Origin of the sequence: Pectobacterium carotovorum (assembly GCF_033898505.1) — a bacterium.
Classification (GTDB): domain Bacteria; phylum Pseudomonadota; class Gammaproteobacteria; order Enterobacterales; family Enterobacteriaceae; genus Pectobacterium; species Pectobacterium carotovorum_J.
In genome coordinates, this window is the sequence record NZ_JAXAFK010000004.1 from 115,344 (window position 1) to 230,686 (window position 115,343).

The 115,343-nt window shown below is 52.5% G+C and carries 92 protein-coding genes and 2 pseudogenes (2 of these 94 cut by a window edge); 44 read left to right on the forward strand and 50 right to left on the reverse strand.

The window, feature by feature from the left end:
- Nucleotides 1-12, forward strand: partial view of a sugar kinase gene (locus tag R9X49_RS17665; RefSeq protein WP_319849659.1) — the end only. It extends 921 nt beyond the left edge of the window; only the last 12 of its 933 coding nucleotides appear in the window; the start codon falls outside the window, past its left edge; it ends in the stop codon at nucleotides 10-12.
- Nucleotides 13-79: 67 nt separating this feature from the next.
- On the opposite strand, the gene R9X49_RS17670 is transcribed toward R9X49_RS17665, so the two are convergent.
- The 6 genes from R9X49_RS17670 to bcsE form a co-directional block, all read right to left on the reverse strand.
- A complete protein-coding gene (locus tag R9X49_RS17670) occupies nucleotides 80-1,597 on the reverse strand; it encodes a pitrilysin family protein (RefSeq protein WP_319849661.1) in 1,518 nt (505 codons plus the stop codon).
- Nucleotides 1,598-1,975: 378 nt separating this feature from the next.
- Nucleotides 1,976-3,268, reverse strand: a complete 1,293-nt coding sequence (locus R9X49_RS17675; RefSeq protein WP_225086431.1) for a dicarboxylate/amino acid:cation symporter — start codon at nucleotides 3,266-3,268, stop codon at nucleotides 1,976-1,978.
- Nucleotides 3,269-3,587: 319 nt separating this feature from the next.
- Nucleotides 3,588-4,742, reverse strand: a complete 1,155-nt coding sequence (locus R9X49_RS17680) for a diguanylate cyclase domain-containing protein (RefSeq protein WP_319849663.1) — start codon at nucleotides 4,740-4,742, stop codon at nucleotides 3,588-3,590.
- A gap of 304 nt (nucleotides 4,743-5,046) precedes the next feature.
- Complete coding sequence (bcsG, locus tag R9X49_RS17685; protein ID WP_319849664.1) at nucleotides 5,047-6,708, reverse strand: cellulose biosynthesis protein BcsG; 1,662 nt, start codon at nucleotides 6,706-6,708, stop codon at nucleotides 5,047-5,049.
- Nucleotide 6,709: 1 nt separating this feature from the next.
- Nucleotides 6,710-6,928, reverse strand: a complete 219-nt coding sequence (gene bcsF / locus R9X49_RS17690) for a cellulose biosynthesis protein BcsF (protein WP_319849665.1) — start codon at nucleotides 6,926-6,928, stop codon at nucleotides 6,710-6,712.
- Entirely contained in the window at nucleotides 6,925-8,514 is a 1,590-nt protein-coding gene (bcsE, locus tag R9X49_RS17695; RefSeq protein WP_319849666.1) for a cellulose biosynthesis protein BcsE, read from the reverse strand. Before bcsE ends, bcsF begins: the two co-directional genes overlap by 4 nt.
- Before the next feature lie 337 nt (nucleotides 8,515-8,851).
- On the opposite strand from bcsE, the gene bcsR reads away from it, so the two are divergent.
- From bcsR to bcsC, 6 genes are all read left to right on the forward strand, one after another.
- Nucleotides 8,852-9,061 (forward strand): cellulose biosynthesis protein BcsR, encoded by a 210-nt coding sequence (gene bcsR, locus R9X49_RS17700; RefSeq protein ID WP_319849667.1) that lies wholly within the window; start codon nucleotides 8,852-8,854, stop codon nucleotides 9,059-9,061.
- Between the two features lie 2 nt (nucleotides 9,062-9,063).
- Nucleotides 9,064-9,801, forward strand: coding sequence for a cellulose biosynthesis protein BcsQ (gene bcsQ / locus R9X49_RS17705; RefSeq protein ID WP_319849668.1), 738 nt, complete (start codon nucleotides 9,064-9,066; stop codon nucleotides 9,799-9,801).
- Nucleotides 9,798-12,497, forward strand: a complete 2,700-nt coding sequence (gene bcsA / locus R9X49_RS17710; protein WP_319849669.1) for a UDP-forming cellulose synthase catalytic subunit — start codon at nucleotides 9,798-9,800, stop codon at nucleotides 12,495-12,497. The genes bcsQ and bcsA overlap by 4 nt, the downstream gene beginning before the upstream one ends.
- A 74-nt stretch (nucleotides 12,498-12,571) precedes the next feature.
- The gene (gene bcsB, locus R9X49_RS17715) at nucleotides 12,572-14,890 is read left to right on the forward strand and encodes a cellulose biosynthesis cyclic di-GMP-binding regulatory protein BcsB (RefSeq protein ID WP_319849670.1); all 2,319 of its coding nucleotides are present in this window, start codon (nucleotides 12,572-12,574) and stop codon (nucleotides 14,888-14,890) included.
- A 6-nt stretch (nucleotides 14,891-14,896) separates the two neighbouring features.
- Complete coding sequence (bcsZ, locus tag R9X49_RS17720; protein ID WP_319849671.1) at nucleotides 14,897-16,012, forward strand: cellulose synthase complex periplasmic endoglucanase BcsZ; 1,116 nt, start codon at nucleotides 14,897-14,899, stop codon at nucleotides 16,010-16,012.
- Entirely contained in the window at nucleotides 15,994-19,473 is a 3,480-nt protein-coding gene (gene bcsC / locus R9X49_RS17725) for a cellulose synthase complex outer membrane protein BcsC (RefSeq protein WP_319849672.1), read from the forward strand. Before bcsZ ends, bcsC begins: the two co-directional genes overlap by 19 nt.
- 46 nt (nucleotides 19,474-19,519) lie before the next feature.
- Here bcsC and R9X49_RS17730 read toward each other — a convergent pair whose 3' ends face one another.
- From R9X49_RS17730 to R9X49_RS17745, 4 genes are all read right to left on the reverse strand, one after another.
- Nucleotides 19,520-20,407, reverse strand: coding sequence for a DMT family transporter (locus R9X49_RS17730; RefSeq protein ID WP_319849673.1), 888 nt, complete (start codon nucleotides 20,405-20,407; stop codon nucleotides 19,520-19,522).
- Between the two features lie 313 nt (nucleotides 20,408-20,720).
- Nucleotides 20,721-21,752 (reverse strand): iron-containing redox enzyme family protein, encoded by a 1,032-nt coding sequence (locus R9X49_RS17735; protein WP_012772814.1) that lies wholly within the window; start codon nucleotides 21,750-21,752, stop codon nucleotides 20,721-20,723.
- A gap of 231 nt (nucleotides 21,753-21,983) precedes the next feature.
- Nucleotides 21,984-23,042, reverse strand: coding sequence for an AraC family transcriptional regulator (locus R9X49_RS17740; RefSeq protein ID WP_319849674.1), 1,059 nt, complete (start codon nucleotides 23,040-23,042; stop codon nucleotides 21,984-21,986).
- A gap of 172 nt (nucleotides 23,043-23,214) precedes the next feature.
- Complete coding sequence (locus R9X49_RS17745) at nucleotides 23,215-24,222, reverse strand: phosphotransferase enzyme family protein (RefSeq protein WP_319849675.1); 1,008 nt, start codon at nucleotides 24,220-24,222, stop codon at nucleotides 23,215-23,217.
- Nucleotides 24,223-24,480: 258 nt separating this feature from the next.
- On the opposite strand from R9X49_RS17745, the gene eat reads away from it, so the two are divergent.
- From eat to R9X49_RS17805, 12 genes are all read left to right on the forward strand, one after another.
- Nucleotides 24,481-25,842, forward strand: a complete 1,362-nt coding sequence (gene eat, locus R9X49_RS17750; RefSeq protein ID WP_319849787.1) for an ethanolamine permease — start codon at nucleotides 24,481-24,483, stop codon at nucleotides 25,840-25,842.
- A 25-nt stretch (nucleotides 25,843-25,867) separates the two neighbouring features.
- Nucleotides 25,868-27,211 (forward strand): aspartate aminotransferase family protein, encoded by a 1,344-nt coding sequence (locus R9X49_RS17755; RefSeq protein WP_319849676.1) that lies wholly within the window; start codon nucleotides 25,868-25,870, stop codon nucleotides 27,209-27,211.
- Between the two features lie 256 nt (nucleotides 27,212-27,467).
- The gene (locus tag R9X49_RS17760; protein WP_319849677.1) at nucleotides 27,468-29,150 is read left to right on the forward strand and encodes a ShlB/FhaC/HecB family hemolysin secretion/activation protein; all 1,683 of its coding nucleotides are present in this window, start codon (nucleotides 27,468-27,470) and stop codon (nucleotides 29,148-29,150) included.
- Between the two features lie 39 nt (nucleotides 29,151-29,189).
- Nucleotides 29,190-34,490 carry a DUF637 domain-containing protein gene (locus R9X49_RS17765; protein ID WP_319849678.1) on the forward strand — a complete coding sequence of 1,767 codons (5,301 nt, stop codon included), beginning with the start codon at nucleotides 29,190-29,192 and terminating at the stop codon, nucleotides 34,488-34,490.
- On the forward strand, nucleotides 34,487-34,870 hold the full coding sequence (gene imm2 / locus R9X49_RS17770) for an Imm2 family immunity protein (protein WP_319849679.1): 384 nt from the start codon (nucleotides 34,487-34,489) through the stop codon (nucleotides 34,868-34,870). The genes R9X49_RS17765 and imm2 (R9X49_RS17770) overlap by 4 nt, the downstream gene beginning before the upstream one ends.
- A gap of 403 nt (nucleotides 34,871-35,273) precedes the next feature.
- On the forward strand, nucleotides 35,274-35,525 hold the full coding sequence (locus R9X49_RS17775; RefSeq protein ID WP_319849789.1) for a deaminase domain-containing protein: 252 nt from the start codon (nucleotides 35,274-35,276) through the stop codon (nucleotides 35,523-35,525).
- Complete coding sequence (locus R9X49_RS17780) at nucleotides 35,525-35,905, forward strand: hypothetical protein (RefSeq protein ID WP_319849681.1); 381 nt, start codon at nucleotides 35,525-35,527, stop codon at nucleotides 35,903-35,905. Before R9X49_RS17775 ends, R9X49_RS17780 begins: the two co-directional genes overlap by 1 nt.
- 154 nt (nucleotides 35,906-36,059) lie before the next feature.
- Nucleotides 36,060-36,554 (forward strand): deaminase domain-containing protein, encoded by a 495-nt coding sequence (locus tag R9X49_RS17785; RefSeq protein ID WP_319849682.1) that lies wholly within the window; start codon nucleotides 36,060-36,062, stop codon nucleotides 36,552-36,554.
- Nucleotides 36,551-36,934 (forward strand): Imm2 family immunity protein, encoded by a 384-nt coding sequence (imm2, locus tag R9X49_RS17790; protein WP_319849683.1) that lies wholly within the window; start codon nucleotides 36,551-36,553, stop codon nucleotides 36,932-36,934. The genes R9X49_RS17785 and imm2 (R9X49_RS17790) overlap by 4 nt, the downstream gene beginning before the upstream one ends.
- Nucleotides 36,935-37,040: 106 nt before the next feature.
- Nucleotides 37,041-37,427: a hypothetical protein gene (locus R9X49_RS17795; protein ID WP_319849684.1), complete on the forward strand. Its 387-nt coding sequence runs from the start codon at nucleotides 37,041-37,043 to the stop codon at nucleotides 37,425-37,427.
- A gap of 143 nt (nucleotides 37,428-37,570) precedes the next feature.
- Nucleotides 37,571-38,035, forward strand: a complete 465-nt coding sequence (locus R9X49_RS17800; protein ID WP_319849685.1) for a DUF4279 domain-containing protein — start codon at nucleotides 37,571-37,573, stop codon at nucleotides 38,033-38,035.
- A 525-nt stretch (nucleotides 38,036-38,560) separates the two neighbouring features.
- Entirely contained in the window at nucleotides 38,561-38,932 is a 372-nt protein-coding gene (locus R9X49_RS17805) for a hypothetical protein (protein WP_319849686.1), read from the forward strand.
- 460 nt (nucleotides 38,933-39,392) lie between these two features.
- Here the strand turns inward: R9X49_RS17805 and ggt are convergent, their stop codons facing one another.
- From ggt to R9X49_RS17820, 3 genes are all read right to left on the reverse strand, one after another.
- A complete protein-coding gene (ggt, locus tag R9X49_RS17810) occupies nucleotides 39,393-41,186 on the reverse strand; it encodes a gamma-glutamyltransferase (protein WP_319849687.1) in 1,794 nt (597 codons plus the stop codon).
- A 212-nt stretch (nucleotides 41,187-41,398) separates the two neighbouring features.
- Nucleotides 41,399-42,310: an EamA family transporter gene (locus R9X49_RS17815; protein WP_319849688.1), complete on the reverse strand. Its 912-nt coding sequence runs from the start codon at nucleotides 42,308-42,310 to the stop codon at nucleotides 41,399-41,401.
- Between the two features lie 163 nt (nucleotides 42,311-42,473).
- A complete protein-coding gene (locus tag R9X49_RS17820; protein ID WP_319849689.1) occupies nucleotides 42,474-43,682 on the reverse strand; it encodes an aldose 1-epimerase family protein in 1,209 nt (402 codons plus the stop codon).
- 392 nt (nucleotides 43,683-44,074) lie between these two features.
- On the opposite strand from R9X49_RS17820, the gene R9X49_RS17825 reads away from it, so the two are divergent.
- The 9 genes and pseudogenes from R9X49_RS17825 to R9X49_RS23190 form a co-directional block, all read left to right on the forward strand.
- The gene (locus R9X49_RS17825; protein ID WP_319849690.1) at nucleotides 44,075-45,325 is read left to right on the forward strand and encodes a valine--pyruvate transaminase; all 1,251 of its coding nucleotides are present in this window, start codon (nucleotides 44,075-44,077) and stop codon (nucleotides 45,323-45,325) included.
- Between the two features lie 498 nt (nucleotides 45,326-45,823).
- Entirely contained in the window at nucleotides 45,824-46,342 is a 519-nt protein-coding gene (locus R9X49_RS17830; protein ID WP_012822145.1) for an Hcp family type VI secretion system effector, read from the forward strand.
- A gap of 90 nt (nucleotides 46,343-46,432) precedes the next feature.
- Nucleotides 46,433-48,292: a type VI secretion system tip protein VgrG gene (locus tag R9X49_RS17835; RefSeq protein ID WP_319849691.1), complete on the forward strand. Its 1,860-nt coding sequence runs from the start codon at nucleotides 46,433-46,435 to the stop codon at nucleotides 48,290-48,292.
- Nucleotides 48,293-48,368: 76 nt separating this feature from the next.
- Complete coding sequence (locus R9X49_RS17840; protein ID WP_319849692.1) at nucleotides 48,369-48,809, forward strand: DUF1795 domain-containing protein; 441 nt, start codon at nucleotides 48,369-48,371, stop codon at nucleotides 48,807-48,809.
- A 17-nt stretch (nucleotides 48,810-48,826) separates the two neighbouring features.
- Nucleotides 48,827-53,008: an RHS repeat-associated core domain-containing protein gene (locus R9X49_RS17845; protein WP_319849693.1), complete on the forward strand. Its 4,182-nt coding sequence runs from the start codon at nucleotides 48,827-48,829 to the stop codon at nucleotides 53,006-53,008.
- Nucleotides 53,005-53,505: a hypothetical protein gene (locus tag R9X49_RS17850; RefSeq protein WP_319849694.1), complete on the forward strand. Its 501-nt coding sequence runs from the start codon at nucleotides 53,005-53,007 to the stop codon at nucleotides 53,503-53,505. The genes R9X49_RS17845 and R9X49_RS17850 overlap by 4 nt, the downstream gene beginning before the upstream one ends.
- 180 nt (nucleotides 53,506-53,685) lie before the next feature.
- Nucleotides 53,686-54,588 (forward strand): annotated as a pseudogene (locus tag R9X49_RS17855) (RHS repeat domain-containing protein); the annotation flags it as partial.
- On the forward strand, nucleotides 54,585-55,583 hold the full coding sequence (locus R9X49_RS17860) for a hypothetical protein (protein WP_319849695.1): 999 nt from the start codon (nucleotides 54,585-54,587) through the stop codon (nucleotides 55,581-55,583). The pseudogene R9X49_RS17855 and the gene R9X49_RS17860, both read left to right, overlap by 4 nt.
- 38 nt (nucleotides 55,584-55,621) lie before the next feature.
- Nucleotides 55,622-55,884 (forward strand): annotated as a pseudogene (locus R9X49_RS23190) (RHS repeat-associated core domain-containing protein); the annotation flags it as partial.
- Nucleotides 55,885-55,943: 59 nt separating this feature from the next.
- Here the strand turns inward: R9X49_RS23190 and dppF are convergent.
- The 5 genes from dppF to dppA all read right to left on the reverse strand — a co-directional run bounded on the left by dppF (nucleotide 55,944) and on the right by dppA (nucleotide 61,722).
- A complete protein-coding gene (gene dppF / locus R9X49_RS17870; protein ID WP_319849697.1) occupies nucleotides 55,944-56,954 on the reverse strand; it encodes a dipeptide ABC transporter ATP-binding subunit DppF in 1,011 nt (336 codons plus the stop codon).
- On the reverse strand, nucleotides 56,951-57,931 hold the full coding sequence (gene dppD / locus R9X49_RS17875; RefSeq protein WP_319849698.1) for a dipeptide ABC transporter ATP-binding protein: 981 nt from the start codon (nucleotides 57,929-57,931) through the stop codon (nucleotides 56,951-56,953). Before dppD ends, dppF begins: the two co-directional genes overlap by 4 nt.
- Nucleotides 57,932-57,944: 13 nt before the next feature.
- Nucleotides 57,945-58,847 (reverse strand): dipeptide ABC transporter permease DppC, encoded by a 903-nt coding sequence (gene dppC, locus R9X49_RS17880; protein ID WP_319849699.1) that lies wholly within the window; start codon nucleotides 58,845-58,847, stop codon nucleotides 57,945-57,947.
- 13 nt (nucleotides 58,848-58,860) lie between these two features.
- Nucleotides 58,861-59,880, reverse strand: coding sequence for a dipeptide ABC transporter permease DppB (dppB, locus tag R9X49_RS17885; RefSeq protein ID WP_263058439.1), 1,020 nt, complete (start codon nucleotides 59,878-59,880; stop codon nucleotides 58,861-58,863).
- A gap of 234 nt (nucleotides 59,881-60,114) precedes the next feature.
- On the reverse strand, nucleotides 60,115-61,722 hold the full coding sequence (dppA, locus tag R9X49_RS17890; protein ID WP_319849700.1) for a dipeptide ABC transporter periplasmic-binding protein DppA: 1,608 nt from the start codon (nucleotides 61,720-61,722) through the stop codon (nucleotides 60,115-60,117).
- 1,446 nt (nucleotides 61,723-63,168) lie between these two features.
- Between dppA and R9X49_RS17895 the strand changes: the two genes are divergently transcribed.
- Nucleotides 63,169-64,512, forward strand: a complete 1,344-nt coding sequence (locus R9X49_RS17895; RefSeq protein ID WP_319849701.1) for a 2-hydroxycarboxylate transporter family protein — start codon at nucleotides 63,169-63,171, stop codon at nucleotides 64,510-64,512.
- Nucleotides 64,513-64,602: 90 nt separating this feature from the next.
- Here R9X49_RS17895 and dcuR read toward each other — a convergent pair whose 3' ends face one another.
- From dcuR to ibpA, 6 genes are all read right to left on the reverse strand, one after another.
- On the reverse strand, nucleotides 64,603-65,325 hold the full coding sequence (dcuR, locus tag R9X49_RS17900; protein ID WP_010281107.1) for a two-component system response regulator DcuR: 723 nt from the start codon (nucleotides 65,323-65,325) through the stop codon (nucleotides 64,603-64,605).
- Complete coding sequence (locus R9X49_RS17905) at nucleotides 65,318-66,946, reverse strand: sensor histidine kinase (RefSeq protein WP_319849702.1); 1,629 nt, start codon at nucleotides 66,944-66,946, stop codon at nucleotides 65,318-65,320. The genes dcuR and R9X49_RS17905 overlap by 8 nt, the downstream gene beginning before the upstream one ends.
- 190 nt (nucleotides 66,947-67,136) lie before the next feature.
- Entirely contained in the window at nucleotides 67,137-68,549 is a 1,413-nt protein-coding gene (locus R9X49_RS17910; RefSeq protein ID WP_319849703.1) for a DASS family sodium-coupled anion symporter, read from the reverse strand.
- Between the two features lie 583 nt (nucleotides 68,550-69,132).
- Nucleotides 69,133-70,791 (reverse strand): putative transporter, encoded by a 1,659-nt coding sequence (locus tag R9X49_RS17915; RefSeq protein WP_319849704.1) that lies wholly within the window; start codon nucleotides 70,789-70,791, stop codon nucleotides 69,133-69,135.
- A gap of 175 nt (nucleotides 70,792-70,966) precedes the next feature.
- A complete protein-coding gene (gene ibpB, locus R9X49_RS17920) occupies nucleotides 70,967-71,419 on the reverse strand; it encodes a small heat shock chaperone IbpB (protein ID WP_319849705.1) in 453 nt (150 codons plus the stop codon).
- Nucleotides 71,420-71,584: 165 nt separating this feature from the next.
- Nucleotides 71,585-71,998 (reverse strand): small heat shock chaperone IbpA, encoded by a 414-nt coding sequence (gene ibpA, locus R9X49_RS17925; RefSeq protein WP_005976748.1) that lies wholly within the window; start codon nucleotides 71,996-71,998, stop codon nucleotides 71,585-71,587.
- A 386-nt stretch (nucleotides 71,999-72,384) separates the two neighbouring features.
- Between ibpA and R9X49_RS17930 the strand changes: the two genes are divergently transcribed.
- Nucleotides 72,385-72,759, forward strand: a complete 375-nt coding sequence (locus R9X49_RS17930; protein WP_319849706.1) for a YceK/YidQ family lipoprotein — start codon at nucleotides 72,385-72,387, stop codon at nucleotides 72,757-72,759.
- A gap of 35 nt (nucleotides 72,760-72,794) precedes the next feature.
- On the opposite strand, the gene R9X49_RS17935 is transcribed toward R9X49_RS17930, so the two are convergent.
- Nucleotides 72,795-74,075 (reverse strand): DUF3748 domain-containing protein, encoded by a 1,281-nt coding sequence (locus R9X49_RS17935; RefSeq protein WP_319849707.1) that lies wholly within the window; start codon nucleotides 74,073-74,075, stop codon nucleotides 72,795-72,797.
- Between the two features lie 235 nt (nucleotides 74,076-74,310).
- On the opposite strand from R9X49_RS17935, the gene bhsA (R9X49_RS17940) reads away from it, so the two are divergent.
- Entirely contained in the window at nucleotides 74,311-74,568 is a 258-nt protein-coding gene (gene bhsA, locus R9X49_RS17940; protein WP_225086394.1) for a multiple stress resistance protein BhsA, read from the forward strand.
- A 240-nt stretch (nucleotides 74,569-74,808) separates the two neighbouring features.
- On the opposite strand, the gene R9X49_RS17945 is transcribed toward bhsA (R9X49_RS17940), so the two are convergent.
- The 3 genes from R9X49_RS17945 to R9X49_RS17955 are packed head-to-tail and all read right to left on the reverse strand — an operon-like array spanning nucleotide 74,809 to nucleotide 77,889.
- The gene (locus tag R9X49_RS17945) at nucleotides 74,809-76,221 is read right to left on the reverse strand and encodes a glycoside hydrolase family 1 protein (RefSeq protein WP_319849708.1); all 1,413 of its coding nucleotides are present in this window, start codon (nucleotides 76,219-76,221) and stop codon (nucleotides 74,809-74,811) included.
- Between the two features lie 25 nt (nucleotides 76,222-76,246).
- The gene (locus R9X49_RS17950; protein WP_319849709.1) at nucleotides 76,247-77,569 is read right to left on the reverse strand and encodes a PTS sugar transporter subunit IIC; all 1,323 of its coding nucleotides are present in this window, start codon (nucleotides 77,567-77,569) and stop codon (nucleotides 76,247-76,249) included.
- Complete coding sequence (locus R9X49_RS17955) at nucleotides 77,566-77,889, reverse strand: PTS sugar transporter subunit IIB (RefSeq protein WP_225086392.1); 324 nt, start codon at nucleotides 77,887-77,889, stop codon at nucleotides 77,566-77,568. The genes R9X49_RS17950 and R9X49_RS17955 overlap by 4 nt, the downstream gene beginning before the upstream one ends.
- 419 nt (nucleotides 77,890-78,308) lie before the next feature.
- Between R9X49_RS17955 and R9X49_RS17960 the strand changes: the two genes are divergently transcribed.
- The 5 genes from R9X49_RS17960 (at nucleotide 78,309) to bhsA (R9X49_RS17980) (ending at nucleotide 82,565) form a co-directional block, all read left to right on the forward strand.
- A complete protein-coding gene (locus R9X49_RS17960; protein ID WP_319849711.1) occupies nucleotides 78,309-79,331 on the forward strand; it encodes a sulfonate ABC transporter substrate-binding protein in 1,023 nt (340 codons plus the stop codon).
- A gap of 59 nt (nucleotides 79,332-79,390) precedes the next feature.
- The gene (ssuD, locus tag R9X49_RS17965) at nucleotides 79,391-80,533 is read left to right on the forward strand and encodes an FMNH2-dependent alkanesulfonate monooxygenase (RefSeq protein ID WP_319849712.1); all 1,143 of its coding nucleotides are present in this window, start codon (nucleotides 79,391-79,393) and stop codon (nucleotides 80,531-80,533) included.
- 10 nt (nucleotides 80,534-80,543) lie between these two features.
- On the forward strand, nucleotides 80,544-81,338 hold the full coding sequence (gene ssuC, locus R9X49_RS17970; RefSeq protein ID WP_205565216.1) for an aliphatic sulfonate ABC transporter permease SsuC: 795 nt from the start codon (nucleotides 80,544-80,546) through the stop codon (nucleotides 81,336-81,338).
- On the forward strand, nucleotides 81,335-82,135 hold the full coding sequence (gene ssuB, locus R9X49_RS17975) for an aliphatic sulfonates ABC transporter ATP-binding protein (RefSeq protein WP_319849713.1): 801 nt from the start codon (nucleotides 81,335-81,337) through the stop codon (nucleotides 82,133-82,135). Before ssuC ends, ssuB begins: the two co-directional genes overlap by 4 nt.
- A gap of 172 nt (nucleotides 82,136-82,307) precedes the next feature.
- Complete coding sequence (bhsA, locus tag R9X49_RS17980) at nucleotides 82,308-82,565, forward strand: multiple stress resistance protein BhsA (protein WP_319849714.1); 258 nt, start codon at nucleotides 82,308-82,310, stop codon at nucleotides 82,563-82,565.
- Nucleotides 82,566-82,667: 102 nt separating this feature from the next.
- On the opposite strand, the gene R9X49_RS17985 is transcribed toward bhsA (R9X49_RS17980), so the two are convergent.
- The 12 genes from R9X49_RS17985 to R9X49_RS18040 form a co-directional block, all read right to left on the reverse strand.
- Nucleotides 82,668-83,957: an MFS transporter gene (locus R9X49_RS17985; RefSeq protein WP_319849715.1), complete on the reverse strand. Its 1,290-nt coding sequence runs from the start codon at nucleotides 83,955-83,957 to the stop codon at nucleotides 82,668-82,670.
- A gap of 344 nt (nucleotides 83,958-84,301) precedes the next feature.
- Nucleotides 84,302-85,450 carry a galactonate dehydratase gene (gene dgoD / locus R9X49_RS17990; protein WP_319849716.1) on the reverse strand — a complete coding sequence of 383 codons (1,149 nt, stop codon included), beginning with the start codon at nucleotides 85,448-85,450 and terminating at the stop codon, nucleotides 84,302-84,304.
- The gene (locus R9X49_RS17995; protein ID WP_233972207.1) at nucleotides 85,447-86,064 is read right to left on the reverse strand and encodes a 2-dehydro-3-deoxy-6-phosphogalactonate aldolase; all 618 of its coding nucleotides are present in this window, start codon (nucleotides 86,062-86,064) and stop codon (nucleotides 85,447-85,449) included. Before R9X49_RS17995 ends, dgoD begins: the two co-directional genes overlap by 4 nt.
- Nucleotides 86,048-86,944: a 2-dehydro-3-deoxygalactonokinase gene (locus R9X49_RS18000; RefSeq protein ID WP_319849718.1), complete on the reverse strand. Its 897-nt coding sequence runs from the start codon at nucleotides 86,942-86,944 to the stop codon at nucleotides 86,048-86,050. The genes R9X49_RS17995 and R9X49_RS18000 overlap by 17 nt, the downstream gene beginning before the upstream one ends.
- Nucleotides 86,941-87,639 carry a D-galactonate utilization transcriptional regulator DgoR gene (gene dgoR, locus R9X49_RS18005; protein ID WP_005976717.1) on the reverse strand — a complete coding sequence of 233 codons (699 nt, stop codon included), beginning with the start codon at nucleotides 87,637-87,639 and terminating at the stop codon, nucleotides 86,941-86,943. Before dgoR ends, R9X49_RS18000 begins: the two co-directional genes overlap by 4 nt.
- A gap of 388 nt (nucleotides 87,640-88,027) precedes the next feature.
- Nucleotides 88,028-89,833 (reverse strand): ABC transporter ATP-binding protein, encoded by a 1,806-nt coding sequence (locus R9X49_RS18010; protein WP_319849720.1) that lies wholly within the window; start codon nucleotides 89,831-89,833, stop codon nucleotides 88,028-88,030.
- Between the two features lie 39 nt (nucleotides 89,834-89,872).
- The gene (locus R9X49_RS18015) at nucleotides 89,873-90,781 is read right to left on the reverse strand and encodes an ABC transporter permease (RefSeq protein WP_319849721.1); all 909 of its coding nucleotides are present in this window, start codon (nucleotides 90,779-90,781) and stop codon (nucleotides 89,873-89,875) included.
- Nucleotides 90,778-91,755, reverse strand: coding sequence for an ABC transporter permease (locus R9X49_RS18020; RefSeq protein ID WP_319849722.1), 978 nt, complete (start codon nucleotides 91,753-91,755; stop codon nucleotides 90,778-90,780). The genes R9X49_RS18015 and R9X49_RS18020 overlap by 4 nt, the downstream gene beginning before the upstream one ends.
- A complete protein-coding gene (locus R9X49_RS18025; protein ID WP_319849723.1) occupies nucleotides 91,755-92,744 on the reverse strand; it encodes a nucleoside hydrolase in 990 nt (329 codons plus the stop codon). Before R9X49_RS18025 ends, R9X49_RS18020 begins: the two co-directional genes overlap by 1 nt.
- Nucleotide 92,745: 1 nt before the next feature.
- Nucleotides 92,746-93,699 carry a nucleoside hydrolase gene (locus R9X49_RS18030; protein WP_319849724.1) on the reverse strand — a complete coding sequence of 318 codons (954 nt, stop codon included), beginning with the start codon at nucleotides 93,697-93,699 and terminating at the stop codon, nucleotides 92,746-92,748.
- 102 nt (nucleotides 93,700-93,801) lie between these two features.
- The gene (locus R9X49_RS18035) at nucleotides 93,802-94,686 is read right to left on the reverse strand and encodes a dihydrodipicolinate synthase family protein (RefSeq protein WP_319849725.1); all 885 of its coding nucleotides are present in this window, start codon (nucleotides 94,684-94,686) and stop codon (nucleotides 93,802-93,804) included.
- A 69-nt stretch (nucleotides 94,687-94,755) separates the two neighbouring features.
- Complete coding sequence (locus R9X49_RS18040) at nucleotides 94,756-96,306, reverse strand: ABC transporter substrate-binding protein (protein ID WP_319849726.1); 1,551 nt, start codon at nucleotides 96,304-96,306, stop codon at nucleotides 94,756-94,758.
- Nucleotides 96,307-96,448: 142 nt separating this feature from the next.
- Here R9X49_RS18040 and R9X49_RS18045 point away from each other — a divergent pair, with 142 nt between their 5' ends.
- Nucleotides 96,449-97,345, forward strand: a complete 897-nt coding sequence (locus R9X49_RS18045) for a LysR family transcriptional regulator (protein WP_319849727.1) — start codon at nucleotides 96,449-96,451, stop codon at nucleotides 97,343-97,345.
- Between the two features lie 145 nt (nucleotides 97,346-97,490).
- On the opposite strand, the gene yidA is transcribed toward R9X49_RS18045, so the two are convergent.
- The 5 genes from yidA to R9X49_RS18070 form a co-directional block, all read right to left on the reverse strand.
- On the reverse strand, nucleotides 97,491-98,306 hold the full coding sequence (gene yidA, locus R9X49_RS18050) for a sugar-phosphatase (protein ID WP_319849728.1): 816 nt from the start codon (nucleotides 98,304-98,306) through the stop codon (nucleotides 97,491-97,493).
- Nucleotides 98,307-98,461: 155 nt separating this feature from the next.
- Nucleotides 98,462-99,904: a 6-phospho-beta-glucosidase gene (locus R9X49_RS18055; RefSeq protein WP_319849729.1), complete on the reverse strand. Its 1,443-nt coding sequence runs from the start codon at nucleotides 99,902-99,904 to the stop codon at nucleotides 98,462-98,464.
- A 68-nt stretch (nucleotides 99,905-99,972) separates the two neighbouring features.
- Nucleotides 99,973-100,314: a PTS lactose/cellobiose transporter subunit IIA gene (locus R9X49_RS18060; RefSeq protein WP_413775898.1), complete on the reverse strand. Its 342-nt coding sequence runs from the start codon at nucleotides 100,312-100,314 to the stop codon at nucleotides 99,973-99,975.
- On the reverse strand, nucleotides 100,304-101,617 hold the full coding sequence (locus tag R9X49_RS18065) for a PTS sugar transporter subunit IIC (protein WP_319849731.1): 1,314 nt from the start codon (nucleotides 101,615-101,617) through the stop codon (nucleotides 100,304-100,306). Before R9X49_RS18065 ends, R9X49_RS18060 begins: the two co-directional genes overlap by 11 nt.
- Before the next feature lie 16 nt (nucleotides 101,618-101,633).
- Nucleotides 101,634-101,939 (reverse strand): PTS sugar transporter subunit IIB, encoded by a 306-nt coding sequence (locus R9X49_RS18070; protein WP_319849732.1) that lies wholly within the window; start codon nucleotides 101,937-101,939, stop codon nucleotides 101,634-101,636.
- A gap of 214 nt (nucleotides 101,940-102,153) precedes the next feature.
- Between R9X49_RS18070 and R9X49_RS18075 the strand changes: the two genes are divergently transcribed.
- A complete protein-coding gene (locus tag R9X49_RS18075) occupies nucleotides 102,154-103,167 on the forward strand; it encodes a LacI family DNA-binding transcriptional regulator (RefSeq protein ID WP_319849733.1) in 1,014 nt (337 codons plus the stop codon).
- 354 nt (nucleotides 103,168-103,521) lie between these two features.
- Complete coding sequence (locus tag R9X49_RS18080) at nucleotides 103,522-105,438, forward strand: methyl-accepting chemotaxis protein (protein WP_319849791.1); 1,917 nt, start codon at nucleotides 103,522-103,524, stop codon at nucleotides 105,436-105,438.
- A gap of 50 nt (nucleotides 105,439-105,488) precedes the next feature.
- Here R9X49_RS18080 and R9X49_RS18085 read toward each other — a convergent pair whose 3' ends face one another.
- Entirely contained in the window at nucleotides 105,489-105,857 is a 369-nt protein-coding gene (locus tag R9X49_RS18085) for a GFA family protein (protein ID WP_319849734.1), read from the reverse strand.
- Nucleotides 105,858-106,021: 164 nt separating this feature from the next.
- Between R9X49_RS18085 and R9X49_RS18090 the strand changes: the two genes are divergently transcribed.
- Nucleotides 106,022-107,212, forward strand: a complete 1,191-nt coding sequence (locus tag R9X49_RS18090) for an MFS transporter (protein WP_319849735.1) — start codon at nucleotides 106,022-106,024, stop codon at nucleotides 107,210-107,212.
- Nucleotides 107,213-107,329: 117 nt separating this feature from the next.
- Here the strand turns inward: R9X49_RS18090 and gyrB are convergent, their stop codons facing one another.
- From gyrB to dnaA, 4 genes are read right to left on the reverse strand one after another with little or no spacing between them, the layout of a single operon-like run.
- Entirely contained in the window at nucleotides 107,330-109,747 is a 2,418-nt protein-coding gene (gene gyrB / locus R9X49_RS18095; protein ID WP_319849736.1) for a DNA topoisomerase (ATP-hydrolyzing) subunit B, read from the reverse strand.
- Between the two features lie 18 nt (nucleotides 109,748-109,765).
- A complete protein-coding gene (recF, locus tag R9X49_RS18100; RefSeq protein ID WP_040032816.1) occupies nucleotides 109,766-110,851 on the reverse strand; it encodes a DNA replication/repair protein RecF in 1,086 nt (361 codons plus the stop codon).
- A gap of 47 nt (nucleotides 110,852-110,898) precedes the next feature.
- Nucleotides 110,899-111,999, reverse strand: coding sequence for a DNA polymerase III subunit beta (gene dnaN / locus R9X49_RS18105; RefSeq protein WP_319849737.1), 1,101 nt, complete (start codon nucleotides 111,997-111,999; stop codon nucleotides 110,899-110,901).
- Nucleotides 112,000-112,003: 4 nt separating this feature from the next.
- Nucleotides 112,004-113,401, reverse strand: a complete 1,398-nt coding sequence (gene dnaA, locus R9X49_RS18110; protein ID WP_319849738.1) for a chromosomal replication initiator protein DnaA — start codon at nucleotides 113,399-113,401, stop codon at nucleotides 112,004-112,006.
- Nucleotides 113,402-114,073: 672 nt separating this feature from the next.
- Here dnaA and rpmH point away from each other — a divergent pair.
- The 4 genes in view from rpmH to yidC are tightly spaced (at most 18 nt apart) and all read left to right on the forward strand, a layout consistent with a single transcriptional unit that may run on beyond the window.
- Entirely contained in the window at nucleotides 114,074-114,214 is a 141-nt protein-coding gene (rpmH, locus tag R9X49_RS18115; RefSeq protein ID WP_005976668.1) for a 50S ribosomal protein L34, read from the forward strand.
- 18 nt (nucleotides 114,215-114,232) lie between these two features.
- Nucleotides 114,233-114,592: a ribonuclease P protein component gene (rnpA, locus tag R9X49_RS18120; protein WP_071821045.1), complete on the forward strand. Its 360-nt coding sequence runs from the start codon at nucleotides 114,233-114,235 to the stop codon at nucleotides 114,590-114,592.
- Complete coding sequence (gene yidD / locus R9X49_RS18125) at nucleotides 114,556-114,813, forward strand: membrane protein insertion efficiency factor YidD (protein ID WP_071821043.1); 258 nt, start codon at nucleotides 114,556-114,558, stop codon at nucleotides 114,811-114,813. The genes rnpA and yidD overlap by 37 nt, the downstream gene beginning before the upstream one ends.
- A gap of 2 nt (nucleotides 114,814-114,815) precedes the next feature.
- Nucleotides 114,816-115,343: the beginning of a membrane protein insertase YidC gene (gene yidC, locus R9X49_RS18130; protein WP_319849739.1), read on the forward strand. Its footprint extends 1,107 nt past the window's final position; the window shows 528 of its 1,635 coding nt (coding positions 1-528); its start codon is at nucleotides 114,816-114,818; the stop codon falls past the right edge of the window.

Sequence of the window (115,343 nt, forward strand, 5' to 3'; positions counted from 1 at the left end):
ATGCCTGCATAAACAGGATGTCGCGTGATAATAAGATAAAGGCCGCAATTGCGGCCTTTTCTATTTACAGATTAATAACTTACTGTGCGGCGGGAGCCGTTTCCTGCGGTTTTGCTCCTTCAGGAACGGTCCCTTCAGGCGCAGCAGCAGCCGCGCTGGCAACCGGCTCGGTCACTGGTGTCATAATCCGGTCGTAGGCTTCCTGCAACGCCTTCATATTCGCTTCCGGCTCGCCGGGCTGTTGGATCAGCATCAGCGTCGTATCCTGTACCAGCTGCTGGTGCAGTTCCTGGTTCAGCATATCGAGCGTCAGCGCGGACAGATAGGTCTGGCGCAGTTTCTGATACTGCTCGGGAGCAATATCGACGACACCGTTTTGCTGAGAGCGCAGGCGCTGATCCATCAGGATGTCCGTGCTGGTACGCGCATAAGTGGCAAACAGCTTATTCAGCTCATCCGTCTTGCGCGCGATTAGCGCATCAAACTCTTGCTGTGTCAGCCCTTTTTCACGCAGCGTCGCCAGCTCACGCGCGATAAACGTCACGCCCGGCTCAACGCCTTCGCTATTCGGTACATCCATATTAATCGCGCACTGAGAGCGGGTATAAAACACATTGCAATCGAAGCGGAGGTTGTTGCCCTTCAGCGGACTCTTCTCCAGCACCTGCTGCAAGTGCCAGAACATCGCTTCCCGCGTCATATCGCCCAGCCAGTAGCGAACCAACGCCTGCGATTCACGAATCGGGTGCCACGGGGCATCCCACATCAGCGACAGCGTATCCTGCTGGACGTTATTATTCATCAGGCTGATCGCCTGCGTCGGCAGCGGGCTTAACGTCGGTAAGGGCGCTGGAGCTTCACGTTTCCCTTCCAGCGGGGAGAAGACTTTCCCGATCTGCTCGATCACGCTGCGGTTATCCACATGACCGACGATGTAGAGCGTCATTGCATCTGGCGTATACCAGGCTTTATAAAATTGTTGGAGCTGTTCGCCATTTAATGGCGGTTTGACGTCCTGAGCAGGATCGTGCGCCAGCAGGGGCGAGCCTTTCAGGCGATAGCGCCAGCTCGGATCCTGTGGGTTAATCGGAAAGGTTGCCACCTGATCGGGCACCTTCAGCGCGGCCTGTAGGCTTTTTTCGTCGAACGTCATCTGCCCTGCGCTTTCCGCCAGCCACGTCAGCGCTTCTTTCAGCAGCTCGGGGCGGTTGTTCGGCAAACTCAGGTTATACGACGTGAAATCGTACGAGATAATGGCCGGAGGCAGGACGCGGGAACCGTTAGCATCGCGCATCCACATGGACGGTCGCTGAGCTGCGGACAATTTATCGCCGGGCGCTAAGGCCAGACGAGGAAGAAAATGGGCAAAGCCTACCTGCTGGGCGTTTTCCAGCAGCGACCCGGCATTAACAACCAGACGCAGCTCAACCCGATCGCCGGGGCGCTGTGGTGTGGTTAATAACTGCCAGGTAAAACCATTATCAAGCTTACCCTGCTGCCAGGCAGGATCGGGCTGTAGTGCTTCAGCCTGCACGCTGCTGCTGACCACGGCCAGCAACAAACCACCAACGAAAAGCGCCTTTTTGGTGCCCTGCATGTGAACCCCTACTCATAGCTATCCAACATAATAATGTGGTTATTGTTGATCATTATGGTGACCTTGCGTCTGTCACCGCACACTCTCGTGGATATATCACGGAAAAAATTGAAGACGCGAAGTGTACCATTCCCTTAGACCGCGCGCTTTTGTCTATGTCACTCCAGGAGGCGAAATAATCTGCAAAAAAGGCAAAAATAGTTATATTTAACAATATTTTTACGTTTCATGGCGGGTAAGAAAAGCGGGAGAGGCGATTTGCTTTGACTCGTTGAGAGGCAAAAAAATTCCCCACGGTGCGTTAACACCGCAGGGAACTGATTTAGCAAGCTATACCGGAATGCTCACTGTAACCGGAATGATAACTGCATGCTGGAATTACGACTGCGCCGTCGGCGTGGCCGCGTTATCGCTTTTATTGGTGCCGGACAGTTCAGCATCCAGCTTCTTCTCATCCAGCTCGCGGCAGTATTTCGCTACCACGATGGTCGCAACGCCGTTACCAATCAGGTTGGTCAACGCACGGGCTTCTGACATGAAACGGTCAATACCCAGAATCAGCGCCAAACCGGCAACAGGCAGATGACCCACAGCAGACAGCGTTGCCGCCAGCACGATGAATCCACTTCCCGTCACGCCCGCTGCACCTTTAGAGGACAGCAGCAGCACCACCAGCAGGGTAATCTGATGCCAGATGTCCATGTGGCTGTTGGTTGCCTGAGCGATAAATACCGCCGCCATCGTCAGGTAGATAGAGGTACCGTCAAGGTTGAACGAGTAACCAGTAGGGATCACCAGACCAACGACAGATTTTTTACAACCGACCTTCTCCATCTTCTCCAGCATACGTGGCAGCACGGATTCAGAAGAGGACGTACCCAGCACGATCAGCAGTTCTTCACGGATGTAGCGAATGAATTTGAAGATACTGAAGCCCGTCGCTTTGGCAATACTGCCCAGCACCAGGAAGATGAACAGAACACAGGTGATGTAGAAGCAGGCGATCAGCTGTCCCAGTTGCACCAGCGTACCGACACCATATTTACCGATGGTGAAGGCCATTGCACCGAACGCACCCAGCGGAGCCAGTTTCATGATCATGTTAATGACGCCGAAAATGACCTTGGAGAAGCTGTCGATCACGTCAAAAATCACTTTGCCTTTTGGCCCTAAGCGATGCAGCGCAAAGCCGAACATCACAGCAAACAGCAGAACCTGCAAGATATTACCGCTGGCAAACGCACCGACCACACTCGCCGGAATCACGTCCATCAGGAACGGAATCAGACCCTGTTGCGAAGCCTGTTGGGTATAAACCGCCACCGCAGACGCATCAAGCGTACTTGGATCGATGTTCATGCCCGCGCCAGGTTGCACGATGTTGACCACGACCAGGCCGATAATCAGCGCAATCGTACTCACGATTTCAAAATACAGCAGGGCGACCGCACCAGTACGACCGACCGACTTCATGCTTTCCATTCCTGCGATACCGGTAACGACCGTACAGAAGATAACCGGCGCAATAATCATTTTAATTAATTTAACAAACCCATCGCCCAGAGGCTTCATTTGCTCGCCAAGCTGGGGGTAGAAATGCCCCAACAGTATCCCTATCGTAATGGCGGCAAGAACTTGAAAATAAAGACTTTTAAAAATTGATGTTTTCATACATACGTCCTATGGTGGGGAAAACACAGGAGGGGAATAGGGTACGAAAATGCCGCCTGTGATTGCGCCGGAAAGTAACATTGCAATAACAAGCTGAGAATGTTTTATAAGTTTAGTTTGTGAACGGCAGGTTAAAAACAAGAGCTGAATCACGTCAGCAAGAATTATAAAGAAACATCAATGCAATTTACTTGTAACAGATGCACATTTTTGCAGCAGAGCAATCCTCTTAAAAACCGCTCAAACCCCCGCCATACGGGGAAGACGCGTTTCAGGAAACCCATCGACAAAAAGTAACATTTACGTTACCTATGAATATTCAGGAAGACGCGGTGAGGCAATGAATGCCGCATTTCTTATCGCGCCGCGCCAGCTGCATGGCAAAACGCGCCTGTGACAACAGCAGCGCTGCCGCCTCTGGCCGAGGATCGGTAATAGTGAGGATACCCACGCTGACAGCCCGCTCAGGCTGGGCGTCCGCAGGTAAAAAAGGCAGGTTAATCGCCAGCATGACATGTTGTGCCCAATCTTGCGCTTGCCCAGCAGATTCCAGCGTTTTCCCGATGAGGGCGAACTCATCACAATCGAGACGTGCCAGATAGGTGGACCCTGCTGCCTCGTGCTGTTCTTCAATCACCGCGCTAAGCTGCGTAGCCAGCGTGGTCATATCGCCCTGCTTACCGGCTGAGGCACCAAGCCCAAAAACCAGCAGGCTGAACGGGGTAGCATCAGCCAGACGCTGTTCGAGGCGTCGCATAAAATGCGCTTTATCCGGCAACCCCGCCCCTTCCGTTCCGGCAGCGAGAGACTGCTCCAGCAGTTGTTGATTACGGTTGTAGCTGCGCACCAGCGCACCCAGCTCATCGTCCTGATGCCAGGGCGGCAGCGTGAGCGGACGGTGGAGCATGGCGTCCGGCGGGAGATTCTGTAACTCGATAATAATCCCACGCAGCGGGTGTATCAGCAGGCGGTTCATGCACCAGGTAATGGCGATCGACATAATCAACGCCAGTAGCAGGTAAGTTGCCAGCATGGTTGAAAAGGTGCTGACGATAAATTGATACATCCGGTAGGAATCCGCCTGCAAGACCAGATGTGCCAGCGGCGCTGAATACTGCGTCTGCGGCGGGGAATAGAGCGGAATAGAAATACGGATCGGCAGCCTGAATACCCGAGCGATCCAGTCTGGCACCGGGCGTTCTTTCGGGAAATTCGCGTGCAGCGTCTGGAAATCATCCGGCAGCAGCACATCTGCCCGGCTCAGAAAGGCAACCGGTAATAGGCTGTCCAGAATATTGCCCGCCCGCTGTACTTCACCTTGCAGCACCGCATCCGTCAGCGGTTGACGCACGGAATAGGCGATACTTTCCAGCTGTCTGGCATAGTCTTCACGGCGCTGATGAACGAAGTGAAAGAGCTGTATGACGATAAACAGGCTGATCGTCACCAGTGCCACGGCAGACACGGCTGTCATCTGTTTAATCGTTAATGAACGTCTGAGCCGCAAGCGCTTTCTCCGTCAACCTTTATGCAGACCTGAATAGATGCGTAGTATAAGGCAGCTTATCGCCGCCTTAACGCTGTTTTCTACGGATATTCGGGGGATTTCATCTTAATCCTAGGCTACCCCCAGCAACCGCGGTAACGCGGCCTCAGGATAGGGTATATCCCCTGCATAAGCCAGTGCGGCTATTCGGTAGCAGACAGAAGGTGGCGGACGCCGCCGGGAGAAGAATCGGGCAAGCTTTTCGCTTGCCCGATCGCGTCACAAGATGAGGTTATTGCGGGTACGGCACCCAGTCCCCGCCGTTCAGACGAATGTAGGGTTTTCCCTGATATTGCATCACGATAGCGTTCTCATTTTCCGAAATCGCTTCCGTTTGCGGCAGTGCGTTCGTCAGCGCTTGCCAGTCAACAGAAGGCGCGCTGAACACTTTGCCGTCCACCATTCGCGCCACCAGCTCGGAAATTGCCAGATAGCTGCTCGGCGACGTAATCTCCAGCGCGTTGCCCTGATGCGGTGCCTGTAGGCCAAACAGTTTCACGCCGACGGGAATATGCGTGATGCTCGGGCTGGGAATATCGCGTAGCCCGGACATTTGCATCTTATCTCCAGCCAGCGCCGCGCCGTGCTCCGGCACCACAATCACCATCACCTTGCGGCCGGATTTTTGCAACTCGTCAAAAAACGCATCCAACTGGTCAAACAGAATCTTCGCGCGTGGCGCATAGTCCGCCGACTGGTTGGTGCCGACAAAACGGTTGCCGTCATGCAGCGGAATTAGGTTAAAGAAGGTCGCGTTGCGCGTTGTCGTCGCTTTATCCCGCTCGCTCAGCCAGCGATTTAACAGCTCCAGATCGTTATAAATCGGCTCGCCGTCGAACGAGGTAATCTGGTGGCTGATTCCCTCCTGCGACAGCATTGGGATCTGAATATCGCCCTCTTCACGCACCTCACGCAGGTAATTACCAAAGACGCCGGAGTGATCGAGCATCAGCTGTTCTTCAAAGCCCAACTTCACCAAATTGCTAAACAGGTAGCACTGTTGATTCACTGGCTGGTACAAATCCGTGTGGGACTGCTGGCCGCAGCTTGCGCGCAGCAGACGAATAGATGCCGGTCCGCTATAGGCGGTGGCAGAGTTAAACTGACGGAACAGGATATCGAACTTCTTCCACAGCGGGTGATTGTCCAACTGCGCGACTTCCAGATCCGACCACGACAGCGAACAAATATTGATAATCAGGAGATCAAAAGGCTGTGCATCCTGCGGCAGCGCGGCAGGGAACGCCGTGGTTCGCGCTTTTTCTCGCGTATAGAACTGGTTCAGATAAGCCGTTAGGTTCGCGTTCGTTGGCGGTAATGTCGCTTCGGGCAACGCGGCATCGCCTCCCGTTGGAGACGCTGCCGCCGAGGGGGCGGACGTCGTCGATACCGCGGGCATCAGCGACACAGCAGGCCCCGCCAGATTGACGATGTTTAACCACGCCAGCGCCGCCACGGTAAACACCGTAATACGAATCCACTGCGCGAAAAACAGGTAAGCCACGCTAATGACCACCGCCGCGCCGACCATTTGCCAGTTAATGAAGCGATTTAACAGCTCCAGCAAGTAGGACGCGCTAAAGCCAGCAACCTGTGTTCCCTGACTGAGAATGCTGTTGACGCCCGGCAGCCAGGTATCGTGATAAAACAACCCGATACCGAGCGGGATGGCAATAATATGCCGCCAGCGGTGCAGCGTGACGTTGGGGATTGGGAACAGCAGAAACGCCAGAAAGACCAGATTAAGCAGCGGATGAAAATTCAGGTAGCCAAACCATAGCAGGGCAAATTTCAGCAAAAAATACAAATTCCAGGCACCGAGCCCACGCCAGTAGCGCCATAGGTTCTGCTGTTTTTGCGTATGATTTTGCTGAGTACGTGTTTTTTCGTCCATTTTATTTTTTAGTCTCTGCTGAAGTCGGCTTGGTTGAGACCGTCTTTGTTGAAGAAGGGCTGCGCATCCAGACGCTTGCAGGCTTCAGGTAGCGCGGCGACAGCAGCCTGTTTTTCCAGTACTGAAGCCAGTGGGGAATCACACGGTGCGCCAGATAGCCAAGCGTAAAGAAGACGACCGCGCTCAATAACACCAGTTGAATGATATCCATCAGGTTCATGACGGTTCTCCCGGTGCGCGGGCCAGTAAATCAGGTTTCAGTAAATCAATCGCAATGGGTTCACGCCGCGGCGTCTGGCTGTGCGGTGTAGATACGGCCTGCTGCAATTGAACATAATCGTTAATCTGCTGTTCCTGGCCCAGCGTATCGTCCTGCACCAGCGATTTAACTTCTGCCAGAATCTGTAGGTCTTGTGACCAGACAATCCGATTGCTGAACGCTTCATCTACCGGCAGGCGGAAAATGGATTTCAGCGCAATATCCAGCTCATTCAGGCGGCAATTGGACAGGAACAAAAACAGCCGCCCCTGCGCGATCGTGACGACATCGCCAAAGCGCCGCAGCGTACACAGCGTCAACGCCTGCGCCGCCCGTACGCCCGGCACGGGGCGCAATGCGACAAGCACGCCTTTGCTGCCTTCCGGCATGAGCGTGCTATCAATCAACATCTGCACAGACTGTCGAAAGGTCTCAGGAGGCTGATAGCCCTTAATCTGTAGCGGCCGCATGGTGGTCAGCAAGACCTCGACATCGACAGGAACATGCTTGGTAAAGCGCTGCCCCTGCACGCTTTCGATCCGCGCCAGAAAACGGGATAGCGGCTCGGAATGGGAGACAATAATATTGGCGCCACATGCCAACAGCAGGCGCTCATCGCTGGCACGCAGACAAGGCTTCATTTCACGCACCACAATCTTCAGCAATTCACCACGCTGCCGCCGCAGGCTATGAACCTGTTTGACAAGCGTATCCACCTGACTGGTTTGATTGAGCGCAAAAACGAGGGTAGCTGCATTGGTCAGCATGCCGGTTTGTACCAAGATGGCGTTGTCGTCCAGCAGTTGCCAGTGTTCTGACAGCGCAGGCGCGCCTTCCATCACGCTCTTTTCCATCAAGAACAGCCCATCGTCATCCAGAGACGGCGTGAGAACGGGCTCCTCTTCCTTCAACATGTGCCATCCGTCATTGCCGGATTGCAGCATCTGTACCTTATTCGCCCGCACGCCTCTTTCCGTTGCCCACCATGACACCAGATACTGTGCGCGATCCTGTTGCCATTGCAGGCTGGCTAAACCATAGAGCCCGCGATGTTGGGAAATCAGCATATTTCTCAGACGGGTTACGCCGCTGCTGTGGCCGATCACCACCAGCGTACACTGGCGCTGATGTAGCCATGCCGCCGTGTCATCCACCCAGCGTTGAAGCCTTTCCGGCGAAATATCCCGCCACAGGCTAGCCGGTGCATAAAGCACCAGAAGGCGATTTTTGGGGCGTAATGCGCGCATTAAATCATCGGTTAAATTCAGCAACGCGGCTTTATTTTCCGGCAATGCATAGCAAGATAATTGTTTTATTTCAGTATCATTTATTTCGGTAGAAAGCAGCGCGGTCAACAGCGAATCAGACCGCTCCCCACAGCCTATTAACGTCACTCTCGCGTCGTTATTCTGGCCATGTATGATTTGCTGGCAAAATAATGTGGCATCAACCTGTCGGTCGATATTTACCCAATAAAAGCCAGCCTTCTGGAGCGTAACCAGCTCATCCCAAAGGTCACGAATACCTAATGAAAAGTTCTGCTTCATAGACTGATTTCTTTTCCGTTAATGGCGGCATTCCACCTTAAATATACAGTCAAAATAAACTCTAGCAGCCCCTTGCGGGATCACAACTGTACGCTATGAATTATTCCTATCCGTTGATAAATCACCCGTTACTATTTTTTCCTATTCACATTGCAATCATGAATTCATTGCTATAGTTAATTGGCACACCTGACTCCTGATTAAAGACAGCAGAGGCGTAAACCTTCATCTGCCAGACTGTCTGTTATGGGTGCAAAAAGAAGCACCACATCTGCCATTCAGATGTTTCCCTTTATCGATCTCAATGATCATGGATAGCCTATTTCAGAGGCATGGGATGAATAACGAACCGACTCGTATAGATACCAGCGCACGCGCCGATTTAACCGAAAATGCAAGAGCCGATGACGATCTACGGGTTCTCAGTCAGGCCTTTTCTTTACCTGAAATAAACTATATCGATATCGCCCGTCAGGCGCGTCTGAGCCAAATGATGGCTCGCTGGCCGCTGCTGGATGAATTAAAAGAACCGGCCGGGAGCGACTGACGATGCCCGTGATTGCATTGCAGGGAATCCGCGGCGGCGTGGGCACAACCTCGATAGCCGCCGCACTGGGGTGGGCCTTCCAACGGCTGGGTGAATCCGCGCTGGTGATTGATTTCTCGCCGGACAATTTGCTGCGCATTCACTTTAATATGCCGTTTGAGCAACGCCGCGGCTGGGCGCGAGCAGAAGCCGACGGCGCGCCGTGGCAAACCGGCGCTATGCAATATCTACCCGGACTGGATTTTCTGCCGTTCGGTCGCCTGAACACGCAGGAAGTCGCCACGCTCCAACAGCATTACCACCAGCACCCTGCACGCTGGCAAAACAATCTGACGCAGCTCAGCGCGGCGGGTCGCCATCGCTGGATACTGATCGATGTCCCGGCGGACAATAGCCCGCTCACGCGGCAGGCGCTAGCCACCGCGAACACCGTGTTTCAGGTGGTGGCGGCGGATGCCAACTGCCATTCGCGCTTACATCAGCAGGTATTGCCGCGTCAGTGTCATTTTCTGGTGAATCAATTCTCCACCCTCAGCACGCTCCAGCAGGATTTACACCAGCTCTGGCTGCACACGCTTTCACACCTGTTGCCGCTGGTAGTACACCGCGACGAAGCCCTGGCAGAATCGCTAATGCTGAAACAGCCGCTGGGTGAGTGCCGCCCGGACAGCGTGGCAGCGGAAGAGATCATGACGCTGGCAAACTGGTGCCTGATTCACGTTAAGGAAAGCGGCGTATGAGCGGGATCCTGCGCCTCTTTCTCGTCCCACCCGCCAGACAGGCGATACAGCAGCGCTACCGCGGCTATCGTCAGCAGGGAGCGTCCGCTTTCGCCGCCTTTTTCGCTACGCTGTTTGCGATACTCGGCTGGATCTTCCTGCGGCTGGAGTCTGAGGGTTGGCAACAGATTCGCGCGCAGCGAACCTACTGGTTCCCACACATCTCACCTCAACGTCCGCGTCCGGCCGATATTCTTCGCTACCTGACGCAGGGTCTTTGGCTGCTGACCATCAAAAACGGCCAGCTGCCGACATCGCGCCGCAATGTCTTCTCCGCGCTACCGCGCTGGCGGCAACGCTACATGAACGCGCAGCAAGCGCTGTTTGCCCGCTTTAGCCACGCGAATACTGACGATCGCGAAGACAGTGATTCAGCTTCAGCCAAAACGAACAGCATACAAACGCTGGTGACGGTGATACTGAGCCTGCTGTGTGCGGCGCTGGCGCTGCTATGCATCACGCAGCCGTTTGATTTGCTGTCGCAGTTTATCTTCATGACGCTGCTGTGGAGCATCGCCATGCTCGTTCGTAACATGCCGGGACGCATGCCAACGCTCATGATGATCGCCCTTTCCTTCACGGTCTCCTGCCGTTATCTGTGGTGGCGCTACACTGAAACGCTGAACTGGGACGACCCTCTCAGCCTGATCTGCGGCATGCTACTGCTGGCGGCGGAAACCTATGCCTGGGTCGTGTTGGTGCTGGGTTATTTCCAGACGATTTGGCCGCTGAACCGCCATCCAGTTTCACTGCCGGAAGACAGCAAAACGTGGCCGACCGTCGATCTGATGATCCCGACCTACAACGAACCGTTGAGCGTCGTAAAACCGACGGTGTATGCCGCGCTGGGCATCGACTGGCCTAAGGATAAGCTCAATATTTATATTCTGGATGACGGCGGCCGCGCCGAATTTAAAGCCTTCGCAGAAGAAGTCGGCGTCCATTACATCGCCCGCGTCACACACGAACATGCCAAAGCCGGGAACATCAACAACGCCCTGAAACAGGCGGAAGGCGAATTCGTCGCCATTTTCGACTGTGACCACGTCCCGACCCGTTCCTTTCTGCAATTAACCATGGGCTGGTTTTTCAAAGACAAAAAGCTGGCGATGCTGCAAACGCCGCACCATTTCTTCTCACCTGACCCGTTTGAGCGCAACCTGGGCCGCTTCCGCCGCACGCCTAATGAAGGCACGTTGTTCTACGGCCTGGTTCAGGACGGTAACGACATGTGGGACGCCACGTTCTTCTGCGGCTCCTGCGCCATCCTGCGGCGTAAACCGCTGGATGAGATTGGCGGTATCGCGGTCGAAACGGTCACGGAGGATGCGCACACCTCGCTGCGCCTGCATCGCCGTGGATACAGCTCGGCATATATCCGCATTCCGCAGGCCGCCGGACTCGCGACCGAGAGCCTCTCGGCCCACATCGGGCAACGTATCCGCTGGGCACGCGGCATGGTACAGATCTTCCGGTTGGATAACCCGCTGTTAGGCAAAGGGCTAAAACTGGGGCAACGGCTGTGTTACGCCAACGCCATGATGCACTTTCTGTCCGGTATTCCTCGGCTGATCTTCCTGACTGCGCCGCTGGCGTTTCTCCTGCTGCATGCCTACATCATTTTCGCCCCGGCTCTGGCCATCGCGCTCTACGTGCTACCGCACATGGTGCACGCCAGCCTGACCAACTCACGCATTCAGGGTCGCTACCGCCACTCGTTCTGGAGTGAAATCTATGAAACCGTGCTGGCGTGGTACATCGCCCGCCCGACTACCGTCGCGCTGTTTAACCCGCACAAAGGGAAATTCAACGTGACGGCCAAAGGCGGGCTGGTTGAAGAACAGCACGTTGACTGGGTGATCACGCGGCCTTATCTGGTGCTGGTGCTGCTGAATATCGCCGGCGTGGTGTACGGCGTCTGGCGCCTGATTTACGGGCCGCAGGAAGAGATCATGACGGTGCTCATCAGCCTGCTTTGGGTCGCGTATAACATGACCATTCTGGGTGGAGCCGTTGCGGTTGCGGTAGAGGCCAAACAGGTTCGTCAGGCGCATCGGGTGGAGATGTCGATGTCCGCCGCGATTCTGCGCCCCGATGGCCATCTTTTCCCCTGCGTCCTGCGCGACTATTCCGATGGCGGCGTCGGCGTTGAAACCCGCGAGTCAGGCATTCTTCAGGTCGGGGACAGCGTCTCGCTGCTGTTAAAACGCGGCCAGCAGGAATACGCCTTCCCTTTCAGCGTCACCCGCGCGTTCGATAACAAGATTGGCCTGCGCATGACCAATCTGACCATCCGCCAGCATATTGATTTCATTCAGTGTACCTTTGCTCGCGCCGATACCTGGGCGCTCTGGCAAGACAGTTTCCCGCAGGATAAACCGGTCGAAAGTCTGGTTGATGTGCTGGCACTCGGCTTTCGCGGTTACCTGCGTCTGGCGGATTACGCCCCGCCCGTCATACGCAACATTATTCTGGCCTTCCTCAACATCGTGGTCTGGGTCGTGTCATTCATCCCGCGCTATGTAGGAAAACGCACCGTCACAGACCAGCCGGACGCTGCACTACCGGAAAAAGTCGTCCATCAGGGCAAGACGCCATTTGCCCATGAAACGCGATTTGCACAAGAGAACCTGTTTGCAGAAAAGACAGTGGCTTGATTGCCATTCACAGGCCGTGATCAACGGTCTTTCTCCCGACAACGAGAAAGACCCTTAACATTGATGATGACACGATGACGAAAAAAATAATCTGGTTCACCGCATTGGCTTTAGGCGTCAGCTCATTATCTCAGGCTGTCACCGCGCCGCACGCATCGACTCCGACAACGGGGGATGCAACCCAGCCGCCTGCCACCGCAACGCCAGCGACGACCATGCCTGCGGTTCCACTGGCGCCGCCGTCGACCAACGCTGCCGTGCGCAACGTGATGCTGCCCTTTGCGCAAATCGCACCGGCCCCGGGCACCTTTGCATTACGCGGCGTCAATCCCGATGGGCAAATTGAGTTCGGCGTTCGCAGCGACGAGGTGGTCACACAGGCATCGCTCGACCTCGAATTTACCCCGTCACCGGCGCTGATCCCCACCGAGTCGCATATCAAGATTTACCTGAACAACGAGCTAATGGGCGTCACGCCACTTGGCAAAGAGCAGATGGGGAAATCCAACCGCGTTCATATTCCTATCGATCCACGCTACATCACGGACTTTAACCGCCTGCAACTGGTGTTCGTCGGCCATTATCAGAACATCTGTGAAAACCCGGCCAGTACCAGCCTGTGGCTGGATGTCAGTAAAGCCAGCACGCTCAACCTGCAAGTCCAGAAGCTAACGCTGAAGGACGATCTGTCGCCGTTCCCTGCGCCATTCTTTGACAGCCGCGATACCCGCCCGCTGACGCTGCCCATCGTCTTTGCCGGCCAGCCGGATCTGGTGCAGCAGCGTGCCGCCGCGATGCTCGCCTCCTGGTTTGGTAGCAAAGCACAGTGGCGCGGGCAGTCTTTCCCGGCGCTTTTCAATCAGTTGCCAGAGAGTCACGGTATTGTGTTCGCCACCAACGATAAGCGGCCGGATTTCCTACGCGATACCCCCGCGGTGAACGGGCCAACGGTATCTATCATCAGCCACCCCAGCGATCCGCACATCAAGCTGCTGCTGGTTCAGGGGCGGGATGACAATGAGTTGCTCACCGCCGTGCAGGGCATCGCCCAGGGGAACACGCTGTTCCGTGGGCAGAGCGTCACCATCGATAAGGTGGAGCAACTTGCCCCGCGCCAGCCGTATGACGCGCCCAACTGGGTTCGCACCGACCGCCCGATGACCTTCGCCGAGCTTCAGCAATATAACGAACAGCTGCAAACCGACGGTATCGTGCCTCGACCGATTTCACTCACCATGAACCTGCCGCCCGACCTGTTCCTGATTCGTAGTCAGGGCATTGATATGCGCCTGAAATACCGCTACACCGCACCGCAGATTCAGGATGGTTCACGTCTGAGCATCAACCTGAACAACCAGTTCGTGCAGGCCTTCTCGCTGGCGCCGGAGCACGACCAGAACTCCCTGTTAATGCGCCTCCCGCTGACGCAGGGGCTATGGGATTCTGACAAGAGCCTGTCCATTCCAGCGCTCAAACTGGGCACTACCAACCAGTTGCGCTTTGATTTCAGCTACACCACGCTGCTCTCCAGCGGCACCGCTGACCGCTGTGAAACTTATACGCCGGTCGTGAATCACGCCGTTATCGACAGCAACTCGACGATTAACTTCTCTGGCTACCGCCACTTTATGGCAATGCCGGATCTGCGTGCCTTTGCCAATGCTGGCTACCCGTTCAGCCGGCTGGCTGACCTGTCACAAACGCTGGTGCTGGTGAACAAACAGCCACAGCCGGCTCAGGTCAGCGCCATGCTGAACGCCATCGGTAACATTGGGGCGCAAACCGGCTACCCAGCGTTGGCGGTACAGCTCAGCGATGACTGGACGCAAATCGACAAGCAGGACAGCGATATTTTGATGATCGGCGCTATCCCGCCGGCGCTGCACGATGACAGCAAAATCAACCTGCTGGTCGAGCAAACGCAAAGCTGGATCAAGCAACCAACGCGTCAGACCGCAGTCCCGGATACGGGGTCGCCTGAATCTGACGCGAAGCCAGACAGTAAAACCACCGTCAGCGGTGACGGCCCGATGTCGGCGATTATCGGCTTCCAGTCTCCGTATCACGACCAGCGTAGCGTTGTCGCGTTGCTGGCCGATAGCCCACAGGGCTATACGCTACTCAATAACGCGCTGATCGACAGCGAAAAAAGAGCGTCGCTATTCGGTTCCGTTTCCGTCATCCGCGAATCGGGCATCAATAATCTCCGCGTCGGAGACATTTATTACGTCGGCCATCTGCCGTGGTGGGAGCGCATCTGGCACGCTCTGGCACAGCACCCCGTCTGGCTGGCCATCATATCGACCCTTACCGTCATTATTGTTGCCTGGCTGCTGTGGCGTGGCCTGAAATTCTTCAGTCGCCGTCGCCTGTCGCCGGATGAAAGGGACTAACGCACCATGCCACGCGTGCTGCGCTACCTGATCCCCACGCTGCTGTGGCTATGGACTTCCCTGGCCACCGCCGCCGTCTGCGACTGGCCAGCCTGGGAGCAGTACAAGCAGCATTACATCAGCGCGGAAGGACGGGTGATTGATACCTCCACACCCAACAAAATCACCACGTCCGAGGGACAAAGCTACGCTATGTTCTTTGCGCTGGTCGCCAACGATCGCGTGATGTTTGATCGGCTGTTGCAATGGACGGAAAACAACCTGTCCGCAGGTGATTTGAGCGCTCATCTGCCCGCCTGGCTGTGGGGAGAGAACAAGGATAAGCAGTGGACGGTGCTGGATCCGAACTCTGCTTCCGATGCCGACCTGTGGATTGCCTATAGCCTGCTTGAAGCTGGCCGACTGTGGAAAGAAGCACGCTATCAGACAGTCGGTGCCGCGCTGCTCGCACGTATCGCCAAGGAAGAGGTCGTTCATATTCCGGGGTTGGGCGTGATGTTGCTGCCCGGCAAAGTGGGCTTCGCCGAGAAAGAGAGCTGGCGCGTAAACCCAAGCTACCTTCCACCACAGTTGCTGGCTCGATTTGCTCCGCTGGGTGAGACGTGGAAAGCCATGCAGCGCACCACGCAGCGCCTGCTGTTGGAAACCGCGCCGAAAGGATTCTCGCCTGATTGGGTCATCTGGCAAAAAGATAAGGGCTGGCAGCCCGATACCACTAAACCCAACGTCGGCAGCTACGACGCCATCCGCGTCTATCTGTGGGCAGGGATGATGTCCGACAGCAGCAAAGGAAAAACCGATCTGGTCAAACAGTTTCAGCCGATGATTCAGCAGACCATCCAGCAAGGCCTGCCGCCTGAAAAAACGGACACCGCGACAGGTGCCGTCACCGGACAGGGGTCGGTAGGTTTTTCTGCCTCGCTGCTGCCGATGCTCTCCCGTCAACCGGACGCACTGGCTGCCCAGCGACAGCGGCTCGCCGACAATCCACCGGGGGACGATGCGTATTTCTCCGCCTCTCTGACGCTCTTTGGTCAGGGATGGGATCAGAAGCGCTATCGCTTCACTTCACAAGGCCAACTTTTACCGTCTCGGGGCAGCCAATGTACAACAACACCTTAAACTGGCTGCGCATCTTCCCGTTATTGCTGGTTGCTGCACCGCAGGCATACAGCGCGGAGACCGCGTCGCCAGAGCAATTTCTGATGGAACAGGTGCGTCTGGGAGAAGCCAGCAACAAAGACGACCTCGTGCGCCAGTCGCTTTACCGGCTGGAGCTGATCAACCCGGATAATCCCGACGTCATCGCCGCTAAACTGCGGCTGGCGCTGCGTCAAGGCGATCAGGCACAGGCACGCCAGCAGTTGGACAAGCTGAAGACCGTGGCTCCCGACTCTGCCGTTTACCGGCAGGCAGAGATGACGCTAGCGCTGACGCAGGAAGCCGCACGCCAGCAATTGCAGCAGGCGCGGTTGCTGTCTACCGCCGGTCGCTACGCGGAAGCCAAAGCGCAGTACGACACGCTCTTTCACGGCGAGCCGCCCACGCTCGATCTCGCCGTAGAGTATTGGCGACTGGTTTCTCGTTTACCGAATCAGGAACCCGTCGCGATTAAGCAGTTGGAAGCGCTGGATCAGGTTTACCCTGACAACGTTCCGTTGCGTATGGTGTTATCACGCCTGCTCTTCAGTCAGGATCGCAACGAGCAGGCCTATCCGTTGCTAAAACAGCTGTCTACCGATCCCGTCGGACGCAGCCAGGCGGCGTCGCTATGGCTGGAAATTATTGGCCGGATGCCGGTCACATCGCAGAGCGTGGCGGAGCTCAACCGCTTCCTGACGGTATTTGATGACGGTGAACAGGCGGAAACCGCGCGCAAAGAACTCAACCGCCAGCAGGGCATGTTGGCTGACCCCATGTATCAGGCCCGTCTCCGCAGTCTGGCGGTGGTGGAAAGCGGCGGGGGCAATCGCGCCACGCTTGGTGAGCTCAACCAAGCGCTGGCCGCCACACCCAACGACCCTGAGCTGATCGGCGCTGTGGGTCTGGTTTACCTGCGCGAAGGCGATCGGGTAAAAGCGCTGGCACAGTTCCAGAAGGCACTACAGGCGGATGTTAATCGCCTGAACAGCGGCAAATGGGAAGGGCTGATTCAAAGTACGCAATATTGGACCACCATTGCGGAAGGCGACAACGCGCTGAAAGCCAATAACCTGCCGCTGGCACGCCAGAAGTATCAACAGGCCCGCCAGATGGATAACACCAATCCCTATGCGCTGATTGGTCTGGGCGATGTCGCCGTTGCCAGCCAAAACGATGCCGTCGCCCTACCGCTCTATCAGCAGGCTTTGCACCTTGAACCCGGCAACGACAACGCCCTGCGTGGTCTGGTCGGGATTTATCAACGGCAGTCGCCGGAGAAAGCGCTCGCTTACCTCAACGGCCTGCCGCGCAGCCAGCAGAATGCGATGCGGGAAACACTTGCCGCCCTGCAACTCGATATCCTGAAACAACAGGCGGATCGACTTGCAGAACAGCAACAGTGGGCGCAGGCGGAGGAAAAATATCGTCAGGCGAACCAGCAGGATCCAAACGATATTTGGCTGGCCTATCACTATGCCCAGACGCTGCGCCAGTTGGGACAAACGCAGCAGGCGGACAGCGTGGTACAACGCGCGACCGCCGTGCCACCCACCAGCGCGGAGAAGAACTACGTTTACTCACTTTACCTGTCGTCCACCAATCGCGATGAGCAAGCGCTCGCTCACCTGAACACGCTGCCCGCAGCCCAGTGGAGCGCCGACATGCGTGATTTGTCCCAGCGTCTGACGATTCAGACCACGCTGGCAAAAGCGGAAGCGATGCGCGATGCGGGTAACGAACCCGCCGCCATCGCTTTCCTGCGTCAACAACCGACCGATACCCGTATCGACCTGTTACTGGCGGACTGGGCGCTGGCACGGGGTGAATACGCGACGGCGCTGGCGGAGTATCAGCATATCCGCACGCGGGATGCGCAGAACCCCGACGCACAATTAGGTGAGATCGACGCGTTTATCGCGCAAGGTCGGCAAGATGAGGCGCGCCAGCGTCTGAACCAGCTCCCAGCGCAAGCGGCAGACACCCTCAACGCGAAGCGGCGCGTCGCCAACGCCTGGCAAGCGGTAGGAAATCCGCAAAAATCGACGGCACTTTTCCGCCAGCTAAAAATCGATGCGCAGAAAGAGCCCGTTGGTCAGACCAAGGCTCTAGTCTATCGCGATGCGGCACGCGTTGAACAACAACAGTCTCAACCTGAGCAGGCACAGCAGGACTATAAACAGGCGATGGTCGCCAGCGGCATCACACCGACGCTGCCGCAAAGCGATGATGACTACACTCGGCTGACGCGTAATAAAAGCAGTGATGACTGGCTGCAACGCGGCATCCGCGCCGATGCGGCGGATCTGTATCGCCAGCAGGATATTACCGTCACCCTTGACCACGATTACTGGAGTTCGAGCGGCACCGGAGGGATTTCCGATCTAAGCGCCCACGACACCATGTTGCAGATAGACATGCCGCTGTACGACGGCCGCGCCTTTTTCCGCACCGACACCATGCAGATGAACGCCGGTTCCTTCTCAACGGACAGCAACGGTGCCTACCGGGAAACCTTCGGTACCTGCGCCACACAGGACTGCTTCAGCGGTAAATCGCAGAAAACGACCGGCACCAGCGTCGCCGCAGGCTGGAAAAACGATCGCTGGTCAGCGGATATCGGCACCACGCCGCTCGGCTTCGACGTGGTCGATATCGTCGGGGGCGCAAGCTACAGCGGTGACTGGCGGCAAATCGGCTGGACTGCGACGGCCTCGCGCCGCCCCATCTCCAGCTCGTTGCTGGCGTTCGGCGGCACCAAAGACCCTGGCACTGGCGTTACCTGGGGTGGCGTGCGCGCCACGGGCGTCAGCCTCGGGCTGAGCTACGATCGGGGTGAAGCGCACGGCGTCTGGAGTGATTTCAGCGTCCACCAGATCACTGGTAAAAACGTGGCCGATAATGATCGCGCCCGCGCCATGGCGGGTTATTACTACAAGCTGATTAACGAAGATAACCGACGCGTCACGGTCGGCCTGAACAGCATGTGGTGGCGCTATCAGAAGGATCTCAGCGGTTACTCGCTCGGTCAAGGCGGTTACTACAGCCCGCAGCAATACTTCTCGCTGGGCGTGCCGGTGAACTACCGGCAGCGGACGGAAAACTGGTCGTGGGAACTCGGCGGATCGCTGTCGTGGTCACATTCTTCTACCAAAGATCAGCGTCGCTACCCGCTGACTGGCCTGCTGGGTAACGCCACACTCACAGACAGAGACACCATCGAACAGGGCAGCAGCAGTTCCGGCTTCGGCTATACGGCGCGCGCCGTCGTCGAACGCCGCCTCAGCTCACACTGGACGCTGGGGGTCGGTATCGACATTCAGCAAGCGAAGGACTACACCCCAAGCCACGGCCTCATCTACCTGCGCTACTCTGCCTCCGGCTGGCAAGGCGACCTCGACAGCCCACCACAACCGCTTACGCCGTACGCAGACTTTAAATAACTGATAGTTATCCAGCCCCCATGACTGTGGGGACTGGATAAACAATCTATTTTTTCTTGCCAGAGCAGCAGATAATCCCCACCACAATCAGCAACAGAGAAATAATGTGATGCATATGCAGTTTTTCTCCTAGCAACGCAATGCTCAGCAAACCACCGGAAAGCGGTATGATATGGGTATAAATTTCACTGCGCGTCGTACCAATGAGTGACACGCCTTTATTCCAGAAAACGTAAGCCAGCCAGGAGGGAAACACCACAAGATAAGCAACGCCGAGTAACGGATAGGCGGATGGTGTTGTGGTAAAGAAGAAATGATCGCCGGATGAGAAGGTATAGCAGAGATATATCGGCACCATAATGACCGTACCAATCAAAGAACTAAATCCGACAAAAGCGGTATTCGTCACTCGTTTATCTTTTAACCTTAACAAAGCACAATAAAATGCCCAACTTAACGCTGAGGCAATAGTCAGGACATCGCCGATGCCAAATGCAGACAGTTGATTCCCCCGTTCAGCATTTGAAAAAGCGAGATAAATCACCCCGACAGTACTAACGGCAACACCGAGAACATTCCTAAGCGATATCTTTTCTTTGAAAAAGACCGCATTGATAATGAGCACCAGGCAAGGTGTGCTGGATATATAGATCGCCGCATTTAATGAACTGGTATATTGCAAACCAATATACAACGTTAAAGGAAAGCAAACCTGTCCAAGAAACGCATATACCGTATTGATTCGGATATTTCCATAAAGAATAGACCACTCTTTTTTTATGACTTTCCAGTAGAGTGAAAACATCAGGAGCGTTGTTAATCCCCAACGAATAATACTCAATGCGTAAGGATTGATGTATTGTACAAGGATGTGCCCTGCAACATAATTCCCTCCCCAGAAGACAGCAGCTAATGTCAGAAAAAGATAAGCCATGTTAGTACCTCGCATCAACGATGACACTATTTTATTTCTAGAAAATATTGACTGTATCTAAAATAACGGGGAGTAAGTAAAAATTTAAACGTACTTACTCCCATATTGTACCTTTATATTCAAGCTACATATATACCCGTCATACTTCAAGCTGCTTGTGCGTTGGCCGCCCTTACTCACCCCAGTCACTTACTTGTGTAAGCTCCTGGGGATTCGCTCGGTTGCCGCCTTCACGCAACTCGAATTATTTAGGGTATACGTTATTAAAGACGTAAAAGTCTCTTCAAGTCACTCGAGTTATTTAGGATTTTTATTATTTCGCTATCTTCTTCATTTCTTTCATCAAATTGTCGTAGTACCTTTCTGCTGTCTGTAGCCGTAGTAAGCTACCAAGGTAAAATTCATTTTTTGATTCAGGATGAGCATCGGTAATAACGTTAATCACATTGTACAACCAGTCATCACCATGCTTGATATCAATAGTAATGTGCTCTGAATAGTAGTGTACGTCTTTATCAAGCAGCCCCAATCGCATGCAGCCTTTCACCAGCTTAGTGTACTGTGGCGGATCCAGAACTTCTGTCATCGCCATAACACCGAGTAACTTATAATAATGACTACGGTTTATCGCCCCAAGCATAAAGGCATTGTGGCCAGCCAGTGCATCTACGCCGTAAAGATCGATGTAGTGATTATCAGGTAACGAGATATCCCTTCTTTCTAATACATTTTTATACAAATTAACATGTGTAAAATAGTTATCACCGTGCCCGATTTCATCCCAAAGATTCTCACTTATTGTTCCTCTGGTTTCAGGTTGTGAGCCAATTAATGTGTAAGCAACCAAATCAAAGAAAATAAGATTTAATGCGCTATCGCTTTTGAAGAATAAATAGAGCTGCTCTGACGTTGCCTCATTTTCCAGAAAATCGAATAACTCATGATGTGAGGCCCGATGTTCTTGCCAAACGGTTATGAGAAATTTGGCGAAATTCTCTTCATCCGGCGGCTCTTTCTGTGGCTTAATGTTTTTGAATTCATCTCCAAGCCATTTCTCTTCAATTTTCTTTCTTAATAGACAGAGCGTTTCATCATGCTGAACCTTAGCAGGATTAGATAACGGGTTGGATAAATTTGTCTGATATATCATAAACAGCGCATTTTGCACGACGCGTTGTGCTTCTACTGACGATTTTTCATAAGCCTCAAATAATAAATCGTCAATACTCGCTGCCAGTTTCTTTGAGGGTATTTTATTGAGGTCGTTGATATAGGAGAGAAGACTGGCTGTAAATCCATACTTGTCATCAGTAAACGATGACTTAACTTCGTTTATATTAAACACACAATAGTCCTTACAAAAAAAATGGGTTTTCAGTATAGGACTAACGAAAATGTTTTAAAACATTTTTATCACGGCCGCTAATAATGGATAATGTCCTTGATTAATAGCCGCAATAATTAATAGTTGAGACAATTAATAAATTTCTTCCTCAAAGGGAAATGCATTAATAGCGCACCTGTACGACAACCCACCGCAGCCGCTTACGCCGTACGCAGATTTTAAATAGCGGCATCAGGAAAGATTGAGGGCTTCACCTTTACGCCACTGGCGCGGGCTAATACCAAACCAGCGGCGGAATGCGCGGGAAAAGGCGCTCACCTCGGAATAGCCGAGCAACAACGCCATTTCCGAAATCGGTAGTTGCTTCTGTTGAAGATAGTGCGTCGCCATTTCACAGCGCAGTTTGTCTACCAGCAGAGAGAAGCTGAGTCCTTCCTCCCGCAGACGACGCTGGAGCGACCAACTGGACAACCCCACCTTCTCCGCCACCTCTTCCAGCGTCGGCTCTTTCTGCATCAATAACAGATGCACCTGCGTACGCACCTGATCGACAATGCTTTGCTGTGGTGACGCTTCATTCAGGCGGCGAATGGCATCCTGCATTACCAGCAGCAGCGTCATATCGCGATCCGGCATGGTACGAATCAGCTGATGTTTGGGGATCAGCAGGGAATTGTAGGGTTGATCGAAGTAAACCGGCGCATCGAACACCTTGCAGTGCTCATGCCACATTTCCGGGCGTGGATGCTCAAAGTGCACTTCGCGCGGTGCCCAGTGTTTGCCCAAAACATGACGAATCAAGTTAAGAAACATGCCGAGCGTCAGTTCAGCATCCTGCCGACGATGCAGAATGGCGCCGTGCCGCACCTGATAATCCAGCCGCCAGCAGTCTCCTTTATCCACCATGCGCGTCAACGTATCGTGTTGATGGCAGGGAAATGCCTTCACCACATTGTGCAGCGCCTGCTCCAATGTATCTGAACATAAGCCGATATAGCCGATCAGGCCTAATGACTGCGGTTTAAACTGCTTGCCGTAGCGTAAACCGAAATTATCAACGCCTGAATTACGCGCGGCTTCCTCCATCACACGGCAATAGTTCACCAGCCCCAGACTGAGCGTCGGGCTGGCGAGCTGCTCGGGATCGACGCCGCTGATGCCGAAGATACGATCGGCATCACCGCCACTATCATGGATAAAGTCGCTGAGTCCGGTTGCCGCTGCCGCCAGCACGCCACAGTTGCGGGAGAACGCCGCATTCAGCGCCGAAGAGTACGTCACGTTTTCCATTGCCTTTCACCTCGCCGTATCACACGGCCCGCCAACGGGCCATGAAACGATCAGCAGACTTCATACCAGCAAGTTTCATACCAGAGCGTGAGGAAGCGAAATCAATGGGTTACAAATCTCTTGTGGGACGAGCAGGCATTACCATAGCGCAGGCTGCCCGCCCGTGGTGCATTCAGGCCACGCCAATCGGCAGATCGCTGGTTTCCAGATAGCGCCGACACAAGCGCACGCTGTGTTTTGCCCAGTCTGGCCCAAGACTCTGCGCCATCTCGGTTTCTGCGTGCGACCCTACCCACGCCGTAAGCTGGATGCGCCGCTGGATCAACAGCGTCGGCAACAGCGCCAATTCCTCATCGCTGACGTGCGCCACACGTTCATAACCACACAGCCAGTTTTCAACCCACTCCGACGCACGCGGATGGTGCTCGACAAAGCTGATCGCCGCGGCCAGATCGTGCAGATACCACCCCATACCGCAGTCATCAAAATCGATAACTCGCGTTTCGCCGCGATGCAGAAGCAGATTGGTCAGGCGCAGGTCGGCATGAATCAACCCGTAGCGGTGCGGCGCTTTGCCAAATGCCGCCATCTCTGCCCCCATACGCTCAATCGCGTCTTCCACAATGCCGTGCTCCGCCATCGACAAATTCGGCGCATCACGCCAGTTCCCCCAGTGGCTCTGCGCACTGACCATCGTATGATGATCCCAGACAATACGCCGGAAACCGTCAGGTTTTTGCCACTGGCGGCTATGCTGGTGCAACCGGCCGGTGATCTCGCCCAGTTGCTGGAACGCTCGCGGATCAATGCTGGTGGTCGGCATCTCGCCGTCAATCCAGTGAAACAGCACGGCATAGCGACAGGAACCGTCGGATAAACCCAGTGACTGCACCCGCTCCCCGTCCACATTACGAACCGCTTCCGGCACGGCAATGCCAGTCTCTCGCAGCGCATCCAGCCACAGCAGCTCGCTTTCAATCTCCGCTTTCTGGTGATAGTGGCTGCGATGTAACCGCAGTGCATAACGCTTACCTGCCGACGAAACAAGAAACGTCGCATTTTCCGAACGACACAGCAGCCGCACTTCCCCTTGCAGCGCCGCCGGATAGCAGGCAAGCGCCCGGTGCGCCAGCGCGGTAATTTCTGCATTACTTAAGGTGTCATATTGTTTAGCACTCATGGTTCCCACTCCGACGCGAGTCAACGAGCGTTCAGCATGGCGCGTGTCGTACAGAGAAACTTGACGCACCAGAACCCCGGTTTGACCCCAGAAGGCGCAGGCGCGATACCCACCGTAAAAGTTGACTTCAGCGCGCAGCATTCGATACGCCAGCGTCAAGTTTTCCACCAACAAGCGTGGGCATTATCGCTACACAAGCCAACAGGGGTTGCCGTACTGGCCCTGAATAACCATGAGCATACTGACGGGGATAATGTGATGACGAGCAAATTAAAGCCCACGCTGGGCACCCTGCATTTGTGGGGTATCGCGGTAGGACTGGTAATTTCTGGTGAATATTTTGGTTGGAGCTACGGCTGGGGTGTCGCTGGCACGTTGGGATTTTTAGTCACGACGCTGTTCATTGCCGCCATGTACACCTGCTTTATTTTTAGCTTTACCGAACTCACCACGGCGATCCCCCATGCTGGCGGCCCCTTTGCCTATAGCCGACTCGCGTTCGGCGATCTGGGCGGCCTGATTGCCGGTATGGCCACGCTGATTGAATTTGTTTTCGCACCGCCTGCCATTTCGATGGCGATTGGCGCCTACCTGAACGTGCAATATCCCGAGCTGAATCCCAAATTTGCGGCCGTTGGCGCATACCTTATCTTCATGAGCCTGAACATTCTCGGCGTGAAGCTGGCGGCGATGTTTGAGCTGGTGGTCACGCTGCTGGCGGTCATGGAATTGCTGGTCTTTATGGGCGTGGTGGCACCGGGCTTCAGCCTAAGTAATTTCGTGGCGCACGGTTGGGCGGGACAACATGAATTTTCACCCGCAGCCATTTCCGGTATGTTTGCGGCGATACCGTTCGCCATCTGGTTTTTCCTCGCTATCGAAGGCGCGGCAATGGCCGCTGAGGAGGCAAAAAACCCGAAACGCACGATTCCGCGCGCCTACGTCAGCGGCATCCTGACGCTCGTGGTTTTGGCCATTGGTGTGATGCTAATGGCTGGCGGCGTAGGCGACTGGCGTCAGCTCTCCGACCTCAACGATCCCTTGCCACAGGCAATGAAGATCATCGTCGGGGAAAACTCCAACTGGATGCACATGCTGGTGTGGATTGGCCTGTTCGGTCTCATCGCCAGCTTCCACGGCATTATTCTGGGCTACTCCCGTCAGTTTTTCGCACTGGCGCGCGCAGGTTATCTTCCGCCGGGACTTGCCAAACTGTCCCGCTTCCATACACCACACCGTGCGATTCTGGCTGGCGGCGCGATCGGGATTGCCGCCATCTTCTGCGATGGTATTAATCTCCAGGGCATGAACCTGACCGCAGCGATGATTACCATGGCGGTTTTTGGTGCCATCGTCATGTACATCATGAGCATGTTAAGTCTGTTTCGCCTGCGCCGCAGCGCCCCCAATATGGCACGCAGCTATCGCGCGCCCGGTTACCCCATCGTCCCCGCATTCGCACTCGTCTGCGCCATCATCTGCCTGATCGCGATGCTCTGGTTCAATCCGGTGATCGGTGGACTGTTCTGTACTTTTATGTTGCTCGGTTACCTCTATTTCCTGACCACCAAAGCACGACGGGAACATCTGCTTGAACCGCTTGTCGCCGATGCCAACTAACATTGCAACGCACATTGGAGAGATTATGGCTACACGTTCAACCATCATGGATACCAACAGTTTCCGCGCCGAACATGCCGACGCGCTGAGCGCGGATATCCGTACGCTGACCGACAAACGCAGCCGGGTACTGGGCGAATCCTATCGACTGTTTTATCGCAAACCGGTTCATCTGGTGCGCGGCGAAGGACAATATCTCTGGGACGCTGATGGCAAAAAGTACCTCGACGTCTATAACAACGTCGCCAGCATCGGCCATTGCCACCCGGCAGTCATCGATGCCGTTCATCAACAAATGACGCAGTTGAACACCCATACCCGCTATCTGCATGAACGTATTCTGGACTATTCGGAGCAGCTCCTCGCCACCGCACCCGCGGCCATCAACCGTGCCATGTATATGTGCACGGGTTCGGAAGCCAACGATCTGGCGATCCGCGTCGCACGCGCCTGGAGCGGCGGCACTGGGGTTATCGTGACGCGTGAGGCCTACCATGGCACCAGCGATCTGACCTCCGGCGCCTCACCCGCATTAGGCAGCGGCCAACCGCTGGCGGCGACCACCCGACTGGTGCCACCACCGGATGCCTATCGCGTCAATACGCCCGATCTGGGCGTATGGTTTGCCAATGAAATCCAGAAACAGATCGATGATATGGCAGCGCACGGCATCAAATTTGCCGCGTTCCTTGCGGACTCCATCTTCTCTTCCGATGGCGTACACCCCAATCCGCGCGGCTTTTTGCGTCCTGTGGTTGATGTGGTGCACCGTAATGGCGGTATTTTCATCGCGGATGAAGTTCAGCCCGGCTTCGCGCGCACCGGCGATGCTTTCTGGGGTTTCGCACGGCATGATGTCGTGCCGGATATCATCACCACCGGAAAACCGATGGGCAACGGCATCCCGGTTTCCGGGCTGCTGGCAAAAAGCGACGTGATCGCCGCTTTCAGCGACCAGATCCCCTACTTCAACACGTTCGGCGGAAATCCAGTGGCCATGGCTGCGGCGCAGGCCGTGCTGAAAGTGATCCACGATGAGCAACTTCAGGAACACAGCCGCGTAGTGGGCGCGCAGTTACTGGCAGAACTGACCACCCTGCAAGACAAATACGCTTGTGTAGGCAACGTGCGCGGCACGGGGTTATTTATCGGGTTTGAACTGGTGAGCGACAGAGAGAACAAAACACCGGATAAAACGCTGGCGCTGAATCTGACGGAAGCGCTACGCGATCGCGGTGTGCTGACATCGGTCGCTGGCCCTTATGGCAACGTACTTAAACTGCGTCCACCATTGGCGTTCCAAACTCAGGACATTGACTGGCTGGTCGGCGCGCTGGATGACTGCCTAGGCGCGCTAACCCACGTCTGATTTCGCTTTTTCCCCTCCATTGGGTTTCCATCACAGCGGAAACCCAATGATAAATATCAACATTACGTTATCCCGCGATATAGTTACCTGCCTATTTATATAAAAATGATAATGACTATCATTTTTATTCTCATAAATTAAATTTCTCAATGCATTCTGTCGAATTTCTATCGGGCATCGAGTTTACCTAGCCACGGAATAAGGCATTTGTGTATATAAGCGCAAAATGTAAATCAACGTAAGGATCGCGTTCATTTTGTGTAAAACCCTTTCTTTTATAAGCCTTATTCTTTTGAGCCTCAGCAGCTCAGCCTTTGCCGCCACCGCCATCAGCCCAACGGATCGAGATGCGCTGGAACTCCAGCAAAAAGCATTACTGGAACAGGCCAAACAGCAGCGCTTATCGTTGGAAAACAGCACCACCTTAACAATACCGACAGTCACCGCCTTAACGGCAAAGGATACCGTCTGCTTCCCCATCCAACGCATTGTCTTTCACGATGCAGACGCCCTCTCGACGAAAGATCGAGCCACTATTCAGCAACGCTACCAAAATCGCTGCCTTGATTTAGCCACCATCCATAACATCGTAAAGGAAACCACCAACGCCTACCTGACTCGCGGCTTTGTCACCAGTCAGGCCTATTTACAGGAGCAAAACCTCTCCGGCGGCACGCTCATCATCAGCGTCAGCGAGGGAAAGATAGAAGCCATTCGCATGGAAGGGGAAACGCCGCTTGCAATCAAGATGGCCTTCCCCGGGCTGGAAGGACGCATTCTCAATCTGCGCGATATCGAACAAGGGATGGAACAACTTAATCGCCTGCCTTCGCGGCAGGTTGCGATTGATATTCAGCCGGGAAAACAAGCCGGAAGTTCGATTGTTTATCTAAAACGCACCACGCAATCCCGCCCTGTGACCTTGTCTCTCAGCACAGACAACAGCGGACAAAAAAGCACGGGCCGCGAACAGCTTTCCACTCATCTCACGCTCGATAACCCGCTGCGACTCGCTGACCGCTGGTGGCTCACCGCCAGCCGTGATAGCGCATTCAACCATCGCTACGGCAGCAAAGCCTTATCGGGCGGGATGTCCTTGCCTTATGGCTACTGGACGCTCGGCTATCAATACGCCTGGAACGACTTTTTCCAGCCGATCCCGATTGGCAGCAGCGCGTATCGCTATGAAGGCCAAAGCAATACCCACCGCCTAAACCTCAACAGAACGCTCTACCGGGATGGGAAGCAAAAGCTGGCGCTGGATAGCGCGCTTTCTCGTCGACGCACCGAGAACCGCATGGCAGGCGAACGCCTTGAAGTCAGCAGCCCTACGGTCAGCAGCGCCAGTATTGGACTCAGTTACAGCACCACGCTGGCAGGTGGATATTTTACGCTCAACCCGATGCTAAGCCACGGCTTGAGGAGTTGGGGTGCGACGGATGACACAAAGGAAAACAGCGGCCTGCCACGCAGCGAGTTCCGTAAATTTAGCGTCAGCAGTAGCTATTTTTACCCGCTTTCCCCCTCGCTGACCTTCCTGACTTCCCTTTACGGCCAAACCACACCGGACAACCTGTATACCAGCGAACGCGTCTCGCTCGGCGGCGAGTATTCCGTGCGGGGCTTTAAGGAACAAACGCTGACCGGCAATCGGGGTTTCTACTGGCGTAACGAAGTGAACTGGCAAGTCGCCACGCTACCGCTTCTGGGTGATATCGCGCTCACAACAGCATTGGATAGCGGATGGATCGCCGGGAAAACCGGCAAAGTCGATGGCGGCAATATGACCGGTGCTTCCGTTGGTCTGTCCGCGTCTTCACGTTGGGTAAGCCAATCCGTGTCGCTCGGCATACCGCTGCATTTCCCGGACGATCTCCATCCCGATAACGCCGTCGTTTACTGGAACGTCTCCCTCCCCGTTACAGCACTTTTTGATTAAGTCATTGATTCACAGCAAAAGGAAAACAAGGAAAGTCACATGGAAAAATTCAATAACCGCGCCACACGCGGGCTTAGCTACCTGCTGATCTATCTGACCGCAATTCAGCCCTTACACCCTGCATTCGCAGCGCTCACGCCAGACGGCCCACGTACGCAGGTCAACAACGCGGGTGCCGTCCCGGTCATCAATATCGCGACGCCAAACGCAGCAGGCGTTTCTCACAACACCTATAAAGATTTCAGCGTCGGAACACCTGGTGTCGTGCTAAATAACAGTATTGCCGCAGGTCAATCGCAGTTGGCCGGACAGTTAAACGCTAACGCCAACCTCAATGGCAAAGCGGCCGATTTGATTATCAACGAGGTAACGGGCTCCACCCGCTCAGATCTGCAAGGAAAGATCGAAGTCTTCGGGAGTAAAGCCAACGTATTGATTGCCAACCCGAATGGCATTACCTGTGATGGATGTGGGTTCATCAACACACCTTCAGCCACGCTGACGACGGGTAAACCGGTGCTGGATCAGCAAGGCGCCCTGGAAGCGTTGGAAGTGAAAAAAGGCAGCATCACCATTGGTGGAAAAGGCCTGGACGGGTCAACAACAGATTATGTCGATATCCTCAGCCGGGCAACTGAACTGAACGGCAAAATCAACGCAAAAAACCTGACGCTGACTCAAGGCAGCAATCGGGTCGATTTCAAAACCGGCACGATCGCTCCTATCGCCGGAGAAGGTGCCAAACCACTACTGGCAGTCGACACCAAAGCGCTCGGCGGTATTTATGCAGAACGCATCCGGCTCGTGGCCACCGAGGATGGCGTTGGCGCGAACGTCGCTAACCTGACCAGCTCTCAGCAAGGCATTACGCTAGATAGCAAAGGTAAAATCCAGCTCGGTAATGTGCACGCGAAAACCGACCTTAATCTGAATGCACAGCAGGTCGATATCGCCGCAGGCAATACGGTGAAAAGTGACCGAGATATCACGCTTACGAGTACCGTATTAAATAACCAAGGGAATATCATCGCGGGCGAAGATATGCGCCTGTTCAACGATAGCCTGACCAACACACAGGCCACCATTCAGGCCAACAACAGCCTGTGGATTCAGAAAGACGCGACGGGAAACAAAGGCGTTAAGGTCGAAAACCGCTCGGGGACAATTAAAACCAATACCGGGGATTTGGTGATTCGGACAGGTTCACTTAAAAACGTCAGAGATAAGATCGTTGTAAAAGAAAAGAAAGATTTAACTTACGCCAACCTTAATATTGAGAAGGAATTACCGCTTCGTGCACTTTCTGATGCGACAACGTATATCCCATCTATTGCTAAAAAAGAGATTGAGGGGGAATTTACCACCTTAACACCTGAAGCTGAAATTCAGGGAGAAAGAAATCTCTATATTAATGCGACTCAACTAGAAAATAACGCCAGTAGTTTAAAATCTTTTGGTAATATATTTCTGACTGGGCAAACATTTTTAAATATTTCCCCCTTGTTCAAGCAAACGGAACATACAACGAACTTTCGTTCGGAAACCGCACAGGAGCAGGCTGTCAGACGCTCCAATACGTCACAATCCGCCAGTACAACCTTCCTTGATGATGGCATGCCACTAATTCTTGCTTACTATAAAGTCAAAGATAAAGAGAGTGCCTTTAAGAGTGAACAACTGTTATCAGCAAAGGTACAGGCAACTGGGAATGTTGTTGCAGATTTTAAACAGGTTATTGACATATTCAGAAATAAAGAACCAACATCTCAAGCGCCATCAATATTTACATCATTGGAAAAAATAAACATTAAAGGGAGAAATGTATTATTACAAGCTGGCTCGATGAATATTAATGGTACAATAGAATCTGATAGCGACACAAACTTGATATCACAAAGTTTGACAAATATTAAAAACTCTCACGTTCTATCAAAAAAAAATGATATAAACATTAGCTCAGGGATATCTATATTATCGAGGACTTCATCATTAATAGCAAAAAACATAAGTATCACCAGTCGTGAAAGTGATATCGTATACGAAACTGATTCATCAACTCTATTTAGTGATTCCGGAAATCGCCAATATGCCTCACTCCAAGCTGAAGAGTCCCTTTCTCTAAATGCAGGAGGAAACATAAAGCTATCAGGAATTAACTTTAGCAATAACCAAAACACAGATTTTATTGCAGGAAAAGATATTAGCATCACTAATTCCATTTATGATCTCGTTACCCACCAACGAGGAATAGAAACAACACAAGCCAATAATCAAAGAATATTTGATAATGCATTTTTAAAGCTAAACAGCCTATTCTCAAACAGTAACATCCTTGCTAAGGCAAAAGGTAATCTTACTTTATCAGGTGTATCTCTTACTGCCGGAAAAGGTATTGATGTAGTTGCCAATGGAATGGTAACCATTGACGCTAAAACCGTAGGTAACATCTACAACGAATTTTTGCCGTCTACACGTACACCGTCATTATCAAGCCGACTTAATACAGGTGGGGATTTACTGATAAACGCAGGAAATACAATTAATATTAAATCAGCAAATTTATCTGCCAACAACATTACTCTCCTCGCAGGTAACACGGTTTCATTACTTTCAACGGCATATTCTGCGATTGCCGAACCAGATGAAGATAATAGAGATGACCGCCATGTTACTACTCAGATTAATGCACGAAGAAATCTTACTCTTGCCACAAACGGCGATCTTATTGCATCCGGCAGTTCATTAACATCAACAGGGGATATGACCTTAAGCAGCAATGGTAAAATGGAATTCAATGCACTACAGAATCATTCAGTGCGAGAAGGTGATAAAGAGTTTAATGAATCGACAACACAACAAAATGTCGTGTTAAACAGCGGTGGTGTGCTGACGCTTTTATCCAACAGCAGCATCTTATTCCAAGCAACGAGTTTGGTTGCAAAAGGTGCAATGGATGTGGCCGCTAAAGGTGGATTCCTGTACGCACAAGCCATGGAGGAAACCAATCACTATGAAAAAGAATCCAACAGTCGCACCTGGTATGGCAAAAAGAAAAAGGGTAAGCAGACTTACCATAATGTGAGCCAAAAGGTAACTGAGTTTACTGCCGGAAGCGATATCAACCTATTAAGTCGTGATGACAGTATCTATGAAGCCAGCATAATTGAAGCTGGCAAAAACGCTAAACTCACCAGCACTCAAGGCAAGGTCATCTTTAAGGCGGTAAAAAACACCACGTTTGAGCAGACTATCACCACATCGAAAGGCTTCTTCATTAAAAATTCCGATAGGGGATACACCAAGGACACCTGGCTATTGCCATCTATCCATGCAGGTGGTCAGTTTACCGTTGACGCCGCAACAGGGGTTTCCGCTGCCGTAAAAACACGCAATGCTCAGTCACTGCAAAATGCATTACTGATTCTCAGCAATACTCCAGGGGCGACGTGGCTGAAAGGGTTAAATACCCGTAAAGATGTGCAATGGAACGCAGTACAGGATGCCTATAGTAGTTGGAACCATACGACTCAGAGTTTAAACCCAGTGGTCGGTGCCGTGATTGCCATTGCCGTTGCGGCAGTTACCGCAGGAACGGGACTGGCAGCAGCGGCAGGTCAGTTGGCTGCTGGTGCTGTGGGAACAGGGGCCAGCGCGACAACAGTCGCTGTCGTAAGCGGCACAGCCTATTCAGGCATGACAGCACTGACCTCGCAAGCGGCAGTCGCACTGGTTGATAACAAAGGCAACCTGTCTAAAACGCTTCAGACCATGAGCAGCAGCAATTCTGTTAAATCTCTGGTTACCTCAATGGTAGTAGGTGGAGCTTTAGCAGGTTTCGATGAAGTCATGCAGTTTAGTCAGGCAACTAACGGCACAACCGTTATCGATCCCGCCAAGGCCAAGCTACCCATGCTCAGCAACGGTGACTGGAGCAAGGTCGCACAACGCGTCGCCGGACAATCGGTTATCAGTTCCAGCCTCGGCACCGCGATTAACGGCGGTAGCTTTAAGGATAATTTCACCACAGCACTCCTGAGTAATATCGGCAGTCAGATCAATGCGGAAGGGGCGAAATTTATTGGGGATAACGGCACCATTCTTGGCGTACCGGGCAAGACGCTCAGTCATGCCGTTGTCGCAGGCGTAGCAGCTGAAATCAGCGGTGGTAACGTCAAAGGCGCTGCGGCTGGTGCGCTGGCAGCAGAGCTGGCTGGCATAATCATTAACGATAACCTCGTAAAATCAGAAGGATGGCAAGAAAAACAGGCTCAAATCAGCCGTTTTGCAGGCGCAGTTATGGGTGCCGTTGCCACAGGCAAAGCCAGTGGCGTAAATAGCGGCGCCAGCGCCGCTGAAATCGTTGAACGCTTTAATCGGCAATTACACCTTGATGAAATGCAGGCCATTAAAGAACTTGCCAAAGGTGATAATGAAAAGGAATTGCGCCTGTTGGCAGCATCCTGCCGCAAAGTTAACTGTGTGGCACAGGAATCATTAGATTCTGCCGAACGCCAGCAATATGAAATGTTAATGGCAATGTACCCCACAACGCGCGAAGAAGATGGAATACTCGCCAATTATTGGGTGCAAAAAGATCGGCAACGTACAAGCAATTATCCGCTTTATGTTGGCTATGACATGGAACAGTTGTTTACCTATACCACAGGCGACAGCATTTCTGATGGTCAGATGTTTGCCAGAAACCAATGGATTGAAAATTTTAGCCAGATGACAGGCTGGTCTAAGGACACAGTAGAAACCTTAGGCTTTGGTATTTCGATAGCGAGTACATTCGCGGGCATGGGCAAGGCAGGCGTAGGTAATCAGTACCTGTCAAAAAGCCTCGTGACACCAACCGCAGGCTGGAAAAGTTATCTGGTTAATGAGAAGACCATACAACAAGCGGCTGGTTTTAGGCAGCAGATTATAGATTTGAGAGCACCATTATCTCGCAATCCTAGAACTAGTGGAAATGTAGCTATCGCAGAAATTAATATACCAGGGATGCCGAAAACCTTAGCGGGGCATAGCCGTATAGACAAAGCTGAGCAAGGTTTTGTCGGCTCAGGAAAACAGAATTTCACCTATCAGGTGATAGAGAACAGTGAGGGCACAAAAATATCTAGAAATACTGATTCAGAATACAAAATACTAGATAATTTAGCCGATAGATTAGGAAGCAATATCTCAGCAAAAGGCAGTGTAACCATATTCACAGAACGGGCAGCCTGTGAAAGTTGTTTAGGTGTTATTGAACAGTTTCAGAAAAAGTATCCTAATATAGAAATACATGTATTGGATAACAATGATGTTATATTGAAACCAAGGGGAAGAAAGTGAACGAGGAACGTATTAGCTATAATGAGATTAGAGAAAGTTTTTTAGAGTGCTATTACATATATTGCAGACACAAAATTCACTCTTACAATATGACTGGCAATGTATGGGTTGAAAATGAATCGGAAGGTGGCTATGCCTATGATCAAGCAGAGGGAGCTTATGATTTCCCCACTGAAAATTTGATGCTTGAGGTCTTATCTTTAATTATGATTGCAGGAAGAGGGCCAGAAAGAGCAGAAAAATACCATAGAGAGATGATAGAAAAAATTCTCGCTGAACATCCTCTGGAACAGGTGTTAGAGGAGATCACCGAGGAGGAAAGATCAGATCTTCTCTATGATATGTCTTTATTAGGATTAATTGATAAAAAATCAGAATAGATCAGACAGAGCGGCCCTTGTGGGTCGCTACTAGCAAAAATTAATAGGCCTCATCTTGAGGCTAAATAAACTTTAGGTTTTGGTATTTCGATAGCGAGTACATTCGCGGGCATAGGCAAGGCAAGCGTCGGTAATCAGTACCTGTCAAAAAACCTCGTGACGCCAACCGTAGGCTGGAAAAGTTATCTGATTAATGAGAAGACCATACAACAAACGGCAGATTTTAGGCAGCAGGTGCTGGACGCAAGAGCACCATTTTCACGTGACATAAGAACCTCAGGTAATGTGGCCATGGCACAAATTGATATACCCGACATGCCAAAATCCATGGCGGCACACAGTCAGATTGACATTGGGGAAAAAAGTTTTTGTAGGAAAAGGTAGTCAGAGCAACTTTACTCATATGATTTTGCCAAATAAGGCGGGAGATAAAATATCAAGAAACTCTGATTCAGAATACAAGATATTGGACAATCTAGCTGACAAATTAGGAAAAAACACAGATGCTAAAGGGACAGTGACAATCTTCACAGAGCTAGCTGCGTGCGAAAGCTGCCTAGGCGTAGTGGATCAGTTTCAGAAAAAATATCCGAATATCAAAATAGAAGTCCTCGATAACAATGATGTAATGCTTATCCCTCGGAGAAAAAATTAATGGAAGACCGCATAACGTATTATGAATTAAAAGCTGAATTTTTAGACTGTTTTTACAGCTGCTGTAGAAGCAAATTAGATACATACAAAAAAACCGGAGAAAAATGGGGATATAATGGCGAAGAAATAGCTTATGCTTACTATCAATATGAAAATGCATTCGAACGGCCTATAGAAAACCTCATGCTTAATGTACTCACACTAATACTTAAAGCAGGTAGAGGACTGAAAGATGTAGAGTCTAACCTACGAAAATTCATTACTGATATACTTACGGAAAACTCTCTGGAAGAACTGATTAAAGATATTGGCGAAGATGAGAAGAAAGACTTACTTTATGACATGCAACTACTAGGATTGATTGAGAAAAAACCTAAATAATTCAGGCAGAGCGGCCCTTGTGGGCCGCTACTAGCAAAAATTAATAGGCCTCATCTTGAGGCTAAATAAACCTTAGGTTTTGGTATTTCGATAGCGAGTACATTCGCGGGCATCGGGAAGGCAGGCGTCGGTTCAGTACCTGTCAAAAAGCCTCATGACGCCAACCGCAGGCTGGAAAAGTTATCTGGTTAATGAAAAAACCATACAGCAAGCGGCAGGTTTTAGGCAGCAGATTATAGATTTGAGAGCACCATTATCCAGAGATTACAGAACAAAGGGTAATGTGGCAGTTGCCGAAATCAATATCCCAGGTATGCCAAAAACGCTGGCCGGACATAGCCGTATAGAAAAAGCGGAAAATGGTTTTGTAGGAGATGGTAAGCAGAATTTTCAATTTAAAGAGTTACCTAATAAGCAAGGAGTCGGTGTTGATAGAAACATCGACTCAGAATACAAAATATTAGATAATCTAGATGACAAGTTGGGAAATAATACTCTCGCAAAAGGTAGTGTAACAATATTTACAGAGCGGGCAGCTTGTGAGAGTTGTTTGGGTGTTGTTGACCAATTCCAGAAAATGTATCCAAATATAAAATTAGAATTGCTAGACAATAATGATGTCGTACTGAAACCAGGAAAAATAAAATGAGTGAAGAAAGATTAAATTATAATGAAATACGCAGAAGCTTCTTGGAGGACTACTATTTATGTTGTCGTCATAAGCTACATACTTTTAATCAATTAGGTGAATTGTGGGAGTATGGAGCCTCAGAAATAGGATATGCCTACTACCAGTCTGAAGATGCTTATGATTTCCCCACTGAAAATTTGATGCTTGAGGTCTTATCTTTAATTATGATTGCAGGAAGAGGGCCAGAAAGAGCAGAAAAATACCATAGAGAGATGATAGAAAAAATTCTCGCTGAACATCCTCTGGAACAGGTCTTAGAAGAGATCACCGAGGAGGAAAGATCAGCTCTTCTCTATGATATGTCTTTATTAGGGTTAATTGATAAAAAATCAGAATAGATCAGACAGAGCGGCCCTTGTGGGCCGCCATCTTAGCCCCCCTAAAAACCGAGATTAATAAAACTAATACAATAAGATAAAATACGTTAGTCCCAAGGATATTAAAATGATCGACGACGAGCGCATGACATATAAAGAATTAAGAGATATGTTTTTGGGTTGCTTTTATGATTGTTGTAGAAACAAACTACAACTATATATAAAAACGGGTGAGAAGAATGACTATGATGGTGAAGAAATTGGATATGCTTCCTATCAGTTTGAGAACACTCCCTTTATACCTATTGAAAGCCTGATGTTAAATGTCTTTAAGCTTATTTTAATCTCGGGCAGGGAACCTGAAGATGTACAAGATAGTATCCGGAAATCAATAACCACTATTTTAGCGGAAAAACCTCTGGAAGAACTGATTAAAGATATCGGAGAAGATGAGAAGAAAGACTTACTTTATGACATGCAACTACTAGGATTGATTGAAAAAAAACCTAAATAACTCAGGCAGAGCGGCCCTTGTGGGACGCTACTCAAAAGATGAATAAATTATCTTCAGCACGACTTTTATAGGTGAAATCTATACAATAGCAATGACAGCGATATCGTTGGCGAAGTAGTTGGAAGCATCGGAGATTTATTATAATGAACCCTATCCACTCAAGATTAAACACTATAGCCCACGACTTTCAAACATGTCTAGAATGCCATGCATTACTAGCAATCTATCCTGGTGAAATGCACCCCGATAACATTAGTGAATTACTAAATATCGAGCCGACAGAAAAATTTGTAGCTGGAGATGAAATAACAAATTCTATTGGACGCACACGAAAGGTAAATATATCATCATGGTTTCTTTCCTCTGAAAACAATGTTGAGTCGAAAGATTTAAGGGCACATATTGATTGGGTCATCGATAAGCTCAATGGCTCTCATTCCGGATTACGCGAGTTGCAAAGCACTTCTGGCGTAAAAATGTCACTAAGGTGTGTATGGTGGTCTGCATATGGTGACGGCGGCCCCGTTCTTTGGCCAGAGCAAATGAAGGCATTAGCTGATTTAGATCTAGAGTGTGCCCTTAATATTTACTTTATCCCTGATGAATAAGTAAATAATATTACTGACAAGATGCCTGGATTTACAGCCAAGCATTAATATAATAAATACCACGGATAAAAATGAAAAAAAACGAAATATACATTGATATATTACAAGTGACATTACCTCATTTGCGTATGATTGCATCATCCAGTTTTCTTCACAGGCTTAGAGATCGTTCTGCCGTGTATGAGACACAGTTGATTCATGGATTCTATTCTTTGTTGTCTCATGAAGAATTTAAAGATGATGACATACGTTTCTTAAATCACCACTGTCGATATTACTATGAGAATTGTAACTCAAAAATTAGTATGCTTTATAACGATCACTTAAAGAGTTTTTCGGAACTTTTCTCAATTGTTCCAGAAAATTTCAAGGACAAGCTTGAATGGAAAGGACCCGAGATAATTTAAAATAAAGCAGACAAAGCGGCCCTTTCCGGGCCACTATGCCGGAAAGTCCCGATACGTTAAGGTGGGAATACTTTATAACAAAGATGCAATACTAAGTTCGTTTTTGACGGAGATAATTATGAGCACACAGGCATATGATGAAATAAAAAGCAATTTCGCCCATGCATGTTACGCCTATTGTAGAAATATGGTGAGTCATTCTATAGAAGGAAATATTGAAATGGATATGAATTTTCCTGAACAGGGTTTTGCTTATGAGGCTCTGGAAGGTTCTTTTTCCGAACCAATCGAAGACCTCATGCTTGAAATCATCACGATTATATTTATGGGCGGAAGGTGCATGCCAAAAACAGAACATTACCATAAAGAAAAAGTGTTAGATATTTTATCTAAAAATAATCTTAAAGAAATGACAAAATGTTTATCCGAAAATGATAAAAAAGAACTCCTTTATGATATGAAGATACTTGGACTAGTTGAAAAAACCTGAAACTAGCTAAGCAATAAATCACCCTATAAAAATTCCCTTAAGCTAAGAATATGACTGACATCATATTAAATAAATATAATCTATCAGGCAGGAAGGAAATAGTTCTCTTTGATCGACTAGGAATGGAAAACCTATACACAGGAGTCGAGATTGCAAGAAACATATATTTACTCGATGAACAGGAAGAGACAGTTTGGCAAGTAAGCAGCGATTTTGATAATGAAGTAAACCCATTTACAAACATGACATTGCATCGTGACGGTAGCATTACAGCATATCGATGGGATGGTGGAAATTATACAATTAACACCGAGGCTGGGTTCGCCATACCATCGATGCTCATGAAGTAGTCTTATTACTCGTCGGAACCACAGTTTTTTGTCGTGGCTCCGACGATGGTAGACCAACTCAGTAAAAAACTCAGGAGCCTACCGAAACAGGCTCCTTAAGCTCATTTACATCAATACCCTATCGCGGCCCCGGCTGGGCGGCGGATGTCGTTTGCGCCGTACAGGTAGCCTTCACGTACTTTGCCGGAGACTGCCGAGTCGTTGCCCGAATCCGCAGGCGTCACGCCCGCCGCGCCCGGTAAACCGACTAAAATCAGCTCCGCTGCGCCCCAAGGCGTTTGTTCCACCATCTTGTAGCCGCGCTGCTTCAGCAGGTTCAGCGTATCGGCAGACAACCCGCGCTGTTCGTAATACACCTCGTCCGGCAGCCACTGATGATGGATGCGCGGCGCGTCTACCGCTTCCTGCGGCGCCATGCCGTGATCGATGATATTCAGCGCCGTTTGCAGCGTGATAGTGATAATGCGCGAACCGCCGGGTGAGCCAAGCACCATGAAGACCTTACCGTCTTTCGTCACCAGCGACGGGCTCATGGACGAAAGTGGGCGCTTACCGGGGGCGATCGAATTACGCTCCCCTTGCACCAAACCGTACAGGTTTTTCTCGCCCACTTTCACCGTGAAGTCATCCATTTCGTTATTGAGGAAGAAGCCCGTACCCGGCGCGATCACCACCGAGCCAAAACGCCCGTTGACGGTATACGTGGTGGACACCGCGTTGCCCTGATTATCCACGATGGAATAGTGCGTGGTTTCCGGTCGCTCGTGCGGGCCAATCCCCGGCTGCACGTTTTTGGACGGCGTCGCGTTCTCCGGCTCGATTTGTTTGCGAATTTCAGCAGCGTAATCCTTACTCAACAGTCGCTCGACGGGATTGCTCACAAACGCCGGATCGCCGAGATACGTGTTGCGGTCCATGTACGCGTGGCGCATCGCTTCCGTCAGCACATGAACGGTGGCCGCCGAGTTAAAGCCTGTCGATTTAATGTCGTAGCCTTCGACAATATTGAGAATTTCACACATTGTGACGCCACCGGAACTGGGCGGCGGCGAAGAGACAAATTGATAACCGCGATAATTACAGGTCACCGGCGCCGTTTCGGTAATGCGGTAATTGGCAAAATCAGCCGCCGTCAGAATGCCGCCGCCCTGCTTTGCCGCGTTCTCCACCGCCTGCGGTATCGTACCTTTGTAGAAGGCATCCGGCCCTTTAGCGGCAATCGCCGCCAGCGTATTCGCCAGATCGGTTTGCACCAGCTTATCACCGGGCTGCAACGCGCTGCCGTCAGGACGCAGGAAAATGCGTGCCGCTTCAGGATCGGCTTTGAAGCGTTTTACGGTCGTGTCCAAAATATCGGTGTCTGCTCGCGTCAGCTCAAAGCCTTCACGTGCCAGTTTAATCGCCGGCGCCATCACCTGTTCGCGCGTCAATTTGCCGTATTTTTGTAGTGCGGTATCCAGCCCCAGCACCGTTCCCGGTACGCCAGCGGCCAGATAGCCGTACAGGCTCGCATCTTTTTTCACGCTCCCATCCGCGTTCAGGTACATGTTGGCGCTGGCCGCCGCAGGTGCCGTTTCACGGAAGTTGATAAAGGTGTCTTTCCCATCGGCCAGATGCAGCGTCATAAACCCGCCACCGCCGATGTTGCCACAGCAGGGATTGACCACTGCCTGCGCATAGCCCACAGCCACCGCGGCATCAATCGCGTTGCCGCCCATCTTCATGATATCGACGCCAATCTGCGAAGCCAGATACTGCGAGCTGACCACCATACCGTTTTTCGCTTCCACCGCGGGGGCCGACGCCGCCTGCACGGTTCCACTCACCAGCAGCGCCGTCACACTCAGTGACAACAACCATTTTCCCGCTGCCGCCCTGCCCAATGCTGTGTTTCTTATTCTCATGAAGACCCCTTTATCCCTTTGATTTCACTCACTGCTTTTATGTCTACCCTCTTGCGAAGCTAACTTGCAAAGCCCGCGCCAATAAACGACCGCGGCTTAACGGATTCATCAGCAGCAGTAAGAAGCGTAGGAAAGGCGTGAGAAATTGCGAAAACAGCTGCTTATCTTTGCGACGCTGCACGATAAATACGCCCCATAATGGGACATACGGTTTATGACTGCCGCACAGGTAGCCATGAACGTAACCGCGCGCCAAACACATTCACCAACAGGCCGACCATAATCAGCATCGCGCCCATGATTTGCAGCAGCGAGAGCGATTCACCAAGAAAAATGGCCGCGCTGACCAGCCCAACCACCGGCACCAACAGCGATAAGGGTGCCACACGCCAGGTCTCATAGCGCGCCAGCAGGCTTCCCCAAATCCCGTAACCGATGATGGTGGCCGCAAACGCCAGATACGCCAAAGACAAGATCGTCGGCAGTTGGATCGTCGTTAAACTGTGGACAATCGCGTCCCTGCCTTCGAACAGCCAGGAACTGATGAAAAACGGCACGACAGGTACCAGTGCACCCCACACCACCAGAGACATGATTCTTACATCACTGTTTTTACTCATAATAATCTTGTTGATGATGTTACCTATCGCCCATGACAGCGCCGCCGCCAGCGTCAACAGCAGCGTGGTAGTGGTCATACCGGAGGACATTTGCAGCGCCGTGCGCCCTTCTGCCAGCACCACCATCCCTATCGCCGCCACCAAAATCCCAACAACGTGATTCCAGCGCAGCTTTTCCGACAGCAAAACCGCGCCAACCAGCAGCGTAAAAAATGCCTGAGCCTGTAGCACCAGCGAGGCAATCCCCGCGGGCATGCCCAGCTTGATAGCGAGAAACAGGAAGCCAAACTGACCAAAGCTGATTGTCATACCGTAGGCAACCAGCCATTTCAGGGGAATACGCGGGAAAGGAACAAAGAAAATAGCCGGGAGCGCCACCAGCGAAAAACGTAGCCCTGCCAGCAAAAAAGGCGGCATGTCATTCAGCCCGACCTTGATCACCACAAAATTCACACCCCATAACACCACGACACAAAGCGCAAGCAGCGCATCTTTCAACGACATCCTCATCCCCTGATCAAATAGGTAGCCAATACCTTCCTCAAGGTACGCGTAAAATGAAAAAACGGATAAGAAAAGATCATTATGACGTTACGTGACAATGACTAAGCGTAACCATGACGTGGAATAGCCGACCACCTGAATCAGTGGTCGGTCTAGAGAGCGTTTACTCGATGGCGGTCGGTTTTTCCGTCAGCGTGGTTTTGTTATCACCCTGAATGGCTTTTACTTTCTGCTCCGTTTTCTGTACCGCATCTGCGCTACTCAACAGGCTATATGTCAGCTCAAACGTCGTGCTCTGCCCAGGCTGTAGCTTTTTAACCCGCCCTTGTTCACGTTCAATCGTCACCGGGTAGGCGTAGTTAGTGCCGGGTTCGATCCCCGTGACATAGCCCTGTTTTTCCGTATCCGTGTTTTTCCACAGCGTCAGCAGCGGCAGTTGATGAGTATCAAAGGCAATCGACACACCCTTATCTCCCACCTTGTTCACCAGCGCCGCCAGCGTTTTGCCCTGTGCATCCGTGTACGGCGTAATGTTGAACACCATTTCATCAAAGTCTTTCGTCGGCCCTTTATAGGTTTGCCAGCTGGCCAGACCCGCTTTAGCGTGGTCATTAAACGGAGAAATCTCTTTCACCGGCGCGATGAAACGTGCGCCTTCTTCCAGAATCGGCGTGCCAAAATTGCTGTGGTAGATAATTTGGTAGTCACGCGGGTAATCCGCTTTGTTGGTCAGCACATCATGCACGGTAAACGACTCGCTGCCGGGAACGTAGCGCAGCTCGGTCCAGGTTTCCAGATTCGACTTCTTGAAGCTGTTTTCTTTCAGCAGGCCTCGCACCGTAATGGTATGCGGGGCTTTATCGCTGACTTCCACGACCACTTTAGAAGCCGGTGTGTTGCCCGCACGGCCATGCAGGGTATAGATCATGCCATCGCTGACGACCGGGTGCCCCGTCCATTCGAAGCCGCAGCGCACCATCATCTCATTGAAACCTTCCAGCCAGCCCAGCCCGTTACGGCTTTCCAGATTGATGGTGTTCGGGTTTACGACCTCATCAACTGGTGAATCCCACCCCAAACGGATGTTTTTGCCCGTCACATGCAGTAAGTCCATCCCCCGCGTCGGGCTGAGGGCAATTTTCAGCCCGTCCTGACTGGTAATCGTAATCACTTTACTGCCTTCCTGACGTCCGCCGTGCAGGACTTTTTGCTCAATGCTGAAATGCTGATTTTTGATCTTCAGGGCATCACTGCCAATTTGCCAGTTTCCCTTTTCTACACTGCCTTCAGCATCTGTCAGCACAAACGTCTGCGCCGATAGTTGCCATGATGTCAGCGCCAGTGTAATGCCTATAGCCAGTAATTTTTTCATGTTAACCATCCCTCTTTGCTGAATTGTTTTAGCTAATGCGAGCTAAAGACTACAAATCAGCTGATGGTCAGAATGTGATAACTATCACCAGATGGAAAAATTCGGCATTGTCGCGTTATTTATCCGATTAGCATCACTAATTCACCATGAATGGTATCTATATTTGCAGAATTATTGAGATCTCGATCGGTAAAAGCTGACATCGTTTCAGCAACATAAAGCACGCGGTCTAAAATCCTTTTCTCGTCGGCATGACTTACAGACATTCATGCTGAATTTTAAATATGTGGCGAGATAAAAAATCATCAGATTGTTTTTTGACCACATTGCACCCTATTGGCGCAAGCGCTATGGTTGCCGCTAACCTGTGTACGATCACTGATAAATAAACTATGAACTTTTCTCTTTTCGGCAAGAAATTCACGCGCCACGCTGGCATCACCCAATTAATGGACGACCTGAACGAAGGGCTGCGTACGCCAGGCGCAATCATGCTGGGGGGCGGCAATCCGGCACACATTCCAGAGATGGACCGCTACTTCCAGCAACTGTGTCAGGAGATGCTGGAGCAAGGGAAATTAACGGAAGCGCTATGCAACTACGACGGTCCGCAAGGTAAGGATACGCTGCTTAAAGCGTTGGCCGAACTCCTGAGTAACGAATTAGGCTGGCAGATTGGACCACAGAATATTGCGCTGACAAATGGCAGCCAAAGTGCGTTTTTCTACTTATTTAACCTGTTTGCAGGTCGCCACAGCGATGGCAGCCTGAAAAAGGTGCTGTTCCCGCTGGCGCCAGAATATATCGGCTATTCGGATTCCGGGCTGGACGAGAACATGTTCGTCTCCGTTCGTCCACAGATCGAGCTGTTGCCTGAAGGGCAATTCAAATATCACGTTGATTTCGATCACCTATCGATTACCGATGATATCGGGCTGGTTTGCGTCTCCCGCCCAACCAATCCGACCGGTAACGTACTAACCGACGACGAGCTGATGCGTCTGGATATTCTGGCGCAGCAGCACAAGGTTCCCTTGCTGATTGATAACGCCTATGGCGTACCGTTCCCCGGCATCATCTTCAGCGATGCGACGCCGCTGTGGAACCCGAATATCATCCTATGCATGAGCCTGTCCAAACTGGGCCTGCCCGGTTCACGCTGCGGTATCGTGATTGCGGATGAAAAGATCATTTCCGCGATCGGCAACATGAACGGTATCATTAGCCTGTCTCCGGGTGCGGTCGGACCGGCGCTGGCACACGAGATGATTCAGCGTGGCGATCTGCTGCGCTTATCTAACGACGTCGTGCGCCCGTTCTACCAACAGCGCGTGACGGAAACTATCGCGATTATTCGTCGTTACCTGTCGCCTGAGCAGTGCCTGATTCATAAACCGGAAGGCGCAATCTTCCTGTGGCTGTGGTTTAAGGATCTGCCTATCACGACGGAAATCCTGTACCAGCGCCTGAAAAAACGCGGTGTCCTCATGGTGCCGGGACACTATTTCTTCCCCGGTCTGGATCAGGACTGGCAGCACGCTCATCAATGTATGCGCATGAACTATGTGCCGGAGCCGGAGAAAATCGAACAGGGTATTGCGATTCTGGCGGAAGAAGTTGAAAAGGCGATGCAGGAAGGCTAATTCACCGCCAAAGTAGACACGTCGTGAAACGAAATACGGTGGGATGCAGGTACACCTGCCCCACCGTTGTTATTTTGCCGTCCGCTTCCTTTATCTTTATTCACCTGCTTTTTGCCCCCCTTCATCCCCCACAACACCAGTCGGCTAACGATTAATCATTGGGATTATTTTTCCCTTTTAATCGGTAATAACTTTTGTTTATACCAAAATTAATCGCTGATTCATTCCAAAAAGACGGCAATCTCTCAACCCTAACCAAAACTTTCAGAAGAAATGCGCATTCTGCGCAACTTATTGCTCACTTTCTGGTGGAAATCACTTTTTGCGCAATGTCTGCAAACGATTCGCGAAGTCTGCGCAACTTTTTGCTCAAATTTCGCTTAGGTAAAATTTGAATTAAGTAATTCTCATTATAAAACAATCACATAAAATTTGGCACATGGATTGCTATGTGAACGGTGAAGTTACTCATTCCGTTCAATAACAAGGAGCAAGACTATGCCAACTCCATGCTATATCAGCATCGAAGGTAAAACTCAGGGCAACATCACCGCAGGTGCTTTCACTTCTGATTCTGTCGGCAACATCTATGTGGAAGGCCACGAAGACGAAATGCTGGTTCAGGAATTCAAACACATCGTCACCGTACCAACCGACCCGCAGTCTGGTCAGCCATCCGGCCAGCGCGTACACAAGCCGTTCAAGTTTACCGTCGCGCTGAACAAAGCGGTTCCGCTGATGTACAACGCCCTGGCGTCCGGCGAAATGCTGCCAACCGTGACCCTGAAGTGGTACCGCACCTCAGTTGAAGGTAAGCAAGAGCATTTCTTCTCTACCGTGCTAACCGATGCCACCATCGTTGACGTTAACTGCCAGATGCCACACTGCCAGGATCCGGCGAAGCTGGACTACACCCAGCTGATCGAAGTGTCTCTGGCCTATCGCAAAATCGATTGGGAACACACCGTTGCCGGTACTTCCGGTTCCGATGACTGGCGTGCACCGGTCGAAGCGTAATTCCTATTTAACCCGGGCTTGCCCGGGTTTTCTGCATTGAGCCATGGCCCACGCCATGCCTGAGTGTGGATGGCCGCATCAGGAGGACAGATGGCAAACAGTACAGGATTACAGTTCACCGTTAAGGTTGGCGCATTGCCCGCATCGACCTTTTCCGTGGTGGATTTTCAGCTCAGCGAGGCGCTCAACCAGCCGTTTGCCCTGTCGCTGAATCTGGCCAGCCCCTTACCGGGTATCGATTTTGGAGGGGTTCTCGATCAGCCTTGCGAGCTTCTGGTGTGGTACGAAGGCGAACTTCAAAGACGCGTCAGCGGCATTGTCAGCGCGTTCGCGCAGGGCGACACTGGCTTTCGCCGCACACGCTATCAGGCAGAAGTCCGTCCGGCTCTGTGGCGTTTGGGGCTACGCACCAATGCCCGCATCTTTCAGGCGCAGAAACCAGAAGCGATTATCGGCGCGCTGCTGGAAGAAGCAGGCATCACCGACTACGCCTTTGCGCTGCGCAACGAGCACGCAGTGCGGGAATACTGCGTGCAATATCGGGAGAGCGATTTAGCCTTTATCACCCGACTGGCTGCAGAAGAAGGCATGTATTTCTTCCATGAGTTTGAGGAAGGCAAACACCGCGTTGTCTTTGCCGACGATGCAGGTGCATTGGCAAAAGGCCCTGAGCTGTTTTTCAACCTTGCCACACAGGGGCTGAGCGAAGGGGCGTACGTGCGCCGTTTCCGCTATGCCGAGTCGGTGAGTACCGCCGAGGTAGCGCTGAAGGATTACAGCTTCAAAACCCCAGCCTATAGCCTGCTGCACCAGAAGATAAGCGGTGAACTGGAACACCAGCGCGAAACCTACCAACACTTCGATTATCCCGGTCGTTTTAAGCAAGACCCGAGCGGCAAGGCCTTTACCGGCTATCGGCTGGACGCACTACGAGCGGGTGCGATGACTGGCTCGGGCGAATCCAATGCTGCTGAACTGATGCCGGGCAGCAGTTTTACCTTAACCGAGCACCCTAATCTGGCGCTCAATATCGGCTGGCAACTGGTCGCCATCACCCACAGTGGGCAGCAGCCGCAGGCGCTGGAAGAGGAAAGCGGCGGCGAACCGACCACCTACAGCAACAGCTTTGAAGTGGTGAAAGCCAGCACGACCTGGCGCGCCGACCTGCCATACAAACCCATGGTAGACGGCCCGCAGATCGCCACCGTTGTCGGCCCGGCAGGCGAAGAGATTTACTGCGACCAGTACGGCCGGGTGAAACTGCAATTTCCGTGGGACCGCTACGGCGCGAGCGATGACCAGAGCTCCTGCTGGGTACGCGTCAGTCAGGGCTGGGCGGGCGGTCAATACGGCCTGATCGCCATCCCGCGCATCGGCCATGAAGTTATTGTGAGTTTCCTCGAAGGCGACCCGGACCAGCCCATCGTGACGGGCAGAACCTTCCATGCCACTAATCCCTCGCCCTACCCGTTACCAGCCAACAAGACGCGCACGACGCTGCGCACCACGACCCACAAAGGTGCCGGGTTCAACGAACTGCGCTTTGAGGATCAGGCCGGTCAGGAAGAAGTGTTTATCCATGCTCAGAAAGACATGAACACCGTGGTGCTGAATAACCGCAGTACGGGTGTAGGCGTCGACCATGCAGAGAACGTCGGACGGGATCAGATCAGTGTCATAGGCCGCCATCAAATTCTTAACGTCGTCGAGAATCAGGGAACGGAGATTCAGGGTGCCCAGAAAGTCATCATCGGGGCAGGCCGAGAAACCGAGGTCACGATGAACGAGAAGCTAACGGTAACGGGAAATATCACCATCACCTCGACCGGCGGCAATATCGAACTGACGACGGGAGCAGGTTCGCTGACCATTTATCAGAATGGCAATATCGACATCAAGGGCGTGAAGGTCAACGTGGTTGGCAGTGAACGTATTGATTTAAATAAATAATCAGAGAATGAGTCACCACGCTACAGGTGTGGTGGCTTAGGGCTTACAACCACACCATTACTCGAGACATTTTATCGTGACGACGACATCTTCTTCCCACTGCATCTTCACCGAAGGCCGCATCACGTTGCCCGACGGCTACCGCGATCGCACTGTGAATGCATTTACGCCCGGTCAGGAAGGCGAACCTGCTTTTACGGTTTCACGCGATGTACTGAACGACGGAGAAGTATTGAGCGGCTACATCGATAGACAGTTGGATCTGATGACTCAGCATTTTAAAGGCTGGAAAACACAGGCCCGTGAAACAATTTGGTTAGGCAATAACATCCTGGAAGGTGAAAGCCTCCAGGCGAGTTATATGCGTGATGGTCAACGTATTTGGCAGCAGCAGGCGGTATTCGCATTAGATAGCGTACAGATTCTGGTTTTCACCTTATCGAAAACCGCCGCACCTTCTGCTGCTGATGAGTCTCGGTTCAACGCCCTGCTCGGGAGCTTTACGTTTAACCAATAACGATAAGGAATATTGTTATGTTTGAAGCCGCGCGCGTTGGTGATGGGATCGGGCATTCGGGTGCGTTAGCAGGCATGATTGCGGGCACCATCGTCGGTGGGCTGATTGCCGCAGTCGGTGGCATTGCTGCCGGTGCCTTATTTGTTGCGGGTCTCGCCTCCTCTTGCCTGGGCGTTGGCGTATTATTGATTGGCCTCAGTTTTGCTGTGGGTTGGGCAACCGGCGTACTGGCAGAAAAAGCCCGTGATAGCATTGCCGAGGCAGGTGCCAGCAGCATGTCGAAAGCCGGAACCGTTGATACGGGTTCACGCAATGTGTTCATCAACGGTATGAAGGCCGCCCTTGCCACCCTGAGTGTGGCCAGCTGTAGCAAAGATGGACCGTCCATGCAGGTGGCGCAGGGCTCGGAAACGGTATACATCAACAGCCAGCCAGCATCCCGCCTTGGCGATAAAGTGAACTGCGGCGCCACTATCACGGAGGGTTCTTCCAATGTTTTCATCGGTGGTAAAGCCAAATCCACATTACCTATCAAACCGGAAGTTCCCGAGTGGCTCTATAAAGTCTCTGATCTAACGCTGCTTTTCGCTGGACTGATTGGTGGCGTCGGCGGCGCAGCGAGCAAGCTCGGAAAACTGGGCCAACTTTTACAAAAAATCCCCGGTATCAATAAGATCCAACGCATTGCCTGCCGCTTTGGCGTGCTCATGACCAGCGTAGCGGCTGGGGGCATTATCGCCCGCCCGATAGACATCGTAAGTGGTCAAAAATTTCTGTCAGATGAAGATGAACTGGATTTTGTCCTCCCCTCTCGCTTATCCGTGTATTGGCAACGTTACTGGCGTAGCGGTAACCCCGGCGATAGTGTATTGGGAAAAGGATGGAGCCTGTTCTGGGAAACGACGCTAACGCGCTATCAGGACGGTCTGGTCTGGCGTGCGCCGTCAGGCGATCTGATTTCCTTCCCTTTCGTTCCCATCGGCCAGCGAACCTACTGTCCGCCAGAAAAACGCTGGCTGGAGCACCATCAGGATGAGAGCTGGTCGGTTTATGGGCCAGACGGTGAAGTATGGTATTACACGGCGTTGTCTCCGCAGGGAAAAGCGGTGCTGACACGCATTGCCGAGCCATGTGGCAATGACATGCTCCTTTTCTGGAACGACGACGACACGCTTAGCGCACTCACGGACAGCGCCGGGCGGCACATCACATGTCGATATCTTGATGGGCGGCTGGAAAGCGTCTGGCTGGATGAATCGACCTGTCTCGTGCACTATACCTACAATACGCACAGGCAGCTTGTCACCGTCACCGGGCGGGGCGGTAGCGTGCGCCGTCGTTTTACCTGGCAGGATGACGGGCTGATGGCCAGCCATGAAGATGCCAGCGGCCTGCTCAGCGAATATCAGTGGCAGGAGATTGCCGATTTACCTCGCGTGGTGGCATACCGGAATAGCGCGGGTGAACAACTCACGCTGGAGTACGACTTTGCTGGCCAGCGGAGAACCGCCCGCCGGGAGGATGGCCTCGTTGCACAGTGGGAGCTTGACGGTGATGACCACGTCATTCGCTTTATCGATTACGACGGTCGCGAAACCAACCTGAATTATACCGACGGCGAGCTGTGTGAAGTCATCCTTCCCGGCGGGGCAAGTCGCAAAACCATATGGGACAGCTATGGTCGTTTACTCAGTGAAATTGACCCGTTAGGTCGGGAAACACACTACCAGTGGTATCGGCTGACGGATAACATTGCGCTGGTGACGTATGCCGACGGCAGCCAGGAGCAAATGCAGTATGACGACCTTAACCGACTGGTTGAGGAGGTCGATGCACTGGGTAACCCAACACGTTATCACTATCCCAATGCACAGGAGAGCTTACCGGACAGCGTGATCGACGCTCTGGGCGGCACCGTGACGCTGGTCTGGAATCACCAGGGGCTGCTGACGGCACGTACCGACTGTTCAGGACAATGCAGCACCTTCGAGTATGACCATTACGGACAACTGCTGGCTTCTGTCGATGCGGAAGGCCACACCACCCGCCGGGAGTGGGATGCCTGTGGACAACTGACAGGCGTTATCTACCCGGATGGTCGCCGGGAAACGCTGCGCTGGAATGCCCGTGGTCAGTTACAGGCATGGCGTGATGCACAGAACAACGAAGTACGCTGGCAGTATAACGCATTAGGCCAGCCCGTCAGTGTGACAGACCGCCTCCGCCGGACAAAACACTGGCACTATGATACGCGCGGGCTGTTGTTGCGATTAGATAATGGCAACGGTGCAGAATACCAATTTGGCTATGATGCCGTCGGCCGCCTGGTTAAAGAACGGCGCGTAGATGGCGTCGAGCTAACATTCCGCTACGACGACGCAGGCTACTTATGTCAGCGCTCACAGCGCGGAAATGCGGCGAATGATGCCGCCATCGCGCACGTTTATCAGCATGATGTGGCCGGGCAACTGGTGCGCCGAGCACATGCACACGCCGAGTTTCATTACCAGCACAGTGACAGAGGGCGGCTGGTTTCGCTAAAACGTGAGCCTACCGAGGAAGGCCTCGCGTTGGGACTCACCGCCGATGAGGTCAGATTGACCTATGATGCCGCAGGCTATCTGTCGGGAGAGTACAGCAGTGAGGGAGACATTTGCTATACGCGGGACGAACTGGGGAATGTAAGTACCCTGTCTCTGCCGGATGGCGATACGCTGCGCTGGCTGCGCTACGGTTCAGGCCACGTCAGCGCAGTAAAATTCAATCATCAAGTGGTCAGCGAGTTTACCCGTGACCGCTTACACCGGGAAATCACCCGCACTCAGGGACGACGCGAACAGCGGCGAGAGTATGACAGTTTAGGCCGCCTGACCTCACAACGCAGCGGGCTCTGGGATGTCGCCCAGCCCGAACAGCAGATATTATCGCGAGCCCTAAGTTACACCGCATCCGGCGAACTGGCCTCAGTCCGCGACAGCCTGCGAGGCGATGTTCAGTACGATTACGATGCAGAGGGCCGACTGCTGAAGCGCATTGACGTGCACTGGCAGGTGCATCATCGGGCATACGGCTATGATGCGGCGGACAACATACAGGATGTCAGCCGTTCATCTTCCACCTTCCCGTTATCAGACAACCGCCTGCTGAACTGGCGCAATCTCTGGAACCAGTATGACGGCCAAGGCAATCTGACACAGCGGCGTGATGGCGAAACACAACAATTTTACCGGTACGACGCCGATAACCGACTGCTGGAAGCTCGGGGACGGGGGCCGCAGGGCGACTTTGTCGCATGCTATAGCTATGACGCACTGGGCAGACGCACCCGTAAAACGGTCATCTGGGGCGAAAACGGGAAGCAGGAAGAAACACGTTTCCTATGGGAAGGTTTCCGGCTGTTGCAGGCCAGACACGCTGACCGAACAGAAAGTTACATGTATGACCCGAACGTCTGGTGGTCGCCGTTAGCACGTATCAGCCAGCAATCGGGAGAGCGCGACGGCGATATCCGCTGGTTCAACACCGACCTGAATGGCGCACCGCTGGAAATGACGGACGCGGACGGCTCAGTCCGCTGGAGCGGAGACTACAGCAGCTTCGGTGCAGTCAACGGACAAACGCAGGACAGCGAAGGACTGCGCCACGGCAAACCGGTGGAACCCCAGCCGTTACGCTACGCCGGACAATACGCGGATGAAGAAACCGGTTTGCACTACAACCTGTTCCGCTACTATGATCCCACTGTAGGCCGATTCACCACGCAGGACCCGATTGGGCTGGCGGGCGGAATTAACCTCTATCAGTATGCGCCTAATCCGTTGGGGTGGGTGGATCCGTTGGGGTTGAATGGACATTGCGCATTCGGAAACAAAAGTAAGCCTCGCGCACCAAGGCCGGGAAAAGATATCGATGTTGACGCTAACGGCATGGTGAAATCTCAAGCTGATGAGCTATTACCTCAGGGTGCATCTACTACACTGGATCCTAATAAATCACCATTAAGTGGGCATTATCATACAATTCCTAAAGGAAGCGAATTACCCGATGGTCTAGGCATTAAAGTTGATGGAAAAGATGTAATTCCTGGCTCACCTCATGCAGCAGGTCATGCTACTATTTACCCTACACGTGACATGCCAATGACTGAATTTCAAAATTTATTTGATTCAATAAATTGGCAATATGGTGGAAAGATATGACGATTGAAAATATCCACTCTGAAGAATGGAATTCGGTAAAAGAGGCCGAAAATAATTTCTTATCTGCTAAGCATTACTTTAGAAAATCTCATGGTTTTTTTGATGAAATGTTGTTAATTATTAGAAATGTATCTGAACAAGGTGCAGTCCTAAGATTTATAAGAGATGAGGACTTTGATGATTCACACCTCGAAAAATTAATACCAATAATTATTGATATCGCTGTAGATGGGAATATTGATAACTTTTCTTTTGCTAGAGATATACTAATAAAAAATTCAAAAAATAATGCTGTCAGAAATAGGTTAACATCTGTCTTTGATGAACTACTCGCCTCCCATGATGAATATATTTATAGAAGAGTCGCGGAATTATTGGTTTTTTTAAATTATAATGACTTGAGGAGAAAACTAATGAATGAATGTAAAAAAGACAACAATGATGATATAAAAGAGATCTATACTGACTTCATTAATAAATATAATATTTCTTGGTGAAACATAACCGGAAGTGATCTCAACAATCCTTCCGGATTTATTTTATCCACTATTTATTCCGTGATACGCGATGTCAGATATTAATCTCAGTTTCAATCACTATCCTGCCCCGCTCTACCGTTATCGCATTCCGGCCATAAAGCCGACTCTTCCAAACTACAACCTTTCAGGTAAATAGCTGACGATAGGAAGCAAGAAGAAACACGTTCCCTGCGGGAAGGTTTCCGGCTGTTGCAGGCCAGACACGCTGACCGAACAGAAAGTTACATGTATGACCCGAACGTCTGGTGGTCACCGTTAGCACGTATCAGCCAGCAATCGGGAGAGCGCGACGGCGATATCCGCTGGTTCAACACCGACCTGAATGGCGCACCGCTGGAAATGACGGACGCGGACGGCTCAGTCCGCTGGAGCGGAGACTACAGCAGCTTCGGTGCAGTCAACGGACAAACGCAGGACAGCGAAGGACTGCGCCACGGCAAACCGGTGGAACCCCAGCCGTTACGCTACGCCGGACAATACGCGGATGAAGAAACCGGTTTGCACTACAACCTGTTCCGCTACTATGATCCCACCGTCGGACGCTTCACCACGCAGGACCCGATTGGGCTGGCGGGCGGAATTAACCTCTATCAGTATGCGCCTAACCCGCTGGGGTGGGTGGATCCGCTGGGGTTGACTCCAGACGAAGTTATTCGTTACATGGGGAAAGATGAGGCAATCTCTTCCGTTGCTGAACGTAATGGCCTAGGGGGACTAGTTCCTAATAATCGTGGAGATAAGGCTGTTTGGGTCAACCATGACAGTAAACCTGGATTCAATCCGGGTAATGAGAAATATAGAGCTGTAATGACAGTGGATAACAATGGTGTCGATATGCTTAATAAGCATCAAGATATTTCTGCTGTAAATTATAAAGAAACAGGATTAAAAGATGGTGTGCTTTCTAAGCAGAATGAGCCCAAAGCTAGAGGTATTGGGCGAAATGTGATTGATAAATTTAATAATTCGATAAAATCCTTTAGGATTGAGAAAAAGGGTAAGGACGGAAAATGGAAATCGTGCGGAAAGAAAGTCACATGAACATTATTGATGTTTTTTTTTATAAGCTTGAAAACTTCATCAATCCAAGATGTTACAGAAAAGATTTCCTCCCCTATTATTACAAAGAGGATGAAAGAGATCTTCATTTAATTTCTGTTAAAGGAGAAAATGGCAGACTGTATCCTTTGACAAGATGGCATGATATTTTCCCAAAAGGTAAAGTGGATAAGATAATACATAGCCTAGGCTTTAGTGAAAACGATTGTTATGCTATGAAAATAATGCTTTCCAGATTTGGGTATTTATTTCAAATAGATAACAGACAACGAATAAACAAAGATATTCATATTATTTTCTATGTTTTTCAATTGGTTTTTCTAAAGAGAAAAACAAAAAATGAGACAGATATAAATTATTTTTTTAAATTTTTATGCTTTGAGCTTGGTATTGGTGATGATGTATACGATAAGTTTTATGTTCATGATAACAAATTATTTCTGAAATCAGAAAATTTAGGTGATATTGATTTTTATGAATATATTATTGAATTTTATGATAGAATTAAAAACACCAAAAACACGGATATCATTGAAAATATAAAATTATTTCAACTTTCCGTCATTGAGTTATTATTTTCCAAAAAACACAAAATAAAAGAAATACCTATTAATGATATTAACAAAGATCTTATTAATCCTGAGGTTTTCTTATTAAGTTATAAAAAATCAAAAAAAATAATATTTAATTCTTTAATTGATTGCTTTAATAGATATCAATCAAGTGAAAATTTATTTATTTCAAATTCCATATTAATGAATTACTCTTACTATATATTAAAAAACAATAAAAGGAAAATAATTTCACTTAAGAAATACGTTGACGATGACACTATTTTCTCTTCAATAATATCGTCTATAGCATTCAGGGGAATTGCAGTTAATGAAGATTTTTTCATTAACATGGGGCTTGCTGAATATTTGAATTTACCTGATAGGGAAGAAACTACTCTATATAATCTTATATACTCTATATGATATATTTAAAATATATGATTATATCGCTATGAATTAAGGACGGCGCGGTCCGCTGGAGCGGAGACTACGGCAGCTTCGGGGCTGTCAACGGACAGACACAGGACAGCGAACGGCTGCGCCACGACAAGCCGGTGGAGTCCCAACCGTACGCTACGCCGGACAATACGCGGATGATGAAACCGGTTTGCACTACAACCTGTTCCGCTACTATGATCCCGCCGTCGGACGCTTCACCACGCAAGACCCGATTGGGCTGGCAGACGGGGAAAATCTGTATGCTTATGCGCCGAATACCAATGGAATAAGCACACAATCAACGCCCCACACCGCGGCAAAGCGGTGTGGGGCGTTGAAGGCAAACTAGGCTACAGCGGTGCCCTGTTCATCCTGATCGACGGCGAAGCAGGCGACCTGCTGTTCGCCGTAGGTTTTCAACTGCGGCTGGAACTGTGTGCAGGTGCTGAAGCAGCGCTGGCAGCGGGCGTTGAATGCGCAGCCCGGCGGTGGATTCAGCGGGCTGGGCAGCTCGCCCGTCAGCTTGATGCGCTCACGGCGTAAATCCGGGTTCAGGCGCGGCGTTGCGGAAAGTAGCGCCTGCGTATACGGGTGGCGCGGGTTGTTGAAAATGGCATCTTTACTGCCCTTCTCGACGCAGCGACCCAGATACATCACCATCACTTCATCAGCGATATGTTCGACGACGGACAGATCGTGCGAGATGAAGACGTAAGACAGCCCCAAATCCTGTTGCAAATCCATCATCAGGTTCAGCACCTGTGCACGCACCGACACGTCCAGCGCCGACACCGGTTCATCGGCAATCACCACGTCTGGGTCCAGCATCAGCCCACGAGCGATAGCGATACGCTGACGCTGGCCACCAGAGAACATATGCGGGTAGCGGTCATAATGTTCCGTTTTCAGCCCGACTTTCGCCATCATCGCCAGCGCTTTTTCACGGCGTTCGGCTTTTGACAGTTCCGTGTTGATCAGCAGCGGTTCTTCGAGGATCTGTCCGACTTTCTTACGTGGATTCAGCGATCCGTAAGGATTCTGGAACACGATCTGGATCTTCTGACGACGCAGCTTCTGCGCTTCAGGATCGTGCTTCAGCAGATCCTGCCCCTGATAGTACAGCTCGCCATCAGACGGGGTTTCGATCATCGTCAGCAGGCGGCCCAGCGTGGATTTTCCACAGCCGGACTCTCCGACCACCGCCAGCGTTTTACCGCGCTCCAGCGTAAAGGAAACGCCGTCCAGCGCTTTCACCATTCGCTCCGGCGCAAAAAAACCTTTCTTCACCGGGTAGTGTTTTTTCAAATCAATCGCATGCAGTAAATACGGCTGCGATGTGGCGTTCAGTTCACTCATAGGGTCGGCCTCCCCGCATCATCCAGCGGTGTATGACATTTCACCTGACGACCAGGAATATCGCGCAGTTCAGGTTCTTCCTGACGGCAGCGCTCATGCGCGTAGGGGCAGCGCGGGTTTAACAGGCAGCCATTCGGGCGATCGTATTTACCCGGTACCACGCCCGGCAACGATGCCAGTCGGGATTTGTCCACCGCAAACTCCGGCAGCGCACGCAGCAACGCCTGGGTATACGGATGACGGGGCGCGCTGAAAATATCCGCCGCTTTGCCTGATTCCACGACCTGCCCGGCATACATCACGATAATGTGGTGTGCCGCTTCGGCCACCAGCGCCAAATCGTGTGTAATCAGGATCAGCGCCATGTTCTCGCGCTGCTGCAATTCGAGCAGCAGTTCAATGATCTGCGCCTGAATGGTCACGTCCAGCGCCGTCGTTGGCTCATCGGCAATCAGCAGCTTCGGCCGACAGGCAATCGCCATCGCAATCATCACGCGCTGGCTCATCCCGCCGGAAAGCTGGTGCGGATACACATCGAGACGCGAAGCCGGATCGGGAATCCCAACCAGCGTCAGCAGGTCAATCGCCCGCTGACGACGGGTTTTGCGGTTACCGCCCTGATGCACCTTGATGGCTTCCATGATCTGGTAGCCCACGGTGTAGCACGGGTTCAGACTGGTCATCGGGTCCTGGAAGATCATCGCGACCTCAGAGCCCACCAGATTACGCCGTTCTTTCTCGGAAATTTGCTTTAAATCGCGCTGGTTAAATTCCAGCTTGTCGGCCATCACTTTGCCGGGGTAGTCAATCAGTCCCATTATCGCCAGCGAGCTGACGGATTTACCGGAGCCGGATTCCCCGACGATACCGACCACCTGCCCTTCTTCCACCTGATAACTGATGCGATCGACCGCCCGAAACGGCAGATCCTCGTCACCAAAGTGAACCGACAGTTTATCTACATTGAGCAACGCCATCTCTCTACCTCTGTTACTGCTTGAGTTTGGGGTCGAGAGCATCACGCAAGCCGTCCCCCATCAGGTTAAACGCCAATACCGTCAGTAAGATTGCCAGACCGGGGAACGTCACCACCCACCAGGCGCTTTGCGCAAACTGCAAAACGTCCGACAGCATGGTGCCCCACTCTGGCGTTGGCGGCTGTGCGCCCATACCGAGGAAACCCAAAGCAGCCATATCAAGAATGGCGTTAGAAAAGCCGAGAGAAGCCTGCACAATCAGCGGTGCCAGGCAGTTAGGAAGAATGTTGACGAACATCTGGCGTGCCGAACCGGCTCCCGCCACGCGTGAAGCCGTGACGTAATCGCGGTTAACTTCCACCAGCACCGCCGCACGGGTTAAACGGACGTAGTGCGGTAATGCCACGAAGGTCAGCGCCAGCGAGGCGTTCACAATCGAAGGCCCGAAGACGGCCACCAGCACCAGCGCCAGCAGCAGGCTTGGCAGCGCCAGCATGATATCGACGATACGCATGATGAGCGCATCAACCACACCGCCGAAATACCCGGCCAGCAGACCGAAGATCACCCCCAGCACCAACGACAGCGCCACCACCAGACAGCCGACCAGCAGCGACAGGCGTGCACCGTACATCAGGCGGGACAGGACATCACGCCCGACATCATCGGTGCCCAGAATGAACTGCCAGCTTCCGCCCTCTTGCCAGACCGGCGGACGCAGCAGCGCATCACGGAACTGCTCGGCAGGCGCATGCGGTGCCAGTACGTTAGCGCCAATGGCGATAATCAGCATCAGCACGACATACACCATGCCAATGACCGCCCCTTTGTTACGTTTAAAATAGTGCCAGAATTCCTGTAGCGGGGTCATCGGCTTCGGTGCGCTATTTACAACAGGTTCAGTGACATTTGTCATCTTAGCCTTCCCCTTATTTCTTGTGACGGATGCGTGGGTTAACCACGCCGTAGAGCACATCCACCAGCAGGTTCACCAGAATGATCATGGTTGCCACCAGCAGCACGCCGCCCTGAACCACCGGATAGTCACGACGCTGCAACGCATCGATCAACCACCGCCCCAGCCCCGGCCAGGAGAAAATGGTTTCCGTCAGGATCGCCCCGGCCAGCATGGTGCCGACCTGCAAACCAATCACCGTCACTACCGGCAACATCGCATTACGCAACGCGTGCACGACAATCACGCGCAGACGGCTCAGCCCTTTGGCGCGAGCGGTACGAATGTAGTCCTCGCCCAGCACTTCCAGCATCGCGGAGCGCGTCATACGCACGATCACAGCCAGAGGAATGGTGCCCAACACGATGGCAGGCAGAATCATGTGTTCAACCGCGTCAATGAAATCGCCTTTCTCGCCCCAGAACAGGGTATCGATCAGCATAAAGCCAGTCAGCGGCATGCTGTCGTCAAGAAACACGGTATCGCTGATGCGCCCCGAAACGGGCGTGAGGTCAAGTTGAACGGAGACCAGCATGATCAGCATCATGCCCCACCAGAAGATAGGCATGGAGTAACCCGTCAGCGCCAGGCCAACAGAGGTATGATCGAAAACAGAGCCGCGTTTGACCGCAGCCAGCACACCAACCGGAATCCCAACCGCGATAGCAAACAACATCGCGCAGATACCCAGTTCCAGCGTCGCCTTGAAGCGAGGCACAAATTCTTCCCACACGGGGATGCGACTCTTGAGGGAGATTCCCAGATCGCCCTGCAACACACCGCCGATATAGTGGATGTATTGTTGCCAAAGCGGCTTGTCCAGCCCCATTTCAGCCAGCAATTGCGCATGGCGCTCGGCGGAAATACCGCGTTCCCCCGCCATGATCATCACCGGGTCGCCCGGAATCATGTGCACGAATGCGAAGGTCAACAGGGTGATACCAATAAACGTTGGGATAACCAGCCCCAAACGCCGGAGTATGAACTGCAACATATCCCGAACTCTCTATTCATGCCTGCTGGCTCGTTGGCCATCAGGCTTATCATTGCTCACAGCATAAAAAATCGTCAGGAACGATTTTAAACGTCGTGGACGACGGCCCACAGGGTGTATGGGCAGGAAGCCCACCATAAAATTTAATGGGCAAGAAACCCCGCCTCCACGGCTCCTCTGACGAGAAACCGCAAGGTCGGGGTTTTTAGTGTCCGTGAAAATCTAGTGGCTGACTTAATCCAACGTCACGTTGTTGAAGCTATGCACACCACGCGGCTGAACCACATAGCCTTTCACGTTTTTACGCACTGGTTCGTACACGGTGGAGTGCGCAACAATCAGCGCCGGAGCCTGATCGTGCATCACAACCTGTGCCTGCTTGTACAGCTCAATACGTTTTTCGTGATCGGAAATGGCACGCGCCGGTTGGATCAGATCTTCAAACGGCTTGTAGCACCACTTGGAGTAGTTAGAGCCATTTTTAGCCGCATCGCAGCTGAACAGGGTCGCGAAGAAGTTATCTGGATCCCCATTGTCGCCAGTCCAACCCATCAGTACGGTCTGGTGCTCGCCGTCTTTCGCACGCTTCAGATACTCGCCCCACTCATAGGTGACGATCTTGGCTTTCACGCCAACTTTCGCCCAGTCGGACTGAATCATTTCCGCCATACGGCGCGCGTTCGGGTTGTACGGACGCTGTACCGGCATTGCCCACAGGTCGATAGAGAAACCGTCAGCCATACCCGCTTCTTTCAGCAGTGCTTTCGCTTTCTCAGGATCGTAGCTGTAGTCTTTAACGTCGTTGTTGTAGCCCCACATGGTCGGCGGGATCAGGTTGGTTGCGGCCTGGCCGGCACCCTGATAGACCGCATCGATGATGGCAGACTTGTTAACCGCATAGTTCAACGCCTGGCGAATCTTGACGTTATCCAGCGGTTTTTTCTCAACGTTGTAAGCCAGATAGCCGACGTTCAGGCCAGGCTGCTCCAGCAACGTGATGTTTTTGTCTTCTTTCATGCGGGCAAGATCGGCCGGATTTGGATACGGCATGATCTGGCATTCGTCTTTTTGCAGCTTGGCGTAACGCACAGACGCATCTGGCGTGATGGAGAAGACCAGACGGTCAACGCCCGGCTTGCTGCCCCAGTAACCTTCAAAGGCTTTGTACAGAATGCGGGAATCTTTCTGGTACTGCTGTAACTGGAACGGGCCAGTACCGATTGGGTTCAGGTCAATCTTCTCCGGCGTACCGGCTTTCATCATGTTATCAGCGTATTCCGCTGACAGGATGGAAGCGAAGTCCATCGCCAGGTTTGCCAGGAATGGCGCTTCAGGGCGGTTCAGCACAAAGCGGACAGTATAGTCGTCGACTTTTTCGATTTTGCTGACCAGCTCTGGCATACCCATACCCTGATAGTATTCATAGCTGCCGCCAGACACTTTGTGGTACGGATGGTTGGCATCCTGCTGACGCATGAAGGAGAAAATCACGTCATCGGCATTGAATTCACGGGAAGGTTTAAAATCCTTACTGTCTTGCCATTTCACGCCTTTGCGCAGATGGAAGGTATAGGTTTTGCCGTCTTCGCTAATATCCCATTTTTCAGCCAGCCCCGGACCGGTGTCCGTGGTGCCGTCTTTAAATTCCACCAGACGGTTATAAATAGGAATAGAGCTGGCATCAAACGTCGTACCGGAGGTGAACAGCTGTGGGTTAAAACCTTCCGGGGAGCCTTCTGAGCAGTAAACCAGCGTTTTTGCCTGAACGCCTGCGGCGACGGACAAGGCGAGCAAGCCAAGGCCGAACTTCAACACCCTTGATTTAACCAGGGATTTTTCCATTACTTGTGCTCCATTGTGGATGATGTTGTGTGCTATACCCGCCATACTCCAAGCTGCATACGCGTTGCTAAAAACACGGTAGTTAGAAAACGGAAATTAACAACGCTGGTCTTCCGTCCTGCATCTCGAAATCAATTGGGTATGGTTGGCCAGACCTGTATTTTTACGAGCTGTGGTCTGTACCCTGTCGCCCGAAGGCAAATTAAAATAATGGGGGAGAGGAAAGAGGTTACCAAAAGCCGATGGCCGCCACGCTGTTGGATATAGTCATAATAACTACAACGTATACCTTGAAGCGCCACAACCCGCTCACGGATGCTGGATGAAGACGTAGAATCATTCAGACAAGCCGCTGCTTTCCTCCTTATATCCCTATGACGCCCTCAATTTCTCAACAGATGGCGGTGACGTCAATATAAGCAGTAAGGATTTACAAAATTTCCTTACATTTTCTTAAAAGAGAAAATACAAGCTCATCACCTTACAAAAGGTGGATGTTTTGCCTTTTTATGAAAAAACAGCGATAAAAACCGATACTTTGCGGACCTAAAGAAATTATCACCATTAAAAAAACTATAGTCATCTGGTCTTACATGTCCAAGATTTGAGCACTATTTTTTGTTAAAAACGTTAACAGCAGGTGAAAATCCTGACGGATAATAAGAAATTCTGATATTTACCACAGCACCATAAGTAGACAAATGACTATCTACGCTACAGAAAAAAACTCTGCGCGACAGAAGAAACGCCTTTTCCCCCTCCTCCCACTGGCCTTCTCCAGCGTTGTTTATCTGTGGGATAGTCGTTACCAGAGATCCGTTGCTGAAGACATCCGTTAGATAAAGCATCGATAAAAAGGCAACTGATGCGGGGTTGAGGACGCATTCTGTTCGCAGTAGCGTAGTCAGGGTGACTGACCCGCGAGACAATGATATTGCTCAATAATTAACTGGCTATTTTAGTTAAATAAATATTTTCACTAAAATAAAAGTGCGCTATTTACTTATTCCCATAAAGTGGTATTTTCACTCTGTGATTTACCTCACTCCCTTCTTTTAATTCCCCGATGCTCCCAATAAATTATTTTAATTACAAAAAAACAATATAAGTTATTTAAAATGGAGTTGCTGATAAGTTCACAAATACGCAATTAACGTATTATTTTTAACATTCCCTCATGCTAGATTACCCTCCAACAAGGTTCATTGTTAAATAATATCCACTATTTCTTATCTTTCTGTTACTAACTGATAAAAAACAAAAAAACGTATTTTTCTGCATTCTGATAATAAACATCCCGCCGCTATTGGCATTAATAACGTTCGATAAGCATACAAATATCGACGACCAAAACGTCGATAACGATGCACTATCAATATCGCAACGACATTACGCGGCAGGCATGTAATTTCTTTCTGTACCAACTGTCCTAGCAGGGTGAATATAATGAAAAAAATTGAAACTGATATTCTATGTGAGAACGATCTCGCTCTGGAAACACAGGCATCGTTTATCGGGGGCTTTTTTAAAAAGAAAATTGGCTCCGTTCCCGTTGCGCTTTTTATGGCGATTGCCGCTATCGTTGCTATCGCAGCCTATGAAGGATACCTGCCTAAAAATATGATTGGCGGTTTCGCCGTCATCATGACAATGGGCTTTTTACTGGCACACATTGGCAGCAACATTCCCGTGTTCAAAGATATCGGCGGCCCGGCGATTCTGTGCCTGATGGTACCGTCCGTTATGGTGTATTTTGAGCTGTTCAACGACAACACCATGAAAACCGTCCACCTGCTGATGAAAGAAGCGAACTTCCTGTATTTCGTCATCGCCTGTCTGGTGGTCGGCAGTATTCTGGGTATGAACCGCAAAATCCTGATTCAGGGTATGGTGCGCATGTTCGTCCCGCTGGTCATCGGTACGGCAACGGCGCTGGCAACCGGTTTGCTGGTCGGTAAACTGTGCGGCTATAGCTTCTACCACACCTTCTTCTTCATTATCGTGCCAATCATCGGCGGCGGTATCGGTGAAGGCATCCTGCCGTTATCTCTCGCCTATTCTGCCATTCTGGGACAAACCCCGGATGTGTATGTTGCTCAGTTAGCGCCTGCTGCCGTCGTCGGTAACATCTTCGCGATTCTGTGTGCTGGCGTGCTGTCTCGTCTGGGTATGCGCCGCAAGGATCTGAACGGCGAAGGCCGTCTGGTTCGCAGCGATGAAGACAACGCGATGTTCGCCGTCAACGACGCGCCAAAACCGGTCGATTTTCATCTGATGGGCGGCGGACTGCTGATGATTTGCGCCTTCTTCATCGTCGGTGGCCTGTTTGAAAAACTGGTACACATCCCCGGCCCGGTGCTGATGATTTTGATCGCTGTCTTCTGTAAATACGGACGCGTGATTCCTGCCGTTATGGAAACCGGCGCGCACAGCGTTTACAAATTCGTCTCCAGCTCTCTGGTATGGCCGCTGATGATCGGGCTTGGCATGCTGTATATCCCGCTGGAGAGCGTCGTCGCGGTCTTCTCTGTCGGTTACGTCATCGTCTGCGGTTCTGTGGTGCTGTCCATGGCGCTGGTGAGTTTCCTGATTGCGCCTTACCTGAACATGTATCCAATTGAGGCCTCCATCGTGACCACGTGCCACAGCGGGCTGGGCGGTACGGGTGACGTGGCGATTCTGTCCGCTTCTAACCGTATGTCTCTGATGCCGTTCGCACAGATCGCCACCCGTATCGGCGGTGCGTCTACCGTCATCGCGGCAACGCTGCTGTTGGGCTGGGTTGCTTAACCCAAACACCATTTAGTAATAACGAAAACGCCACGGTAATGACCGTGGCGTTTTTGTTTATTCACTGTGCTTTGTTCACAGCCTTTTATTCTATTCACAATACTGGCGCAGCGAATCCTGCTTTTCCGGCAGCAGACGATACAGGTAAACCGGCCGGCCGGTAGAGCCGTACAGGATGTTGGTGGTCAGGATACCGGTATCAGACAAGTAGATCAGGTATTTACGGCAGGAGACGCGGGAAATACCAATCGCATTCGCCAGCATTTCGGTAGAGAACTCGATACCCTGATTGCCCTCAATCCACTCGCAGACGGTACGCAGCGTCAGGCTGGTTAGCCCTTTCGGTAATTTCTTACGTTCGCTGACCGTGCTACTGCTGGTACGGCGAATCAGGTTATCAATATCCGACTGCCCAACAAAATCGCGATGCTTAAACAAGTTCGCCTCTTCGCGATAGGCGGTCAGCGCCTGTTCAAAACGCGAGAACTGGAACGGCTTAATCAGGTAGTCCACCACGCCGTAGTGCAGCGCTTTCTTGATGGTATACACATCGCTGGCAGAAGAGATGATGATAACGTCCGTCTTCTCACTGAATTCACGGATAGTCGGCAGCAGATCCAGTCCATTATCCTGCTGCATATAAATGTCCAGCAGTACCAAATCGATTTCCGAGTCAGGTTGCATCAACAGGTTTCGCGCCTGCTGCAACGTGGGGACGGTCGCATAGCAGCTAAATCCAGAAACCTGGTTCAGATAAGATTTGTTAAGCTCTGCAACCATGGCATCGTCATCAACAATCAGTACATTAATCATGGTCAAACAGCCTTGCTTGATAAGGAATAGTAACGAAAAACTGGGTGTACACCTCAGGTTCTGATTCAAACTCGATAGTGCCGCCAATCTTCTCCAGACTCTGTTTGGTCAGGTACAGGCCGATACCGCGCCCGCTGCCTTTGGTAGAGAATCCCTGTTCATAAATGCGCGCCTGACTCTCTGGCAAAATGCCGGGGCCGTCATCCCCCACGGTACAGTGAAGGCGGCCATTCTGATGATGGAAACTTACGCTGATTTCGCAGTTCTCCTGCCCATCAATCGCGTCCATCGCATTCTCAATCAGATTACCCAATACGGTAATCAATTCATTCGTGGCATCGACATCATCGGTATCCGGCAGCAGACTCTCCTCACTGATGGAGAGCGTAATGCCGAGATCGCGCGCGCGGTTGATTTTACCCAACAGGAAGCCGGCAATCACTGGCGATTTCACTTTACGAATAATCGAACCGATTTCCGCCTGATAATTATTGGCGGTCTTCAGGATATAATCTTCCAGCTGCGAGTAATACTTTAAGTGCAGCATCCCCAGGATGACGTGCAGCTTGTTCATAAACTCGTGCGACTGCGCACGCAGCGCATCCGCGTAGTAGGACATCCCACTCAACCGTTGCAGCAGCTGGCTGATCTCCGTTTTATCACGGAACGTCGCAATGGCGCCGATAATATCGCCCTTCACAAAAACTGGAACGGTGTTGGTCAGCAGCAGGTGGCCGTTAAAGTTAATCTCTTCATCGCGCCGTGGCGTGCCGCTCTCCAGCACCTGTTTCAGGTGCAGATGTTCCAGCCACTGCTCACTGACGCGCTCGGCTGGCTTCGACGACGGCGTTTCACTGCCTTGCGGCTTATTCTGCCGGAAAAGCCGTCGCGCCTCATCATTGATCACCGTAATCCGACCATGTTGATCGACCGCGATGACGCCTTCTTTAATGTGTTTGAGCATCGCGTTGCGCTGCTCAAACAGATTCGAGATCTCAAACGGCTCGAATCCCAGCATAATGCGCTTGAGCACCTTCACCAAAATCAACGTGCCGAGCCAACCGACCAGCGCCCCTGCCAGCAGCGTCCAGGGGATCATCCAGCGGTTATCGCTAATCACCTTCTGCACGCTGGTTAAGGCAATTCCCAGCGCGACGACGCCAACCTGCTTATGGTTGCTGTCGAAAACCGGCGTAAAGACCCGCAGCGCAGGATCGAGCGTCCCGCGGTTAATGGCGGTATTTTCCATGCCCAACAGCGCCGGATAGATATCCCGACCAGCAAAATGCTCGCCAATTCTTTCCGGTTCAGGGTGGCTATGGCGCACCGTATCCATGTCAGTCACCGTGACGAAAAGCAGTTGATTACGCAGGCGAATCGTCTCCGCCGCAATCTGCACTTCTTCAGGCCGGCCAATCCCTTTAAGTTCATCAATAACAACAGGAGAGGCGGCAAATGTGCGAGCAATGGCAAAGGCTTTTTCTCGCAGATGATCTTCTGAAAGCTGATTAATGCGAAAAAACAGCAAGGAATAGACCACCAGCAACACCGCGCCAAGCACAACTGACACCATCAGAAACACCGATGTTCCCAGCTTTAGCGGTGCTTTTTTCTTGCCCATGTCACTCTCCGAAACAACCATCATCACACCGTTATCTTATACTGTTTCGTCGCGTTTCGCGTGTCGTGATGCATACGCCCCGTCACAGGGACAGGGCGTAGGCGTGAAGAAAGGAAATCAGGCTTAACGTATTGCGGTACATTTTTCGCTCAGGCATGTTCCGCATCAGGAAAGCCAGTAGTACCTGCGTTTACCAGAAGCCGAGCAGTTTCCACCACATACTGCCAACACCCAGCCAGATAGGGATGATGACCAGGCTGATAGAGAAACCGATCTTCCACCAGGTTCCCAGCGGCATGTAGCCTGTACCGAACAGAATCGGAGCCGGGCCGCTGGAGTAGTGCGTTGTAGACATAAACAAGTTACTAAAGATACCGAACACCAGCACGGTCAGCATCGGCGGCGCACCGGCAGCCAGCGCGATAGAGACGAAAATCGCATACATGGCGCTGATATGGGCGATAGCACTCGCCATCAGATAGTGACTGTAGTAGTAAACCAGCAGCAGCAGACCCAGCATCGGCAGCCAGTGCATGCCACTCACCGCACTGCCAGCCAAGCCACCCAGCCAGGCAATCAGACCCATTTTGTTGAGCTGACCCGCCAGCGTCATCAGCACGGCAAACCACACCACGGTGTGCCAGGCTTCTTTCTCACCCACCACATCGTCCCAGCTCAGCGCACGGCTGAGCAACAGCACGCTCAGGCCAGCCAGCGCGGTCAGGGTCGCGTCGATATTCAGCGTGGAACCCAGCACCCAGAAGGTCACCAGTCCCAGGAACACGCCCAGCACCACCCACTCGTCGCGGGTCATTTTGCCCATTTCACGCAGTCTTTCGACGGCGATCGCACGCATTTCTGAGGTTTTCTTCAGTTCCGGCGGATAGAAACGGTAGATCAGGTAAGGAATCAGCGCCAGAGACAGAAAGCCCGGCAGCAGTGTCGCTAATGCCCAATCCGTCCAACTGATGTGAATACCGAACTGGGAAGCCAGTTTCGCCACCATCGGGTTGCCCGCCATGGAGGTCATGAACATCGCGGAGGTCACGGCGTTACACTGGAAAATGGACTGCACCAGGAACGCACCAATGCGGCGCTGCGTACCTTTCTCCGGTGTTGAATCATAGGCTTCGGCAATCGACCGGAACAACGGAGTAATAATCCCGCCGCAGCGTGCAGACGTGGAAGGCATGGCCGGGGCAAACAGCAGGTCGGTAAAGACCAGACCATACGCCAGACCGAGCGAGCTATTCCCCAACTTGCTGATGAACAGCAGACCAATACGCCGACCAAAGCCGGTTTTGATAAAGCCGCGAGAGATAAAGAAGGCACAGGCGATCATCCAAATGGTGGGATCGCTAAAGCCCGCCAGCACATCTTTAATGGATAATAACCCTAAGATGGCGACCGAGGTCAGGCTGAACATCGCCATCGCGCCAAGCGGGTAAGGAGAGAGAATCAGACCGACAACCGTGGCAATAAAAATCGCCATCAGATGCCAGGCATCGGGTTTAACCCCATCAGGAACCGGCAATAACCATAAGCCGCCGGCAATACAAAGGATAATTAGAAGCTTTATTAACCTGCTGTTATTCGCAGACATAAGAACACCACTCTTCATTAAAACGGATTCTGTATTCCCCGTCGTACTTCGAGCCGAGTTTGTGCTGCTCTCGAATTATTCAGGAGATATTCACGACGGATGTCCCGTGCGGAGGAGTGGGTATTTCGTTATTCTTCCTTCGTCACCCTGCTGAAAACAACGCAACAGGAATCATCTGCGGAAAAAAAGACGAGAAAACAAGGGTTCAGGGTGCTTCTCTCGTCTGATCAAATCAAGTGATTAATGAAGAGATAGTATTATAATGCGCCTGCAAAATAGCGTTACTTTAGTTACTAAAGGGGTTCATTAATTTATTTAAGAAACTGTCATGGTTTTAATTTCCCGATAAAAAAATCTTTTAAATTCAATAATATTTGACATTTATGGAACATAAAATTAACGAAATTAACGACGAGGAAATGATAAAAAAACCTTATACCTAATAGTGGTAATATAATTCGTTCCCAGACAGTCAGTTATCTATTCCTTATTTATTTACTCAGGTACTCCCCTCTTCATAAATAAAAAAATAAATAGTCATTTGCCGGCGGAAAAATAGTAGTTTTTATCCAGCTGATAACATTTAGAGGGTGAGAAAAAGTACGGCTAATAGCTGCGGTGACATAATTCGCAGAAACATCGCCAGCGGATAAACCGTCGCATAAGACAACGCCGCTGCACCGCTGGTCGGGTGTAGCCCATTGGCAAACGCCAACGCGGGCGGATCGGTCATGGAGCCCGCCAGCATGCCGCACAGCGTCAGATAGTTCATCTTACCCAGCGCTCGCGCCAGTATGCCGACCAGCAGCAGCGGCACAATGGTAATCAGCGCACCGTAGCCAATCCACCACACGCCGTCGCCGTTCAATAACGTATCAATGAAATCGCCGCCGGATTTCAGCCCCACCACCGACAGGAACAGCACAATGCCGAGCTCGCGCAGCGCCAGGTTCGCACTGGGCGGCATAAACCAGTGAAGCTTACCGATACCGCCAATGCGCCCCAGCACCAGCGCCACCACCAGCGGCCCGCCCGCCAGACCGAGCCGCAGAGCGACGGGAAAGCCGGGAATCATCAGCGGCACAGAGCCCAACAATACGCCTAACCCAATGCCGATAAAGACGGGCAGCATCTGTACCTGCTGAAGTTTTTGCTGCGCATTCCCCACGATATCCGCCACGGCATCGATCGCCGCTTTTCGCCCCACCAGATTCAGAATGTCGCCAAATTGCAGGCTGGCCTGATTGCTGGCGACCAGCTCGACGCCCGCGCGGTTCAGACGAGAAATCACAACATCGTAGTTTTGCTTCAGATTGAGTTCGCGAATCTTGCGTCCCAGCACCTTCTCATTCGTCACCACCACGCGTTCAACGTGCAGATCCGTACCGCGCGTCGAGAGCGATGTCTCCACTTCATGCCCGATGACCAGCCGCGCCTGTTCCAGATCGTTTTTCGCCCCAACCAGATGCAGATAGTCGCCCAGCTGAATGAGCGTCTGCGGCGACGGCACCATCAGCTCATCGCCGCGTTTTAAACGGGAGCAGACAATGGTGTCTCGGTTCAGAATCGGCACATCCTGAATCGCCAGCCCTTGCAGATTGGTATTCGTCACCGACACATTCATTGTATGCAGCTGTTCATGGTGCTGGCCGTTACTGACCTCAAACTGCTTAGCTTCGTTCTCCACCGCGACGCGAAACAACACGCGCATCAGCCACATCACCAGTAAAATGCCGCAGATCCCGAGCGGATACGCCATCGCGTAGCCCGTCCCCATCTGGTTCACCAATGCCGCGCTCGAACCGAGATCGGTCAAAATCTGCTGACCCGCGCCCAGCGACGGCGTGTTAGTCACCGCACCGGAAAAAATACCGAGGATAATGGGTAAAGGAATATTGAGCAGTTTGTGCAGCAGGACGGTCACGACACAGCCGAGAAACACCGTCAGCAGGGCGAATGCATTGAGACGCAGGCCAGATACGCGCAAAGAGGAAAAGAAGCCCGGCCCGACCTGAATGCCAATGGTATAGACAAACAGAATCAGCCCGAACTCCTGAATGACGTGCAACATGTCATCATTCAGTTGAATTTGATACTGATGGGCAACATGCCCGACGATGATCCCACCGAACAGGACCCCGCCAATCCCTAAACCGACGCCATAAATCCGCCAATTGCCGATCCATAACCCCAGAACCGCAACCAGCGCCAGCATACTCACGGTAAGTGCGATATCACTCATACCCGTATCCTTTGCGGACGTTTTTATTGGGAAATGTCACTGCTGCCATACTCTGTGATGAGTATATTTTGATTCTGGCAGAATGCTGGGTAAGGAAACGTGGCGGGCAACACAAAACCGCGCCCGTAATGAGACGGGCGCGGGAAGTCATCAGGTTAATAACGCGGATGTCACGTTATGATGCATCTTCAGCGGGCTGCTGGTTCAATGCCGGGCGACCACCGCCGATGGCGATGCGCTGCGGCTGCAAGGCTTCCGGCACGTCGCGCACCAGATCGATATGCAGCAGGCCATTTTCAAAATGTGCATCGGACACATGCAGATGCTCGGCCAGCGTAAAGCTCAGCGTGAAAGGCTTAAATACCAGCCCCTGATGCAGATACTCCGCGGCTTTCTCGGTCGGTGCCGGAGAACCTTTCACGGTCAGGCGCGGGCCTTCTACTTCGATATCCAGATCGCTCTGTCGGAACCCCGCCAGCGCCAGCGTGATGCGGTAGTGGTTGTCGTCTTTCTTCTCGATGTTATACGGAGGAAAATCAATCGGTTCCTGGCTGCCTTGCATTGAGCTGGCTAATTTGTCGAAACCGATCCACTGACGCAGTAAAGGTGATAAGTCGTAGTTACGCATGATATGACTCCTTCTAAGAAGCGAGATTAAGATGCCCATACGGGCGTACCTTATGCCAGCCACGATGCCATAGCTGACGTCGTCCCCATTCGGCAGACGATATGTTCATTTATGGCACTGCCGTTTCAGGCAATGCGCGATTCGTGCAAATAACGTGATGTGGGTTTACTTGATTTCAATCCGGCGCGGCTTCATCGCTTCCGGCACGATGCGCTCAAGATCGATGTACAGCAGCCCGTTTTCCAGATTGGCGCCTTTTACCTGAATATGTTCGGCCAGTTGGAATTTACGCTCGAAGTTGCGCTCGGCAATCCCCTGATACAGATAGTTGCGGGCAACCTGCTCACCGGCGTGGGCGCCTTTTACAATCAATAAGTTGTCGTGCGCGGTGATGTCCAGTTCCTGCTCGGCGAAGCCAGCTACGGCAATCGCGATACGGTATTGATTCTCGTCAACCAGCTCGACGTTGTAGGGAGGGTAGCCGCCGTTACTCTGGGTCTGCCCGGTTTCTAAGAGATTAAACAGGCGATCAAAACCAATAGCGGAACGGTACAGTGGGGAAAAATCGGGGTTACGCATAAAACAGCCTCCTAAACATGCAGCGAGGATTTATTGTTACCTTCCCTAAGGACAGGCTCACAGCCGGAACGGATACCCTGACGGCGTATCGTTTTCTTCCGGCTTATTATCAATATGGTGACCCCCCTCAGACTTTCAAGAGGCAAAAAGGAAAAATCGCTGGGTTTCATGCAATATTCACTCACACTGCGGGCGTTATCACATACACTCAAAATAGGCAGATTTGGCCAAGTGCCGATCGTTTAAGCATCGAGATACACGGGGCGACCACAGGGGTGAGGCCTCCCTGCGGGAACCTCCCCCTGTGTTTCCCCTAACAACGGACTTAAGTGACCAATATTAGGCTTCGACCCGCTCTGACAGCAGGTTCTTAATGGACAGGTAATATGACCTTACTGAAAAGCGCATTGTTCTCTTTCATCATTACCGGTAGCGGTGCAGTGGCAACCAGCGGTTGTTCCAGCGTCATGACGCATACCGGAAGCGACCAAGGCTACTATTCCGGCACGCGCGCCGGTGTGGATATGCTGCGTGACGACGAAACCAGTTGGGCGATGATGCCGCTGGTCGCTATCGACCTGCCGTTCTCGGCGGTGGCCGACACCCTGCTGCTGCCCTACGACTACTATCGCTCAGGCAGCGATAAGCACAAACTGTCGACGCGCGAACGCATTTCACACAGCGAAGAGCAGAACCAGACCGCCAGCTCACAGCTTGCCACTATGCCTAATAACAACACTATGTCGCATAACCAGCTGTGATGGCTCTGCATTTACCATGAACCCGTGCGTGCGAGTTATTCCGTTGCCACAACAAAAAGCTGATTAAAACCGTCAATCTCGCGCATATACGCAATGTGTTTCCCGTCAGGGGAAAAAACCACGGCATCCGCACTCGGTGCGCTGTCCGTCCGCGCCGTCAGCCGAACAAGCTCACCGCTTTTTGCCTCACACAGCATGATGCTGTTGTCAGACACAAACGCCAGAGAACGTCCGCTCGGGTGCCAGTTAAAGGCCGACTGTACACCGTTTTCCGTGTGCGTTACCTGCCTTAGCTCACCGCCATTCGGGGAAATCGTCCACAGCTGAACCACCCCCGCTTCATCGCGCATCAGGAAAGCAATCTCGCTACCGTCGGGCGAAGCTCGCAGCCAGTGGCGCGGCTGATTCACCAGCCCAGGATAACGACGCGAATGCGTAAAGGTTAAACGCCGCTGCTGCACGTCCGCTGGCGGTGCAGGCATTGAGGTTGCCGTTCCTGCCAGAGGCGCCTCCCCCGCTTTGGCGTAATCCTCCAGCGCATCCGGCAAATCGACGATAAAGATCTCCGGGACCGTTGTCCCGTCCGCCGCACGCGTATCGCCGATAAACGCCAACGCCCAGCGCTGCCGCGCACCGTCCTGTCGGATATAGCCCGCCGTTCCTACCCAGCCTTCTTCATAGGCGCGATTGATCTCATCACTGCCGGGCTGCGGCTGCGGCGTCGTTCTGCTGACCAGCACACAATAGTGGCTGCCGTCATATTCACGCGGATGGCGTTTCTCAACGGTGACGGCCTGTAGCGGCACCGCCACGCCCACGTTGCGCAAATTCAATGCCGGATCGCACTCATGGAGCACATGGTCGTTATAGGTAAAGCTCAGGCGGCTGGCATCTGGGCTGAAGACATGGACATGCGTACCGCCGCGCAGCGCACCGGCCTGATAAGGTGGCGTAATAGAGAAAGCATCAAGCGTGATGGCCTCATCGCGCTGACGATCCGCCACTATCGTTCCACGGCGATGGTGAAAATCATACTGCCACTCGCCGTCTGGGTTTTCCGGCCCGTGAATAAAGACATAGCGTAGCGGTTCCTGCGGGCTACAGGTCACCACGCCCACGTGCGCCCCCGCCGTCGCCCGATAAATTACCTCGGTTTCCCGGCTTGTCAGGTGTACTCGCTCAATTGTCAGCCCTGTGAATGAAGATCCATAGGGTCTTATGTCATAAACCAGCCAGCTTCCATCACATGACCAGCAATTAATATTGGTAAGTTGATGACCAGCAGCATTAAACGTTAGTTGAACCTCAACAGACAAGACATCACCCCACTTATTCAATATCAGTCAATTTTTTGTAAATCAATTTCAGTTTTATGTATAACTTATTGTTTTTTATTTAAAAAAAACAAACAACATCAATAAATATCATTCAAAAAAATAGAAAGACTAACTCAATAACATCCGTTTTTTAATTTATTAGCATCGGCGTAACATTCTTCATATCGAAAGGGCAGCCCCCTTTCACCTATCAATCAGAAAAGGATAAGACATCATGAAAAACGTAAAAACCATCGCCGCTGCTGTTGTTCTCGCTACCATGACTTTCGGTGCTTCTGCTGCTGAATATGTTGCTCCTTCACAGACACAGAACCTGGAAAAAATCGGCGTCGTTACTGCTACCGCTCAAGACCTCAGCTCACTACAGGCTCAGCTCGCCGCGAAAGCAGAAAAAGCAGGCGCTAAAGCTTATACCATCACGTCTGCGACCGGTAACGATCAGCTGCGTGGCTCTGCGGTAATCTTTAACTAATCATTGTTTACCCTGAGTTTTTATCCCAGTTAGCTATCCTGTAAGACATCTCGTATTACCCTCTTTCCGGCTTGCCTCCTCATCAGGGCAAGCCGGTTTTTTTATGGCGGGCCGTCGCACGCGACGTTGAGAAACATTCCCCACGTTTTTTATGCATGCTTTATGCGGGAAAGAAATCAGGGGAAGGCAAACGGGGCTGAAAATTCGGTGTGGCAGAGTGCCACACCGACGTGGATAGACTTACAACGTTGAACCTTGGAAACCATTTTCGGCCGCTATCGCCGCGAACCATTCCCCGCTTTTCTTCACCGTGCGTTTTTGCGTCGCCAAATCCAGCTGCACAAAGCCATAGCGATTCTTGTAGGCATTCGACCACGACCAGTTATCGATAAACGTCCACATATGGTAGCCGAGGCAGTTGCTGCCTTCCGCGATCCCTTTGTGTACATACTTCAGGTGCTCGCGGACAAAATCGATGCGGTAATCGTCCTGAATCTGGCCGCTGGCGTCGAAACGCTGTTCGTTCTCAACGCCCATGCCGTTTTCCGAAATAAAGCAGCGCGGATTGCCGTAATTCACCCGTAGGTTGGTCAGAATGTCATAGATGCCCGGTTCGTAAATTTCCCAACCGCGATAGGGGTTCATTTTTCGCCCTGGCATTTCATAGCTGGAGAAGAACCACTCGGGCATAAACGGACTATCAGGATTGACCAGACTGTCGCGACACTGAATACGGCGCGGCTGGTAGTAGTTAATCCCCAGCAGATCGACAACCCCATCGGCCAGCAGCGCACGATCGTCTGGCTGGCAGCTCGGTAGTTGGCCGTATCGCTGCAGCAGATCGACCAGTTCCTGCGGATACTCGCCCCTCAATGCAGGATCGAGGAAGCTGCGGTTAAACATCAGATCGGCGATGTTGGCGGCTTTAACATCGGCCGGATGCTGGGAACGCGGGTAGGAAGGCGTCAGATTGAGGATAATGCCAATTTCCCCACCCTGAGACTGTTCGCGATACGCCCTCACCGCCAGCGAGTGCGCCAGCATCGTGTGGTACGCCACCGTCGCGGCACGCTTGAAATCCACCACGTTCGGGTAGTGGAAATCATACAGATACCCGCCTTCCACCGGCACCACCGGCTCATTGAACGTAAACCAGTGTTTAACCCTGTCGCCAAACAGGCGGAAGCAGGTCGCCGCATAGCCCGCATAGGCCACCACCACCGCCCGATTTTCCCAGCCGCCCAGCCGCTGCATCACCATCGGCATATCAAAATGGAACAGATTGATAAACGGCGTGATGCCCTGCGCCAGCATTTCATCAATGACCTGATTATAAAACGCCACCGCCTGCGAATTCGGTTCCCCGACGCCATCGGGAATCAGTCGCGCCCACGAGATCGACGTGCGGAACGTGTTGTGATTCAGCCTCTTCAGCAGCGCAATGTCTTCACGCCAGTGCTGATAAAACGTGGAGGTATCCGCCGGCCCAACCTGCTGGTGAAAGCGGCCGGGCTGCGTGGCAAACCATTCGTCCCACACGGTGGCGCTTTTACCATAGTTAAGGCTTTCGCCTTCCGTTTGCGGTGCCGAACTGGCGCTGCCCCACCAAAAATTCGCGGGAAAGCGAAAATCCTTCTGAAGATGATCGTGCATACGTTCCTCTCTGCTTCACTCGTGTTTATGCGCTGGCGCTGGCTTCGCCCGCAGCCTGCTGTTGTTTCTCCTGCTCCTGTTTAAGCAGCGTGCGCTCATAAACTTTCAGGAACGGGTAATACATCGCGGCTGACATCACCATGCAGAGCAGACACATGATCACCGGGCTGAACGCCCAGTTCGCCGCCCATGATGCACCAATCGGTGCCGGCGTCGTCCACGGCGTCAGGGAAACCACCTGCGCGATCCAGCCGAGCTTCGTCGCCGTATAGGCAATGACGGCATTGACCATCGGCACGAAAATAAACGGCAGGAACAGCAGCGGGTTCATGATGATCGGCGCACCAAACAGAATCGGTTCGTTGATGTTGAAAAAGCTCGGCACGACGCCCATCCGGCCAATCGTACGCAGATGAACCGCGCGGCTACGCAGCAGCAAAAAGGCCAGCGGCAGCGTAGAACCGACCCCGCCGATCAGCAGGTAGTGATCCCAGAATCCCTGCAAATAAATATGCGGCAGCGGTGCCCCAGCCGAGAGCGCGGCCTGGTTCAGCGCCAGGTTGGTCATCCAGAACGGGTTCATAATCCCGGTGACGATCAGCGCACCGTGAATCCCGGCAAACCATAGAATCTGACAGATGAACACCGAAATCAGAATTGCAGGCAGCGAATCCGACGCCGAAATCAGCGGTGCCAGCAGGTGCATGATGGCTTCCGGGATAATCATGCCGGTCGTGGATTGGATGAACAGGTTAAACGGATGCAGCGTCGCAACGATAACCAGCACGGGGATAAGGATCTCAAACGAACGCGCCACGCCGGTTGGCACCTCTTTCGGCAGGCGAATCGTGATATTGCGTTTCTTCAGCCAGGCATACACTTCACCGGCATAAATTGACGTCAGGATCGCGGTAAAAATCCCTTCCCCAGAGAAGTACTGGGTAGAAATTTGCTTCTCGTGATAAGGCGCGGCCACCAGCAAGAATGCCATCAGCGCCAGCAGGCCGGTCATGATCGGATCCAGCTTGTAGTGCTTACCCAGGCTGGCCCCTATCCCCACCGAGATAAAGAAGGTCATGACCCCCATACTGAGGTAGTACGGCAGCATCAGCTGTTCACGGTAGGCAACGGAGAAATCGAGCCACGCGCGGGCAAACCCCAGCGTGGTATCCGGCGCGAACGGCGGGAAGATGAACACCAGCATAAACGAACCGATGATCATGAAAGGCAGCGCGGCGATAAAACCATCACGAATCGCGATGATGTGGCGCTGTTGTCCCACCACACCCGCCAGCGGGGTAATTTTTTGCTCGATGATATTAACCATCGACTGATAGAGGCCACTCATAGCGGTTGTCCTGATTTTTCGATCAGTGAAAAGGCGAAATCCAGCACGTTGTCACCGCGCTGCATACCGTAATCCATCATATCTATCGCTGCTACGGGCACGCCTTTTCCCTCGGCTTTCTCCTGAAAGGACGCCAGCATATATTTCACCTGTGGCCCCAGCAGCACAACGTCATACTTCCCGACCTGCTCATCAAATTCATGAGCGGCGTAGGCGGCAATCTCAACGTCCAGACCACGTGTGCTGGCCGCCTCCTTCATCTTTCTCACTAAAAGGCTGGTAGACATCCCAGCGGAACAACAAAGCATGATCCTTTTCATTTTCAATACCCCGTCGCATTACGTTACGAATAAAAAGCGTTACGAATAAAAAGCGTTATGAATAAAAAACGTCATCAATAAAAGCATCGTGAATCAACACAGTCATTGGAAACAAAACGGAAACCGTTTTCCATGAAAAAAACCAATATATGAGAATAGGTTCACGAAATGATAGGCATTGCTGGAAACAATGTGAGGCAGGTCATGGAAAACGTGTTTCAGACGTGAAGGACAGGTAAAACCCACTATTGCTGTGCTTATTACGCTAAGTGTTTTGATTTCAGGCATTTTCTACTTTTGGCTATAAAAACGACAAATTGAGATTTAAAAAGCCCACCGTCCCCCTGTTATGTTTATCACCTGATGTTGCATTTTCTCGCTGCATTTTAATTTTTCGTTATAAGGGAGAGGTCATAAGCATGTCATTGATGATGAAAAAATCGGTCATGGAAAGGCGTGGAGAAAGCGCGCCATTATGGAAAAACGTGACGACGCGACTGCGCCAACTCCCCGCGATTCTGGCTGCTGGCGCCCTGCTGCTCATGTCCGCCGCCTATGCGCAGGACAGCGTGCCAACGCAGCTACGCGTCGGCTATCAGAAAGGTTCGGTCAGCCTAGTGCTGGCAAAATCACACCAGCTGCTGGAAAAACAGTTCCCCAACACCAAAATTAGCTGGGTTGAGTTCCCCGCCGGCCCACAGATGCTGGAAGCGCTCAACGTTGGCAGCATCGATCTGGGCGGCACCGGCGATATCCCGCCGATTTTTGCGCAGGCCGCTGGCGCTGACCTGCTGTATGTCGGTGTGGAACCGCCTAAGCCTCAGGCCGAAGTGATTCTGGTGCGGGAAGACAGCCCGGTGAAAACCGTCGCTGACTTAAAAGGCCGTAAAGTTGCCTTTCAGAAAGGCTCCAGCGCACACAATACGCTGCTGCGGGCGCTGCAACGTGACGGACTGAAATTCACCGATATCAAACCGACCTACCTGACTCCCGCTGATGCGCGCGCGGCCTTCCAGCAAGGCAACGTCGATGCATGGGCAATCTGGGATCCCTACTATTCCGCCGCGCTGCTGGAAGGCGGCGTTCGCGTTCTGGTCGATAGCAGCGGACTGGAGAAAACCGGTTCCTTCTATCTGGCTGGTCGTCCTTATGCCGAGGCGCACGGCACCTTTATTCGCCAGGTACTGGACGAGCTGACCAAGGCCGATGCCTTAACGATCAGCGACCGGGCGCAAAGCGTCACGCTGTTGGCAAACGCGGTAGGGCTGCCGGAAAAAGTGATTGAAACGGCGCTCGACCATCGACCGCCGACCACCATAGAACCGCTGGATGCCGCCACGATCAAGGCACAGCAATCCACCGCCGACCTGTTTTATGAAAACCGTCTGGTACCGGTGAAGGTTAATATCGCAGAGCGCGTCTGGCATCCCAAGGCGAACTAATTCGCCTATCGCTCACCCTTTTGTTTACCCCAAACAAGACTGTTCAAGGAGTTCACACCATGAGTCTTAACGTATTCTGGTTTCTGCCCACCCACGGAGACGGTCGCTATCTTGGTAGCACCGAGGGCGCACGTCATGTTGACTACAGCTATCTGCAACAGGTGGCACAAGCCGCCGAGCGGCAAGGGTTTGGCGGCGTCCTGCTGCCGACGGGCCGCTCCTGCGAAGATTCCTGGCTGGTTGCGGCATCGCTCATTCCGGTGACGCAGCGGCTGAAATTTCTCGTTGCCCTGCGCCCCGGCGTAATTTCCCCCACCATCGCCGCACGACAGGCCGCCACGCTGGACAGGCTGTCCAACGGTCGAGCGCTGTTCAATCTGGTGACCGGCGGCGACCCAGAAGAATTGGCCGCCGAAGGGCTGTTCCTCAGTCATGAAGAACGCTACGAAGCCTCGGCGGAATTTACCCACATCTGGCGCAGGCTGCTGGAAGGCGAAACTGTCGATTTCGCAGGGAAACACATTCAGGTCAAAGACGCCAAACTGCTTTACCCGCCCGTGCAGCAGCCACGTCCGCCGCTCTACTTTGGCGGCTCTTCCGAGGCCGCGCAGAATCTGGCGGCAGAGCAGGTCGATCTCTACCTGACGTGGGGTGAGCCACCTGAACAGGTTAAAGAAAAGCTGGCGGAGGTCCGTGCCAAAGCGGCGGCACAGGGGCGTGAGGTTCGCTTCGGTATTCGCCTGCACGTCATCGTTCGGGAAACCACCGAGGAAGCCTGGCAGGCCGCCGATCGACTGATTTCCCAACTGGATGAAAAAACCATCGCCGACGCACAGGCGGCGCTGGCGCGTTTCGATTCCGTCGGTCAGAAGCGCATGGCCGCTCTGCACGGCGGTAAGAAGGACAAGCTGGAGATCAGCCCGAATCTGTGGGCAGGCATTGGTCTGGTGCGCGGCGGCGCAGGCACGGCGCTGGTTGGCGATGGTCCGACGGTCGCCGAACGTATTCAGGAATACGCGGATCTCGGCATTGATACCTTTATTCTGTCCGGCTATCCGCATCTGGAAGAAGCGTATCGCGTGGGTGAACTGCTGTTCCCGCATCTCGATCTGGCGCAGCAGCCCACGCCGCTGCATACGGTGAGCAACGCGGGAGAGCTGATTGCTAACCGCTATGTGCCGCGTAAAGTCTCACAAAGCTGAGGAACCGATCATGGCAAGAACGCTCTCTTCACTGGCACAGCGGTTTGCACCCTTCCTGCTCCCCGTGACGCTGCTGGTCGCGTGGCAGGTTTCCGTCGAGTTCGGCTGGCTATCCAACCGGATTTTGCCTGCGCCCAGTTCGGTGATTACCGCAGGCTGGTCGCTCATCTCTAGCGGCGAGCTGTGGCAGCATCTGGCTATCAGCGGCTGGCGCGCCCTGATCGGGTTCGCTATCGGCGGCAGCATTGGGTTAACGCTCGGCTTTATCACCGGGCTGTCGCGCTGGGGTGAGCGTCTGCTGGACAGCTCGGTGCAGATGATCCGCAACGTTCCTCATCTGGCGCTGATTCCGCTGGTGATTCTGTGGTTCGGCATTGATGAAGCGGCCAAGATCTTTCTGGTGGCGCTGGGCACGCTGTTCCCGGTTTATCTCAACACCTATCACGGCATTAAAAACATCGATCGCGGCCTGTTGGAGATGGCGCGCAGCTACGGCCTGTCCGGCCTGAGCCTGTTCTCTCAGGTGGTGTTGCCCGGCGCGCTGCCGTCCATCATGGTCGGCATTCGTTTTGCGCTGGGCTTTATGTGGCTGACGCTCATTGTCGCGGAAACGATTTCTGCCAACTCCGGCATCGGCTACCTCGCCATGAACGCCCGCGAGTTCCTGCAAACGGACGTGGTCGTGGTTGCCATCATTCTTTACGCGCTGCTCGGCAAGCTGGCCGATATCAGCGCTCAGGGGCTGGAGCGCATTTGGCTGCGCTGGAATCCGGCTTATCAAACCTCATCGGGGGACGCATCATGACCGCTTTTACCGATTCTGCAACGCACGCGCATTCACCGTCGCCGCTCACCAAAGGGACGCCGCTGGCGCTGGATGCCATCACCAAACACTATGGCCACCGCACCGTGCTGAATGACGTGCAGCTGCGCATTCCGTCCGGGCAGTTTGTTGCCATCGTTGGCCGCAGCGGCTGCGGTAAAAGCACCCTGCTGCGCCTGCTCGCCGGGCTGGAAGCCGCCAGCAGCGGCGAACTGCTGACCGGCACCGCACCGCTCAGCAGCGCAAAAGATGACACGCGGCTGATGTTTCAGGAAGCACGCCTGCTGCCGTGGAAAAAGGTGATCGATAATGTCGGGCTGGGGCTGCGCGGCAACTGGCGTGAGAAAGCGCAGGAGGCGCTGGCCTCCGTCGGGCTGGCAGATCGCGCCGGCGACTGGCCAGCAGCGCTGTCCGGCGGTCAGAAACAGCGCGTCGCGCTGGCACGCGCGCTCATTCACCATCCGCGTCTGCTGCTGTTGGATGAACCGCTGGGTGCGCTGGATGCCTTAACCCGCATCGAGATGCAAAGCCTGATCGAAAATCTGTGGCGCCAGCACGGCTTCACCGTACTGCTGGTGACTCACGATGTCTCCGAAGCCATTGCACTGGCCGACCGGGTTATTCTGATCGAAGAAGGGCGCGTGGGGCTGGATATTACGGTCGATTTACCCCGGCCGCGGCGTCGTGGATCGGCAAAACTGGCGGAGCTGGAAGCCCGCGTGCTGGAGCGCGTGCTGGCCCCTACCTCGCCTCCTCTGCCCCAGCAGGCGGCAATGTAACCGTCATTCTGGCGATCGAGACTGTGTATCTTATCGCCAGATTTAACATCAAAAATATTGACTAATATTCTCAAAACACCCCGTTTTCCCTTCCATCTGCATCGGCGTAATATCCTCTTCATCGAAAGGAAATGACCTTTCACTCCAAACAACATTGAACAGGATACATCACATGAAAAACGTAAAATTCTTCGCCGCTGCTGTCGTACTTTCTACCCTGTCTTTTGGTGCTTTCGCTGCCGAACAGGTCTCTTCACAGCAGGCACAAAGTCTGGAAAAAGTGGGTATCGTTAGCGCTACTGCTCGTAGCCTGGATTCACTGCAAGCACAGCTGGCTCAGAAAGCAGAAAAAGCCGGTGCCAGCGCCTTCACTATCACGTCTGCCACGGGTGACAACCAACTGCGCGGCGTCGCCGTTATCTATAAATAATGGCTGCTGATAAACAATCAAAAAATTAAACGGACTTTCCTCACCAAAGAGGAAAGTCCGTTTTTTTATGGCTTTCGCCCGAGCCCTAAACACCCAGATGAATTACCCTACACGCTTCACTTCGCCCACCAGTAAGATGTAAGAGAGTGCGCCAACCAGCGCTACGCCAGCAATGTAGGTCAGCGCCGGAGCAAAACCGTAATCCTGCGCCAGATAGCCAATAATCAATGGCACCGTGATACCACCCAGACCGCCGACAAAGTTGAACACGCCCCCCGTCAGACCAATCAGGCGAATCGGCGCCAGCGACGACACCAGTGACCAGGTGATAGAAGCAAAGCCATTGCCAAAGAACGCCAGCGCCATCAGCGTCATAATCCATACCGGATCGTTGGTATAGTTCGCCCCCATGATGCAGGTTGAAATCAACAGGCCGCAGATAATTGGCGTTTTACGCGCCAGACCGATCGATTTTCCGCTACGCACCAGACGGTCCGCCACAAACCCGGACAGCAGCACGCCAACGAACGCCGCCAGGAAAGGCACTGTCGTCATAAAGCCAGCTGTCAGTGCGCTAATCTGTTTTTCCTGCGTCAGGTAGTTCGGGAACCACGTCAGGAAGAACCACAGCGTAGAGGTCACGGCAAACTGCCCGATATACACGCCCACCAGTTTGCGGTTAAACACCAGCTTCCAGTCGGCCGCCGTCAACGGCGTACGCGCTTTTTTCTCACTCGGCGCATCGCCATCAACAATACCGCCGCCTTCGGCAATGTAATCCAGCTCGGCCTGATTGATCCCTTTGCTTTTCTTCGGTGGCTGATAAACAAAGTGCCAGATAATTGCCCAGACAATACCGACGCCGCCGGTAACAATGAACACCCAGTGCCAGCTCAGGATTTCCTGCAACCAGATAAGCAATGGCGTAAGAAATGCCAGACCAACGAACTGTCCTGACGTATAGAATCCGACGGCGGAAGCGCGTTCTTGCTCAGGGAACCAACTGGTCACCATGCGGTTATTCGTCGGAAATGCAGGCGCTTCAAACAGCCCGGTCACGGCGCGTAAACCAATCAACGATGCCAGACCGGTAGCGAAACCTTGCAGCAATGTGGCAATCGACCATCCCATGATGGCGATAAAATAGGTGACCTTTGAACCGACGCGGTCAAGGAACCAGCCGCCGGGTATTTGGCATAACGTATAGGTCCAGGCAAACGCGGAAAAGATATAGCCCATTTGTGTTTTTGTAATGCCGAACTCTTCCTGAATATGTGCCGACGCCACAGCCAGGTTGGCCCGATCCACATAGCAGATGACGACCGTAATAAAAATCATCAGCAAGGTGAAATAACGCCGTTTTGTAGGACGGGTAGTTAATGTCATATCCATCTTATGTTCCTGTTATTTATTAAACGGGCTGCGATATTTATCGCCCGCTATTTTTGAACGTTCAACAACACCAGCAGTTGGTATGCTTTATTTTTTCTAATGAAATAAATAACCGCGCACAGTCAATACATTCCTTTATTGATAATGGCGTTTTATTTTTAATAACCCCGGTGATGAATCATGATAAATGGAAGATTAATTCCCCCGACACCAATAAATAGTAATCCCTCACGAAATCATTGAGTTCGTGATAATCCATGATTGCTCTATTTTATTTCGCCGGGGGAAATGCGTTATGTTTTAACGGTCATTCAATTCCCATATTGCTTGAGACATGACGCGTATTACCACTCGGCGACGGCACCGTCAGGATAACGCCACACCGGGTTGCGCCAGTCTGGCGCATTTTTACTGCGTTCAATAACCAGCTCTTCATTAATTTCCACACCGAGGCCAGGCTTATTCAGCGGATAGAAATGGCCGTCGGTCATAGCAAAGTCTTCTTTATTGACAACATAATCCAACAGCTCGGCACCTTTATTATAATGGATGCCCATACTTTGCTCCTGGAATACGGCATTACGCGCCACAAAGTCGAGATGTAAACAGGAAGCCAGTGCAATTGGACCTAATGGACAGTGTGGTGCCAGCGCAACATCATAGGCTTCCGCCATAGCGGCAATTTTAAAGCACTCGGTAATACCGCCCGCGTGAGACAGGTCAGGCTGAATAATGGCCAGTCCGCCGTCTGCCAGTACGCGTTTGAAATCAAAGCGTGAGAACATACGCTCGCCCGCTGCAATCGGCAGGTGGGTTTGCGCCGCCAGACGAGGATAGTATTCCGCCTGTTCAGCCAGCACCGGTTCTTCAATAAACAGCGGACGGTACGGCTCCAGCTCTTTTATCAGGATTTTCGCCATCGGCGCATCCACACGACCGTGGAAATCCAGACCGAATTCGATGCTGTTACCAAAGGCTTCGCGGATTTCCGCAACCACGGCCACCGCCGCATCCACTTTGCGCGAGTTATCAATGATGCCCATCTCTTCACAGCCGTTCAGCTTGAAGGTATCGAAGCCAATGTCGGTCAGCTTCTTGATGCCTGCAATCACTTCGGAAGGACGGTCGCCGCCCACCCAGCTGTACGCTTTGATCTTATCGCGCACCAGCCCACCCAGTAACTGATAAACCGGTACACCCAGCGCCTTGCCTTTGATGTCCCACAATGCCTGGTCAATACCGGCGATCGCACTCATCAGGATCGGGCCGCCGCGGTAGAATCCCGCGCGGTAAAGCACCTGCCAGATGTCGTTGATGCGTGCCGGGTCTTGCCCGATCAGATAGTCAGACAGCTCGTGAACGGCAGCTTCAACCGTACGTGCGCGGCCTTCGATAACCGGTTCGCCCCAGCCGACAATGCCTTCATCGGTTTCAATCTTCAGGAACATCCAGCGTGGCGGCAGCCGGTACGTGGTGATTTTGGTAATTTTCATTGAACAGCGTCCTTATAAGCGTTAACAAATGCATGTGCTTTTTGCGCGGTGACGTCAACCGACTGACCAGCTCGATACAGATCGCCGCCTAACCCGGCACCGACGCAGCCTGCACTAAGGTAATCCTTCAGGTTCTCTGGCGTAACGCCACCGACGGCAAAGACGGGAACGTCTTTTGGCAATACCGCTTTCAGCGCCTTGATGTAGTCCGGCCCAAATGCCGATGACGGGAAAATTTTCAGCGATTGCGCACCCGCTTCCAGCGCCACGAAGGCTTCCGTCGCGGTGGCACAGCCTGGGCATACCGTCATGCCGTAACCCACCGCCCGGCGAATCACCTCAGGGGAAATGTTAGGCGTAACGACTAACTTGCTGCCAATTTCCTGTAATTTGTCGACATAGTCGGCTTTTAGTACCGTCCCTGCGCCAATCAGGGCGCGATCGCCAAAATGCTCTACCGCCAGTTGAATACTTTCATACGGGTTCGGCGAATTCAGCGGGATCTCCACTGCATCGAATCCGGCATCCAGCAGCGCCGCGACATGTTCCAGCACCTCATCCGGCGTGATACCGCGCAGAATCGCAATCAAGGGAAGATTAGTATTCCAGCTCATTAACAATGCTCCTTATTCCTGCCTGAAAAGCCCGATCGCCATCCAGCTGCTGCCAGCGCAATCCAGCTTGTTGTAATGCTTTTTCGTAGCGTGCGGTCAGCGCAGGGGAGCCGATGAGCGTGATGCTGTCTCCTGCCGCTACCTGATAGTGGCGCTGCATTTGTGAGACTTCGTTGCCAATCAGCAGCCCGGACAGCCAGTCGCTCACGGCACTTTTCTCCAGACGCCCCAGCACATGCGCCGCGCGGGTTTCAAACAGGCAGCGGATGATGTTGTCGTCGGCAAAGCCTAGCGCCAGCCCTTGCTGGAACGCATCGGGGGACGGCTGCTGCTCGGTCAGCCCCACGCCAATTAACGACTGCGTCATCAGCAGGTGGTGCAGTTCGCCGGTCATCACCGTACGGAAATCCAGCACGTTGCTGTCATCGGCCCGCACCCACTTCGAGTGAGTTCCCGGCATTAAATAAAGAGAGGAAGGACATTCGCTATATGCGCCAATCAGCTGGGTTTCTTCACCGCGAATCACATTGCAATTATCGTCCTGCGCAATACTCAGCCCCGGCACGATCCAGGCGGCCAGTGGACGGGCTTCTTCCACACGCGTCAGGCGATGGGCGACGTCCGTCAGGCGAGTCGGGCATGACAGATACGGTACGGAAAGCCAGCCCGCATTGCTGCCAATCATGCCCGCCATCACGACAGGCACGTTGTGCTGCTGCCACGGCGCAACGATCTGCTGAAAAACCTGCTGCGGCGTCTGACCGTTCAAACGCGTGACGCCCGCTTCAGATTTCACGCTGTCGATACAGACGCCGTCCAGATACAGCCACGCCCGCAGGTTGGTCGAACCCCAGTCAATGGCGATATAGCTTTCACTCATGTAATGTCCTTTAACCGTTTGGTCGAGCTGGCGATCATGGTCAACGCCGCCCGCTCTGCTGCTTCAATATCCTGATGCCGAATGGCATCGTAGAGATCCTGATGCTCACGCAATGTCCGTGGCATGTTGTCTTCGTCCGGCATATAGGTGCGCTCAAACACCGCACGCTGCAACGAGCTGATCGCAACGCTTAGCTGCTGTAGCACCGGGTTGTGCACCGCCGCCAATACCGCCTCATGGAAGCGAATATCCGCTTCATTAAACGCGTCACGATTCTGGTGGTTGGAAATCATGTCGTTCAGCGCCGCTTCAATCACCGCCAACTCGCTTGAGGTCGCCCGTTCGGCAGCCCAGCGGGCAATTGTCGGCTCCACCAGATTACGCACCTCGCTCATCGCGCTGATCAGACGCGGGTCGTAGTCGCTTGCCAGAACCCATTGCAGAACGTCGGTATCCAGGTAATTCCACTGGTTACGTGCGGCTACAAACGCGCCGCGATACCGTTTCACTTCCACCAGTCTTTTCGCCATCAGCGCTCTGAACACTTCGCGAATGATGTTGCGCGAAGTCTGAAATTCTTCACACAGTTCAGCTTCTGCGGGTAGCGGCGTACCCGGCGCGTATTTCCCGCCAACGATCTGTTGGCCAATATCCAGAATGATGCGGTCGGTTTTGCTTAATTCCTGCTTATTCATCATCACCTCAACGAGACAAAACGGATTGATATCACTGCACTTACTTTACCCGCCATGCCGCCTGACGTCGCCGAACTGTTGCACAATAACCGCACCCTTCCCTCTTTTCTTGGCCTGATTGTAGTACCATTTACATGTGTTGTACTACAATCTGGATCACAAAACGGACAATGGATACAATTTTGAAACATCAAGCGTCCCCGGATTTCAACATCCAGAGGAATTGAGCTGTGCGAAGTTGGAAGGCGACGAAAGCCCGCCAGCGGCAGTGAAAAGAGAGAGGAAAAAGTAAGGAAGAGAGTAAGAAGAAAAAGAATGGCGGTTCAGGCCATACGCAATGCGCACGCAAAAGAACCGCCATTAATGGCAAAGTCAGATAAGGGTAAAGCTACGCCTGTTCCAGTACAAAATGTCCTTCCCCGACTTGCTTATAGCGGCGTGCGGGGGGATGGAAATCTGGGGTGCGTACCGGACTGCGCAATTCATCATTGGTGATATTACGCACCGGACGGGTGTCTGGGTCAGGCACGGGCACGGCTGAAATCAGACGCCGGGTGTAATCATGCTGCGGATTGTCGAAGATCGCCGAACGTGGCCCGATCTCCACAATTTCGCCGAGATACATCACCGCTACGCGGTGGCTGATACGCTCGACAACGGCCATATCGTGCGAGATAAACAGGAATGACAGCCCCAGCTTCTGCTGAAGATCCAGCATCAGGTTGATCACCTGCGCCTTAACGGACACATCCAGCGCCGACACCGATTCATCGGCAATAATCACTTTCGGCTCCAGCGCCAGCGCACGCGCAATACACACTCGCTGCCGTTGCCCGCCGGAGAACTGATGCGGGAAACGCGAAGCCATATCGCCGGATAACCCTACCTGTTCCAGCAGTTCGCTCACTCGCGCACTCACATTCTGGCGGGTCGCCAGACCGTGCAGCAGCATCGGTTCGGCGATGGCTTCCCCTATCCGCATACGCGGATTCAGGCTTTCATACGGATCCTGAAACACCATTTGAATCTGCCGCCGCGACTCGGTCAGCTCACGCTTATCCGCCGTCAGGATATTTTTTCCCAGCAACTGAATGTCGCCGCTGACGGCGTCGTTGAGGCGAATAATCGACCGTCCGGTGGTGGATTTACCGCAGCCCGATTCCCCAACCAGCGCGAGCGTTTCGCCCGGCCAGAGATCGAACGAGACATTTTCCACCGCATGAACCCGCCCGGACAGCCGACGGAAAAATCCTGATCGGATATCAAATCGGGTGACCAGATTTTTTACCGTCAGCACCGGTTCCTCGCCCGACACGGTATTCACCGCCTCCGGCACCGGCTGGCGTTCGCCCGTTTTGAGATCGATCAGCGGAAAGCGCTGTGGCCATGCGCTGCCGGACATCGAGCCTAATTTGGGCACCGCAGACAGCAGCATGCGGGTATAGGGCTGTTGCGGATGATGAAAGATTTCTCGCGTGACGGCATTTTCTACCATTTCACCCTGATACATCACCAGCGTGCGGTCGGACACTTCCGCCACCACGCCCATGTCGTGGGTGATAAACAGCACCGACATCCCTTCTTCTTCCTGAAGGGTTTTTATCAGCGTCAGGATTTGCGCCTGAATTGTGACGTCCAATGCCGTCGTCGGTTCATCGGCAATCAACAGCTTCGGATGGCAGGCCAGCGCAATCGCAATCACTACGCGCTGACGCATCCCACCAGAAAAGCTCTGCGGGTACTCGTTCAGCCGTGATCTGGCCGCCGGAATGCGTACTTTTTCCAGCAGTCGTACCGCTTCGGCGCGCGCTTCAGCTTTCCCCATGCCGCGATGGCGACGCAGCACTTCCGTAATCTGGTAGCCAATCGGCAAAACCGGATTCAGGCTGGTCATCGGCTCCTGGAAAATCATGCCGATGCGGTTGCCGCGCACATCCTGCATCGCTTTATTGGGGAGCGACAGCAGTTCGGTATCGCCGAAATGAATCTGCCCCTCAATACGGCTTTGGCCGGGCGGCAGCAAGCGCATGATGGATTTCGCCATCACGCTTTTCCCTGAACCGGATTCCCCCACCACGGCGACCGTCTCTTTCTCGCCAATCGTGAAGGACAAATCCCGCACCACGTTCATCCACTCGCCGTTCACCTGAAAGGCTGTGGTCAGATGCGAAACGGACATAATCGGCGCTGTCATGTGTTCGTTACCCCTCATTCCTATGGGCGTTCCCACAGATTAATTCCGCGGGTTGAGGATGTCGCGCAGCGCATCCCCGACCAGATTGATCGCCACAATCAGCAGCAACAGTGTCAGCCCCGGAAAGAAGCTGATCCAATAGTCGCCCGACATCAGGTATTCAAAACCGTTAGAGATCAGCAGCCCCAGCGACGGTTCCGTCACGGGCAGCCCGATCCCCAGAAATGAAAGTGTGGCTTCCAGCATGATGGCGTAGGCGATGCGCATCGTTGCCACCACGATCAGCGGTGCCAGACAGTTGGGTAAAATATGGCGAAACAGGATGCGGCGATTGGACAGCGCCATGCTGCGCGCCGCGTCCACGTAGCTGCGGCGACGTTCCACCAGCGCTGACCCGCGAATCGTCCGCGCGTAGTAAGCCCACTGCGTTACCACCAGCGCCATGATGATCTTATCGACCCCTTGCCCCAGCACCGCCAGCAGAATCAGCGCGATCAGGATGGGCGGGAAACTGAGCTGGATATCGACGATACGCATGATTGTCGCGTCCGTTTTTCCGCCAACGTAGGCGCTGATCAGGCCCAGCGAAGCGCCAATCAGCAGCGCAAACACCGCGCTGGTGAATCCCACCATCAGGCTGATGCGGGTACCGTACAGAATGGCACTAAACAGGTCGCGCCCCTGGTCGTCCGTTCCCAGCCAATACGTCATGCCCGACATACTGGAGGAGCCCGGTACAAGTCGGCCATCCATGATATCGAGCTGCATCAGATCGTAAGGATTCTGCGGCGACAGAAGCGGGGCAAGCAGCGCAAGCAGCACGAAAACCGCCAGCATAATGAGTCCGCACAGCGCCAGCCGATCGTTGATCAGCGCCATCACCACGCGCATCACCGGATGGGCGGTTTTTTGCACGGCGGCGGGCTGGTGTATCGTATTCCCTGTCATCCCTTGTCTCCTCCGAGCCGCACGCGCGGATCGACCAGCACATACAGCAAATCGACCAGCAGGTTAATCACGCTGAACATCACGACGGTAATCATCAGATAAGCCAGGATAACCGGACGGTCGAGCACGGCGATCGAATCGATAATCAGCTTGCCCATGCCCGGCCAGGCATAAATGGTTTCCGTAACGACGGCAAATGCGATCAGCGATCCCAGCTCCAGCCCCAGCACGGTAATCAGTGGAATCAGCGTGTTGCGCAGCACATGAACCAGTACGATTCGGGTTTCCGACAGCCCTTTCGCGCGAGCAAACTGTACATAATCCTGTTGCAGACACTCCATCACGCCCGCACGCATCAGGCGGATAACCAGCGATATTTTAAACAGTGCGAGGTTAAACGCGGGCAAAAGCAGGTGTTCTAAACCATCGCGGGTCAGAAAACTGAATGGAATACCGAACAGTTCATGAGTATCGCCCCGGCCAGAGGACGGCAGCCAGCCCAGCTTCACGCTGAACAGCATGATCATCACCAGCCCAATCCAGAACGTGGGCAGGCTAAAGCCGAGGATGGAGAAGGTCATAATGGATTTGGACACCGCGCTGTCTGGCTTCAGGCCAGCGTAAATCCCCAGCGGAATACCGACAACCAGCGCCATCACGAACGCCACCATCGCCAGTTCGAGCGTGGCAGGCATGCGCTGAAAAATCAGCGTCAGCGCGGGTTGATTAAAGATAAACGAGTTGCCCATGTCGCCCTGAAAGGCGTTCCAGACAAATAGCCCGTACTGTTCCCAGACGGGCTTATCCAGACCGAAGGACTGAATCACCGCCAGCCGCTCTGCTGGCGTGGCCGTCGCACCCAACAGCATATCGACCGGATTACCGACCAGATAGACACCCACAAACACCAGCACCGACATAACAGCCAGCGTCAGCAGCGTTTGTCCGATTCGGCTCAGCAGGTAGGCTATCATTAGCGCCCCCCGGAACCGTTTAGTGCTTCAGAAGCATTGGTTTCTTCAGGAGAATAGCGGCGCAGGCGATCGGCAATCAGCCCAAGGAACCCTTGCTCATCGATTTCCCGCGCGACCAGCGCATTCTCGGGTTCACCCAGTTTGTGATAAAAATCGGCAAACGCGTAACCCGCCGTTCTACCGGCAACTTCTACTCCGATGCGCGCGCGTTTTGATTTGAACAGCTCCGGTTTCAACAGCCACGCAATGACGGCCGCATCATGAATCGGTCCACCTTCACGACCAAAGCGCTCGACTTCACTACGGTCAAACATGCGCAACAGCGCTGCCATCGCCTTACCCGGCGCGCCGCCGCTGCGTTCGATGTCCTCAACCTGTTCCGTCTGAATTAATGCCTGAAAGGTCACATCCAACGGCATGATAACGAGGGGAACGCCGGAAGAAAAAACGATCTCCGCCGCATGCGGATCGGCATAGACGTTAAAATCTGCCCACGGTACGCGATTCCCCATCGCGGTAAAGGCACAGCTCATGGAAACAATCTGTTTGATGCCGCGTGCGACATCAGGATGGAAGCACAGCGCCAACGCCAGATTCGTCAGCGGGCCAAGTGCGCAAATGGTGATGGGATTATTGTCGGCTGCCGCCTGACGCGTCATCCGTACCAGAAAATCGACGGCGTGTTCCTGTTCCGGCGACAGCGTGCTCTCCGGCACCCAGTCAGCAGAAAATTTGCCGATATGAGCGTATTTACCGAAAACCTGATCGCGGATCAGCGGACGAGACGCACCTGCAAAAATGGGCACATCGGTTCTGCCCGTCACCCCCACTACGTTGCACGCGTTCGGCAACGTGGCGGCAAGCGGCACATTGCCTGCCACAACGGTAATCCCCAGAACGTCTAGCTCGGGTGAGGCCAATGCCAGCCAGATGGCTATCGCATCGTCAACGCCGGGATCGGTATCAATAATAATGCGTTCTTGAACCATGTCAGACACCCTCTCCATAGCGGCTCAATAGGTCAGCAAACAGCTCGACAACCTGTTTGGCATCAACCCCCGTCACCACATCCACATTCGGCTGACGGTCAGTTTTTCCGTACCAGTCGGCAACGGTCTGCCCCATGCACAGCTCGCTTTCCTGCTCAATGTAAACGCTGGCTTTTTCCGTCGTAAAGCAGTGCGGTGCCAGCACCCAGGCGATGACCAGCGGATCGTGTAGCGGGCCGCCGCGTGAACCATAGCGACGGATGTCATTGCGATCCCAAAACGCCATCATTTCACCCAACGGCGCGGAAATCCGCCCGGATAGCGCGATGAAACGCGCCACCAATTCCGGCGTCAAAATCACCTGATGCGTGACATCCAGCGGTAGCGCGACAAGGGCAATCGATGAATCAAACACTATCTTCGCCGCCTGTGGGTCGGCGAGCATATTAAATTCAGACGTCAGGCTGCGGTTGCCTGCTTCACGGTATGCGCCGCCCATCATCACAATACGCGCAATACCGTCAGCAATCTCAGGTGCCATACGCAGCGCCATGGCCACGTTGGTTAGCGGCCCTAGCGTACAGAGCGTGATCGGCGTGCCGTCAGCGATCGCCTGCTTGCACTGCGCAATAATAAAACTCACGGCATGCTGCACTTCGGCCTGTTTTTGCGGCACAGGCAGCACCGTCTGGCCCAGTCCGCTTTCACCGTGAAACTGGCCATGAATAGGGTCGCGCAACAGCGGCCGATGGCAGCCGGCGAAAACGGGAATATCCGTGCGCTGACCCAGCTCAACAATTTGCAGCGCATTACGCAGCGTCTTGTCCAACGGTTGGTTACCGCACACCGTGCAAATGCCGCGAATATCCAACTCTGGCGCCACAAATGCACTTAATAACGCAATCGCGTCATCTATCCCTGGATCACAATCAATAATAATAGGTAACGCGCTCATCCCTTGATGATTCCTTTTCTCTTTTTAATAGGTACAACCAAACTTCAAGGTGCAGAAAGCCCCACACCTCTACAGCGTGAAAAATAACAAATCTATTTGGTGTTAAAGGGAATCGACAGACGCTAAAACGTCAGCGATCTCCTTACGCGCCTTTTCATCCAGCGGCAGCTGAGGCGGCAACGGATCGCCTACCGCAAATCCCTGCAATTGCAGTGCCGCTTTAATACAGCCGGCAATAGAATAACGGGCAAAGATTTCATTGATGCGCCACAGCGGACGCTGAAGCTCCATTGCTCTGTTCCAGTCACCCGCGCGGGCGGCTTCATACAAAGCAATACTCTGTTTGGGAACGATACAGGCCGGGCCAGCCATCCAACCCACGCCGCCAATCAGCATGACGCAGGCGGGAATATGAGCGGATGCGGAGAACACGTCCATTCGGCCACGGGTACGTTCAATGATGGAAAGCAAGCGCCCGGTATTGGTCGAGGCGTCTTTGATATAGCGGATGTTATTAACATGGCTGAGGCGTTCTATGACGGGCAGACTTAAATCGGAACGCTGGAACTGAGGATTGGTGTAGAGCACCACCGGTTTGCCCTGTGCGGCTTCGGCAATGGCGCGGAAATACTGTTCGACGCCCTCGTCTTTCAGGGGGAAATAGGCTTCCAGTACCGCCAGAATGCCATCTGCACCCAGTTCGACGTAGCGTTTCGTTTGCTCAACAGCATCCTGAATGGTTGTCGATGCAACACCGGCGATAACCGGCACGCGGCCTGCCGTTGTCTCTATCACCGTTTTGACCACATCCAGACGCTGAGCCGCGGAGAGATAGGCAAATTCACCGGTGCTGCCTAACGGCACGACGCCATGTACACCGCATTGAATCAGATGTTCAGTGAGCTGCGCCAAAACGGGCTTATCGACCTGACCATCGGGCCTGACGGGTGACACCAGATAGGGAAAAACACCGCTAAACGTATTCACACCGCTCTCCTTGTTATCGGTAATAAGGGGTGAAAACCTCACCCCTTTTGGGTCATCGCTGAAAGGTAACTATTTTGCGGAACGGACGAAGTACGGCAGCGTGTAGGCATCGGAACGGCCCACATAGGTATACTGCTTTTTCATCGCCCAGGTGTTGGACAGGAACATGACCGGAATGACACCCAGATCGTTCATGCCAATGTTCATCGCCTCAGCCAGCAGCGCATCACGTTTGGTTTCATCCAGCGTGACGCGTGCTTCGTTCAGCGTTTTATCAAAGACAGGATTGGAATAGCGACCACGATTCCCCTGTCCTGCATTGGGGCCAAAGGTTTCTAACAATGGCCCCAACACACCAGAAGCTTCCCCGGTTTCAATCGCGGCCCCGCCCATAATCAAACTGAATTCGAGACGAGACGCGCGTGAGAAGTACACACTGCCGGGCATCGTAACGACTTCGGTTTTGATGCCGGCGCGTGTGAACATTTGGCCAATGGCCTGAGCAATTTTAGAATCATTAGGATAACGATCGTTCGACGCGTGGAAGGTCAGCGTGAAGCCGTCGGGGTAACCCGCCGCCGCCAGTTCCTGTTTGGCTTTCTCCGGATTATAAACCGGCGCAGGAATGGACGCGGAATAGCCTGGGTACCCCTTCGGTACAAGCTGAGAGGCGACAACAGCCTGCCCCTCCATCACACGGTCGACGATTGCCTGGCGATTAATAGCTAAAGACATCGCCTGGCGTACTTCTTTTTTTAGTAATGGGTTTTTACCATCAGGACCTTTGGCGAACGGTGATTCCTCTCGCTGCTGGTCCATGTGAAGGTAAATAACACGATTCCCTGGTGTTGAAATCGTTTTTAACTGCTGATTTTTTTCAATATTACTGCTGTCGGCTGTTGGAACGTTTTCGATCATGTCCACATCACCGGATAATACTGCTGCTACACGTGCACTACTGTTTTTAAATACACGGACAGTAACGTTGTCCCACTCTGCTTTTCCTCCCCAGTAATCGTCATTACGACTAAGGACTACCCGGTCGTCCGGCACCCAGGAAACAAATTTGAATGGCCCTGTACCAATCACATCTTTTCCTGAATTCAACGTTTCCGTCGGGACATTCTCAAGTCGGGCCGGTAAAATCGAAATCCGACTTAAATTATTCAGCAGCAGCGGCGAAGCCTCTTTTGTCTTAATCCGCACCGTTAGTGGATTAACTTCTATTACTTCAGCAATGTCGCTGACGTAAGGTGCGTAAGAGCTAGGGCTGTTTTTTGATGCCAGCGCAATACGTTTAATGCTGGCAATCACATCTTTAGCCGTAAAATCACTGCCGTCGTGAAACTTAACGCCAGGACGCAACACAAATTCCCACGTCTTGTCGTCAATCACTTTCCAACTGGTTGCCAGGGCAGGTGCAATCTGCTGTTTTTCATCCTGTACAACCAAACCGTCAAAAATGTTGCGCGCCATTGCGCTATTCGCCCCACTCACATAAAACTGCGGATCCATTGATGTGGTGGAGGAAGCCAAACCGATATTCAGGTCCGCGCTATAAACCAAAGGTGAAGATGAAAATAAAACGGTAAACAATAACGCCAGCGTTGATTTCTTCATTCACTAACCCTCTATTCCATGATTGAGTACTGATGAAGTGTATTAAATCTTATGATTCTGAGTCTATGCGCCAGATTGGATAATGAAAAATTGCATTTTGTGTTAAATTGATAACTAAATGTTATGTTTTAAGGTGACGAGCATGCGTATCAATCCCCGCCAGGTTGAAGCCTTTCATAAAGTCATCCTCACCGGAGGCATCACCGCTGCCGCCAACATGATGTACATCACCCAGCCCGCAGTCAGTCGGCTCATTAAAGACTTTGAAGACGCACTGAATCTGAAGCTCTTTGATAGAGACGGACGCGGTCTGATTCCACGCGCCGAGGCGATGAAGCTGTACCGGGAAGTCGAACGTCTTTACTTAGGGTTGGATCAAATCGGGCTGATTGCCGACGAAATTCGCCACGCCAAAGGCAGCGTACTGCGCATCGCCGCCGTTCAGGCGCTCTCGTTCCTGTGTTCCGACCAGGTTCTCCCTACCTTACTCAAGAAATACCCCGATCTTTCCCTGTTTCTGGATATCGAAAGCAGCAGCCGTATTACGGACGCGATTGCTGAAAATCACTATGACGTGGGCTTTATTTTTGGCCAGCCCGGCATCAAAGGGCTGGAAGCCGAACCACTGGCTGACGCCAGTGCTGTCGCGGTGTTAGCGGTGGATCACCCGCTTGCCACGGCGGATGAAATTACACTCGCCGATCTGGCTGGCACGCGCGCCATTCTGCCCGGCAGAACCACACCGCTGCGGGCGCAGATTGATATTTCCGCCAGAAAAGAACAAATCTATTTGCATAACCCCATCGAAACCTCGATGGCTAACTGCTGCGTGCTGGCGTCAAGAAACGTCGGTATCGGCGTGGTAGATTTTATTACCGCCCTGAACAGCCCTTCCCCGGTTATCGTTAAGCCTTTCAATCCTGATATAAAAATGGCGTATTGCGCGGTTTACCCACCCCAAATCCCCCGCAGCCAGGTGGTGAATCACATCACTCAGGTTATGAAAGAAAAAATAGCGGATAGTCTGGAATTAAAATAATTTCCAGCCAAAGTCGTTATTTTTATTAATGTATTTATTAAATAATGACTATCAGGAAATAGATTTATAAAAAATAAATATCAAGGTTATTATTTTAAATAAAAATAGCCATCGTTGATGGCTATTCGGCTTTATCTGTAAATAATCAGGCATTCAGCACAAATTTCTCGATCGCATAAGCGACGCCGTCTTCCGTGTTGCTTTTGGTGACGAACTGGCTGGCTTCTTTCACTTCGTCGATGGCGTTGCCCATCGCTACGCCGATGCCCGCATAGCGAATCATCGCCAGATCGTTCTGCTGGTCACCTAGCGTCATGACGCTTTCGCGTGGAATACCGAGGTGCTCCGCCAGCATCTTCACGCCTTCACCTTTGTTGACGCGCTTATCCAAAATTTCCAGATAGTATTCGGCGCTCTTCATGATGGTGTAGCGTTCAAAGGCTTCCGGTGGAATCTGGCTGATGGCACGATCCAATATCTCTGGCTCATCAATCATCATCACTTTCGGGAACGTCAGGCTGCAATCCATTTCCTCAACCGCGCGATACTTCAACGGCATTCCGGTCAGGTGGGATTCGTGAATAGTGTAAGGACTGATGTCTTTATTGGCGGTATAGACGAAATTGAAGTCCAACGCGTGAAAATGGGTGCCCAGTTTGCCGGCCAGAGCTTCGAAATAGAGATAATCGTCGAAACTCAGCGCGGTTTGCGCTACGCAGTCACCGTTGATCGTACGCTGCACCAGCGCGCCGTTGTTGGTGATGCAGTAACAGCCTTCCTGCTGCAAATCCAGCTCCATCAAATAGCGTTCGACGCCGATATAGGGGCGGCCGGTAGCCAGCACCACCTGCACGCCTTTCTCTCTGGCAGCGGCAATCGCGGCTTTTACCGTAGGTGAAATTTGATTTTGGGGCGTCAGCAACGTCCCGTCCATATCAATAGCGATCAGTTTTACAGACATAGTTTTTCCAGCATCAAGTTATCTGTTTTCATGCTAACGCGATTCAGCGATGAAGTCGTTAGTGAAATACAGCAGGGTGACAGGCGTATGACGCACAACGTAAAAAGCCGTGCGGTTAAGCACGGCCCTGTGACCAACGTTTCCTGCAATCGCCGTTATAGTTCGGCGCCGTTGCTGGCGATCACCTTCTTATACCAGTCAAAGCTCTTTTTCTTCGAGCGTTTGAAGGTGCCGGTGCCATCGTCGTGTTTATCCACGTAGATGAAACCGTAGCGTTTGCTGTACTGACCGGTGGTGAACGACACGCAGTCGATGCAGCCCCACGGGGTATAGCCCATCAGCTCCACGCCATCTTCCACGACGGCTTTCTTCATCTGATCGATATGCGCTTTGAGGTACTCGATGCGATAATCGTCGCTAATGCTGCCGTCGGCTTCCACCTTGTCTACCGCGCCAAAGCCGTTTTCGACGATGAACATCGGTTTCTGATAACGCTCGTAGAAGCTGTTCAGCGTATAGCGCAGGCCAACCGGGTCGATCTGCCAGCCCCACTCCGATGCCTTCACGTGCGGGTTTTTCACGCCACCGTCAAAGCCCGTAATCGCATCTTCTTTTTTCTGGCCTTTTGCCGCCAGCTGCACCGCGCTGCTCATGTAGTAGCTGAAGCCCAGATAGTCCGTGCAGCCTTCGCGCAGCGTCTGTTCGTCTTCCGGCTGCATATCAATCTGATAGCCTTTTCTCGCCCACTCTTTCAGGATGTAAGACGGGTAGTAACCACGCAGTTGCACATCACCGAACAGGTGGCGTTCACGCATCGCTTCCTGTGCAAACATCACGTCATCCGGGTGGCATGACCACGGATAGATCGGTACCAGCGCCAGCATGCAGCCAATTTTGAAGTTCGGGTTAATCTCATGACCCAGCTTCACCACTTTCGCACTGGCGACAAACTGATGGTGCAGCGTTTGGTACATCGCCTGCTCCGGCTTGTCGTGATCGGTAAAAATCACGCCGGAACAGCAGTAGCCAAACAGCGGATACTGCCAGTTACGCTGGTTGTTGATCTCATTGAAGGTCATCCAGTATTTCACTTTGGACTGGTAACGCTTCATGACCACTTCGCTGTAGCGAACAAAGAAATCCACCACTTTACGGTTCAGCCAGCCGCCGTACTGCTTAACCAGATGATGCGGCATCTCGAAGTGGGACAGCGTAATCACTGGCTCGATGTTGTATTTCAGCAGTTCATCGAACAGGTCGTCATAGAATTGCAGACCCGCTTCATTCGGCTCCAGCTCATCGCCATTGGGGAAAATACGCGTCCAGGCAATCGAGGTACGGAAGCATTTGAAGCCCATTTCGGCGAACAGTGCAACATCCTGCTTATAGTGGGAATAGAACTCCACCGCCTGATGATTCGGATAACTGACACCAGGCTGTACGCCATCGGTAATCACACGGTCAACGCCGTGGGCACCGCCGGACAGGACATCGCAAATGCTGACGCCTTTGCCGCCTTGATCCCAACCACCTTCAACTTGATGCGCCGCTACCGCGCCGCCCCACAGAAAGTCTTTCGGTAATTGTTGAACAGACATCTTGTTTCCTTTTCGTTAGTTCAGATTTACATGTTATTAATTTATAAGCGGTTTAATGGGTGGCGTGTTTAATGAATAGACTGTTTCAGGGTGGAGATTTCCCGATGCAGTTGAATCAACTCCTCCACCAATTCACGGCATAGCATCGCGTTCATCAGGTGATCTTGCGCGTGAACCAGAATCAGGTTGACCGGGATTTTCCCGCTGCCCTCGTCGGCACCAATCAGGGCCGTCTGGATTTGATGGGCTTTGCGCGCCGCAACGGAAGCCGTGTTCAGCAGTTCGTCGGCCTTGTCCCAGTCATATTTTCTGGCAGCGCTCAGCGCCTCCATTGAGCTGGAACGTGCCTCTCCCGCATAGATAATCAGTTCCATTACTGTCGTTTCATCAAGCATGGTTTCATCGCGCATCACTCACGGCCTCCTCTGCTGTACCCACTTCTTGTTCGATCAACTGACGTTCATACATTTTGAAGAAGGGGTAATAGATTAAGGACGAAACGACAATCAGTACCCCCACCAGCACTACCGCACGCCAGTCCCATCCCGTAGACCAGGCTGCGCCAATCGGGCCCGGCGTTGTCCAGGGCGCAAGAGAAATGACGCGGTGCACCAAATCGGTTTTTAACGCGATATAGGCAAGGGTGGCGTTCACCAGCGGCGCAGTAATAAACGGGATGAACAGCAGCGGGTTCATCACGACGGGGGAACCAAAAATCACCGGTTCATTGATGTTGAACATACTCGGCACCACGGCCAGCTTGCCGATGGAGCGCAGGTGAGCAGAACGGCTGCGCAGATAGAGAAAGACCAGCCCCATGGTCGCCCCCGATCCGCCCACCGTAATGAAGAACTGCCAGAAGGGTTCAATAAAGATTTTGGTGATCGGGGCGCCCGCGTTAAACGCTTCCTGATTAATCCCTAAGTTGGTCAGCCAGAACGCCTGCAAAATGCCGCCGACGATAACGGCACCGTGAATCCCGGCAAACCACAGCAGGTGGCAGAGCAGCACCGCGATCAGGATGGCGGGGAGCGAGTCGGATGCCGAGATAATCGGCGCAAAGATAGCCATGATCGCCTGCGGTAACAGCATGCCGAACTGGCTCTGCATAAACAGGCTAAGCGGGAAAAGCGTCAGGAAGATAGCAAGAATCGGGATCAGCAGATCAAAAGACTGGCGGATTTTCGGCGGTACCTGTTCCGGCAGGCGGATACCAATATTGCGCTTCTGCAAAAAATGCATCAGCTCCGTCGAATAGATCGCCACGATAATCGCGGTGAAAATCCCCTCGCCGCCCAGCGACCCAACCGGTAGGCTTTTGTCGATTTGCGGCGCCGCCACGACCATAAACGACATCAGCGCTAGGCTGGCAGCCATAAAACCGTTCATTTTATAGCTCTGCGCCAGGTTATAAGCGATGGCGCTGGTGATATACACCGCCATAATGCCCATCGTCATATTGTAGGGCATCATGATTTGTTCGCCGTGGCGTTCCACCATCCCTAGCCACCACTGCGCAAAAGCCCATTCACTATTCGGACTAAAAGGCGGATGAGCGAATAACATCATAAAAGAGCCGACAATTAAAAAGGGCATTGATGCAATGAACCCATCTTTAATGGCAACGACATGACGCTGGCTGGAAAGCTTCGCCGCAATCGGGCTAATACGGTTTTCGATAACGCTGAATAATGACTCAGTTAATTTACTCATTATTCCTCCCGTTATATTACGCGATCATCGCCAGGGCATCGTTAAGGACTTTCTCCCCATTCATCATGCCGTAATCAATCATATTAATGACCGCAATCGGCTTCGATTTTTCGTCAGCTATCGCTTTGAATTCAGGTAATTTATACTTAATTTGCGGGCCAAGAAGGCAACAGTCATACTGATCAATCAGTTCATTAAACTCTTCAAAACCTACGGCTTTTATCTCAACAGCGATCGCCTTTTGCTCGGCGACCTTTTCCATCCGCTGTACCAGCATGCTGGTAGACATTCCTGCTGCGCAACAGAGTAAAATCTTATTCATACTGCACCTCACCGTCCGTTTTTTTATTATTCAAGCAAGATGAAAAATAATATGCAACCGGTTTCATATTGTTTTTACTGTTTTTTGAAGGCGATCATAAATAGCGCAATCAGGGAATATTTTTATCCCTATACTCGTTATTGGTGATAAAAAAGGAGGATTTTTCCCTATAATGACGGCATAAAGCGGCGCAAAAGGAGAACGGGAAAGTACGATGGTAACCATGCTCGATGTAGCGAAAAAAGCCGGTGTCTCCAAGGCAACCGTATCACGCGTGCTGACAGGGAATAACTACGTCAGTAAAACTACGCGGGATCGGGTATTCCAGGCGATTGAAGAGATTGGCTACCGGCCCAACCTGCTGGCGCGCCAGCTCGCCACGAGCAAATCGCAAATCATTGGTTTGGTCGTGACCAACACGCTGTACAGCGGCCCCTATTTCAGCGAATTGCTGTTCCAAACGGCGACGATGACGGAAAAGTACGGGCGGCAGCTCATCATGGCGGATGGCAAACACAGTGCAGAAGAAGAACGGGAAGCGATCCAGTTCCTGCTCGATTTACGCTGCGATGCCGTCATTATCTATCCGCGCTTTCTCTCTATCGATGCGCTGGAAAGCATTATCGAACAGCATGAACAGCCGATCATGGTCGTCAACCGCACACTGCATCGGCACGGTGACAACGGCATCTGCGCTGACCACCAGCAGCACTGCCATGATGCCGTCAATTACCTGATTGCGCAGGGTCACCGTGATATTGCGTTTATCTGCGGATCGCCAAATTCTCCCACCGGCACGAGCCGGCTGGCGGGCTACCGGCAAGCGCTGGAGGAAAATGGGATTCCCTATAGCGACAAGCGGGTTGCACCTGGCGACTGGACCCATGACAGCGGCTATACGGCAGCCAAAACCCTGCTGCAACGGGCGACCACCTTCAGTGCACTGGTCGCCAGCAATGACGATATGGCGATTGGCGCGGCAAAAGCGCTGCGCGAGCACGGCCTTGCGATTCCGCAGGATGTCTCACTGCTAGGGTTCGACGATTTACCGATGGCTTCATGGTTCTACCCGCCGCTCACTACCGTGCACGTGCCCGTCGCCGAGATGATTAACTATACCCTTGAGAAACTGCTGTGCCGGCTGGAGGGTGAAACCGTCGTGCCTGCGCCTGACTTCAAGGGCGAATTGATTATCCGCGATTCCGTCAGCAAAGGCCCTGCCGCTTAACCCCCGCTCACTCGGTGAGGTGTCATGCCTCACTGCTATCTCGATGTAAGCACCACGCAGATTTGTGACATTTTCGTGAATAGCCTAAAGAGATATTGTTTCCCGCCGATAATTTAATTGTGATTTACATCACAAAAACACGAGTCATATAAGGGAATGCCCATAAAAAACAAAGGAAAGTAATGCATTGATTCTTTTATGAAAAAAGTGCTTTCATACCCTAAATTGGCGGGTATAGGCGCTTATATCCCAGGGGATATTACGCATATGTCTACAACACTGTTACCGGTTAACCACAGCAATCCATCCATTCACTCCTCACCAACAGCCTCAAAAAGAAAACTCAGCACACGGATGCTGATGCTCCTGGCGGGCGTTACCACTATCGCACTCGGTTTTATTCTCACTATCGGCCTGCTGATCTGGCAATCCGGCCAGCAGCAAAAGACCATCGCACAGCAGTATCTTGAGCAAACAGCGTATACCAACAGCTACCTGATTCAGCAAAAACTAGATGTTGCACTCCATGCGGCGCGCAATCTGGGGCAGAGCGTTGTCAGCCTGCAAGAAGCAGGCAACGCCGATCGGAAAACCGCAGAAACGCTGCTGAAGAATGCGCTGAAGAACCACCCTGATTTCCTTTCGATGTCGCTGGCATGGGAACCTGATGCATTCGACGGCAAAGATCGGGAGTACGCTGGTCAGCCCGATCAGGATCCGCAAGGTCGCTTCGTCCGTTATGTCGACCGCGATACCGCAGGCAACGTTGCGCTGCATAATCTGGTGGATTATGAAACGCCCGGCAGCGGCGATTACTATCTGCTGCCGAAGAAGCTCCAGAAAGAAGTGATTCTGGAGCCGTATAGCTACCCTTACAACGGCGTCGATGTTCTGCTGACCTCCATTGCCGTGCCCATCATCATCAACAACAAATTTTACGGCTCCGTCACCGCGGATTTTTCGCTGGATACGCTGCAACAGCTTACCAACAACATAAAACCCTATGAGGGAACGGGCTACGCCCAGCTTCTGTCCCACACTGGTGCCTACATTTCTCACCCCGACAAAGCGCGGGTGACCAAAAAAATTGAAAACGACCCAACGCTGCTTGAGCATGTCACCACAGGGCAGTCTTATCAGATTGAACGTGACAATGCCGTGCTGAACACGCCAGCGTTTAACGTGTATGTGCCCGTCACTATTGGCAACACCGGCACGCCCTGGATGCTCGGCCTATCTGCTCCCGTCAATGTGGTGATGGCGGAAACGGTGCAGCAGCGTAACGTGGGGCTGCTGCTTATGGTGCTGAGTATCGTGGTGGTTTCCGGCGTACTGGGCATCATATTTAACCGCAAGGTCGCTCGGCCTATTGGTGGGGAACCGGCTCAGGCTGCACAGATCGCGCTGTCCGTCGCGCAGGGGGATTTAACGCAAACCATTCCCGTACAACCGAAGGATGACAGCAGTATTTTTTACGCTATGAACGCCATGCAGTCACAGCTGCGAGACATCGCCGAACAGTTAATTAGCACCAGCGAATCCGTCAGCCACGGGGCGACAGAAATTGCGGTAGGTAACACCGATCTGGCCTCCCGTACCGAGCAACAGGCGGCGGCTCTGGAAGAAACTGCCGCCAGCATGGAGCAGATTACGGCGACGGTGAAACAGAATGCGGATAACGCCCATAACGCCACAACGCTGGCGCAGAACGCGGCCCACATCGCTCAGAAAGGTGACAAGATAGTCGGTCAGGTTGTTCACATTATGAGTGAGATCGACGACAGTTCGAAGAAAATTGCCGATATTACCAGCATCATCAACGGTATCGCATTCCAGACCAATATTCTGGCACTCAACGCGGCGGTGGAAGCCGCCAGAGCGGGCGAACAAGGCCGCGGTTTTGCCGTTGTTGCCAACGAGGTGCGTAACCTTGCACAGCGGAGCGCCAGTGCCGTAAAAGATATCACCGCGCTGATTACGGAATCCGCCAGTCGTGTCGACAGCGGCGTCACGCTAGTTCAGAGCGCCGGTGAGACCATGCAGGAAATGCTGAGCGCCGTCACGTCGGTAAAAGACATCATGGATGAGATCGTCTCAGCATCGGATGAACAATCACGCGGGATCAGCCAAGTGACGCAGGCGGTTCACGAGATGGACGGCGTCACCCAGCAGAACGCCGCGCTGGTGCAGGAAGCCACGGCTGCCGCTGCGTCGCTCGAAGAACAGGCCAGACAGCTCGCGCAAACGGTGCTGGTATTTAAGCTCTCGTAATTACCCTTCTTCACCAACTCCCTCCGCACGGGCCGGAAACGGCCTGTGCGTTATTCCCAACGTGGGCAGCAGTCCTCGAATGAATGTGACGTTGGCTTCAGCTCTGGGCTGTTTTTCTCATCAAAATTCCCAATCGTCAGCGCAATAGTCGGTTCATCATCAATCGCTCCCAGCGTGCTGCCACAATGCGGGCAAAAAGCCCGGCTGGAGTAATCAGACGACCGATAGCGTGCGGGCTCGCCACCCTCACCAATCCACTCAACCGCCGACCGGGGAAACTCAACCCACAACAGCGTTGGCGCACCGGAATGCTGCTGACAATAAGTACAGGAGCAGGCATGGGGATTGCCCGGTTCACCCGTGGCTCTGAACCGAATCTGCCCACATAAACACCCACCCAAATATGATGTTATCGTCACGCTGCTCTCTCCCTATTCTGTCGAAAAGGCGGGTATCAATATTCGCCATAGATGATATAAGTAATATGCTAACCTTATGATCCATTTACCAGGGAGTGACGCCCTGTTCTTGCGCCAGCTCTCACGATAATAAAATCTACAGACCCGTAAGCTGCAAAGATAATATGAAATTCATAAAATTACCGCTACTGGCGCAAATCTCATCAGCGCATTTGGTGAGTCACTTCCATATGATGGTGCTACCTGCACTTATTCCGCTGCTGTCAGCTCAGCGCGATATCAGTTTTGTTGAACTCGGGTTTGCGCTTAGCGTATTCAACATTGTCTCCGCCTGTGTGCAGACGCCAATTGGTTTTATGGTGGATCGCATTGGCGCACGCCGTACGTTAACCGCGGGTTTGGCGCTCGGCAGCCTCTGTTTTCTCTCGCTCGGTTTCTCAGGCAGCTATGTTTGGCTGGTTGCCGCGATGGGGCTGGCTGGCGTGGCAAACGCGGTTTATCACCCGGCGGATTACGCCTTACTGTCGCGCGGGATTGATGAGAAACGCATGGGCCGCGCGTTCTCGGTGCATACCTTCTCCGGCTTTCTGGGCACGGCCATTGCGCCCGGCATTTTGCTGTCCGTTGCCGCCTTTTCCGGCATCAGTAGCGCATTCATCGTTTCCGGCGTCATCGGCTTGCTGACGATACCGCTGCTTCTGACGGATAACGATGAACCTAGCCGAGTGAAGCCTGCGGCGACAACAGGCGCCCAGCCGGGCAAATCGCGCGCGCCCGTGTTCACACTGCCGATTCTGGCGCTGCTGATTCTGTTCCTGCTGCTGAATTTAAGTACGGGTTCAATCCAGAACTTCTCGGTGACGGCGCTAGTCACGGGCTACGATTTGTCGCTGTCACAGGCAAACGTGGCGCTGACCGCGTTCCTGTTCGCCAGCGCCTTTGGCGTACTGGCTGGCGGCGCACTGGCGGATAAAACCAAGCGCCACGGGCTGGTCGCGACGGCAGCGCTGGCCGTGACCGCCGTGCTGGTCAGTATTGTTGCCCTGTATTCCTTACCGACTATCGTGCTCGTGCCGCTGCTGGCCGCCGCCGGTTTCCTCTCCGGTATGATCGCCCCTTCTCGGGATATGCTGGTACGCGCCGCCTCACCGCCGGGGGCGGAAGGTCGGGTATTTGGGATTGTTTCTACTGGCTTCAACATCGGCGGTGCCGCAGGGCCAGTGCTGTTCGGCTGGCTTCTGGATCACGGTCACCCTCACGCCATTTTCTGGTCTGCCGTCATCTTTATGCTAATCACGGCTTTCATCACGCTGCTACAGGAAATGCGCAGCGCCAAACGGCGTGCATTGGCCTGATAAAACGTTTTTCAACGTCGCTTGCGACAGCCCAAAGGGTGGCGGGCAGGAAGCTCGCCATAAAAAAGCCAGCTCCGCAGGGAGCTGGCTTAGATAATGATAACAACGTAGACCAAATCAGATATCGATATTCATCGCTTTCAGGGCGTTCTCTTCGATAAACGCACGACGCGGTTCAACGGCATCACCCATCAGGGTTGTGAACAGCTCATCAGCGGCAATCGCGTCTTTCACCGTCACGCGCAGCATGCGGCGGCTGGTCGGATCCATCGTGGTTTCCCACAGCTGATCCGGGTTCATTTCACCCAGACCTTTATAACGCTGTACGGTCAGGCCACGGCGGGACTCTTTCACCAGCCACTCCAATGCCTGCTCAAAGCTGGCAACCGGTTGACGACGCTCACCACGTTCGATGTACGCATCTTCTTCAATCAGGCCACGCAGTTTTTCACCGAGCTGATTCAATTTGCGATATTCGCTACCCGCCACGAAACCTGCGCCGAGTGGATAATCGGTATCCACACCGTGCGTACGTACGCGCAGCGCCGGTTCAAATACGCCACGTTCTTCATCATGGTGAATGACAAAGCTGTATGTGCTGCCGTGCAATTCGTTTTCGTTCAGGCTGTTAACCAGCGATTCCGCCCACGCCTGCACGTTTTCACGCTCGTTCAAGTCGGCTTCTGACAGCGTCGGTTGATAGATCAGACGGTTCAACAACGCACGCGGGAAGCGGCGCTCCATACGACTAATTTGTTTCTGCACGGCATAATGCTCAGAAACCAGCTTCTCCAGCGGTTCACCGGCCAGCGCAGGAGCCTGTGCATTGGTATGCAGCGTCGCGCCGTCCAGTGCCAGCATGATCTGGTACTGATCCATCGCTTCATCATCTTTGATGTACTGTTCCTGCTTACCTTTTTTCACCTTGTACAGCGGCGGCTGCGCAATATAAACGTGGCCACGCTCAACAATTTCAGGCAGTTGACGGTAGAAGAAGGTCAACAACAGGGTACGGATGTGCGAACCATCCACGTCAGCATCGGTCATGATGATGATGTTGTGGTAGCGCAGTTTGTCCGGGTTGTACTCATCGCGGCCAATGCCGCAGCCCAGCGCGGTGATCAGCGTCGCGACTTCCTGCGAGGAAAGCATCTTGTCAAAACGGGCTTTCTCAACGTTCAGGATTTTACCCTTCAGCGGCAGAATCGCCTGATTCTTACGGTTACGTCCCTGCTTGGCAGAGCCGCCCGCTGAGTCCCCTTCCACCAGGTACAGTTCAGACAGCGCCGGGTCGCGTTCCTGACAGTCCGCCAGTTTACCCGGCAGGCCAGCCAGATCGAGCGCACCTTTACGGCGTGTCATATCACGCGCTTTACGCGCCGCTTCACGGGCACGTGCGGCATCAATAATTTTACCAACCACGATTTTGGCGTCTGACGGGTTTTCCATCAGATAATCCACCAGCTTCTCGTTCATCAGCGATTCAACAGCGGTTTTCACTTCGGAAGAAACCAGCTTGTCTTTGGTCTGCGAGGAGAATTTCGGATCCGGTACTTTCACGGAAACCACCGCAATCAGCCCTTCACGCGCATCGTCACCGGTGGCGCTGACTTTAGCTTTCTTGCTGTAGCCTTCTTTATCCATGTAAGTATTCAGCGTACGGGTCATCGCGGCACGGAAACCGGCCAAGTGCGTACCCCCGTCGCGCTGTGGAATGTTGTTGGTAAAGCAGTAAATGTTTTCCTGGAAACCATCGTTCCACTGCAGTGCCACTTCCACGCCGATGTCATCTTTCACCGTCGAGAAATAAAACACGTTCGGGTGAATTGGCGTCTTGTTACGGTTCAGGTAATCAACAAACGCCTTGATGCCGCCGTCATAATGGTAATGATCGGCTTTATCTTTCTCACGTTCGTCGATCAAGCGGATGGAGACACCGGAGTTCAGGAACGACAGCTCGCGCAGACGCTTAGCCAGAATCTCATACTCGAATTCCACCACGTTGGTGAACGTCTCATGGCTCGGCCAGAAACGTACCGTCGTACCGGTTCTGTTGGTGTCACCCGTAACCGCCAGCGGTGCCTGTGCCACGCCGTGTTTATAGGTTTGCTCGTGAAGTTTTCCGTCGCGGTGAATAACCAGTTTCAGTTTTTCCGACAGGGCGTTAACCACGGAAACCCCTACGCCGTGCAAGCCGCCGGAGACTTTATACGAGTTATCATCGAACTTACCGCCCGCGTGCAGCACGGTCATGATGACTTCAGCGGCGGAGATCCCTTCTTCTTCGTGAATGCCGGTCGGAATACCACGGCCATCATCCTGCACCGATACCGAGTTATCAGCATGGATGGTGATGATAATGTCTTTACAATAGCCAGCGAGTGCCTCGTCGATAGCGTTGTCCACAACCTCGAATACCATATGATGCAGGCCGGTACCGTCGTCCGTATCGCCGATATACATACCTGGGCGTTTACGTACCGCATCCAGCCCTTTCAATACCTTGATACTTGAGGAGTCATAAGAATTCGACATCAACGTTTCTCGCTCATTTTAGTCCTGTGATTGAACCGTTATTTTACCCTGTTCTACGCGGAACATCTTGCCCTTTTCACCAATCATGTCCTCTATCTGCTCAGCGCTAACCGCACTGACAAAAACCTGTGCATGAGTGGCTTTTAACCGTTCAGCCAGCAAACGGCGGCGGGTACTATCCAGTTCGGAAGCAAAATCATCAATCAGATACAGACAGCGCAGTCCGTTCTGACGGGTGAGAAACTCACCCTGAGCCAACCTCAGCGCGCACATAAGCAGCTTGAGCTGGCCACGGGACAGCATATCCTCAACCGCCACGCCGCTGGCGCGGATGCGGAAGTCGGCTTTATGCGGCCCCAGCGCCGTATAACCTAACATACGGTCGCGTTCGAACTGCCGTTCCAGCAATTCGGCATACTCACTTTCTTTATCCCAGCCGCGCTGGAAAGAGAAACTGAGCGAAAATTCAGGCAGAAATTGCGTACAGGTCGTGGCGATATCATTGGCAATCGCCGCACTGTATTGCGCACGCCATTCGCTGATACGTTCCGCCAGCGGCACCAGTTCCTGATCCCAGGCTCTAAGCTGCCCATAGTGACTCACCTGACGCAGTGCCGCATTACGCTGGCGCAACAAACGCTTCATGTTGCTCCAGGCCGCGAAAAATCCGGGTTCGTTATGGAAACAGCCCCAGTCGAGAAAGGCGCGACGAAACTTCGGGCCGCCGTTGAGCAGGGTAAACCCTTCCGGCGTGATCAACTGTATCGGCAGCAATTGCGCCAGTTCAGCGACTTTATGGCCGTCGCTGCCGTCGATTCGCACCTTGCTGTCGCCCTGACGGTTTTTGCTTAACCCGACGGATCGCTCCGTTTCCGTGCCATCAATACGGCCATGCAGCACAAATTCCGGCTGATCGTGACGAATGACGCGCCCCGCCTGAATGCTACGAAACGCCCGCCCGTGCCCTAGCGTATAAATCGCTTCCAGCACGCTGGTTTTACCGCTGCCGTTGGCACCCACTAAAAAATTAAAGCCGGGAACCAGCGCCAGATCGGCCGCCTCGATATTGCGGAAATCTTTGATGAGAAGACGAGTGAGAGCCATGCTGCAGATATCTTATATGGGAGGGCAAGTACACTTGCCCGATAATTCTACAACCGCATTGGCATGACGACATAGGCCGCCGCCCGGCTGGCGCTATCTTCGATCTGCACGCTGGAAACGGAATCGGTCAGCAGTAAACGCACCCCTTCGCACTTCAGCGCGTTCAGCACATCCAGTACGTAGCTAACGTTAAAGCCGATTTCCATCTCGGTGCCGTCGTACTGCACATCCAGAATCTCTTCCGCTTCTTCCTGCTCTGGGTTGTTAGCAGTAATTTTAAGCTGATTCTGAATCAGGTGCAGACGCACACCGCGGAATTTTTCATTCGATAAAATCGCCGCACGGGAGAAGGCCTGCTTGAGCAGATCGCAGCTGGCCTCCAGCGTTTTATCCGGGTTCTTCGGCAATACGCGGCGATAATCAGGGAAACGCCCATCGACCAGCTTAGACGTGAAAATGAAGTCGCCGACATGCGCGCGAATGTTGTTGCTGCCGATTTGCAGCTGCAGCGGGGTATCACCGCCATCTAACAAACGCACCAGTTCCATCACGCCTTTACGCGGCACGATCACCGAATGTGACGGTAAAGATTGCCCAACCGGCATAGAGCAAACCGCCAGACGGTGACCATCGGTCGCGACCGTGCGCAGCTCTTCGCCTTCGGTTTCAAACAGCATACCGTTGAGGTAGTAGCGAACATCCTGATGCGCCATCGAAAACTGCGTCGCTTCGATCAAACGCTTCATCGTCGCCTGCGGCAGAGAGAATTCAACCTCGCTCTGCCAGTCGTCCAGATTAGGAAAATCCGCTGCGGGCAGCGTGGACAGCGAGAAACGGCTGCGGCCAGAGCGCACCAGCATGCGATCGCCATCCAGCATAATCGTGATTTCTGCGCCTTCCGGCAGGCCCCGACAAATATCAAACAGTTTGCGGGCAGGGACGGTCGTAGCACCCGGTTCATGCGGCTGCGTCAGCGCCACTTTCGCCACCATCTCCATTTCCAGATCGGTACCGGTCAGCGACAGTGCGTCTTCCGTCACCTGAATCAGCAGGTTGCCCAGAATCGGTAAAGTCGGTCGGCCGCCCAGCGGGCTGCTGACCTGTTGTAATGGCTTTAACAGACGTTCGCGTTCAACAATAAATTTCATAGTGTTATGACGATAGAGTTCTGATTAAATTGGAAAAATCTTCTTTGATGTCGTGGCTTTCTTCACGCAACTGCTCAATCTTGCGGCAGGCATGCAACACCGTCGTATGGTCACGCCCGCCAAAGGCATCGCCGATTTCCGGCAGGCTGTGATTCGTCAGTTCTTTCGCCAACGCCATCGCCATCTGGCGCGGACGCGCCACCGAGCGGGAACGACGTTTAGACAGCAGGTCGGCTACCTTGATTTTATAGTATTCCGCCACCGTCTTTTGAATATTGTCGATAGTAACCAGTTTTTCCTGCAACGCCAGCAAATCGCGCAGCGCTTCACGCACAAAATCAATGGTGATTGAGCGGCCGGTAAAATTGGCGTTCGCGATGACGCGGTTCAGTGCGCCTTCCAGCTCACGCACGTTAGAACGCAGGCGCTTAGCAATAAAGAAGGCCACCTCGCCAGGCAGACGAATATCGTTTTCATCTGCCTTTTTCATCAGAATTGCCACGCGGGTTTCCAGCTCTGGCGGTTCAATCGCGACCGTTAACCCCCAGCCGAAACGGGATTTCAGGCGGTCTTCCACGCCGTTAATCTCTTTCGGGTAGCGGTCAGACGTAAGAATGATTTGCTGGTTGCCTTCCAACAACGCGTTGAAGGTATGGAAGAACTCTTCCTGCGAACGCTCTTTATTCGCAAAGAATTGGATATCATCGATCAGCAGTGCATCAACAGAACGATAGTAGCGTTTGAATTCTTCAATCGCATTGTTCTGCAACGCCTTCACCATATCCTGCACAAAACGCTCGGAGTGCATGTAGACCACCTTCGCATTGGGCTTGCGGGCAATGATGCCATTCCCCACCGCGTGCAACAGGTGTGTTTTACCCAGGCCGGTGCCGCCATAAAGAAACAGCGGGTTATAGGCGCCGCCGGGGTTATCGGCTACCTGACGCGCCGCCGCGCGCGCTAACTGGTTCGATTTACCCTCAACGAAGTTATCAAACGTATGCTTGGGGTTCACATTGGAACGGTAGGTATGCTCCGCCTGTACCGGTGAGTTATCCCAGCTTGGACGTACCGGTGCTGAGCGTACCTGCTGCTGAGGCGCAGCGCTGACCTGCTTCTGATGCGGCTGCGCGGGCTGGCTGATGGCCTGAACCAGCGGTTTACTCCCCACCTCGAAACGCAGTAAAGGAGCATCCATCCCGCAGAAATCATTCAGCAGGCCATTGATGTTATTTAAATATTTATCACGAACCCAATCCAGCACAAAGCGATTAGGGGCGTAGAGCGCCAGAGTGTTATCACTCAGCTCCGCCTGCAACGGGCGTATCCACATACTGAATTCTGTGGCAGGTAACTCATCCTGCAAACGGGCAAGACACTGCTGCCAAAGCGAAAGCGACACGGCGGACTCCACTCGAACAAGAACGATCAAAAAGAAAAGAATAAGACGTTATTTATGTAACTCATGATTTTTTGGCGCCTGCGTTATCCACACTTGCTTCATTCACAATTCAGACAGCAGACACACCACATAGCGCGGCGATTTACCCCGGCGATCCATCAAAAGGATCGCTGACGGGACCGCGGATCATAACCTAATCCGCCAAAGAGATCTTCCCCTTCTGCACAGTTTCGATCCTTTTTATCCACAGGCTATTCTTATCGCGACTCCCTGCGGCACGCCAAATGGACGGCGGGTACATATTTTACCCACCCCGGGTGAAACGCATTCAAGCATACCCTCGGAGACACGATCGTTACGGTGATATCGATCATGATCTTGCCGGACAGATCGTTGGAGGATCCTTGCGCTTTGCAATAGAGTCCGTATAATTCCCTGCCCGCGCGTCTACGCCTTTCTGTGCTCTGACAGGCAGAAATTCCAAAAATAATCGGAATGGCTGGCGTGTGAAGTGTGATGTTAATTGACTCAGGACTGTACAATTATTACAATCCTGCCTCTTTCCGTTATATAGACTGTGATATGCGATTGAGGCGTCGGTCATTTTCACGCCGAACAGCCAAACGCGTTTACTGTGAAGTTATAATTATCCAAGTTTAGGTAGAAATCGCCATGAAACGCACTTTCCAACCGTCCGTATTGAAGCGTAACCGTAGCCATGGTTTCCGTGCTCGTATGGCCACCAAGAATGGTCGTCAAGTTCTGGCCCGCCGTCGTGCGAAAGGCCGTACTCGTCTGTCTGTTTCTAAGTAATAAAAGCTAACCCACCGAGTGGTTAAGCTCGCATTTCCCAGGGAGTTACGTTTGTTAACTCCCAGTCATTTCACTTTCGTCTTCCAGCAACCACAACGGGCTGGCACGCCGCAAATCACCATTCTCGGCCGCCTGAACTCGCTGGGGCATCCCCGCATCGGTCTTACCGTCGCCAAAAAGCATGTAAAACGTGCTCATGAACGCAATCGGATTAAACGCCTGACGCGCGAAAGCTTTCGCCTGCATCAACATTCATTGCCTGCAATGGACTTTGTAGTGCTCGTGAAAAAAGGGGTGTCTGAACTGGATAACCGCACCTTGACGGAAGCATTGGAAAAACTATGGCGTCGGCACCGTCGTTTGGCTCCCGACTCCTGATCGGGTTGATACGCGGTTATCAACTCGTTATCAGCCCGTTACTCGGACCACATTGCCGGTTCCGGCCAACGTGCTCGCAATACGGGATTGAAGCAATACGCAGGTTCGGCATGATAAAAGGCTGTTGGTTGACGCTTAAACGCGTATTAAAATGCCATCCTTTGAACCCTGGTGGTGATGATCCCGTACCGCCAAAAACCGACAATAACAGAGAACATTAACGATGGATTCGCAACGCAATCTTCTTCTCATCGCTCTGCTATTCGTAACCTTTATGCTTTGGCAGGCTTGGGAAACGGATAAAAATCCGCCAACCACCACGCAAGCCATACAGCAGGCGACGAACGCAGTGACCGGTGATGCTAACAACCAGGGCGTACCAGCCAGCGGTCAAGGCAAGCTGATCACGGTGAAAACCGACGTACTGTCGCTGACAATCAATACGCGTGGCGGCGATGTCGAGCAAGCGCACCTGCTGGCTTACCCAGATACACTGGGTTCAGATAAACCTTTCCATCTGCTGGAAACCACATCAGAGTTTGTCTATCAGGCTCAGAGCGGTTTGACTGGCAAAAACGGCCCGGACAACCCGGCTAACGGCCCACGTCCGCTGTTTACCACCACGCAAGATAGTTTCGAACTGGCCGAGGGTCAGAAAGAACTGCGTATCCCGATGACCTACACCGCGGCTGACGGCGTGGTTTACACCAAAACGTTCGTTCTGAAACGTGGCGACTATGCACTGAACGTT

What these genes read in the sequence shown, in the direction of transcription:
- dppB (WP_263058439.1), bottom strand. Translation starts at nt 59,880, where the DNA reads ATGTTGCAGTTCATACTCCGGCGTTTGGGGCTGGTTATCCCAACGTTT.
- R9X49_RS17740 (WP_319849674.1), bottom strand. Translation starts at nt 23,042, where the DNA reads ATGGAAAACGTGACGTACTCTTCGGCGCTGAATGCGGCGTTCTCCCGC.
- R9X49_RS17830 (WP_012822145.1), top strand. Translation starts at nt 45,824, where the DNA reads ATGCCAACTCCATGCTATATCAGCATCGAAGGTAAAACTCAGGGCAAC.
- R9X49_RS17905 (WP_319849702.1), bottom strand. Translation starts at nt 66,946, where the DNA reads ATGGGCAAGAAAAAAGCACCGCTAAAGCTGGGAACATCGGTGTTTCTG.
- R9X49_RS17950 (WP_319849709.1), bottom strand. Translation starts at nt 77,569, where the DNA reads ATGAGTGGCCTCTATCAGTCGATGGTTAATATCATCGAGCAAAAAATT.
- R9X49_RS18080 (WP_319849791.1), top strand. Translation starts at nt 103,522, where the DNA reads ATGCTGATGCTCCTGGCGGGCGTTACCACTATCGCACTCGGTTTTATT.
- bcsA (WP_319849669.1), top strand. Translation starts at nt 9,798, where the DNA reads ATGAGCGGGATCCTGCGCCTCTTTCTCGTCCCACCCGCCAGACAGGCG.
- bcsF (WP_319849665.1), bottom strand. Translation starts at nt 6,928, where the DNA reads ATGAACCTGATGGATATCATTCAACTGGTGTTATTGAGCGCGGTCGTC.
- R9X49_RS17845 (WP_319849693.1), top strand. Translation starts at nt 48,827, where the DNA reads ATGTTTGAAGCCGCGCGCGTTGGTGATGGGATCGGGCATTCGGGTGCG.
- R9X49_RS17805 (WP_319849686.1), top strand. Translation starts at nt 38,561, where the DNA reads ATGAGCACACAGGCATATGATGAAATAAAAAGCAATTTCGCCCATGCA.
- bcsC (WP_319849672.1), top strand. Translation starts at nt 15,994, where the DNA reads ATGTACAACAACACCTTAAACTGGCTGCGCATCTTCCCGTTATTGCTG.
- dppC (WP_319849699.1), bottom strand. Translation starts at nt 58,847, where the DNA reads ATGACAAATGTCACTGAACCTGTTGTAAATAGCGCACCGAAGCCGATG.
- R9X49_RS17835 (WP_319849691.1), top strand. Translation starts at nt 46,433, where the DNA reads ATGGCAAACAGTACAGGATTACAGTTCACCGTTAAGGTTGGCGCATTG.
- R9X49_RS17820 (WP_319849689.1), bottom strand. Translation starts at nt 43,682, where the DNA reads ATGAAAAAATTACTGGCTATAGGCATTACACTGGCGCTGACATCATGG.
- R9X49_RS18025 (WP_319849723.1), bottom strand. Translation starts at nt 92,744, where the DNA reads ATGGTTCAAGAACGCATTATTATTGATACCGATCCCGGCGTTGACGAT.
- R9X49_RS17800 (WP_319849685.1), top strand. Translation starts at nt 37,571, where the DNA reads ATGAACCCTATCCACTCAAGATTAAACACTATAGCCCACGACTTTCAA.
- R9X49_RS17795 (WP_319849684.1), top strand. Translation starts at nt 37,041, where the DNA reads ATGATCGACGACGAGCGCATGACATATAAAGAATTAAGAGATATGTTT.
- R9X49_RS18045 (WP_319849727.1), top strand. Translation starts at nt 96,449, where the DNA reads ATGCGTATCAATCCCCGCCAGGTTGAAGCCTTTCATAAAGTCATCCTC.
- bcsG (WP_319849664.1), bottom strand. Translation starts at nt 6,708, where the DNA reads ATGGACGAAAAAACACGTACTCAGCAAAATCATACGCAAAAACAGCAG.
- R9X49_RS17825 (WP_319849690.1), top strand. Translation starts at nt 44,075, where the DNA reads ATGAACTTTTCTCTTTTCGGCAAGAAATTCACGCGCCACGCTGGCATC.
- dgoD (WP_319849716.1), bottom strand. Translation starts at nt 85,450, where the DNA reads ATGAAAATTACCAAAATCACCACGTACCGGCTGCCGCCACGCTGGATG.
- R9X49_RS18000 (WP_319849718.1), bottom strand. Translation starts at nt 86,944, where the DNA reads ATGAGTGAAAGCTATATCGCCATTGACTGGGGTTCGACCAACCTGCGG.
- R9X49_RS17945 (WP_319849708.1), bottom strand. Translation starts at nt 76,221, where the DNA reads ATGCACGATCATCTTCAGAAGGATTTTCGCTTTCCCGCGAATTTTTGG.
- R9X49_RS17730 (WP_319849673.1), bottom strand. Translation starts at nt 20,407, where the DNA reads ATGGCTTATCTTTTTCTGACATTAGCTGCTGTCTTCTGGGGAGGGAAT.
- ssuC (WP_205565216.1), top strand. Translation starts at nt 80,544, where the DNA reads ATGGCAAGAACGCTCTCTTCACTGGCACAGCGGTTTGCACCCTTCCTG.
- R9X49_RS17930 (WP_319849706.1), top strand. Translation starts at nt 72,385, where the DNA reads ATGACCTTACTGAAAAGCGCATTGTTCTCTTTCATCATTACCGGTAGC.
- bcsB (WP_319849670.1), top strand. Translation starts at nt 12,572, where the DNA reads ATGACGAAAAAAATAATCTGGTTCACCGCATTGGCTTTAGGCGTCAGC.
- R9X49_RS18020 (WP_319849722.1), bottom strand. Translation starts at nt 91,755, where the DNA reads ATGATAGCCTACCTGCTGAGCCGAATCGGACAAACGCTGCTGACGCTG.
- ggt (WP_319849687.1), bottom strand. Translation starts at nt 41,186, where the DNA reads ATGAGAATAAGAAACACAGCATTGGGCAGGGCGGCAGCGGGAAAATGG.
- R9X49_RS17815 (WP_319849688.1), bottom strand. Translation starts at nt 42,310, where the DNA reads ATGTCGTTGAAAGATGCGCTGCTTGCGCTTTGTGTCGTGGTGTTATGG.
- yidD (WP_071821043.1), top strand. Translation starts at nt 114,556, where the DNA reads ATGGCGTCGGCACCGTCGTTTGGCTCCCGACTCCTGATCGGGTTGATA.
- R9X49_RS18065 (WP_319849731.1), bottom strand. Translation starts at nt 101,617, where the DNA reads ATGAGTAAATTAACTGAGTCATTATTCAGCGTTATCGAAAACCGTATT.
- bhsA (WP_319849714.1), top strand. Translation starts at nt 82,308, where the DNA reads ATGAAAAACGTAAAATTCTTCGCCGCTGCTGTCGTACTTTCTACCCTG.
- R9X49_RS17765 (WP_319849678.1), top strand. Translation starts at nt 29,190, where the DNA reads ATGGAAAAATTCAATAACCGCGCCACACGCGGGCTTAGCTACCTGCTG.
- R9X49_RS17895 (WP_319849701.1), top strand. Translation starts at nt 63,169, where the DNA reads ATGAAAAAAATTGAAACTGATATTCTATGTGAGAACGATCTCGCTCTG.
- R9X49_RS17910 (WP_319849703.1), bottom strand. Translation starts at nt 68,549, where the DNA reads ATGTCTGCGAATAACAGCAGGTTAATAAAGCTTCTAATTATCCTTTGT.
- ibpA (WP_005976748.1), bottom strand. Translation starts at nt 71,998, where the DNA reads ATGCGTAACCCCGATTTTTCCCCACTGTACCGTTCCGCTATTGGTTTT.
- ssuB (WP_319849713.1), top strand. Translation starts at nt 81,335, where the DNA reads ATGACCGCTTTTACCGATTCTGCAACGCACGCGCATTCACCGTCGCCG.
- R9X49_RS17850 (WP_319849694.1), top strand. Translation starts at nt 53,005, where the DNA reads ATGACGATTGAAAATATCCACTCTGAAGAATGGAATTCGGTAAAAGAG.
- R9X49_RS18060 (WP_413775898.1), bottom strand. Translation starts at nt 100,314, where the DNA reads ATGCGCGATGAAACCATGCTTGATGAAACGACAGTAATGGAACTGATT.
- bcsE (WP_319849666.1), bottom strand. Translation starts at nt 8,514, where the DNA reads ATGAAGCAGAACTTTTCATTAGGTATTCGTGACCTTTGGGATGAGCTG.
- bcsZ (WP_319849671.1), top strand. Translation starts at nt 14,897, where the DNA reads ATGCCACGCGTGCTGCGCTACCTGATCCCCACGCTGCTGTGGCTATGG.
- R9X49_RS18040 (WP_319849726.1), bottom strand. Translation starts at nt 96,306, where the DNA reads ATGAAGAAATCAACGCTGGCGTTATTGTTTACCGTTTTATTTTCATCT.
- rpmH (WP_005976668.1), top strand. Translation starts at nt 114,074, where the DNA reads ATGAAACGCACTTTCCAACCGTCCGTATTGAAGCGTAACCGTAGCCAT.
- R9X49_RS17955 (WP_225086392.1), bottom strand. Translation starts at nt 77,889, where the DNA reads ATGAAAAGGATCATGCTTTGTTGTTCCGCTGGGATGTCTACCAGCCTT.
- R9X49_RS17755 (WP_319849676.1), top strand. Translation starts at nt 25,868, where the DNA reads ATGGCTACACGTTCAACCATCATGGATACCAACAGTTTCCGCGCCGAA.
- gyrB (WP_319849736.1), bottom strand. Translation starts at nt 109,747, where the DNA reads ATGTCGAATTCTTATGACTCCTCAAGTATCAAGGTATTGAAAGGGCTG.
- dnaN (WP_319849737.1), bottom strand. Translation starts at nt 111,999, where the DNA reads ATGAAATTTATTGTTGAACGCGAACGTCTGTTAAAGCCATTACAACAG.
- dppA (WP_319849700.1), bottom strand. Translation starts at nt 61,722, where the DNA reads ATGGAAAAATCCCTGGTTAAATCAAGGGTGTTGAAGTTCGGCCTTGGC.
- eat (WP_319849787.1), top strand. Translation starts at nt 24,481, where the DNA reads ATGACGAGCAAATTAAAGCCCACGCTGGGCACCCTGCATTTGTGGGGT.
- R9X49_RS17960 (WP_319849711.1), top strand. Translation starts at nt 78,309, where the DNA reads ATGTCATTGATGATGAAAAAATCGGTCATGGAAAGGCGTGGAGAAAGC.
- R9X49_RS17670 (WP_319849661.1), bottom strand. Translation starts at nt 1,597, where the DNA reads ATGCAGGGCACCAAAAAGGCGCTTTTCGTTGGTGGTTTGTTGCTGGCC.
- ibpB (WP_319849705.1), bottom strand. Translation starts at nt 71,419, where the DNA reads ATGCGTAACTACGACTTATCACCTTTACTGCGTCAGTGGATCGGTTTC.
- ssuD (WP_319849712.1), top strand. Translation starts at nt 79,391, where the DNA reads ATGAGTCTTAACGTATTCTGGTTTCTGCCCACCCACGGAGACGGTCGC.
- R9X49_RS17675 (WP_225086431.1), bottom strand. Translation starts at nt 3,268, where the DNA reads ATGAAAACATCAATTTTTAAAAGTCTTTATTTTCAAGTTCTTGCCGCC.
- R9X49_RS18090 (WP_319849735.1), top strand. Translation starts at nt 106,022, where the DNA reads ATGAAATTCATAAAATTACCGCTACTGGCGCAAATCTCATCAGCGCAT.
- yidA (WP_319849728.1), bottom strand. Translation starts at nt 98,306, where the DNA reads ATGTCTGTAAAACTGATCGCTATTGATATGGACGGGACGTTGCTGACG.
- R9X49_RS18010 (WP_319849720.1), bottom strand. Translation starts at nt 89,833, where the DNA reads ATGACAGCGCCGATTATGTCCGTTTCGCATCTGACCACAGCCTTTCAG.
- R9X49_RS18055 (WP_319849729.1), bottom strand. Translation starts at nt 99,904, where the DNA reads ATGTCTGTTCAACAATTACCGAAAGACTTTCTGTGGGGCGGCGCGGTA.
- R9X49_RS17860 (WP_319849695.1), top strand. Translation starts at nt 54,585, where the DNA reads ATGAACATTATTGATGTTTTTTTTTATAAGCTTGAAAACTTCATCAAT.
- bcsR (WP_319849667.1), top strand. Translation starts at nt 8,852, where the DNA reads ATGAATAACGAACCGACTCGTATAGATACCAGCGCACGCGCCGATTTA.
- imm2 (WP_319849683.1), top strand. Translation starts at nt 36,551, where the DNA reads ATGAGTGAAGAAAGATTAAATTATAATGAAATACGCAGAAGCTTCTTG.
- R9X49_RS17985 (WP_319849715.1), bottom strand. Translation starts at nt 83,957, where the DNA reads ATGGATATGACATTAACTACCCGTCCTACAAAACGGCGTTATTTCACC.
- bcsQ (WP_319849668.1), top strand. Translation starts at nt 9,064, where the DNA reads ATGCCCGTGATTGCATTGCAGGGAATCCGCGGCGGCGTGGGCACAACC.
- R9X49_RS18030 (WP_319849724.1), bottom strand. Translation starts at nt 93,699, where the DNA reads ATGAGCGCGTTACCTATTATTATTGATTGTGATCCAGGGATAGATGAC.
- bhsA (WP_225086394.1), top strand. Translation starts at nt 74,311, where the DNA reads ATGAAAAACGTAAAAACCATCGCCGCTGCTGTTGTTCTCGCTACCATG.
- recF (WP_040032816.1), bottom strand. Translation starts at nt 110,851, where the DNA reads ATGGCTCTCACTCGTCTTCTCATCAAAGATTTCCGCAATATCGAGGCG.
- dppF (WP_319849697.1), bottom strand. Translation starts at nt 56,954, where the DNA reads ATGAGTGAACTGAACGCCACATCGCAGCCGTATTTACTGCATGCGATT.
- dcuR (WP_010281107.1), bottom strand. Translation starts at nt 65,325, where the DNA reads ATGATTAATGTACTGATTGTTGATGACGATGCCATGGTTGCAGAGCTT.
- dgoR (WP_005976717.1), bottom strand. Translation starts at nt 87,639, where the DNA reads ATGAATAAGCAGGAATTAAGCAAAACCGACCGCATCATTCTGGATATT.
- R9X49_RS17775 (WP_319849789.1), top strand. Translation starts at nt 35,274, where the DNA reads ATGATTTTGCCAAATAAGGCGGGAGATAAAATATCAAGAAACTCTGAT.
- R9X49_RS18015 (WP_319849721.1), bottom strand. Translation starts at nt 90,781, where the DNA reads ATGACAGGGAATACGATACACCAGCCCGCCGCCGTGCAAAAAACCGCC.
- R9X49_RS17745 (WP_319849675.1), bottom strand. Translation starts at nt 24,222, where the DNA reads ATGAGTGCTAAACAATATGACACCTTAAGTAATGCAGAAATTACCGCG.
- R9X49_RS17785 (WP_319849682.1), top strand. Translation starts at nt 36,060, where the DNA reads ATGACGCCAACCGCAGGCTGGAAAAGTTATCTGGTTAATGAAAAAACC.
- R9X49_RS17780 (WP_319849681.1), top strand. Translation starts at nt 35,525, where the DNA reads ATGGAAGACCGCATAACGTATTATGAATTAAAAGCTGAATTTTTAGAC.
- R9X49_RS17915 (WP_319849704.1), bottom strand. Translation starts at nt 70,791, where the DNA reads ATGAGTGATATCGCACTTACCGTGAGTATGCTGGCGCTGGTTGCGGTT.
- R9X49_RS18075 (WP_319849733.1), top strand. Translation starts at nt 102,154, where the DNA reads ATGGTAACCATGCTCGATGTAGCGAAAAAAGCCGGTGTCTCCAAGGCA.
- R9X49_RS17680 (WP_319849663.1), bottom strand. Translation starts at nt 4,742, where the DNA reads ATGACAGCCGTGTCTGCCGTGGCACTGGTGACGATCAGCCTGTTTATC.
- R9X49_RS18070 (WP_319849732.1), bottom strand. Translation starts at nt 101,939, where the DNA reads ATGAATAAGATTTTACTCTGTTGCGCAGCAGGAATGTCTACCAGCATG.
- R9X49_RS17995 (WP_233972207.1), bottom strand. Translation starts at nt 86,064, where the DNA reads ATGAGCTGGAATACTAATCTTCCCTTGATTGCGATTCTGCGCGGTATC.
- dppD (WP_319849698.1), bottom strand. Translation starts at nt 57,931, where the DNA reads ATGGCGTTGCTCAATGTAGATAAACTGTCGGTTCACTTTGGTGACGAG.